This is a genomic window from Caecibacteroides pullorum, assembly GCF_019239235.1.
Lineage (GTDB): Bacteria > Bacteroidota > Bacteroidia > Bacteroidales > Bacteroidaceae > Bacteroides > Bacteroides pullorum.
The window spans coordinates 230,686-346,028 of record NZ_JAAZTS010000001.1; the positions used below are offsets into that span (position 1 = coordinate 230,686).

The 115,343-nt window shown below is 48.6% G+C and carries 83 protein-coding genes, 1 other RNA gene and 1 pseudogene (2 of these 85 only partly in view); 49 read left to right on the forward strand and 36 right to left on the reverse strand.

The features are described 5' to 3' along the window. From HF894_RS00915 to rprY, 7 genes are all read left to right on the forward strand, one after another. Positions 1-2,003, forward strand: partial view of an alpha-L-arabinofuranosidase C-terminal domain-containing protein gene (locus HF894_RS00915; protein WP_204970774.1) — the 3' portion only. 517 nt of this gene lie to the left of the window's left edge; 2,003 of the gene's 2,520 nt are visible here — the last part of the coding sequence; the start codon falls outside the window, past its left edge; it ends in the stop codon at positions 2,001-2,003. Between the two features lie 40 nt (positions 2,004-2,043). Further along, complete coding sequence (locus HF894_RS00920; protein ID WP_204970775.1) at positions 2,044-4,059, forward strand: glycoside hydrolase family 127 protein; 2,016 nt, start codon at positions 2,044-2,046, stop codon at positions 4,057-4,059. Between the two features lie 12 nt (positions 4,060-4,071). Next, a complete protein-coding gene (locus HF894_RS00925) occupies positions 4,072-6,009 on the forward strand; it encodes an alpha-L-arabinofuranosidase C-terminal domain-containing protein (RefSeq protein WP_075317584.1) in 1,938 nt (645 codons plus the stop codon). Positions 6,010-6,127: 118 nt separating this feature from the next. Further along, entirely contained in the window at positions 6,128-9,223 is a 3,096-nt protein-coding gene (locus tag HF894_RS00930; protein ID WP_204970776.1) for a glycoside hydrolase family 2 TIM barrel-domain containing protein, read from the forward strand. 202 nt (positions 9,224-9,425) lie between these two features. Further along, positions 9,426-11,582 carry an elongation factor G gene (locus HF894_RS00935; RefSeq protein ID WP_075317582.1) on the forward strand — a complete coding sequence of 719 codons (2,157 nt, stop codon included), beginning with the start codon at positions 9,426-9,428 and terminating at the stop codon, positions 11,580-11,582. Positions 11,583-11,859: 277 nt separating this feature from the next. Continuing rightward, entirely contained in the window at positions 11,860-13,413 is a 1,554-nt protein-coding gene (locus HF894_RS00940; protein WP_021847991.1) for a sensor histidine kinase, read from the forward strand. A gap of 1 nt (position 13,414) precedes the next feature. Beyond that, a complete protein-coding gene (gene rprY / locus HF894_RS00945; protein WP_021847992.1) occupies positions 13,415-14,116 on the forward strand; it encodes a response regulator transcription factor RprY in 702 nt (233 codons plus the stop codon). A gap of 124 nt (positions 14,117-14,240) precedes the next feature. On the opposite strand, the gene HF894_RS00950 is transcribed toward rprY, so the two are convergent. Continuing rightward, positions 14,241-14,396: a hypothetical protein gene (locus tag HF894_RS00950; protein ID WP_204968728.1), complete on the reverse strand. Its 156-nt coding sequence runs from the start codon at positions 14,394-14,396 to the stop codon at positions 14,241-14,243. 186 nt (positions 14,397-14,582) lie between these two features. Further along, entirely contained in the window at positions 14,583-15,029 is a 447-nt protein-coding gene (locus tag HF894_RS00955) for a MarR family winged helix-turn-helix transcriptional regulator (protein WP_021847994.1), read from the reverse strand. 156 nt (positions 15,030-15,185) lie between these two features. Here HF894_RS00955 and rpsF point away from each other — a divergent pair, with 156 nt between their 5' ends. From rpsF to rplI, 3 genes are read left to right on the forward strand one after another with little or no spacing between them, the layout of a single operon-like run. Next, positions 15,186-15,530, forward strand: a complete 345-nt coding sequence (rpsF, locus tag HF894_RS00960) for a 30S ribosomal protein S6 (RefSeq protein ID WP_204970777.1) — start codon at positions 15,186-15,188, stop codon at positions 15,528-15,530. 2 nt (positions 15,531-15,532) lie between these two features. Next, complete coding sequence (rpsR, locus tag HF894_RS00965; protein WP_022020414.1) at positions 15,533-15,805, forward strand: 30S ribosomal protein S18; 273 nt, start codon at positions 15,533-15,535, stop codon at positions 15,803-15,805. Between the two features lie 15 nt (positions 15,806-15,820). Then, positions 15,821-16,270, forward strand: a complete 450-nt coding sequence (gene rplI / locus HF894_RS00970) for a 50S ribosomal protein L9 (RefSeq protein WP_021847996.1) — start codon at positions 15,821-15,823, stop codon at positions 16,268-16,270. 401 nt (positions 16,271-16,671) lie between these two features. Here rplI and HF894_RS00975 read toward each other — a convergent pair whose 3' ends face one another. Both HF894_RS00975 and HF894_RS00980 read right to left on the reverse strand, forming a co-directional pair. Continuing rightward, entirely contained in the window at positions 16,672-18,918 is a 2,247-nt protein-coding gene (locus HF894_RS00975; RefSeq protein WP_204968704.1) for an inorganic phosphate transporter, read from the reverse strand. Between the two features lie 81 nt (positions 18,919-18,999). Continuing rightward, positions 19,000-21,054: an RNA degradosome polyphosphate kinase gene (locus HF894_RS00980; RefSeq protein WP_204970778.1), complete on the reverse strand. Its 2,055-nt coding sequence runs from the start codon at positions 21,052-21,054 to the stop codon at positions 19,000-19,002. Between the two features lie 113 nt (positions 21,055-21,167). Between HF894_RS00980 and HF894_RS00985 the strand changes: the two genes are divergently transcribed. Further along, positions 21,168-21,659, forward strand: a complete 492-nt coding sequence (locus HF894_RS00985) for a metallophosphoesterase family protein (RefSeq protein ID WP_021847999.1) — start codon at positions 21,168-21,170, stop codon at positions 21,657-21,659. A gap of 318 nt (positions 21,660-21,977) precedes the next feature. On the opposite strand, the gene menA is transcribed toward HF894_RS00985, so the two are convergent. From menA to HF894_RS01030, 9 genes are all read right to left on the reverse strand, one after another. Next, complete coding sequence (gene menA / locus HF894_RS00990; protein WP_204970779.1) at positions 21,978-22,880, reverse strand: 1,4-dihydroxy-2-naphthoate octaprenyltransferase; 903 nt, start codon at positions 22,878-22,880, stop codon at positions 21,978-21,980. A gap of 8 nt (positions 22,881-22,888) precedes the next feature. Beyond that, positions 22,889-23,590 (reverse strand): DUF4493 domain-containing protein, encoded by a 702-nt coding sequence (locus HF894_RS00995; RefSeq protein WP_204970780.1) that lies wholly within the window; start codon positions 23,588-23,590, stop codon positions 22,889-22,891. A 12-nt stretch (positions 23,591-23,602) separates the two neighbouring features. Beyond that, on the reverse strand, positions 23,603-25,780 hold the full coding sequence (locus HF894_RS01000; RefSeq protein WP_204970781.1) for a DUF4493 domain-containing protein: 2,178 nt from the start codon (positions 25,778-25,780) through the stop codon (positions 23,603-23,605). 32 nt (positions 25,781-25,812) lie between these two features. Continuing rightward, positions 25,813-27,492 carry a PCMD domain-containing protein gene (locus HF894_RS01005; RefSeq protein ID WP_246593092.1) on the reverse strand — a complete coding sequence of 560 codons (1,680 nt, stop codon included), beginning with the start codon at positions 27,490-27,492 and terminating at the stop codon, positions 25,813-25,815. A gap of 4 nt (positions 27,493-27,496) precedes the next feature. Then, positions 27,497-28,249 carry a hypothetical protein gene (locus HF894_RS01010; protein ID WP_204970782.1) on the reverse strand — a complete coding sequence of 251 codons (753 nt, stop codon included), beginning with the start codon at positions 28,247-28,249 and terminating at the stop codon, positions 27,497-27,499. A gap of 129 nt (positions 28,250-28,378) precedes the next feature. After that, complete coding sequence (locus HF894_RS01015) at positions 28,379-30,187, reverse strand: PCMD domain-containing protein (RefSeq protein ID WP_204970783.1); 1,809 nt, start codon at positions 30,185-30,187, stop codon at positions 28,379-28,381. Positions 30,188-30,192: 5 nt separating this feature from the next. Then, positions 30,193-31,506, reverse strand: coding sequence for a DUF4493 domain-containing protein (locus tag HF894_RS01020; protein WP_204970784.1), 1,314 nt, complete (start codon positions 31,504-31,506; stop codon positions 30,193-30,195). Between the two features lie 41 nt (positions 31,507-31,547). Next, positions 31,548-32,321, reverse strand: coding sequence for a DUF4493 domain-containing protein (locus HF894_RS01025; RefSeq protein WP_204970785.1), 774 nt, complete (start codon positions 32,319-32,321; stop codon positions 31,548-31,550). Positions 32,322-32,909: 588 nt separating this feature from the next. Further along, entirely contained in the window at positions 32,910-35,879 is a 2,970-nt protein-coding gene (locus HF894_RS01030) for a PEP/pyruvate-binding domain-containing protein (protein ID WP_204970786.1), read from the reverse strand. 272 nt (positions 35,880-36,151) lie between these two features. Between HF894_RS01030 and gdhA the strand changes: the two genes are divergently transcribed. After that, positions 36,152-37,489, forward strand: a complete 1,338-nt coding sequence (gene gdhA / locus HF894_RS01035; protein ID WP_021848009.1) for an NADP-specific glutamate dehydrogenase — start codon at positions 36,152-36,154, stop codon at positions 37,487-37,489. Between the two features lie 221 nt (positions 37,490-37,710). Beyond that, complete coding sequence (locus HF894_RS01040) at positions 37,711-38,874, forward strand: M24 family metallopeptidase (RefSeq protein WP_204970787.1); 1,164 nt, start codon at positions 37,711-37,713, stop codon at positions 38,872-38,874. 377 nt (positions 38,875-39,251) lie between these two features. Here HF894_RS01040 and HF894_RS01045 read toward each other — a convergent pair whose 3' ends face one another. The 3 genes from HF894_RS01045 to ruvA are packed head-to-tail and all read right to left on the reverse strand — an operon-like array spanning position 39,252 to position 42,060. After that, entirely contained in the window at positions 39,252-40,391 is a 1,140-nt protein-coding gene (locus tag HF894_RS01045; protein ID WP_204970788.1) for an acyltransferase family protein, read from the reverse strand. Positions 40,392-40,449: 58 nt separating this feature from the next. Further along, positions 40,450-41,439, reverse strand: coding sequence for a DUF3843 family protein (locus HF894_RS01050; RefSeq protein ID WP_204970789.1), 990 nt, complete (start codon positions 41,437-41,439; stop codon positions 40,450-40,452). A 15-nt stretch (positions 41,440-41,454) separates the two neighbouring features. Next, a complete protein-coding gene (gene ruvA, locus HF894_RS01055) occupies positions 41,455-42,060 on the reverse strand; it encodes a Holliday junction branch migration protein RuvA (RefSeq protein WP_204970790.1) in 606 nt (201 codons plus the stop codon). A 238-nt stretch (positions 42,061-42,298) separates the two neighbouring features. Between ruvA and HF894_RS01060 the strand changes: the two genes are divergently transcribed. After that, positions 42,299-43,198, forward strand: coding sequence for a diaminopimelate dehydrogenase (locus HF894_RS01060; protein ID WP_021848014.1), 900 nt, complete (start codon positions 42,299-42,301; stop codon positions 43,196-43,198). A 68-nt stretch (positions 43,199-43,266) separates the two neighbouring features. On the opposite strand, the gene HF894_RS01065 is transcribed toward HF894_RS01060, so the two are convergent. The 9 genes from HF894_RS01065 to tsaB all read right to left on the reverse strand — a co-directional run bounded on the left by HF894_RS01065 (position 43,267) and on the right by tsaB (position 54,087). After that, on the reverse strand, positions 43,267-44,895 hold the full coding sequence (locus tag HF894_RS01065; protein WP_204970791.1) for a DUF3857 domain-containing protein: 1,629 nt from the start codon (positions 44,893-44,895) through the stop codon (positions 43,267-43,269). Between the two features lie 35 nt (positions 44,896-44,930). Then, positions 44,931-46,898: a DUF3857 domain-containing protein gene (locus HF894_RS01070; RefSeq protein WP_204970792.1), complete on the reverse strand. Its 1,968-nt coding sequence runs from the start codon at positions 46,896-46,898 to the stop codon at positions 44,931-44,933. Positions 46,899-47,401: 503 nt separating this feature from the next. Further along, entirely contained in the window at positions 47,402-48,736 is a 1,335-nt protein-coding gene (gene rseP, locus HF894_RS01075) for an RIP metalloprotease RseP (RefSeq protein WP_204970793.1), read from the reverse strand. Positions 48,737-48,775: 39 nt separating this feature from the next. Then, positions 48,776-49,930: a 1-deoxy-D-xylulose-5-phosphate reductoisomerase gene (locus tag HF894_RS01080; protein WP_204970794.1), complete on the reverse strand. Its 1,155-nt coding sequence runs from the start codon at positions 49,928-49,930 to the stop codon at positions 48,776-48,778. Between the two features lie 14 nt (positions 49,931-49,944). Next, the gene (locus tag HF894_RS01085) at positions 49,945-50,811 is read right to left on the reverse strand and encodes a M23 family metallopeptidase (protein WP_204970795.1); all 867 of its coding nucleotides are present in this window, start codon (positions 50,809-50,811) and stop codon (positions 49,945-49,947) included. Positions 50,812-50,831: 20 nt separating this feature from the next. Continuing rightward, positions 50,832-51,368, reverse strand: coding sequence for a ribosome maturation factor RimM (gene rimM, locus HF894_RS01090; RefSeq protein ID WP_075317564.1), 537 nt, complete (start codon positions 51,366-51,368; stop codon positions 50,832-50,834). A gap of 4 nt (positions 51,369-51,372) precedes the next feature. Beyond that, on the reverse strand, positions 51,373-52,677 hold the full coding sequence (murA, locus tag HF894_RS01095) for a UDP-N-acetylglucosamine 1-carboxyvinyltransferase (protein ID WP_204970796.1): 1,305 nt from the start codon (positions 52,675-52,677) through the stop codon (positions 51,373-51,375). A gap of 50 nt (positions 52,678-52,727) precedes the next feature. Further along, positions 52,728-53,351: a DUF4290 domain-containing protein gene (locus HF894_RS01100; protein ID WP_021848023.1), complete on the reverse strand. Its 624-nt coding sequence runs from the start codon at positions 53,349-53,351 to the stop codon at positions 52,728-52,730. Positions 53,352-53,388: 37 nt separating this feature from the next. Continuing rightward, complete coding sequence (tsaB, locus tag HF894_RS01105; RefSeq protein WP_204970797.1) at positions 53,389-54,087, reverse strand: tRNA (adenosine(37)-N6)-threonylcarbamoyltransferase complex dimerization subunit type 1 TsaB; 699 nt, start codon at positions 54,085-54,087, stop codon at positions 53,389-53,391. 98 nt (positions 54,088-54,185) lie between these two features. On the opposite strand from tsaB, the gene HF894_RS01110 reads away from it, so the two are divergent. The 4 genes from HF894_RS01110 to nadD are packed head-to-tail and all read left to right on the forward strand — an operon-like array spanning position 54,186 to position 56,420. Beyond that, entirely contained in the window at positions 54,186-55,064 is an 879-nt protein-coding gene (locus HF894_RS01110) for a YicC/YloC family endoribonuclease (protein WP_204968903.1), read from the forward strand. A 12-nt stretch (positions 55,065-55,076) separates the two neighbouring features. Continuing rightward, positions 55,077-55,640, forward strand: coding sequence for a guanylate kinase (gene gmk, locus HF894_RS01115; RefSeq protein WP_204970798.1), 564 nt, complete (start codon positions 55,077-55,079; stop codon positions 55,638-55,640). After that, positions 55,637-55,852 carry a hypothetical protein gene (locus HF894_RS01120; RefSeq protein WP_021848027.1) on the forward strand — a complete coding sequence of 72 codons (216 nt, stop codon included), beginning with the start codon at positions 55,637-55,639 and terminating at the stop codon, positions 55,850-55,852. The genes gmk and HF894_RS01120 overlap by 4 nt, the downstream gene beginning before the upstream one ends. Before the next feature lie 7 nt (positions 55,853-55,859). Further along, positions 55,860-56,420 carry a nicotinate (nicotinamide) nucleotide adenylyltransferase gene (nadD, locus tag HF894_RS01125; RefSeq protein WP_204970799.1) on the forward strand — a complete coding sequence of 187 codons (561 nt, stop codon included), beginning with the start codon at positions 55,860-55,862 and terminating at the stop codon, positions 56,418-56,420. A gap of 160 nt (positions 56,421-56,580) precedes the next feature. Here nadD and HF894_RS01130 read toward each other — a convergent pair whose 3' ends face one another. Beyond that, positions 56,581-57,396 carry a Cof-type HAD-IIB family hydrolase gene (locus HF894_RS01130; RefSeq protein WP_204970800.1) on the reverse strand — a complete coding sequence of 272 codons (816 nt, stop codon included), beginning with the start codon at positions 57,394-57,396 and terminating at the stop codon, positions 56,581-56,583. Positions 57,397-57,646: 250 nt separating this feature from the next. On the opposite strand from HF894_RS01130, the gene HF894_RS15260 reads away from it, so the two are divergent. Further along, the gene (locus tag HF894_RS15260) at positions 57,647-57,775 is read left to right on the forward strand and encodes a hypothetical protein (RefSeq protein WP_262899882.1); all 129 of its coding nucleotides are present in this window, start codon (positions 57,647-57,649) and stop codon (positions 57,773-57,775) included. Positions 57,776-57,812: 37 nt separating this feature from the next. Beyond that, entirely contained in the window at positions 57,813-59,894 is a 2,082-nt protein-coding gene (locus HF894_RS01135; protein ID WP_204970801.1) for a fimbrillin family protein, read from the forward strand. A 95-nt stretch (positions 59,895-59,989) separates the two neighbouring features. Here HF894_RS01135 and HF894_RS01140 read toward each other — a convergent pair whose 3' ends face one another. After that, on the reverse strand, positions 59,990-61,237 hold the full coding sequence (locus HF894_RS01140; protein WP_204970802.1) for a GTP-binding protein: 1,248 nt from the start codon (positions 61,235-61,237) through the stop codon (positions 59,990-59,992). Between the two features lie 263 nt (positions 61,238-61,500). On the opposite strand from HF894_RS01140, the gene HF894_RS01145 reads away from it, so the two are divergent. The 3 genes from HF894_RS01145 (at position 61,501) to HF894_RS01155 (ending at position 63,852) form a co-directional block, all read left to right on the forward strand. Beyond that, the gene (locus tag HF894_RS01145) at positions 61,501-62,106 is read left to right on the forward strand and encodes a riboflavin synthase (protein WP_075317558.1); all 606 of its coding nucleotides are present in this window, start codon (positions 61,501-61,503) and stop codon (positions 62,104-62,106) included. A 17-nt stretch (positions 62,107-62,123) separates the two neighbouring features. Further along, positions 62,124-63,248 (forward strand): TlpA disulfide reductase family protein, encoded by a 1,125-nt coding sequence (locus HF894_RS01150; protein WP_204970803.1) that lies wholly within the window; start codon positions 62,124-62,126, stop codon positions 63,246-63,248. Positions 63,249-63,318: 70 nt separating this feature from the next. Continuing rightward, positions 63,319-63,852: a nitroreductase family protein gene (locus tag HF894_RS01155; protein ID WP_075317556.1), complete on the forward strand. Its 534-nt coding sequence runs from the start codon at positions 63,319-63,321 to the stop codon at positions 63,850-63,852. A gap of 370 nt (positions 63,853-64,222) precedes the next feature. On the opposite strand, the gene HF894_RS01160 is transcribed toward HF894_RS01155, so the two are convergent. Together HF894_RS01160 and rnpB are read right to left on the reverse strand one after the other, a co-directional pair. Next, positions 64,223-65,542 carry a YihY/virulence factor BrkB family protein gene (locus tag HF894_RS01160; RefSeq protein WP_204968895.1) on the reverse strand — a complete coding sequence of 440 codons (1,320 nt, stop codon included), beginning with the start codon at positions 65,540-65,542 and terminating at the stop codon, positions 64,223-64,225. Between the two features lie 26 nt (positions 65,543-65,568). Then, positions 65,569-65,941, reverse strand: an RNA gene (rnpB, locus tag HF894_RS01165) — RNase P RNA component class A. Between the two features lie 99 nt (positions 65,942-66,040). Here rnpB and HF894_RS01170 point away from each other — a divergent pair. The 11 genes and pseudogenes from HF894_RS01170 (at position 66,041) to HF894_RS01215 (ending at position 81,711) form a co-directional block, all read left to right on the forward strand. After that, positions 66,041-67,246, forward strand: a complete 1,206-nt coding sequence (locus HF894_RS01170) for a C40 family peptidase (RefSeq protein ID WP_204970804.1) — start codon at positions 66,041-66,043, stop codon at positions 67,244-67,246. 126 nt (positions 67,247-67,372) lie between these two features. Then, positions 67,373-68,548: a dipeptide epimerase gene (locus tag HF894_RS01175; RefSeq protein WP_204970805.1), complete on the forward strand. Its 1,176-nt coding sequence runs from the start codon at positions 67,373-67,375 to the stop codon at positions 68,546-68,548. Positions 68,549-68,635: 87 nt separating this feature from the next. Beyond that, positions 68,636-69,973, forward strand: a complete 1,338-nt coding sequence (locus tag HF894_RS01180) for a transglutaminase-like domain-containing protein (protein WP_204970806.1) — start codon at positions 68,636-68,638, stop codon at positions 69,971-69,973. Between the two features lie 286 nt (positions 69,974-70,259). Continuing rightward, a complete protein-coding gene (locus HF894_RS01185; RefSeq protein ID WP_204970807.1) occupies positions 70,260-71,795 on the forward strand; it encodes a Do family serine endopeptidase in 1,536 nt (511 codons plus the stop codon). A gap of 251 nt (positions 71,796-72,046) precedes the next feature. Next, on the forward strand, positions 72,047-72,907 hold the full coding sequence (locus tag HF894_RS01190; RefSeq protein WP_008766632.1) for a sigma-70 family RNA polymerase sigma factor: 861 nt from the start codon (positions 72,047-72,049) through the stop codon (positions 72,905-72,907). Between the two features lie 130 nt (positions 72,908-73,037). Then, positions 73,038-73,436: a hypothetical protein gene (locus HF894_RS01195; RefSeq protein ID WP_075319013.1), complete on the forward strand. Its 399-nt coding sequence runs from the start codon at positions 73,038-73,040 to the stop codon at positions 73,434-73,436. A 23-nt stretch (positions 73,437-73,459) separates the two neighbouring features. Beyond that, a pseudogene (locus HF894_RS15305) lies at positions 73,460-73,759 on the forward strand (Ig-like domain-containing protein); the annotation flags it as partial. 21 nt (positions 73,760-73,780) lie between these two features. Next, the gene (locus HF894_RS01200; RefSeq protein WP_317196512.1) at positions 73,781-75,163 is read left to right on the forward strand and encodes a clostripain-related cysteine peptidase; all 1,383 of its coding nucleotides are present in this window, start codon (positions 73,781-73,783) and stop codon (positions 75,161-75,163) included. Between the two features lie 624 nt (positions 75,164-75,787). After that, complete coding sequence (locus HF894_RS01205) at positions 75,788-78,244, forward strand: FAD-dependent oxidoreductase (RefSeq protein ID WP_204970889.1); 2,457 nt, start codon at positions 75,788-75,790, stop codon at positions 78,242-78,244. Positions 78,245-78,369: 125 nt separating this feature from the next. Further along, positions 78,370-78,729, forward strand: coding sequence for a winged helix DNA-binding protein (locus tag HF894_RS01210; RefSeq protein ID WP_204968888.1), 360 nt, complete (start codon positions 78,370-78,372; stop codon positions 78,727-78,729). An 81-nt stretch (positions 78,730-78,810) separates the two neighbouring features. Further along, positions 78,811-81,711: a bifunctional fucokinase/fucose-1-phosphate guanylyltransferase gene (locus tag HF894_RS01215; protein ID WP_317196513.1), complete on the forward strand. Its 2,901-nt coding sequence runs from the start codon at positions 78,811-78,813 to the stop codon at positions 81,709-81,711. 80 nt (positions 81,712-81,791) lie between these two features. Here the strand turns inward: HF894_RS01215 and rlmH are convergent, their stop codons facing one another. Further along, positions 81,792-82,265 (reverse strand): 23S rRNA (pseudouridine(1915)-N(3))-methyltransferase RlmH, encoded by a 474-nt coding sequence (rlmH, locus tag HF894_RS01220; protein ID WP_021847919.1) that lies wholly within the window; start codon positions 82,263-82,265, stop codon positions 81,792-81,794. Between the two features lie 94 nt (positions 82,266-82,359). On the opposite strand from rlmH, the gene HF894_RS01225 reads away from it, so the two are divergent. From HF894_RS01225 to HF894_RS01275, 11 genes are all read left to right on the forward strand, one after another. Then, entirely contained in the window at positions 82,360-82,752 is a 393-nt protein-coding gene (locus HF894_RS01225) for a DUF4783 domain-containing protein (protein ID WP_204970810.1), read from the forward strand. Then, positions 82,745-83,593 (forward strand): carboxylating nicotinate-nucleotide diphosphorylase, encoded by an 849-nt coding sequence (gene nadC / locus HF894_RS01230; RefSeq protein ID WP_021847917.1) that lies wholly within the window; start codon positions 82,745-82,747, stop codon positions 83,591-83,593. Before HF894_RS01225 ends, nadC begins: the two co-directional genes overlap by 8 nt. A 216-nt stretch (positions 83,594-83,809) precedes the next feature. Beyond that, positions 83,810-84,361, forward strand: a complete 552-nt coding sequence (locus HF894_RS01235) for an RNA polymerase sigma factor (protein ID WP_204970811.1) — start codon at positions 83,810-83,812, stop codon at positions 84,359-84,361. Beyond that, a complete protein-coding gene (locus HF894_RS01240; protein WP_204970812.1) occupies positions 84,348-85,448 on the forward strand; it encodes a porin family protein in 1,101 nt (366 codons plus the stop codon). The genes HF894_RS01235 and HF894_RS01240 overlap by 14 nt, the downstream gene beginning before the upstream one ends. A 19-nt stretch (positions 85,449-85,467) precedes the next feature. After that, entirely contained in the window at positions 85,468-86,016 is a 549-nt protein-coding gene (locus tag HF894_RS01245; RefSeq protein ID WP_083610518.1) for a DUF4943 family protein, read from the forward strand. Between the two features lie 32 nt (positions 86,017-86,048). After that, positions 86,049-86,726 carry a DUF4858 domain-containing protein gene (locus HF894_RS01250; protein ID WP_204970813.1) on the forward strand — a complete coding sequence of 226 codons (678 nt, stop codon included), beginning with the start codon at positions 86,049-86,051 and terminating at the stop codon, positions 86,724-86,726. Positions 86,727-87,004: 278 nt separating this feature from the next. Continuing rightward, entirely contained in the window at positions 87,005-88,294 is a 1,290-nt protein-coding gene (locus tag HF894_RS01255) for an inositol-3-phosphate synthase (protein ID WP_204970814.1), read from the forward strand. A 124-nt stretch (positions 88,295-88,418) separates the two neighbouring features. Continuing rightward, the gene (locus HF894_RS01260; RefSeq protein WP_204970815.1) at positions 88,419-88,892 is read left to right on the forward strand and encodes a phosphatidylglycerophosphatase A family protein; all 474 of its coding nucleotides are present in this window, start codon (positions 88,419-88,421) and stop codon (positions 88,890-88,892) included. Continuing rightward, entirely contained in the window at positions 88,877-89,380 is a 504-nt protein-coding gene (locus HF894_RS01265; protein WP_075317543.1) for a GtrA family protein, read from the forward strand. Before HF894_RS01260 ends, HF894_RS01265 begins: the two co-directional genes overlap by 16 nt. 41 nt (positions 89,381-89,421) lie before the next feature. Beyond that, entirely contained in the window at positions 89,422-90,072 is a 651-nt protein-coding gene (locus HF894_RS01270; protein ID WP_021847909.1) for a CDP-alcohol phosphatidyltransferase family protein, read from the forward strand. A 4-nt stretch (positions 90,073-90,076) separates the two neighbouring features. After that, positions 90,077-91,009: a phosphatase PAP2 family protein gene (locus HF894_RS01275; RefSeq protein ID WP_204970816.1), complete on the forward strand. Its 933-nt coding sequence runs from the start codon at positions 90,077-90,079 to the stop codon at positions 91,007-91,009. A gap of 17 nt (positions 91,010-91,026) precedes the next feature. On the opposite strand, the gene HF894_RS01280 is transcribed toward HF894_RS01275, so the two are convergent. Continuing rightward, a complete protein-coding gene (locus HF894_RS01280) occupies positions 91,027-95,106 on the reverse strand; it encodes a two-component regulator propeller domain-containing protein (RefSeq protein WP_204970817.1) in 4,080 nt (1,359 codons plus the stop codon). A 480-nt stretch (positions 95,107-95,586) separates the two neighbouring features. On the opposite strand from HF894_RS01280, the gene HF894_RS01285 reads away from it, so the two are divergent. The 4 genes from HF894_RS01285 to HF894_RS01300 all read left to right on the forward strand — a co-directional run bounded on the left by HF894_RS01285 (position 95,587) and on the right by HF894_RS01300 (position 103,870). Continuing rightward, positions 95,587-98,793: a SusC/RagA family TonB-linked outer membrane protein gene (locus HF894_RS01285; protein ID WP_204970818.1), complete on the forward strand. Its 3,207-nt coding sequence runs from the start codon at positions 95,587-95,589 to the stop codon at positions 98,791-98,793. A gap of 21 nt (positions 98,794-98,814) precedes the next feature. Then, positions 98,815-100,758 (forward strand): RagB/SusD family nutrient uptake outer membrane protein, encoded by a 1,944-nt coding sequence (locus tag HF894_RS01290; RefSeq protein ID WP_204970819.1) that lies wholly within the window; start codon positions 98,815-98,817, stop codon positions 100,756-100,758. A 109-nt stretch (positions 100,759-100,867) separates the two neighbouring features. Next, positions 100,868-102,262: an alpha-L-fucosidase gene (locus HF894_RS01295; RefSeq protein WP_394369806.1), complete on the forward strand. Its 1,395-nt coding sequence runs from the start codon at positions 100,868-100,870 to the stop codon at positions 102,260-102,262. A gap of 48 nt (positions 102,263-102,310) precedes the next feature. Beyond that, the gene (locus HF894_RS01300; protein WP_204970820.1) at positions 102,311-103,870 is read left to right on the forward strand and encodes a sulfatase; all 1,560 of its coding nucleotides are present in this window, start codon (positions 102,311-102,313) and stop codon (positions 103,868-103,870) included. Between the two features lie 177 nt (positions 103,871-104,047). On the opposite strand, the gene HF894_RS01305 is transcribed toward HF894_RS01300, so the two are convergent. From HF894_RS01305 to HF894_RS01325, 5 genes are all read right to left on the reverse strand, one after another. Next, complete coding sequence (locus tag HF894_RS01305) at positions 104,048-106,903, reverse strand: M60 family metallopeptidase (protein ID WP_021847902.1); 2,856 nt, start codon at positions 106,901-106,903, stop codon at positions 104,048-104,050. A gap of 225 nt (positions 106,904-107,128) precedes the next feature. After that, entirely contained in the window at positions 107,129-108,496 is a 1,368-nt protein-coding gene (locus HF894_RS01310; RefSeq protein ID WP_204970821.1) for a BT_3987 domain-containing protein, read from the reverse strand. A 32-nt stretch (positions 108,497-108,528) separates the two neighbouring features. Continuing rightward, on the reverse strand, positions 108,529-110,436 hold the full coding sequence (locus HF894_RS01315; protein WP_204970822.1) for a RagB/SusD family nutrient uptake outer membrane protein: 1,908 nt from the start codon (positions 110,434-110,436) through the stop codon (positions 108,529-108,531). A gap of 21 nt (positions 110,437-110,457) precedes the next feature. After that, positions 110,458-113,652, reverse strand: coding sequence for a SusC/RagA family TonB-linked outer membrane protein (locus tag HF894_RS01320; RefSeq protein WP_246593094.1), 3,195 nt, complete (start codon positions 113,650-113,652; stop codon positions 110,458-110,460). A gap of 631 nt (positions 113,653-114,283) precedes the next feature. Continuing rightward, on the reverse strand, positions 114,284-115,343 hold the 3' portion of the coding sequence (locus HF894_RS01325; protein ID WP_204970824.1) for an Rne/Rng family ribonuclease. The gene runs 515 nt beyond the window's last position; the window shows 1,060 of its 1,575 coding nt (coding positions 516-1,575); its start codon lies beyond the right edge, outside the window; the stop codon is at positions 114,284-114,286.

The following is a 115,343-nucleotide window of genomic DNA, read 5'->3' on the forward strand; positions in this document are numbered from 1 at the left end:
ATGCTGATCATAAAAAATATCGCCAGCGATTGTATGACGAACGTACAGAAGAGGATCCTATACGTTTTGCAGGATTGAAACCGTTGAAGGCGACCATTCAGGTGGATGTTTCTCAAGGAAAAAGTATCAGTGACCACCTGATAGGCATCTTTTTTGAGGATATCAACTATGCGGCCGATGGTGGGCTGTATGCCGAATTGGTGCAGAACCGTGATTTTGAATATTCATCGAAAGACGGTTCGCGTCAAGGTTGGGACAGCAACTATGCTTGGAGTGTGAAAGGTGGGCAAGGCACTTTAACGATTGCAACCGAACGTCCGATTCATGAAAACAATCCCCATTATGCCGTACTGGATGTACGGCAGGTAGGGGCGGCCTTGCAGAACGATGGTTATGATGGAATAACGTTGAAGAAAGGTGAAAAGTATGATTTCGCCTGTTTTGCTCGCATTGCCAGTGAAAGTAAAGGAGGAAAAGTCATAATCAGTCTGCTCGATCAGGAAGGAAACGAAGTGGCAAAGGCATCGGTAAAGGTTTCTTCAAAAGATTGGAAGCAACTCAAAGCAGTGCTGACCGCACAGGAAGACGTACAGGCTGCCAAACTTTCTCTCCAACCGGCAGGAACCGGCACATATCATTTCGACTTGGTTTCACTCTTTCCGCAGAACACATTTAAAGGTCGTAAGAATGGATTACGTGCTGATTTGGCTCAGGCGTTGGCCGATCTTCATCCTCGTTTTGTCCGTTTTCCGGGCGGATGTGTAGCTCATGGCGACGGCGTAGACAATATTTACGACTGGAAAGGTTCCATTGGCCCTTTGGAGGCCCGAAAACCTTTGCGCAACTTGTGGGGGTATCATCAGACACGAGGTTTGGGTTACTTTGAGTATTTCCAGTTCTGTGAGGATATAGGTGCGGAGCCTGTACCAGTATTGGCGGCGGGTGTACCATGTCAGAATTCCGGTACGTGCAGTCATCATTCCAAGGATGAAATAGGTTGCAAAGGACAGCAGGGAGGAATTCCGATGGAAGAAATGCCTGCTTATATCCAAGATGTGCTCGACTTGATAGAATACGCCAACGGGGATGCCCGTAAGACAGAGTGGGGTAGGAAACGTGCAGAAGCTGGACATCCCAAATCTTTCAACTTAAAATACATTGGCATCGGTAATGAGGATCTGATCACCGAGGTATTCGAAGAACGTTTTACGATGATTTATAAAGCCGTTCGCGAAAAATATCCTGAGGTGACGGTCATTGGTACGGTTGGACCTTTCTATGAAGGAACCGATTATGACGAAGGATGGAAACTGGCTACACGCTTGGATGTACCGATGGTGGACGAGCATTATTATGTGGCTCCGGGTTGGTTTATCCACAATCAGGACTATTACGACCGTTATGACCGCAACAAGTCGAAGGTTTATTTGGGCGAATATGCGGCTCACTTACCGGGGCGTCCCAGTAATCTGGAAACGGCTCTTGCTGAAGCGTTATATCTGACGGCAGTGGAACGTAATGCCGATGTGGTGGCCATGACTTCTTACGCACCGTTATTAGCTAAGGAAGGGTATACTCAGTGGCGTCCTGACTTGATTTATTTCAATAATAAGGAAGTGAAACCGACGGTCGACTATTACACGCAGCAAATGTATGGTCAGAATGCTGGCAATGAATATTTTGCTTCTACGATTACGTTGGATAATGGATTGGATGCGGTAAAGAAACGGGTTGGTGTGTCGGTCGTAAAGGACCCGATGACTGGTGACTACATTGTAAAGCTGGTGAATATGCTGCCGGTTGAAGTTTCTTCCAAGATAGAATTGGAAGGTGTCACGCTTGTGAATCCTACGGCACAGAAGATTGTTTTGGCTGGAAATCCGAAAGATGAAGATGTAACTCCGATAACAGAGGATTTTGAAGTGCAGGAACATGGTTTTGATTATACACTACCTTCTTATTCTTTTACTGTAATCCGTATCGGACAAAAAATGGATAAATGAGATAATTTTTTATATTTGTACGACTGATTAATAGTTAACCATGAAAAGAACATGTTTATTGGCTGTAGCTGTCCTACTAGTGGGCAGTCTGGCCGCACAGAAAGAAACTTTACATTCCGGCTATCCCATTGATCCGGTTCCCTTTACTTCGGTTAAAGTGACCGATAGCTTCTGGGGACAGCGCCTCAAAGCCAGTCGCGAAGTGACTATTCCGCTGGCTTTCAGTAAATGTGAGGAAACAGGACGTTATGAGAATTTTGTAAGAGCGGCCCATCCCAGTGATGAATATAAAGTAGAAGGTTTCTCGTTTGATGATACGGATGTTTATAAGACGATTGAAGGTGCTAGCTACCTCTTGCAAACCTATCCGGACAAGAAACTGGAGAAATATATTGACAGTGTTCTACAGATTGTAGCTGCTGCTCAGGAGCCCGACGGGTATCTATATACTGCCCGTACCATGAATCCGAAACATCCCCATGACTGGGCTGGCCCGGAACGTTGGACAAAGGTAGAGGAACTCAGCCATGAGTTCTATAACTTGGGACATATGGTGGAAGGTGCTGTAGCTCATTATCAGGCTACCGGCAAACGTAATTTCTTGGATATTGCCATTAAGTATGCCGACTGTGTCTGTAAGGCTATTGGCAACGGGCCGGATCAGAAGAAATTAGTCCCGGGGCATCAGATAGCCGAAATGGCCTTAGTACGCTTTTACCTTGTGACTGGCGACCGTAAATATCTTGACCAAGCAAAGTTTTTCTTGGATGCACGTGGCTATACGAGTCGTAAGGATGCCTATAGCCAGGCTCATAAGCCTGTATTGGAACAGGATGAGGCTGTAGGTCATGCAGTACGTGCTACTTACATGTATGCAGGCATGGCGGATGTAGCTGCCATTATAGGCGATTCCTCTTACATTAAAGCTGTGGATAAGATTTGGGAAAACATTGTTAATAAGAAAATTTACATTACAGGAGGAATTGGTTCACGTCATGCCGGTGAAGCCTTTGGTGATAATTATGAACTCCCAAATCTTTCGGCCTATAATGAAACATGTGCAGCCATTGGTAATGTGTATGTCAATTACCGCCTGTTTTTATTACACGGTGATGCCAAATATTTCGATGTATTGGAGCGTACATTATACAATGGTTTAATTTCTGGGGTCTCTTTGGATGGCGGTTCGTTCTTCTATCCTAATCCGTTGGCTTCGGCAGGTGGTTATAGCCGTAAACCTTGGTTTGGATGCGCTTGCTGCCCTAGTAATATCAGTCGTTTCATACCATCCTTACCTGGATATGTCTATGCCGTAAAGGATGATCACGTGTACGTTAATCTTTATATGGGCAATCGTGGTGAATTGAAGGTTAATAACAAGAAGATTGTGCTTGAGCAGGAAACATCTTATCCTTGGAACGGTGATATCCGTATCCGGGTGGTGAAGGGAACGCTACCGTTTACGATGAATCTTCGTATACCGGGTTGGGTACGCAATGAAGTGCTTCCGGGAGATTTATATCGTTATGATGACGAACAAAAGCTTGGCTATACGGTAACGGTCAATGGAGAAGCTGTAGAAGGGGAACTTCAGAAAGGCTATTTGCAGATTGAACGCAAATGGAAAAAAGGAGATGTGGTAGAAGTACATTTTGATATGCAACCTCGTGTTGTCAGAGCTAATGAAAAAGTTGCGGCTGATCGTGGACGGGTAGCTGTAGAATGTGGCCCGATTGTGTATTGTGCAGAATGGCCGGACAATGATTTTAATGTGCATAATATCCTGCTAAATCAGCATCCTTCTTTTCAAGTGGTAAACAATCCGGATCTGTTGTATGGTATTTGTGAGATTACCACCGATGCGCAAGCTCTCAGTTATGATGCAGCAGGTAGGTTGGTTGTGAAAGATGTCAAATTGACTCTGATTCCTTATTATGCATGGGCACATCGGGGAGAAGGAGATATGGAAGTATGGCTTCCTATTGAAGTTGGCGCTTCGTCGGCGCAGCCACAGAAGGTGGTAGAACAGGAAGATAATGGATTTTTTAATCATTAAATATATTTATATATGAAGAAAATAACGACAATTTTGGCCTTGTCTCTTGCGATGGGCCTGCAAGCACAACAACATGTGATGACTGTCGATGTTGCAAAGCCGACAGCCAAGATACAGCCTACGATGTATGGCATTTTCTTTGAAGATATCAATTTTGGTGCGGATGGTGGCTTATATGCTGAATTGGTGAAAAATCGTTCGTTTGAGTTTCCTCAACCTTTTGTAGGATGGGTTCCTTTTGGTAATGTGACAATCCAAAGTGAGAATCCCTGCTTTGATCGTAATCCACATTATGTGCGTGTTGTGAATGACGGACGTTTGTTACGTGCGGGTCTCGATAATGAAGGATTTACAGGTATTGGTTTGAAACAAGGAGAAGAATATCGTTTTTCTGTGTATACCCGTACGCTTGATGCTGGTTCCATGAAGCTTTCAATCGAGTTGGTTCGTGCAGACGGTTCCAATCCTTTGAAGAAAGAAATCGAGATAAAAGGTAATGAATGGAAGAAGCAGACGGTTATTTTGAAGTCTCCGTTTACAGATGCCCATGCACGGTTACGCATCGTGTTGCTGACAAAAGGAACGGTGGATATGGATCATATTTCTTTGTTCCCTGTTAAAACATGGAAAGGACGGGAAAACGGATTGCGTGCCGATCTTGCACAAGCCTTGTATGATTTGAATCCCGGTGTTTTCCGTTTCCCAGGAGGTTGTATTATCGAAGGGAACAGCTTGGCTACACGTTATCAGTGGAAAAATTCAGTTGGTCCAGTAGAAAATCGTCCTTTGAATGAAAATCGTTGGAACTATACTTTTAAGCATAAAGCCTTTCCTGACTATTTCCAGAGTTTAGGTTTAGGTTTTTATGAATATTTCTTGTTAAGCGAAGATATCGGTGCAGAACCTTTGCCGGTGATTAGCTGTGGACTTTCATGCCAGTACGAAAGCAATGAGATCGTTCCTTTGGACGAGCTAGATCCTTATGTACAGGACGCTCTCGATCTGATAGAATTTGCCAATGGTGATGTGAATACGACTTGGGGTAAGGTACGTTCAGAAATGGGACATCCCGAACCGTTTAATTTAAAAATGATTGCTGTGGGTAACGAGCAGTGGGATAAAGTGTATGTGGAACGTCTGGAAGTGTTTACCAAGGCTATTCGTGAGAAATATCCGAATATCAAGGTGATCGGATCGTCCGGACCTAGCGCTTCAGGGGATAAGTTTGACTATTTATGGCCTGAAATGAAGCGGGTAGGAGTGGATTTAGTGGATGAACATTATTACATGGAACCCAAATGGTTTTTGGAGAATGCTAAACGCTACGACAGTTACGACCGTAAAGGACCAAAAGTATTTGCCGGTGAATATGCTGCACATGATCACCCGACCGGAAAAGCTAACAACTTGTTTGCAGCTTTGTCTGAGGCTGCTTTCATGACAGGATTAGAACGTAATGCCGATGTCGTACATCTGGCAACCTATGCTCCTTTGTTTGCTCACGTAGATGCTTGGCAATGGAATCCAGATCTGATTTGGTATGATAATTTGCGTATGATGCGTACACCTAATTATTATGTTCAGCAGATGTATGGTATGAATGCCGGAACAGATGTGCTTCGCCTGCAGATGGATGGAGAACCGGTAGCCGGACAGGACAGCTTGTATGCAACGGCTGCCTTAGATGCACCTACAGGAGAAATTATTTTGAAACTGGTGAACGTTGGTGCAAAACCTTCTGATGTGAAGATTGATTTTAATGGATTGAAAAAACGTCAACTTGTATCGGGCAGTTGCATTTACTTGCAAAATGATGATTGGAAAACTGTAAATTCGCTGGAACAGGAAATTTTGGTTCCTCGTGTTCGTCCAGTTCAAGTGAAAGGCCAATCGATGAATATACAACTTCCTGCACGTTCATTTGGGGTATATCGCCTGCAATTGAATTAATTTTGTATCATATTTGAAATATATTTCATCTGATTATATTTTCATTTCTCCTATCTTTGTAGCGGCATGTTGAAAAAGTTACTCTTCATGCCGCTATATTTATAAAACTATTTGTATCATGAAGAAACAACTTATCACAGGGCTGTTTGCTGCTTTGTCTATAGGTGGGAGCGCACAGTCTTTCAAGGAATGGCAAGATCCGGAAGTGAATGCCGTTAATCGTGCTCCCATGCACACTAATTATTTTGCCTATGAGTCGGGCGATGCTGCTACGGTGGGTAAAAAAGAACAGTCTTCTAATTACATGTCCATGAATGGCTCCTGGAAATTTTTCTGGGTGAAGGATGCTGATTCTCGTCCTACTGATTTTTGGAAAGTAGGTTATAACGACTTGGGTTGGGACAATATACAAGTGCCGGCTGTATGGGAATTGAATGGATATGGTGATCCTATCTATGTAAATACAGGTTATGCATGGCGTAATCAGTTCAAAAATAATCCTCCTCAGGTACCAACGGAGAATAATCATGTTGGTTCTTATCGTCGGGAGTTTGTTATTCCGGCTTCGTGGAAAGGAAAAGATATCATTGCTCATTTTGGTTCGGTGACATCGAACATGTATTTGTGGGTAAATGGGAAATATGTAGGTTACAGTGAGGATAGTAAGCTGGAAGCTGAGTTCAATCTGACTTCTTTTTTGAAGCCTGGGCAGAAGAATCTTATTGCTTTTCAGGTGTTCCGTTGGTGTGATGGAACTTATTTAGAAGATCAGGACTTTTTCCGTTTCAGTGGGGTTGGTCGTGATTGTTACTTTTATGCACGCGATAAGAAGCGTATTGAGGATATCCGCGTAACGCCTGATTTGGATGCTGATTATAAGAATGGCTCATTGAACATAGCTTTAACCTTGAAAGGTGTAGGTACTGTTAATCTGGAATTGTTGGATGCGGCTGGTAAGCAAGTGGCTACAGCTATGGCTAAAGGTAATGGTTCTGTAGTGATGAATGTCGAGAATCCGTTCAAGTGGAGTGCAGAATCTCCTTATCTCTATACCTTACGTGCTTCTATGCAGGGCAGTACAGAAGTGATACCTGTTAAGGTTGGTTTCCGTAAAATAGAACAAAAAAACGGACAGATATTAGTGAACGGCAAGGCTGTACTCTTCAAGGGAGCCAACCGTCATGAACTGGATCCGGACGGTGGTTACGTTGTATCTCCCGAACGCATGTTGCAGGATATCCAGATTATGAAGAAGTTTAATATTAATGCTGTACGTACTTGCCACTATCCAGATGCCAATCTGTGGTATGATTTGTGTGATAAGTATGGTATTTATGTTATTGCTGAGGCAAATGTAGAATCCCACGGTATGGGTTATGGTGATGAAACCTTGGCTAAACGTGCCGATTATAAGAAGGCACATCTGGAACGTAACCAGCGTAACGTGCAGCGTGGATTCAATCACCCCAGTATCATATTCTGGTCATTGGGTAATGAGGCTGGTTTTGGACCGAACTTTGAGGCCGCTTACAATTGGGTGAAAGCTGAAGATTCGAGCCGTCCTGTCCAGTATGAGCAAGCTCATGGTAATGAGTTTACAGATGTATATTGTCCTATGTATGCCGATTATAACCATATGGAGAAATACGCTCGCACTAAAGATATCAAGAAACCGCTGATTCAGTGCGAATATGCCCATGCGATGGGTAACTCTCAGGGAGGTTTTAAAGAATATTGGGATTTGATTCGTAAGTATCCAGCTTTGCAGGGCGGTTTTATTTGGGATTTTGTAGATCAGTCTGTACATTGGACCGGTAAAGATGGTGTCAGCATCTATGCGTATGGTGGTGATTTTAATCGTTATGATGCTTCTGACAACAACTTCTGTGATAATGGTCTAATCAGTCCGGATCGTGTTCCCAATCCTCACATGTACGAAGTTGGTTATTTCTATCAGAACATTTGGACTACTCCAGCTAATTTAGCTCAAGGCGAACTGAATGTGTACAATGAAAACTTCTTCCGCGATTTATCTGCTTATTATATGGAATGGACTGTGCTTGCCAATGGCGAAGCTATTCGTAGTGGAAGAGTCGAAAATCTGAATGTAGCTCCCCAGCAAACTGCGAAGGTTAAATTGGATCTGGGGCGTGTTTGTGAATGTAAGGAATGGGTACTCAATGTTTCATATCGTTTGAAGAACCGTGAAGGATTGTTGCCAGCTGGTCACGTGGTAGCAAAAGATCAATTGGTGCTGAATCCATATAAAGCTCCCGATATGAATTTGAAGAATGTAGAAGAAGCTAATGTCGCCGTAGTTGTTCCCCAAGTGAAAGACAACGATTGGAACTACTTGGTTGTAGAGGGCGAGAATTTCAGTCTGGAGTTCAATAAGCATACAGGTTATCTTTCACGATATGAGGTTGCAGGTACGGAGATGATGAAAGAAGGAACACAGCTGACACCCAATTTCTGGCGTGCACCAACCGATAATGATATGGGGGCAGGTCTGCAGCGGAAGTTTGCCGTTTGGAAGGATCCTGGTCTGAACCTTACGTCTTTTGAGTGGAATATGAATGATGGACAGGTTGTTGTAAATGCAGAGTATGAAATGAGAAATGTTTCTGCTAAGTTGAATCTGACCTATGTTATCAATAATAAGGGAGCTGTGAAGGTTACTCAGAAAATGACTGCCGATGCGCAGGCCAAAGTGGCTCCGATGTTCCGTTTCGGTATGCAGTTGCAGATGCCCAAGTCATTTGAAACGATTGAATATTATGGCCGTGGTCCGATAGAAAACTACATAGACCGTAACCATTCTGCTGATTTGGGATTGTATCGTCAGAGCGTGGATGATCAGTTCTATTCCTATATTCGTCCGCAGGAAACTGGTACAAAAACCGACATTCGTTGGTGGAAACAGCTGAATGCAGCTAATTGTGGCTTGAAGATTGTTGCTGAGGCTCCTTTCTCAGCTTCGGCTCTGCACTACACTATTGAGTCTTTGGATGATGGTTGGGATAAAGACCAGCGCCATTCACCTGAAGTGGAGAAGGCTGATTTGACTAATCTGTGTATTGACAAGGTACAGATGGGACTTGGCTGTGTAAACAGTTGGGGAGCGTGGCCTTTGCCACAGTATCAGATACCTTATGGTAATTATGAATTCTCATTCATTCTGACTCCAATATGCCACAGCGTCTCTATGAAATGATGATTTTTTAACTTACTGATAGAACTAAAAAGCCGGATATTTATACTTGATATCCGGCTTTTTTAGTGTGTATGCTGCACAACATAGTTTAGTAACATTCTAAACTTCGTTGTTTTTTCTGTAATTAATTTCTAATTTGCGCCTCACAAAAAATAAGGGCGTGCACATGCATGCTGAGTATTCACATTAAATCTTATATATCATGAAAGTATATCAGACGAATGAAATCAAAAACATTGCTCTTCTTGGCAATGACGGCTCGGGTAAAACCACTCTCACAGAAGCGCTGCTCTATGAGAGTGGTATTATAAAACGTCGCGGAAGAATTACCGCCAAGAATACAGTCAGCGATTACTTTCCGGTGGAGCAGGAATATGGCTATTCTGTGTTTTCCACCGTTTTCCATGTAGAGTGGAATGGCAAGAAATTGAATATTATCGACTGTCCGGGAAGTGACGACTTCGTAGGTGCAGCTATGACGGCGCTCAATGTAACAGATACTGCTGTCTTGTTGTTGAATGGGCAATATGGTCCTGAAGTAGGTACCCAAAATCATTTCCGTTATACTGAAAAATTGGGTAAACCGGTTATCTTCCTGGTGAATCAGCTTGATAATGAGAAGTGCGATTACGATATGATACTTGAGCAGTTGAAGGCGATTTATGGCTCAAAAGTTGTTCCGGTACAATATCCGTTGGCTACAGGTCCAAACTTCAATTCATTGATCGATGTGCTGCTGATGAAGAAATATTCATGGGGACCCGAGGGAGGTGCGCCTACTATTGAAGATATTCCTGCTGAAGAGATGGAAAAAGCAACCGAATGGCATAAGGCTTTGGTTGAGGCTGCTGCTGAACACGATGAAGGGCTGATGGAGAAATTCTTTGAACAAGAGTCATTGACCGAAGACGAAATGCGTGAAGGTATCCGTAAAGGTTTGGCGTGTCGTGGTATGTTCCCGGTATTTTGTGTGTGTGCAGGTAAGGATATGGGTGTTCGTCGTCTGATGGAATTTTTAGGTAATGTTGTGCCTTTTGTTGATGAAATGCCTCCTGTACATAATACACGTGGTGAAGTGGTTAAGCCAGATGCAGATGGTCCTGCTTCTCTTTATTTCTTTAAGACTGCTGTTGAACCGCACATTGGTGATGTGCAGTACTTTAAGGTGATGAGTGGCAAAGTGCACGAAGGTGATGATTTTGCGAATGCCGATCGTGGTTCCAAGGAACGCATTGCTCAGATTTATGCTTGTGCGGGAGCCAACCGTATCAAGGTAGAAGAAATGGTGGCTGGTGATATTGGCTGTACTGTGAAGTTGAAAGATGTTCATACCGGTAATACGTTGAATGGTAAGGGAGCTGAAAACCGCTTCAATTTTATAAAATATCCGAACTCAAAATATTCACGTGCCATCAAACCTGTAAACGAAGCCGATACGGAAAAGATGATGGCCATCTTGAATCGTATGCACGAAGAAGATCCAACGTGGATCATCGATCAGTCAAAAGAATTGCGTCAAACTATTGTTCATGGACAGGGTGAATTCCATTTGCGTACATTGAAATGGCGTTTAGAGAACAACGAAAAACTTCAGATTAAGTTTGAAGAGCCTCGTATTCCTTATCGTGAAACTATTACCAAGGCTGCCCGTGCTGACTACCGCCATAAGAAACAGTCGGGTGGTGCAGGACAGTTTGGTGAGGTTCATCTGATTGTGGAGCCTTATTACGAAGGGATGCCGGCTCCTGATACCTATAAATTCAATGGACAGGAATTTAAAATGAATGTAAAGGGCACGGAAGAAATTCCTTTGGAATGGGGCGGTAAGCTGGTGTTTGTCAACTGTGTGGTTGGTGGAGCCATTGATGCTCGTTTCATGCCTGCTATCTTGAAAGGTGTGATGTCTCGTATGGAACAGGGACCTCTTACCGGTTCGTATGCCCGTGATGTACGTGTTATTGTTTATGACGGTAAGATGCACCCCGTAGATTCTAATGAAATTTCCTTTATGCTTGCCGGACGAAATGCCTTTAGCGAAGCATTTAAGAATGCAGGGCCGAAGATTTTGGAACCTATTTATGATGTAGAAGTTTTTGTTCCTTCTGATAAGATGGGTGATGTGATGAGTGATCTGCAAGGACGTCGTGCTATGATTATGGGTATGAGCAGTGAAGCCGGTTACGAAAAACTGATTGCCAAGGTTCCTTTGAAAGAAATGTCTTCTTATTCGACGGCATTGAGTTCTTTGACGGGAGGCCGTGCATCGTTTATTATGAAATTTGCAAGTTATGAACTTGTTCCGGGTGATGTTCAGGATAAGTTGATTAAGGAATTTGAAGCCAAACAGGCTGAAGAATAACGCAACTTCATTTCATCTGTTTTTTATAATTGTTAAAACCGCCAATCTTTTTAACGAAAGAAAGGCGGTTTTTTATTGCTTTCTCATTAATAAGTTTGATGGAAATGGCTGTCATTATTAATTTTTTATTAATTTTGCAAACAAGGCAGGACCTTGTTTTGTTATAGTTCCGATAATGGAACCTAAATAGCTTCAATCGGTTAATTTGTTATTTCATACGGGTTAAAACTGGTTAATGGGTTAGGAGTGTTAATTAGGGACTGTTAATTTTGTGGCTATGAAAAAGTCTACGATTTGGATATTAGGTGTTGTAATGGGGCTTTCCTTCCTCAGCTTGTTGTATCTACAGATCAGTTACATTGAGGAAATGGTAAAGATGCGTAATGAGCAGTTTGACGAATCTGTGAAACGTGCTTTGATGGCTGCTTCCAAGGATGTTGAATCTGCCGAGGTGGCTCGTTGGCTACGGGAGGACATTTCGGAAGCAGAAAAGAAAGCTTGGGAACAGGCGCAGGGTACGAACGGAAATGGAATGGTGCAGACTCATCGGTTTATGATGACTTCTCCTGACGGGACAATACGTTCTTCGGTCGAGTTGAAGACGTTCTCCAACCAACCATCCGAGTTACCGCGAGCTATGATTTCGCGCAAACATGGTGCGAAGACCATTCCTCAGACGTCTCGTTCGTTGGCTGATATGATTAAGAACCGTTATTTGTATCAGCGTGCTTTGGTAGATGATGTGGTTTTCAATATGCTTTATCATGCCAGCGATAAGCCTATAGAAGAAAGAGTCAATTTTAAAAATCTGGATCAATACATTAAGTCTGGATTGATTGATAATGGTATTGGAGATTTTGACTATCATTTTAAGGTGATTGATCGTGACGGTCGGGAAGTGTATCGTTGTTCGGACTACAGCGATGAGGGAAGTGAGAGTTCTTATGCACAGCCGCTGTTCTTGAACGATCCGCCGGCACGGATGAGTATTGTGAAGGTTCATTTTCCTGGAAAGAAGGACTATATCTTCGATTCGGTCAGCTTTATGATACCTTCGATGATTTTTACTTTTGTACTACTCATTACATTCATATTTACGATTTATATCGTATTCCGTCAGAAGAAACTGACAGAAATGAAGAACGATTTTATCAATAATATGACCCATGAGTTCAAAACGCCGATTTCTACAATTTCGTTGGCTGCCCAGATGTTGAACGATCCGGCTGTAGGTAAGTCTCCTGCCATGTTCCAGCATATCTCGGGAGTGATTAATGATGAGACGAAGCGGTTGAGGTTTCAGGTAGAAAAGGTGTTGCAGATGTCGATGTTCGACAGACAAAAGGCAACGCTGAAGCCTAAAGATGTAGATGCTAACGAGCTGATCAAGGGGGTTGTTCATACCTTTGCTCTGAAAGTGGAGCGTTATAATGGAAAGATTGATACGGAACTGGAAGCTGCAGAAGCGCATGTCTTTGTGGACGAGATGCATATTACGAATGTGATTTTCAACTTGATGGATAATGCAGTGAAGTACAAACGTCCTGATGTAGACTTGCATTTGATGGTAAGGACATGGAATGAATCCGGTAAACTGATGATTTCGGTACAAGACAATGGTATCGGTATCAAGAAGGAGAATTTGAAGAAAATATTCGAGAAGTTCTATCGCGTGCATACGGGTAATCTGCACGATGTAAAGGGCTTTGGATTGGGGTTGGCTTATGTGAAAAAAATAATTATGGACCATAAGGGAACCATCCGGGCTGAAAGCGAACTTAACGTGGGAACTAAATTTATTATTGCATTACCTTTATTAAAAACTGATTGATATGGACGAGAAATTGCGAATTTTATTGTGCGAGGATGATGAAAATCTCGGTATGTTGCTGAGAGAATACTTGCAGGCCAAGGGCTATGCTGCCGACCTGTTTCCCGATGGAGAGGCCGGGTATAAAGCCTTTTTGAAAAATAAATATGACTTATGTGTATTCGATGTTATGATGCCGAAGAAGGATGGTTTTACACTGGCGCAAGAAGTGCGTGCGGCCAATGCTGAAATCCCCATTATATTCTTAACGGCAAAGACATTGAAGGATGATATTCTGGAAGGTTTCAAGATTGGTGCCGACGATTATATTACCAAACCTTTCAGTATGGAAGAGCTTACTTTCAGAATCGAGGCAATTTTGCGTCGTGTACGTGGTAAGAAAAACAAAGAAAGTAACATTTATAAGATCGGTAAGTTTACATTCGATACTCAGAAACAAATCCTTTCTACGGCTGAAAAGCAGACGAAGCTGACGACGAAGGAGTCTGAACTGTTAGGCTTGCTCTGTGCACATGCTAATGAGATTCTTCAGCGCGACTTTGCTTTGAAGACGATTTGGATTGATGACAATTATTTCAATGCCCGCAGTATGGACGTGTACATAACGAAGCTGCGCAAGCATCTGAAAGAAGATGATTCTATTGAAATCATAAATATTCATGGCAAGGGCTACAAACTGATTACTCCCGAACCGGAAAATTGACTTCTCTATTTTAGAGTTGCTATTCTGTCGCTTGTCCTTTGGAGTAAGCGACAGAATAGATATAAAATATAAAAGGACGATTGCTTGGCAATCGTCCTTTTATATTTTTTGTCTGAATTTTGAATTAATCGGCAATTCTCTTGTTGATAGCGATGTAGGTAATCAAGCCGATAACGATAACGGCTGCTGCACCTCCCAAGATAGAATTGTTGTTAACATTACCAGTGAAGGAGCATGCTACTAGAATGATTGCTCCCACCAGGATTAATATCAATCCCAAGTTTTTCAATAAGCCTTTCATTTGTGTGTATTTTTAATAGATTATTATATTCATGCAATTCAGTCACAAAGAAAAGCATAATTCTTTAACAAGCGAAATTATTTGTGCAAAAAAACTGTTAATGGTCCAATTTCATTTGTTTTTTCCCCTTTTCTGTGATGTTTGAAGGGCTGTGAATCGCCCCTTTCAGTCTTTGATATTGAAGAAGATCTTTTTTAGTAATTCTTGTCCTACACTCAGTTCTTCCAGCTTTACTCCTTTCAGGGCTTCTTTCAAGGTTTGATTAGCCACGCGACGCGCTTTGGTTTCCAGTTCTCTTCCGTCTTTGGTTAAATGTATCTGATTGGTGCGGCGATCTTTCTTGTCCGATATGCGCACTACCAGATGCTGTCGTTCCATGTTGTCTATCAGTCGGGTCATACTAGGCTTGTCCTTAAAGGTGGCGTTGCACAGTTCCTGTTGCGTCACTCCGTCTTTTTCCCACAAAAAGATGAGTACGGTCCATTGTTCGGGTGTGATTTCCATTCCGTTTTGTCGGAAGTTACGTGAGAGTTTCCGGTTGATGGCTGCCGATACCTTTCCGTTCAGGATGGCAAAAATCAGCCTCATGTCAAAATTGAACTGTTCTATCATGAAATATTGTTTAAACAACCTTGCAAAGGTAGTTTTCTTGCCTGATAAATCCTACATTGACGAATAAAAAAATATTAAATGTTTGTAGTTCAAAATAAAATGCCTACCTTTGCACCGCAATTTTTAAATCAACTAAATTTATTTAATCAAACGAGTATGAATCATTACGAAACCGTTTTCATTTTAACTCCCGTTTTGTCTGACGTTCAGATGAAGGAAGCGGTAGAGAAATTCAAAGGCATCCTTACTGCTGAAGGTGCTGCGATTGTAAATGAAGAGAACTGGGGACTGAAGAAGCTGGCTTATCCTATCCAGAAGAAGTCTACAGGTTTCTATCAGCTGATTGAGTTCGATGCAGAACCTTCTGTAATCGAGAAATTGGAAGTTAACTTCCGTCGTGACGAGCGTGTAATCCGCTTCTTGACTTTCAAACAAGACAAGTATGCTGCCGAATACGCTGCAAAAAGAAGAAGTGTAAAATCAACTAAAAAGGAGGATTAATCATGGCACAACAAGTTCAATCAGAGATCAGATATTTAACTCCGCCCTCAGTAGACGTTAAGAAGAAAAAATACTGCCGTTTCAAAAAGAGCGGTATCAAGTACATCGATTACAAAGATCCTGAGTTCCTGAAGAAATTCCTGAACGAACAGGGTAAAATTCTTCCCCGCCGCATTACAGGTACTTCTTTGAAGTATCAGCGTCGTGTGGCTCAAGCTGTTAAGAGAGCCCGTCACTTGGCATTGCTGCCTTATGTAACTGACATGATGAAATAATAAGGAGGAGATAGTATGGAAATTATATTGAAAGAAGACGTAATAAACTTGGGTTATAAGAACGACATCGTGACTGTAAAGTCCGGTTATGGTCGCAACTACCTCATCCCTACCGGTAAGGCCGTTATCGCTTCTCCGTCTGCAAAAAAGATGTTGGCGGAAGAACTGAAGCAGCGTGCTCACAAGTTGGAGAAAATTAAAAAAGATGCCGAAGAATTGGCTGCAAAGCTGGAAGGCGTTTCTCTGACTATTGCCACAAAGGTAAGCTCCACAGGTACTATTTTCGGTTCTGTAGGAAGCATTCAGATTGCTGATGAGTTGGCAAAATTGGGTCACAATATTGATCGTAAGATCATCGTTGTAAAAGACGCTGTGAAGGAAGTTGGTCACTACAAAGCAGTTGTTAAACTGCACAAAGAAGTTTCTGTAGAAATTCCTTTCGAAGTAGTTGCAGAAGAAGCTTGATAAAACTTTCTATAAAAATTGCGAGAGCGTGCATCTTTGATGTGCGCTCTTTTTTTTGTATCATAATCCAGGATATTTTTGTTGCATTTCTAAAGTTGCTCTTTAGACTGCTAAAGTCCCTCTTTACGCGGCTCAAGTGCCACTTTACGTCGCTAATGTAGGTGTTTACGGTTGTGGTATTAGAGAGCTTGTTCCGTCTTTCTGTTTTGTTCGCTTAGTTTATGCTTGCAAGGGCTTAACTCTTACTTTGATATGTTTTTACAGTCTGAATATGATCAGGGTAAATACTGAAATCTCCAGGATATAAAAACAGAGCGAAGGATCTCGAAACGTCAATGCGTATTCGGATCCTCCGCTCTGTTTAGATATTTCCTCTCGTTAAGGAAAGGAAACTGTTTCCTTTATTCTTCTGCCTGGAACTTCCGGCTTACCTTCAGCAAGTTGCTGGCATAAGTTACAACGTTTTGGGCTTCTTGTACCATGGTCAGGTAGACCATGCTTACTTTGATACTGCCTGTATGGCTCTGTATGCGTTGCAACTCCTCGCGTTTCAGATGAGCCAGTTGGCCGTTCAGCTCATTAGCTTTACGGATATCTGTATCCATGTCATCGTAATTATTATTTTCGATACGGCTGCGGCATACTTGCAGAAGGTAGGTGATGCCTTCCGTAACATCTGCGAACTCGCCTTTTTGGATAGCATCCAGCGGTTTAAAGTTGTTGTCCACATGCTCCAAGCAAGGTTCGCACAAGCGGCCTACACTGTATACCAGTTCACTGGCGAAGTCATTTCCCTGATAATAGTAGAGCCCTTTCTCCAAGATGGTGTTATTGTCCAGATGGCTCATGGCCAGTGTACCTGTTCGTTTCATTTGCTTGATGAGCTGTTTCTCAAACTTTACCGAGCCCATGGAGCGGCGCAGGCCGCGCAGATTTTCATGTAGGAAAGAAGTGGAGATGCGCTCGAAGTTCTCTTCGGTAAACGCCAATATCTTGCCAAGCTCCTCACGGGTATGCGTCTGCAACAGGCGCAGGATTTCAGCGTTATCGGAACTGCTCAATAGTTGTTTTAAAGTTTCGTCTTTTTTCTCTTTAGCCTTGCGCTTTTTGAACATTATCTGGCTTCTTATTAGCAGGAATACGGCCACACCTATCAGCAGGATAATAGCTACTGTGCCGCCATAATGGATGAATAAGGTCACGAAGAAGCAGAAGGTGAAAGCGGCTCCCGCGGTGATGAACCATCCGCCAATGACACTTAACACGCCCGTAATACGGAAAACGGCAGAGTCACGTCCCCAAGCACGGTCAGCTAATGAGCTACCCATGGCTACCATGAAGGTTACATAGGTAGTAGATAGGGGCAATTTCAGTGAAGTACCCAACGCGATGAGTAGTCCGGCCAGTACCAGATTGACAGAAGCGCGCACCATGTCGAAGGCGGCTCCGTCGGCTATGATAGCTTCGTCCTTGCGGAAACGGGTATCAATCCAGCGTTTGGTGCTTTCGGGAGTTATTTTTGAGATGCCGGTGGCAAGTGTCATGCTGAAACGTACCAGTGTGCGGGCGATTGGCGTACTACCGAAGTTCTCTTCACCCTCGTCTTGGCGGGACAAGTCTACGGAAGTCTTGATGACGTTGTGGGCTTTCTTCGAAGTAGCTAAGGCAATGACCATGACTGCACCCGAACCTAACAGGAAATACCAAGGGGTTTGTGCGGAACCAAGTAAAGAAGTCATCAGGAAACCGTTGGGACCTGCGGCTTGTCCGTTGGCCGTGTAATCCAGGAACGAAGAATAACCGGCCAAAGGCACACCGATGAAGTTCACCAGGTCATTTCCTGCAAAAGCCAATGCCAAGGCAAACGTACCCATCAGCACAACAACCTTAAAAACGTTCACCTTGCAGATGTGGAGCACCTGCATCAGGACGGTGAAGAACACGAAAAAGGCACCCACCAGTTCCAGCGTGTGCGCTTGTATCCAATGGTTGTATTCGGGAGTCATAAAGGAACTGTCCTTCAGTCCTTTTATCAGCATGAAGTAGATGATGCTCGTAGCGGCTATACCTCCGAAAATGCCGATACTATACTTCATGTGCTTCTTGTAGTTGAACGTGAAGACGATACGTGCCAACCATTGTACCAGCATACCGAAGAAAAACGCAATGGCTACCGACACGAAGATGGCCATGATGACGGAAAGGGCTTTATCTGTATTGATCAGATCGCCTAATCCCAAAGTTCCTTCGCTGCTGTAAACCTTGATAAGTGATAATGCAAAAGTACCTCCCAGCAGCTCGAATACCATTGAAACGGTAGTCGAGGTTGGCATACCCATCGTGTTGAATACGTCTAATAGGACGACGTCCGTCAACATGACGGCCAGTAGAATACACATGATCTCCGCGAAGTAGAAGTGTTGCGGTTGATAGATGCCGTGTCGGGCTATGTCCATCATACCGTTGCTGAGTGCCGCACCGATGAAGACTCCTACGCCTGCAATGAAGATGATAGTCTTGAAAGATGCCGCCTTGGCTCCGATAGCAGAGTTCAAGAAGTTGACGGCATCGTTGCTTACGCCCACCACCAAATCGAATATGGCCAGGACGAACAGGAAAATTACAATTCCTAGATAGATAGTTTCCATATAAATTATAGTGAATTTTTATTCGGATGCAAAGGACGGTTTTTTCTGTTACACATACTTGTCATATATGTTACAATCGTGTTACAAACGAGATTTCAAGTATTCATAAAAAGCATATTGCGCTCGTACCTTTTCGGTCTGTGGATGAGGTGATTTCCATCGGTTTTTTAACTCCTCGTCCACAAAACATGCTTTGCGCTTATCAGCCAGTTGGATATGAAGCATATCGGTCAATTCCTGTCTCAGTCTTTTGTCGAGCACAGGTGTCACCGCTTCAATCCGTCGGTAGAGGTTACGGCGCATCCAGTCGGGCGAACCGAGGAAGAGCTGTGGCTTTCCGCCGTTACCGAAGTACCAGACGCGCGCATGTTCCAGAAATGTATCCACAATGCGCGTCACACGGATGTGCCGGCTGTATGCTTGTCCGGGAATGAGGCAGCAGATGCCTCTCACGATGAGATCTATCTCTACGCCGGCTTCCGATGCTTCGTACAGGCGGCTTATCATCACCGGATCCTGTAGCGCATTCATCTTCAGGATAATACGTCCTCCCTTTCCGGCTTTGGCCAAGGCTATTTCCCGGTCAATCAGTCGGTTCAGTTCGGGGATGAGGTTGAAGCGTGCCACGAGCAAACGGTGGAAAACTGGTGCCTTCCTTTTGCCTTGCAGGGTACGGAAAAGATTGTACAGGTCGTTCACGATGACCGCATTGCAGGTGAAGAGCCCGCAGTCGGCATAGAGCGTGGCTGTCTTTTCGTTGAAGTTTCCGGTACTGATATAGGCGTAGCTGGTGAGTTTATGGCCTGCCGGATCTTTGCGTAGTATGAGTGCCACTTTGGCATGCACCTTCAGTTTAGGTATGCTGTAGATGATGCGGATACCCGCCTTTCCCATCATGGCTGCCGTAGCCAGATTGTTTTCTTCATCAAAACGGGCTTTCAGTTCTACGAAAACAGTGACTTTCTTTCCATTTTGCGCCGCTGCAATCAGGGTATTGATGACGGCCGAATTTTCAGCTACACGGTATTGTGTCACCATAATCTCCCTTACCGTCGGTTCATGGACAGCTTCGTAGAGGAAGTGGATGAAGTGTTCGAACGAATGGTAGGGGTAGTGCAGCAGCAAGTCCCGTTGCTCGACGTAATCGAATATCGATTCCCGTTCGTTCAGGCAATTCAGTTTCATGGGCTGCGGCTTCTGGATAGGCTTCAGATTCGGGTTCGGGTTGGGCAGGTGGCGGAGGTCCTCCAGGTTGAGGTGTTTGTCGCCCGGCACCAGTTCGTTACGGTCTATCCGGTAAGCGTCTACCAGAAATTCCAGGAAATCGGCTGGCATGGCACGATCGTAGACGAAGCGACACACAGCACCAGTCTTTCGTTTTTTGACTTTCGTTTTCAGTTGTTCGATGATTTCGTTGCTGCTTGCGGCATCGTCTATCAGGATATCCGCGTCGCGCGAAATCTTGATGCAATAGCTGCTGTCCACCCGATAGCCTGAGAAGATAGTCGTCAGATTGGCTTTGATGATGTCTTCGATGAACATCAGGTAGTAGTCTTTCCCCTTTTTCGGCAGTTCGATGAAGCGGGGTACCTTGCTGTAGGGCAGCTTCATTACGAAGTACTCCGGCTTTGCATCCGGCATATCCTTTTGGTAGAGGCGTACTGCCAGGTAGAGGCGGTTGTCGCGCAGGAAGGAGATAATCCGGTCTTTGGTCACCGGTACGGGAGCCAGATAAGGGAAAATCTCTTCGCGGAAGAAGCGGCTGACAAACTCCTGATGAAAATCTTCTACCTGTCGGCTTTGATAGAAGATGATGTGATGTTTGCGCAGGGCAGGCAGTATTTTGGTCTCGTAGATGCGGATACGGTCTTCCAGTTGTCGGTTCACTTCCCGGTTGATTTCATCCACCAGTTCGATGGCAGATTGTACGCTTTCGTCGTCTTCGGGTGTCTTGCCGGTAGCGATAGCCTTGTGGTCGGCTACACGTATCTTGTAGAATTCTTCAAGGTTCGACGAATAGATGGAGATAAAGTTAATGCGTTCGTACAGCGGCAGTGAGTCGTCGTCCGCCTCGAGCAGGACGCGGTAGTTGAAGGATAGCCAACTGATGTCTCGTTTGAAGAATTGGTATTCCATAATTTGTAGATTTAGGGCGCGGAAGAAACGTCGGCACGGTGTCGAATAACGTTTTCTTCTTTTGCGAATGTATCACAAATGTACTTACTTTGCAGACAAAAACAAATGAAAAGATGATAAAAATAGGTTTGTTATCTGATACACACGGCTATTGGGACGAGAAATACCTGCAATATTTCGAACCGTGCGATGAAATCTGGCATGCGGGCGACATCGGTTCACTCGAAGTGGCCGAACGTTTGGCTGCTTTCCGTCCCTTTCGGGCGGTGTATGGCAACATTGACGGTCAGGATATCCGCCGGCTCTATCCGCAGACTCTCCGTTTTCGGATAGAAGGAGCCGAAGTGCTGATGAAACACATTGGCGGCTATCCCGGCAAGTACGATCCTTCGATTGCTGGTAGCATTCTGACGCGTCCCCCAAAGCTGTTTATCAGCGGACATTCGCACATCCTGAAGGTGAAGTATGACAAAACGCTCGATCTGCTCCACATCAATCCCGGTGCGGCAGGCAAGTATGGTTTCCACAAAGTGCGTACGTTGGTGCGCTTTGTTATCGAGGACGGTGTTTTCAAGGATCTGGAAGTTGTGGAACTGGCCGGATAATTTTTCTTCAGTTGGGAAAAAATTTTTTGCTGACTGGAGAAAAATGTTTTGCCAACTGGGGAATTCTCTGCCTGCTTTCCCGGTTTCTCAGGAAGAGGCTAAGGCTGTCGGGGTGGCCGCTTATGGGCATAAAAAAAGGGCTCCGCTGAGCCCAACCTTTGTTAACCTTAAATCTAATACTATGAAAAACACATTGCAAAGGTACGGGTTTTCTGGAAATCTACAAATAATGCAAGAAAAAAGGTGTGTTTTATAACATGCTTTATCATTTTTGCGGACTTCATTAACAATTTGATGAGGGAAAATTAGGCTGAAAAGTCAGGAGGCCAGTGCCGCGCAGAGCAGCAGTCCCATGAACAGCATGTTGCGTGAGGTCTCGCCCAATATGCGGTTCAGTTCTTTGCCTTCCTTAATTTCTATCATCTTACGCCACGTCAGGGTGTGCAGGTAGAGGTAGATGCACGGTGCCCAGATAAATTCCGGCCACGTGAGCCGTCCGGTAAAGACCAGGCCGGCACAAATGGCGACGGCTGCCAGTCCCAGTCCTAGGTACATACCTGCTCCGAACCGTTCTCCGTACCTCACGACCAATGTCTGTTTCCCGCTGATCCGGTCCTGTTCGCGGTCGCGGTAGTTGTTCACCATCAGCAATGTGTCGATGACCAGTCCCGATACGAGCGACAGCAGGCATACGTCCCAGTTCACTTGCCCTGCCTGTACGTAGTAGGTTCCGCCTACGGGCACGAAGCCGAAGAACACCAGTACCAGTACGTCGCCCCAGCCTTTGTAGGAGAGCACCGTGGTGTAGAGAAACGCAAACAGCAAGCACAGTATGCCCAGCAGCACCAGTTCCCATCCGCCGTGCGGCAGATTTCCCCAGGCGAAGTACAATACGCCGAGTCCGCATGCACAAGCCAGTGCCAGCACGACACCGATGCCGATGGTCATGGCATACGGTGTAATCCATCCCTCGGCACAAGCCCTTTGGGGGCCAAGGCGGTCACTGCGGTCGCTGCCTTTCCGAAAGTCGAACAGGTCGTTGATAAAGTTGGCTGCCACCTGCATCAGGCAGGCGAACAGCAGGCATAGCACCGCTTCCTCTGTCTGGAATTGCCGGTCGGCAAAGGCCAGTGCACTGCCCAATATCACGGGGATAAGGGCGGCCGTCAGCGTCTTGGGGCGGGCGGCGAGGAGCCAGGCTTGGGGGGAGTTGGGGTGCATAGAGACTGTTATGGATTTACGGTTGTTTTGAGTTGAGTGGGCGAAGCCAGGGAATAGTTGATGACGTAGCAATGTCCCGGTTCTACCTTTTCTCCTTCCACATTTCCATAGGTCTTCTTTTCTGTTGTGAAGGTTTCGTTATCTGCATTCGTTGCAGTCAGCGTGTAGGTAAAGGTCATGTATTCGGCATAGTCCATGTAAACAGTTTCTCCGGGTTGAAGGACTGTTACAGTTTGTTCATTTGTCGTATAGAACGAAAGTTCAACGTCATTAAACAATCCTTGAAGCTCGTCGGACAGTGTTGCCAGGCTGATGCCGACATTGACCATCGGTACAGATATGGTAGGATAAGTCACTTTTTCCGCTTGGATGGTGAAAGTCGTTTCCATGTAATATTGCGGAGTATTGGCTGTCTTGTTCTTATAAGCGTCGTTATATGCCTTTAGGGTATATTCGCCTGCTTCCAGTTCGATTTTTTCTTGTGGAAACTGTCCAGGTTCATAACTTTTTATCGGTTCTGTTTCTGAAAGAATTTCTATATATAAGTCTGTGTCCACAGCACGGGTTTGCACGCTTTCTATGGTCGGCGATACAAGGGATAAATTCGTCAATTGAAGGTATCCTTTTTTTTCTTGTTCCGACAGGATATCTTCCTGCTGGCAGCTGATGAGCAGGAAGATGCTAAGTAAAGTATAGAGTGTCTGTTTCATAAATTCAGTATATTATTTGTCATAGATGAGGGAGATGTCGTCGATAAAAAGTTCATTTCCTCTCCACATACAATCAGCAGTTGTATTAGTATTACCTGTAATAAAACTATCACTACCAAACATCTTTTTTAAATCTGATTGAGATAAATCTTCTTTTGTACCGGATTTAAAAATAATGACAATTTTATTAGGCTCTAATTTTATAATACTGTTCTCTTTTATATAATTAATAGGCAATATTTTATATTCATAGGAATTTGTTGCTCCAGTTTGAAAAATACCACTTCCCAATAATGTGTCATTATGGTATAGCTCTACTCGTGCTTCAGATAAATCATTGCCTATGTTTGAAATACATTTATAGTAAAATCCGATGCCACTTGGATGTGAAATATATGATATTCCGTAAGAACGATTGTCATTTTCTTCTTCAGGTTCTGTTCCTAAAAATAATTCGCTGTGTATGAAATTGTTTAATTTGTTATAAGTACTTCCATATCCATATCCAGTTGTAATGATTCTGACAGCATCTATTCCTTCAGATGACGATGGCTTGTCTGTTGTTGGTCTTACTCCCGATCTTGAATTATGTGCATAAGCAGCAGCATGGCAATTGGGTGTTGTTAGTGGGTTGGTTGTAGCCCATCCTTCCCAGGCATAACGGGCACCTCTATTTTGGCCTATTTTACCATCTGAGCCGGTTGTAATATAGGCTCCTTCCAATCCTCCATTTTCAAGCTCAATAATCGGATAAGTATTCACTTCTGCGACTTCACTCGCAATCTCTCCTCGATATAATCCACGGATATAGTAGGTTGTTTTAGGGGTTAAGCCAGTTTGGCATAAATCTTCTCCTAAATCAATCCATTCAATACCATTGGTGCTATATTGGTAAGTCATATTTGTGCTTAGTTTGCTGTAGTCACCACTGGTAACTTGTTCTTTCATCAGGGCATTCATGGTAAACTCTTTTGTCCAAATATTGCCAGGATAAGCATTTACAGTGAATTCTGGTTTTATTGTCCTGATTTCATAAATGGTCGGTTCTTCACTGCTCCATCGATTGTTTGCCTTGACACGAACTTTGATGGTATTGACAGCTTCTGTTCCTCCTGCTAAAGTTTGTAGACTGCTGGTCATGGTTGTGAAATCAAACTGGCCACTATTTGTTCCGTCCAAGTTTGGTAGAATAATAAATGCGGCATCCAATAAGTTGCGATCTTCTTCAGATAGTTGACTCAGTACAAACGTTTTATGGTTTAGTGCTTGGAACTTTTCTTGCGTATCTTGAAAATCAAATGAAAATTCGACATCTTGAATGGCTTGGGAACCTGTGAATGTCAATTGCGCAGGAATTGCATTGTCTGTTTCTGTATATGTCAGACTTGTCTGACCATCATTAAAACCATTTACTTTCGGCTTTGGTAGCCACTCTACTGGTATCGTTTCCGAAATGGTAACCGTCTCCACTTCCACTTTCTCCACAGTGATGATGGCACCGGCTGTAGTAGGTTTCAACGACAAGGTAAGTTTGCAATGCTGTCCTGCTTGGAAAGCGTCGGCCGTCAGTTTGTCTGAGGTAATCTCCATGCTGACGTTTTGGTTATTTTCTTTCAGCGTTCCTTTAAAAGTGAAAGTGGGAGTGGAACCGGCACGGTAGTAAGCACTCTGTGTGGTAGAGCCATTACGTCCGATGGTTACGCTGCTGTTGCCTACTTTGACTTCCACACCGTAGGTGGAGAATAGCTCATCGAATTTGTCTATCTGTCCCTCTCCATAAATGACGGATGCCAATGCGTTGGCCACCTTGCATGTCAGGGTTACTGGGGTAGACTGATTTACTTCAACCTCCACACCGGTCTCTTCTCCTTTGTAATAAGGGGAGTCGAGGGCAATGGCAAGATTTGTGCCATAAGTGGCTGTTACGGTGTATGCACCTGTAGAGGCGGGAATCGTTTGTTTATATATGCCGTTGTAGGTATTTTCACCAGTACTTTCTTTGACAATATTCAGGGTAAACCTCTCTGCTGTCGGTTTTCCCTGTTCGGCAGGTGTACTTTTGGTACTTATACTGACATCTTCGGCAAGGGTGATGCACAAGCTGCCTTGCGAGGCTTCCCACTGCTCCGTCTGGCAGGCTGTCATCAGCAAACCTACCAGTCCGATATAGATTGACTTGATATATTTCATTGTTTTATTACTCGCTTGTTTATAAGGATGAATCAGTCATAAATCAATTCAAAGTTATCTACCAATAACTTGCTTCCTACTCCTCCCGTGAAATAATCACCATATTTACTAGCAGACGCTACTATTAGTATGTATTTAGGGGTACGATTGGTATAGCGATAGTTCAATACCAAATCTTTTTGTTGATATTGGCTGTCAGAATTTCCGCTTATGTATTCTGCGTAGGCTATAACATGAGAGTCGTTCTTGTCAAACAGCTGACGTTCGCTGGGACGGGTACGTATCTCAAGCGGTTGATTCCAGTCAGCCAAGGCAATGTAAATATGGCAGGAGTCTGGTCGACCTTTTAGATATTCTAATGCGTCTTCACCGATCTTGTCTATTGTGGCAGAAGTATATTTATAGTTGATGCGTAATTTGGAAGGAAAGGATTTGAATTCACGACCGAAGCTTAGAACTCCATTCGTACCATCTGTACGTACATAAGAACCCGTGAAGATGTTACCGGAAGCTAGTTTCATCACGACCCATTTAGTTTCAAGTGAAGCTGCCTTACCAGATCCGTTGCATGTTTCAGAGGTCGGTACGCTGTTACTGTCTGCTATTGTTGTAGCGCCTCTATTTCCTGTATCCCAAAAGGAAGAAGTGGACCAAGGTTGCCATAAAGTTCCATTGGCAGCAGCTTCGGACGACCATTCATCAAAACTACCATTTTCTAAGGGTGTAGCAGTGGCTGTGGTAAAAGATTGTTCGCTACCTATTGAGCCGTCTACATTAATGCGATATTTGTACGTGGTAGAAGCGCTTAGCCCTGTCAGTGTAGCACTGAAAGTATTGCTTGAAACGTTGACATTGGCTGATGGTACAGTGATCCACGACGTCTCACTTTCTTTACGGTATTCCACTACAGGAGTCTTACCACTTTGTATCTTTCCGTTCACGGTGGCGCGGGTAGTCATAGCGAAAGCTTCGGTCGAACTGCTACTACTTTCACCGCTGTCTGGGTAGACATAAACGGTCCATTCATAAGAATATTCTTCCCACGAACAGCTGACGTTGAAGGTAGAGGGCTTTGAATAGTCTTTCTGTAGGGTTGGGTCAGGCGAAACTCGTCCGTATTCACCGCCCAAATTCAGTTTCTTTACGTTCAGATTTGTACGGTCAGTTTCAGGATCAACATAGATGATAACAGAACGAGTATTTGTATCGATTACATAGTCTGTCATACCATCTATTTCGATGTCACGCTGGATAATTTGATTTACTGTTACTTTCCACTGATAGTCTTGGTACGTGCGCAGGGTGAAGGTAACAGGTTGCGAGAAGTCTACGTGTGTGTTGGATGACAATGGGATGCTGTCTAGCGAAGCGAATCCGGACGTAGGGAATTTCGAGTAGTCTTCGCATACATTGGGATCATCCACCACAAGTTCTGCCCCAGCAGTAGTCTTCAGGCTGAGGATTTGCAGGCGGGAGATGTCTACACCGTCGTTCACGTAGAGGGTTACCGTGCGTGCCGACTTGTTGATGGTGGCGGCAGTAAAGGTGTTCTGATCCGCTCCCCGTTGGCCTTCCACAGTCATCGACTCGATGGAGGCTTCTATGATGGGGTAGGGAATGTCGTTTTCGATAGCGCAGGATGTGAGAATGCCGGCCGTCAGTGCCAGCATGCCAAGTATGCGGGTTAGGTGTTGTTGGATCATTCGTTTCATATCGTCAGAGGTAGAAAGTCATTCCGAGATTGATGGAGAAGAGGTTTATCTTGAAGTTACCGGAGGAGACGCGGCGTTTACCCGTTTCCACCTGGTTGGTCTTCTGGTCGGTCCACTTGAAGTCGAAACCCATCACGCCGACCGATACTTCGGCTGCTGCCCAGTTGGTGATGAAGGCTGTCAGCCCCGGTGCAAAACCAATTTGGAAATTCTGTACGGTCTGGTATGTGCCATCATATGTGGTTCCCGAGCCAGTAGAGTTTTTTCCTTCGCCATAACCGTAGGTGAGACGCATTTCGTTAAAAAGACCGAATACTTTGCTACGGCCTACGGGAATATACGAACGAAAGAAACCGGATACTTCGTATTTATGTTCCAAATAATAGATGTCTTTTAGACTGATATTAAAATCTTCGCCAAGGTTTAGGTCAAAATTACCTAAGTCAAGATAATCACGATTGTAGGCAAAACGGATACCTGCAGCCATGTTGTTGCGGAAGAAGTAGCCGATGTAGGGGCTGATGCTGAAGTCGTAACCATTTCCTTCGACGTCCTTGATGACAAGGAAGTTCAGGTTGTCCTGTTCGTGCTCGGAATAGGAGACAGTTCCTCCTGCCATCCATGTACCTTTGGGGATGAATACGCGTGTCTGTACATCACGGTCTATTCGTTCGATGGCCCGTTTTCCTCGCTGGGCCCATGCGTTGGCGGTCGTCACGACCGCCAGCAACATTAGCAGAATTGTTTTTTTCTTCATCTATTCTTCTATAAGAATTACTTCTATAATATTTGAGTCTGATTATTTCCCACTGAAGGGGTTAGAAACCATTTCCTGTTACAGAATAGGCTTCTAACCCCTTGGGGTGAGTTTGCAAAGATAGGATTTTTATTCCGACATTACCGGGGTATCACCGTAAATCAGTTCAAGGTCGTCAACGTACATGACACTATTTGTACTTCCTGTGAAATAATCACCGTACTTGCTAGCCGAGAAAACAATGATTAAGTAATATGTCTCCAATGGTTCCAAAGTCTTGTACTTGAAATTCAAAGTGAATTCTTTCCAGCCATTGGTAGTTACGGCTTCCGCATCAGACAATTGACCATACGCAATGATGTCCGTATCATTCTTCAAATCAAGGAACGTTTCGGTATTTGTGTTGTCTACCTGCTTTTGTTTCTTTGATAAAGCTACGTAGATGGAACAAAGATCATCCGAACCTTTCTCTCCTAAGCCTTCCGGTGTGTTTCCTCCACGATAATCTATTTTACCGCTGGTATAATTAAACCAACCATGCAGAGCAGTAGGGCGAGATACAAAGGGCTGTCCGAAATCAATTTTCGCACCGTTAGTACCTACCAATGAATTGAATTTACCTGTGTACAGACTGGCGGCTGCAAATTTACCAATACCAAAAGCACTAGCATATTGGGATTTCAGTTCAGCAGATTGGCCTCCGCTTGTATGTACTGTTGTACTGTTACCTTGCGTCGGATTTTTATTAACTAAAGCGCCTGCTCCTGTGGTTGTACCCGGATTACTGGAATCCCAGAAAGAACCGGAAACATTGTAATCGTTTTCCGTTACTGGATACCAAGTCTTTCCGCTCTTGTACCAACTGTCCAGGTTGCCGTTAGGCAACGGAGTTTGGGCTTCCGTAGTAAAGTCCACCGTTTCGCTCGTGATGCCCTCCTCGCTTCCGTCGTTGTAGTAGAGGCGGCATTGGTAGGCCGTGGCAGGCGTCAGGCCGGTAAGACGGGTAGCGAATTTCTTGTCCTTTTCCTCTACGGTCATCTCGGTTGCAACTTTAGTCCATTCGGCGGCATCGGCTGTCTTGTATTGGAACTCCAATTTACTTTGGTCGAAGACGTCGGCAAACGAGGGGACTTCGCCGGTGAGGTAAGCAAAGGTGCTCCAGGCATTGGCCGAGGCTACGAGGGTGCTGGTAGCAGTCACAGGTACACCGATGGTGTAAGTATACGTCTTCGTGGCGTCGTCTACAGTAACGCCGATGTTCGACGAACCGCTGGATGCAATGCGATAACGCAGGATGACGTTCTCTTGGGCTTTGATGCCGGTGATGGTATCTTTCTTGCTGTGCAATTCACCTTTGTAGTTGGATACAGTCAGGTTGGATATCAAGTCTGTCACAGGAAAATAAGCCTTACCTGTTTCGCTGGCTTGGCGCATCTCGAAAGTCACTTTGTTGTCACTGTTGCTTTTGTCTGAGACGCCAACCACGGCGCTCTGGAAAGCGGCTCTGAAATCGTCGCTAAATTCTACGGTTACTAATACATTAGCCAGCTTGCAGACAATCTCTTTGCTGGTATTAGTATTCATTTTAATGTCTACGGTTTCCTTAGCGGCATAATAGGGCTTGTCCCATCCTGCCGTCTTTCCGTCAAATCCAGCAGAAGAGGCCTCGATGGTGTAAGTACCTACGGGCAGCTCAATGGCTTCAGTCCAAGTAGTGCAGTCATCCGTCTCTTTTACTGTTTTGCCTGCGGAGTTTACAATCTTGACGGCAATCTGTTTGGGGTTGTATGTATCTTCTGTCTTGGTAAGGGTCGTTTTATCCGTACCCACTTGCAGCATCAGGTAGCCGACGGCTTTCTGCTCCGTTTCCTCGTTTTGGCACGAACCAAGGTAAGCAAGGAGAAGACAGGCTGTTAAGATAGTATATAGCTTTTTCATCTTTGTTATTCAGTTATAGTGATGGTTAACACATCGCTTACAGTTACATCTTCGTTATCTGTCAAAGTGATGTGAAACTTATGTGTACCAGGAAACATATCTAAGAACGTAAAGAATGCTCCGACAGGGAACTTGTATTCTGTTACTCCCGGTTTCGGTGAACGGTCTTCCAGTCCTACTCCGGTAAAGAGATCATCAATACCGGTATTATTCACCAGTTCTACTCCTTCAAGCAGATTTCCTCCCATATCGACATCTTCTAATGTAGCTTCAAATGCAGGACTTGTAGTTTCAATCTTGACAATTGCACTCTTTAATCCCGCAGGTGTTTTGAGCCATGCGTCAGCACTTGCTGGTTTACCGTCTCCAGTACTTTCTGAATACGAAAAGTCTGCAGGTAAATCAATAGTGGGAGCTTTTTCATTTCCTTCTCCTTCATCGCCACCATCTTCGCCTGTTCCGGGCTCTTCCGTGTCACCACCTTCCGTACCCGGATCAACGGTAATCTCTACGTTTTCGTTCTTTTCGGAGTTGAACATGGTGATGGTTATCTGAATACCTTCTTCCAGAATACCCGGCGTAGAACCCTCTACTTTTACAGGGCTGAATTCGATTTTCAGTTCGTCGCCTCCTACGAAAGAGGTGTCGTCGCCTTCTTCATATTCCGGTAAGTTGGATTTCTTGGCTGTGCCTGAAATAGTAACATCTTCACCTCCGTTCGTTTTGGCTGTTCCATTGATGTAGATGGTTTCCACGCTTTCGTCCATTTTCCAATAGACAGGAGCAGGAGTTTCACCGTCTGCGGCTTTCGTATAGGTTTTGATGTGTCCGTTTTTGTCTGTCACGTTAATGGTCCAGTCTTGGTACGTAGCCAGGAACTCTTCGGTGAGGCTGATCGATATTTTGACGTTCTGCATCGTACAAACCACTGAGGTCTCGGCTGTCTGGCCTTTCACAATCTTTACGTTTTCTAACTTTCCGCCATAGAACGGTTCGCTCATTTCGCTTTTGAATTCTCCCGGTGAACAGGCTTCGATGGTGTATGTACCTACGGGAAGCGTAACATCACCGGCTTGTTTCAGTTCGGCATAGCTATCGAATTTCTTGGTATATTCTACGTCTGTACCGGTAATGGTTACAGGGAACTGATCTACTTGATCGGTGGTTCCCTTGGTTGTCTTGCCCGTTTCCACGTACAGGCTCAGGATTCCAGTGTCGCCCGTCAACGGATCTTTCCCTAGAATCTCGTCTTTCATTTCGCACGATGACAATCCGGCCAACAAAGTTACGGCCAACGCCCATTTATTGATTGCTTTCATCTTTTTGATTACTTATTTAGGATGTTCTGTGATAAGTTTGTTTATACCCAGTCGGAGGGGACTTCGATGTCCACTGGATGCTCAATGACGGTCTCATCTATTTCGATGGTGATGGTCAGGTTACCCGAACCGACTACAGGTGTGAGGGTCATCTTCATGGCGTCTGCGGGACTCAGCGTATAGGATTTTTTGATGGATGTTTCAGCACCGATACCACTCTTCGGCGTCAGTTTGATAGTCATTTCGACAGACTCGTTCTGTTTTACCTTGAAATAGACAGGGCCTGTTGTCTCTTTTTCCCAGGGATAAACGGAACCGTTTTGTGCGGCTGTTTTGATTCTCACTTCGTATTCAGAGAAGTATTCGTCCATCTTTTCGTCAAATGCAATATTTACACGAGCAGAATTGGGCTTACAGGCTACTTCTACATTCACCGAATCGTTTTTCACGGTGAACGATTTGTATCCTAAAACGCAAAGATCGTCTGTATAGACAGCTTTTGTACTATCACCGCAAATGGCGGACATGGTATAAGTGCCGTTTGCCAGTTCTGTGAATTCAGGAATTTCGTTGTATTTCCATTGTTGCACGGGAACGCTTTCTCCGCTTTTTGTGATGGTTACCGTGTAATTTTCTTTTTTACTGTAGTAGGACTCATCCACCGCCTTGGTCTGGAACCCAGTATTTGTGTTCAGCGCCAGTTTTACATATCCTTTTCCTTCAGGAATTTGCTGGAGGTCGTCATCCGAGGTACAGGCCGTCAGCAGCCATCCTCCGAGGATGCATGACAGGAGGCCTCCCAATAATTTTTTCATTGCATTCATGTTTTTATATACTAACTTTGTTTTATGTATCATTGATATTAAAGAGTACGAGTCTGAAATGGAATGTCGCTGCATTCGCTCTCGTAATCTCACAATTTTTCGGGTGCAAAGTAACAGATAATTTGTGAGGCTCACAAGGTCATTTTTAAGGAAGAAAGGTTCTTTTTTTAAGAATTATGGAACAAAAAAAAGGTATAAACGACTTTTAGTGTTGCTTTTTTAAGATTGTACTTGGAAAGTGGCGACTGCCAAGTCCATAGTTACGTCCGTCAAGTTCATAGTTACGCTCGCCAAGTCCATAGTTATGTCCGTTAAGTGGATGTTTGTTTCCGTCATGTTAAACACGGTTTGTGTGTTGCTCGTAATGGCTTGCCGGTAGAGCGTGATATTGGAATTAACCGATGATGCTGAATATGCTTTCAATCCTTCACACGGCATACAATCGGCTGTAGATGTAGAACTTTCGGTGAAACCAGAAATTTCACCCTCGTGAAAGATATATTCTTTCACGAGGATTTGATTTCACAATAAGATGCTGCTTCTTAGGGTTTTACGGTGAAACTTCACTGGAAAGATGCCTCAGATTTCCGGCATCAGCACGACACCTTGTTTCTTCTTGCCGTCCATTTTGACGGTCATGGGCCGTTCGAAGCGGACGTGACGCAGGAATTCTGTTTCGTGCAGGGCGGGCTGGGCGTTGAGGAAGTCTTGGTTGTAGATTCCGTCGTTCATGTAGGCATTGATGGTGAAATAGCCCACGCCGAACGATGTCAGGTTCTGGAAGAAGTGTGTACCCTGGCTGGGATCTACGCGATAGTTGGTCAGGCCGGCTTCCACGATGACGCGGGCTGCACTGATGTGGGGCCACTTCACGGGGATGCCCAGCCACGTGTCGCTGCTTCCCCAGCGGCCGGGACCTACCAGTACGTAGTTGCGTCCCTCGTCGAGGAACTGCTGGTTGAGTTTCTCGATTTCCCAAGCTATTTTCTGATTGTTCGAGGCACTGTAGTGATCTGTCTTCACATAAACGATGTCATAGAGGTCGTTCATGATGCCATGGCCCAGCGAGTTGTAGGAGCGAAGCAGCAGACGGTCGTCGGGGATGGCGGTGAGGTCTTCGTCGAGCACGGCGTTGTTGTCCACGATGGGACGTATCTGAAGCAGGTAGAAGGTGCCAGTCTTGTCTTTTTCGCGGCTCAGTGTGGCGGCAAACTCGATTTCCACGGGGCGGCGCATCTCTTCCTGGCCATATTTCAGGGCTAGTTGCAGGAGGCGCGGCAGGGGGAAGACGTCGTGCTGCAGGATGTTGGCAAAAGTGATGACCTTGCGTCCGCCCGGATACAGACCGTCGCGGATAATCTGATCGTAGGGGTCGTAGGTCGAGGCGATGTAGTTGAGTGCACCGTCTTTCTCGGCTTCCTTGACGTGAAGCTTCAGCAGGTTGAACCCGTCGTCGATAGAGAAGTCGTGGCCACAGTTGCTCAGGTCGAGGGCATAGAAACGGGTCTGTGTCTCGCGAAGAGCTATCTCCATTTCGCTGGTCTGCAATACCTTGGTGGGGTGATAAGGCGAGAAACGGAGTGTCAGGCCGCCGTCTACGATATACTTACCCAATCCGAGTGCCAGATTGACGATACCTTCTTCGGCCTTTTCGTCCCCCAGGGGATAGTAGTTGAGCGAGCGTGCCACGCCGGACATGCTGGGATAGAAGCGGGGACCGTATTGGTTGCCGACTACTTCCTGGAGGATGACGGCCATCTTCTCCTGGTCGATGACGTTGCTCGTGGCCTGCATGTAGGCTTTGGAGTCTCGGAAGTAGACGGAGGCGTAAACACCCTTGATCGCGTCGCTCAACATGCGGAGCATCTCGTACTTGTCGTCCAGGTAGGGAATCATGTACGTATTGTAAATGCCGGCAAAGGGCTGGTAGTGCGAGTCTTCGAGCAGCGACGACGAACGGATGGCGATGGGCGACTTCACCACGTCGAAGAAGGTGAAGAAGTCCTCGACCAGGCGGTCGGGCAGCTTGGCCTTGAGGAAATAGCGCAGGATGGTGTTGTCGTCCGCATCCGACAGGGCTACTTGGTAGAGGTTATTGGTCTCCATGAACTCGTCGAACACGTCGGTACAGAGCACGACGGTCTTGGGAATGGCTACACGGGCGTTGTCGAATTCCTCGAACTCGGGATGGCGCTTTACCAGATTGTCGATGAAAGCCAGGCCGCGGCCCTTGCCTCCCAGCGAACCTTCGCCGATGCGGGCAAAGTTGGAGTAGCGGTCGAAGCGGTCGCGCTTGAAGACGGCCACCACGCCTTGGTTCTTCATCTTGCGGTACTTGACGATGGCTTCGAAGATGATCTGGCGGTGGGCATCCACGTCCTGCAAGGTATTCCAGGTGATGGGTTTCAGGAATTCGGCGATGGGGAACATGGCACGCGAGTAAAGCCAGCGGCTGATGTGGTTGCGGCTGATGTGATAGAAGAATGATTCTGAGGGCACGGCGAACAGGATATTTTGCAGTTCCTTCAGGTTCTTTACACGGGCGATCTCTTCCATGGTATCGGGGTTGCGGAAGATGAAGTCGCCGAAGCCGAAGTTGTCGGATACGATGCGGCGCAGGTCGACGTCCATTTTCTTGGAATTCTTGTCGATGAAGGCGGCACCGTACTTGGAGGCGTAGGTCATGTTTTCCGTTTCGGACGACTGGATGATGAGTGGCACAAACGGGTCTTGCTCGCGTATGGCGGCGCAGAGGCGTATGCCGGCCATGCCGTCTTTTTCGCCACGTTCGGTACGCGGAAAGCGGACGTCAGTCACCACGCCGAGAATGTTATTCTTATATTTATTATAGATAGAGATGGCTTCTTCGTAATTTCGGGCCAGTACGATTTTGGGACGTCCACGCATACGCAGGGTACGTTGGTGGGCGTTCAGTGCTTCAGTACTGAACTCCTGGCTTTGCTTCAGCACAAACTTGTAAAGGTTGGGCAGCAGGGAGGAATAGAACCGGATGCTGTCTTCTACCAATAGGATGGCTTGTACGCCTACCTCCTTGACATCATGGTCGAGGTTCATCTTGTCTTCGATCAGCTTGATGATGGACACGAGCAGGTCGGTATTGCCCAGCCAGCAGAATACATATTCGAAAGCGCTGAGGTCTTCGTTGGCGATGCGCTTGGTAATGCCGTGGCTGAAAGGGGTCAGGATGACCATCGGAATGCTTGGCCATGCCGCTTTGATGGTGCGTGCCACGTCGAAGCCCTCATTGTCGCCCGTACCCGGCATGCAGATGATGAGATCGTAGGTCATGTTTTTCAGCTGCGTCAATGCCTCGTCGCAGGTACTGACTTGCGTGAAGCGCGGCGGGTAGCGCAGAGACAGCGAGGTATACTCGTTGAATATCTTTTCGTCGATGCGACCGTCGTCTTCGAGCATGAAGGCATCGTAGGGGTTGGCTATCAGAAGTACGTTGAAGATACGGCGGGTCATCAGGTTGGCGAACTGCGTATCCTTCAGATAAAGCAGATTGAGTTTCAGTTTGCTGAGCATGTTTTTCCAAAATTAGTAGGACAAAAATCGGGCTTTTTCTTGGGATATGCAAAAAAGCGAAAAGGTATTTCGGAGGGCTGAAGGACAGCGTGCGGGGAAAAACGTATTATATATTAGATGTTAAATGACATTTTATTATTATTTGCTTATTTTTTCGTCTTAAAATTTAGGATGTTTGAAAAGAATAGCTATATTTGCAGTGTTGTTAGTTGACAATTTGTTCAGCTGGCAGCGAGTGAACCATTGATAGAACCTTTTTAAAACGTAATATTATGAATATTGAACGTATCATGGCCTCTTTGGAGGCAAAGCATCCCGGCGAATCTGAGTATCTTCAAGCCGTAAAGGAAGTACTTCTTTCTATCGAAGATATCTACAATCAGCATCCTGAATTCGAAAAGGCAAAGATTATTGAACGTCTGGTGGAACCCGATCGTATCTTCACGTTCCGTGTCACTTGGGTGGACGACAAAGGTGAAGTGCAGACCAACTTGGGTTATCGCGTGCAGTTCAACAATGCCATTGGCCCGTACAAAGGCGGTATCCGTTTCCATGCTTCGGTCAACTTGTCTATCCTGAAGTTCCTGGGATTTGAGCAAACGTTCAAGAATGCCCTGACGACGCTGCCTATGGGTGGTGGTAAGGGTGGTTCGGACTTCTCTCCCCGTGGCAAGAGCGACGCTGAAATCATGCGTTTCTGCCAGGCCTTTATGTTGGAGTTATGGCGTCATGTAGGTCCCGATATGGATGTGCCTGCCGGTGATATCGGTGTAGGCGGCCGCGAAGTGGGCTATATGTTCGGTATGTACAAGAAACTGACCCGTGAATTTACAGGAACCTTTACCGGTAAAGGATTGGAATTCGGCGGTTCGCTGATTCGTCCTGAGGCTACAGGCTTCGGAGGCTTGTATTTCGTGAACCAGATGCTGCAAACCAAGGGTATCGACATCAAGGGTAAGACGGTGGCTATTTCTGGCTTCGGAAACGTGGCATGGGGTGCCGCTACCAAAGCTACTGAATTAGGTGCCAAAGTGGTGACTATCTCCGGTCCGGACGGTTACATCTACGATCCCGACGGTATTAGCGGTGAAAAGATCGACTATATGTTGGAGCTCCGTGCATCGGGCAATGATATCGTAGCACCGTATGCTGAACAGTTCCCGGGTGCAACGTTCGTGGCTGGCAAACGTCCTTGGGAAGTGAAGGTAGACATCGCACTGCCGTGTGCTACCCAGAATGAATTGAACGGTGACGATGCCCGTCATCTGATAGACAACAATGTGCTCTGTGTAGGTGAAATCTCAAATATGGGATGTACGCCTGAGGCTATCGACCTCTTCATCGAACACAAGATGATGTATGCACCGGGTAAGGCTGTCAATGCAGGTGGTGTGGCTACCAGCGGACTGGAAATGTCACAGAATGCCATGCACCTCAGCTGGAGCGCTGCTGAAGTGGACGAGAAGTTGCATGCCATCATGCACGGCATCCATGAACAGTGCGTGAAATACGGAACAGAACCTGATGGTTACATCAACTATGTGAAGGGTGCGAATATCGCCGGCTTCATGAAAGTTGCTCATGCCATGATGGGTCAAGGTATAATATAAGAGAGAAACTTTGTTTAGTTGTATTTGTATTTGTGGTTTATGCTGCCCCGTGCCTGTGAAGGTACGGGGCAGAGTGTTTTTAGTCAGGAAGTGAAATATACCTATTCGTAGGTATTTTCGGATTATCTGTCCGTATGAAAGGTTAACTTACTTTTTGATGCGTGATGCTTATTCCTTAAAATTACTATCTTTGCAAGCAGAAACCATAAACAGCTAAGAAAATGTTATTTCCAGAATTGAAACAAAGACGTGATAAAATACGCATTTTGATGGCTCAACAGGGGATCGATGCTGCCCTTATTGCTTGCAATGTCAATTTGATTTATACATATGGTCGCGTGGTCAGCGGTTATTTGTACTTGCCGTTGAACGATTTTGCGCGTTTGTTCGTGAAGCGTCCCAATACCATAGAGGGAGAACACGTGATGTCTATCCGTAAACCCGAACAGTTGCCTGACCTGATTAAGGAGTGTGGCTTGCCGTTACCTCAGAAATTGATGCTGGAAGGGGACGAACTGTCTTTCAGGGAATACAACCGCTTGGCAGCCTGCTTTCCTGAAACTGAGGTCGTTTCTTGCGGCTCTTCGCTGATACGTCAGGCACGTGCTACAAAGACCGAGATGGAGATTGAATTTTTCCGTCGCTCGGGCGTAGCTCATGCCAAAGCCTACGAACAGATTCCGTCGGTCTACCGGCCTGGTATGACCGACCTCCAGCTTTCCATAGAGATCGAACGGCTGATGCGTCTGGAAGGTTGTCTCGGCATTTTCCGTGTGTTCGGTCAGAGTATGGAGATATTCATGGGCAGCCTGCTGGCGGGCGACAATGCCGCTACTCCTTCTCCTTATGATTTTGCATTGGGAGGGGCTGGACTGGATCCTTCGCTTCCCGGTGGCCCCAACGGTACACTGATACAGCCCGGACAGAGTTTCATGGTGGATATGGGCGGCAACTTCTATGGCTATATGTGTGACATGAGCCGTGTATATTCCATCGGCAAATTGAGCGAACAGGCTTATGCGGCCCATCAGACCTGTCTGGAGATACAGGAAGCCGTATCGTCTATGGCCAAGCCGGGAGTCATCTGCGAGGACTTGTACAACAAGGCCATTGAGATGGTGACAAAAGCTGGTTTTGCTGACTATTTCATGGGAGTAGGACAGAAGGCAAAGTTTATCGGGCATGGTATAGGACTGGAAATCAATGAAGCTCCTGTGATAGCTCCCCGTATCTGGCAGGAATTGGAGCCAGGCATGGTCTTTGCGTTGGAGCCGAAAATCGTATTGCCGGGAGTCGGCCCGCTGGGCATCGAGAACTCTTGGGTAGTGACGGCCGAAGGCTTGGAGAAGCTGACTACCGCTCCCGAAGAAATCATCGAGCTTTGACGGGCAGTTGTTTGGGGGTGTCATGCAGTGCTTCGTGAGCTGCTGATGCAGTGCTTCGTTACCCTCTCATACAGTGCTTCCTTACACTCTGAGGAAGCACTGCATGACACTCTGAGAAAGTACTGCGTCAGAGTGGTTTGTAGGTATCGAAGTTTTGTATTTATGTCCTATTTACTTACTCTGTTGATTTTGAGTGTTTTAGGTAGATGCGTGATAAGTGCTTGTATAAACTTTCTGTACATTATTAAATAAATAGGCTGCCTTTAAAGGCAGCCTATTTATTTAATTGTCCGCGTAATGTTTACCAATAGCCTGCCACTCATCTACCTAAAATGAACATAATCAGGCAAGTAGGTAGATGAGTGGTTGGTGGAAGCTCACTTTTTGCTCAACCACCGGCGCACAGGCTCATCATAAAGTTTCAGGCAGAGCCAGGCCAGCAGGATGCTGCCTGCATAGACGGTGAGAGCCGTGGGCCACACTTCGCCGAACGTATAGTGTTCGTGTTCGATGAGCCAAGAGTAGAACAGGTACATCACGGGGTAGTGGACGGCATAGAGCGGATAGGAGATGTCGCCTGCAAACCGGCATATCCGGGTGGAATGTTTGTCTGTAGTCTTTCCGGAAGCGGCCAGCCACACCAGCAGCGGGAACACGAGGAAGATGCAGAACACTTCGTACAGACCGTTCAGGCAGATGCCCTCTTTTCCTTCTATATAAGGAACGCAGAACAGTACGAGCAACACGGCTGTACAAATCCAGAAGGCCCCCTTGATTTTGACGGGCTTGAAGTGGCGCGAAAGCAGCATACCCAGTGTGAAGGGGAAGAGCATGCGCAGCAGGCCACCCAGGAAGTTGGCACCGTCCAGTGTCCAGCCTACACCGATCATGCCGTATCCCACCACGTCGAACAGAGCGAACCAAGCCAAACCTACTCCCGACAGGACGGTCAGCAAGGCCAGCATCTTGTTGCTCAGGCGATGGATGAAGAGCGCATAGAGGATATTACCGATGTATTCGAAGAAGAGCGACCAGCTCGGACCGTTCAGCGGAAACATCTCGCCGTTGCCGCGTATGTCGTAGCTGGCTCCCGGGGCGGCGGGAATGAAGAACATGGCACAGAGCAGGGCAAGCATTACCAGTGAAAGACTGATGTGGGTGCCGTCCCATTGCACCGAGCCTTGCAACAGATAGAATACCACACCCAGCACAGCTCCCATTACAATCATCGGGTGGAGTCGAATCAGTCGACGCTTGAAGAAGTTGCCCAGACTCATGCTTTTGCCCAACCGGTCGTCGTAGGCATAGCCGATGACGAAACCGGACAGGATGAAGAAGAAGTCTACGGCCAAATAACCGTGGTTGATGACGGTAATGAGGGTACCTCCGGCGGCAAAGGACAGCCCCTCGAATATGTGGTAGAACACAACCAGCAGGGCGGCTACTCCTCTCAGCCCATCGAGTAGCTCATAATGGGGCTTGGTGTCGCTGAAAGCGGCGGAAGAAATGTTTTTCATGTGTGATAATGTTATTTTCTGTGTTAATTCGAGTTATTTGTGGTGGATTCTATAATTCTTAGTCTCCTTCATAATATTCTCCCAGAAAGTAACGGGCAATGAAATCCCAGTTCTGCTGTAGTATTTCCCGACCTCTGTTGAAAGGGAGGGCGACATCACACAAGAGGTTGTTCTGCATACCATACTTCAACAGATCGAATGGACAACGGCCGGGCAGGCAGAACAACTCGTAACCTTCGGCTGTGGCAGTCTGTGCATCATAGGCTGGATTGTGGGAATCACGGAAACAGGCAGCTACGCCGGGAGCCAGTAGCATGCCTTTGGTGTTGGCATAGACTACAAAGTCCTTTTCAGCTTTCAGGTCAGCCAGTATGCCATCGGGATGATCTTCCCACTCCAGTGTACCGATGAGGAAGACGCGTAGTTCTTCGTAAGTTGCAAAATAGAGCAGGGGATTTCCTTGGCTGTATTGCAGGCAGCGTTCCACATCCTTGGTCAACCGACTGTCGGGAGTGACTTCGGGCAGGGGAACGAAAGGTATTTCCAGCAGGTTGAGGTCCATGACCCATGTTTCCGGAGAGGAAATTTCGTTGATGGGGGCTTCTTCGAAAAGGGAGTCCATCCGGTCATAGAGTTGTCGAGCCAGGGTTAGCAATGACTTTTCGGAAGGATTCTGGAAATAGAAAGAAGGATGAACATCAGACAGGTTTTTCCACAGGAGGAAACAGACATCATCCCAATTGATTTCGTCATCAATATAGCTTGTACAGGGGTAGAACGGTAACGGTTGTCCGTACAACGTGCCGTAACGGGTGGTGAATGCTTTCCAGCCTCCGGTTTGAGCAATGGCATCCTGGAAGTAAAGGGTTATGTCCAAAACCGTTTTAGTTATCTTGTCAGCAGTCTTGTTGGCAAACAAGGGGGAAGCTGCAATTAGGGGGAGCATTTCGTTGGTGAAATTCAGATACCATGAGTCTCCGGGTAGCGTTCGGGTACGTCCGTTGGCCTCCAACCAGCGTTTCATATAGATAGTAGAAGTGGTTTTCATGGATGAAATAGCGTTTTAAAGTCTTTTTAAAGCCAGTTTGATCACTTGTTCCACCGGAGCGTCGGGGGTTTCCTTGAGAATAGCCAGTACCACTTTTTGCGAAGCAGCCTGTGCAAAGCCCAGCATGGTGAGGGCGGCTACGGCTTCGTCCATCACCTCGTTGTTGGCAGTAGTGGCGAGCGGAAGTCCCGGCTCGACACCCATTGCCGCGGCTACAGAACCGGTCTTCATCTTGTCCTTCAGGTCCACGATGATGCGCTGGGCAGTCTTCAGGCCGATACCTTTTACTGTCTTCAGCAGGTTGGCGTTCTCCGTACTGATGATGTTGATGAGTTCGGCAGGCGACAGAGCCGAGAGTATCATGCGGGCGGTGTTTCCGCCGATGCCTGACACTGAGATGAGCAGTAGGAAAAGTTCGCGCTCCTGTTTGTCGGCAAAGCCGTAAAGCTGGTAGGCGTCTTCGCGGATGGCTTCGTAGACGTAGAGTTTGCAGGACTTCTTGCCCTGAATGGCCGAATAAGTGTTGAGTGAGATACTGGCCAGGTAGCCCACACCATTGCAGTCGATGATGGCGGCTGCCGGAGTGAGTTCGGCCAGTTCGCCTCGGATGTATTCTATCATATCAAAAAGTTTCGTTGTAGCTGTTCCAGAACAGTGTTTTGTGGTCTGCTCGAACAAATGCTTTACTTGTCTTGTTTTATGTCTGGTGCAAATGTACAAAATATCTCTTGGCTATAAAATAGTCTTAATAAAGAAAAAAGGAAATGGAAGAATGAACTGTTTTATGTTCAAGTTTAAAGAATAATGACTACTTTTGTACCCGCAAAACAGAAAACTGATAATTAAATTCGATAAAAGTATGAAAAAAGTAAGAGCTGCCATCGTTGGTTATGGCAATATCGGGCACTATGTGCTTCAAGCTTTGCAGGCTGCGCCTGATTTTGAAATTGCCGGTGTAGTGCGTCGTGCAGGCGCCGAGAACCGTCCGGCCGAACTGAATGACTATCCTGTGGTAAAAGATATCAAGGAACTGGAAAGTGTGGATGTAGCCATCCTCTGTACGCCGACCCGCAGTGTGGAGAAGTATGCCAAGGAGATTCTGGCACTGGGCATCCATACCGTGGACAGCTTCGATATCCATACGGGTATTGCCGACCTGCGCCGTACGCTGGATGCCGAGGCCAAGGCTCACAACACCGTTTCTATCATTTCGGCCGGTTGGGATCCGGGAAGTGACTCTGTAGTGCGTACACTGCTGGAGGCTATCGCCCCGAAGGGCATCACGTACACCAATTTCGGTCCGGGCATGAGTATGGGACACACGGTAGCCGTGAAAGCCATCGAAGGTGTGAAGGCTGCTTTGTCTATGACGATTCCTACCGGTACGGGCATTCATCGTCGTATGGTGTACATCGAACTGAACGAGGGTTATGACTTCGACAAGGTGGCTGCTGCCATCAAGGCCGATCCTTACTTCGTGAACGACGAAACACACGTGAAGCTGGTGCCCAGTGTGGATGCACTGCTTGATATGGGACACGGTGTGAATCTGACTCGCAAGGGTGTTTCAGGCAAGACGCAGAACCAGCTGTTTGAGTTCAACATGCGCATCAACAATCCGGCTCTGACAGCTCAGGTATTGGTTTGTGTGGCACGTGCGGCCATGCGTCAGCAGCCGGGCTGTTATACAATGATCGAAATTCCCGTTATCGACCTGTTGCCGGGCGAGCGCGAGGAATGGATCTCTCATTTGGTATAATCCCTGACCTATATATAATAAACGGTGAGGGCGCGTCCTGTTGGATGCGCCCTCGTTTTATTTTCATCTTACTTCGCCGGTTTTAACAGCAATGTATGGTTGTTGGTATCGCGCCATTCAGCCATCAGGGCGTAGAAGTCACGGTAGACTTCAGGTGTGAGCAACTGTTGCATGATGCTAAGGCTGCGGGTGACGGTTATCCCATCTGTAGTGGGGTGGTAAGTGAACGATACTTTGCCACACTTGTTGGCCACTACCTTGTCAGCCTTCGGACTCCAAGTAGTACCTTCGGGCAGTTTGATCAGCGTTTCGCTGGTCACGTCCACGGTCTGCGGAAGCAGGATGTTCTCGCGGATGGTGGTATTGGCAGCATAGGCATAGAGCGGAAGAGCAGCCGATATCGGCTTCAAGTTGACAACTTGCCATCCTTCGGGCAGTGTTTGCGAGTTGTCGGCTTTGACTTCCAATACGGCTTTCTGAGTGTCTTGAACTTCGGGTGCTTTCAATTCCAAAGGTTGTGCCTGTAGGTCGGTCACTGTCATGTAGCCTTGCAACCTGGCTTCGTCCGTACCTTGTAGCACTACACCTTTCGGGGTGGCATCCGATTTTACGACGAGGGATATGATGCTTCCCAAACCGAGGTTGTCCACTTCCGCCGGGTGAAGGGCACAGATGGTTACTTCGGCTTTGAGACTGGCAGCCTGTTGCAGGGCGACATCCAGGTTGACCAGTTCGGCCTGTGTACCGTAGGCACTACGGATGATTTCCGAAGCCGGACGTAGGCGGTAGCCCGCTTCTCCGAGCGACACTTTGCATTGGGCGGAACGGTAGAGGCCGTCCATGTAGGTGGCGATGGCGCTGCGCAGGTCGCTGCTGTCTTTTTGGGCGGCTTGCTTTAGTTCGGTCAACTTGGCTTCGATGACAGTGCGGTCGCCGGGGACGAATTGCCGGGCAAGAGACTTCAGTGCGTCGGCATAGCTGGCCCAGGTAGAGGCCACAATGACGGGCATCATGCCGGAAGCTACTTGCTGCACTGTGCCCAGACTACTACGTAACGAGGGATAGGAATAGGGACGCGGTTTTACGTTCTTCAACTTCCAGGTGATGGATTTCATGCCGTCCTTGTTCGTTTCAGTCGGACGGGCGGAAGCGTTCAACAGTTCGTAGTGCAGTGTCTTTCCTTCAGGTACTTCGATGCGTAAAGTGAATTCGTCGATGGGCGACAGCTCTTTTATAGGGCAACAGATGTCCAGTTCGGGCAGGTAGCCGGCACGACTCTTGATGGAGTAGTCCAGGCAGATGGTGGCGCCCAGTTCCAGGCCGGTATGTACTACGACCATTTCCTTCAGCCCGTTATAGGCAGGGGCATTGGTGGCTGCGGAGGGCAACACTTCGACAAAGGCGTTGTCGGGAGTACGGACGATGGTGCCGTCCTTCTGCCGCGTGTACGAATCGTGTATTTCGAGCTGCTGGTATTGCGGATCGTAGACGATGAACGTTTCGCCGTAGAGGCTGTTCATGGCGGCGTGGGTGTAGAGGGTCAGTTCTTTCTGTACGCGGAGTTCCTGACTGCCGTCGGCGTGCAGGGTGTAGATCTTCGACAGCTTGCCAAAACGTGCCTCGGGTGCGGCCTGTGCGGTGAGGGTCATGGACAGGAACAGGGCAAGCACACCTATATATAGATGGATTGTTTTCATTCTTCTTCTTTGTTTTGAGTGTTTGACGAATCGGTTCATTTCTTTACGACGAGGTACTGGCCGTAGCTCTTGGCGGTGTTGACGGCCTGGCGGAAGCTGTTCCAGTCGGCTGCCTCATAGACGCGCTTCTTCAGGGCGAGGCGGGTCTTCACGGTCAGGCGGTTGCCCTCCTGGGCAATGGAACCTTCGAAGTCGGCTGCCTGTCCGCTGAGGCTATCCTGACGTGGTTCTCCTGCCAGTTGGTAGCCCGAGGGCAGACGGAGTGTTTCGTCCAGTTCCACCAGACGCGAACAGCCGTCCTTGAAACCATACTGACGTGTCTCCAGACTGGTGTCGATGCGCAGGTAGGACATCACTTGCGTATAGAGGTTGTTCAGCACGAAAGGCTTGAAGACCATCTCGCTGCCGTCGCCCGCCAGGGCATAGTCGGGTATTTCGTAGCGGAAGGTGATGCGGATGGGAGCCTTCTGATAGTCCTTCGGGTTGCGTCCGTAGTCCACGCTGAGGAGGCGTGCCTTGGGAGAAACGTTCAGCAGCTGGCGCTCCATCGTGTTCTGCCACTCGCTCTGGAAGCCGGTGGTGAAGATGCGGCGGATGTTGCTGTCGCTCTGTCCTTCTGCTTCAATGGTGAAGCTGCCTCGCAGGGTGCCGTCGGCGGAGAGGCGGTTGTCGGCGTGGATGCGGACGTAGTGGTTCTCGGGAGCGGAGACGGGTGTCAGGCAGAGGTCGGTGCCTTCGGGCGTGCCGGGCAGGTAGTTCTGTTGCTGTTCGGCACTGCTCCACAGCTCGCGGCAGAAGGGCACCCACGTGGGGTCGAGAGGCATCAGCGTGCCGTCCTTCAGGCGTACCACGGCTACGCAGTGGTTGAAGTGGTCGGCAGGGATGGTCTCTACGCGGCTGCCTGCCATCGTCATGGCCGGATAGGCTTCGAAGCCCGCCATGCGCAGGAAGGCGATGAGTGTGCCCGCGATGTCCTTGCACACGCCGCAGCGGTCGGTGTAGTTCATCTTCAGGTTGTGCAGGGTGAAGCCTTCGCCCTTGCCCATGGTGATGCCGGCGTAGCGGATGTTGTCGGCCACCCAGTGGGTCAGCACGGCTATCTTCTCCAGGTCGGTCTTCTTGCCGCGTATCAGTTCGTCCACCTTGCGCTGGGCTTCGGGGATGGCGGTGAAGCTGCCGTAGTCTTCGTTGACGCCATGGAACCAGCGCGACTTCTCACGCCAGTCGGCAGTGGTGGACATCATCAGTTTGGGCGCGGCGTCGTAGAAGTCCACCATGTTCGGCTCGCGGCGGAAAGGCATCAGGCCGTCCGAGGCAAAGGTGTAGACTTTGCGTCCGTCTTCGTAGCGCAGGGACGAGGCGCAGCTGCCTTGGTAGAACTGAAACTGCATGTCCTTCTCGGCAGGCAGACTGACACGGTAGACTTTGCGCACCGTCGGGTCACTGCTCCAGAAGGGCACGATGTCGTAGAACTGGCCGCGCATGGGCGGGATGAAGCGTGAGTCGTCTCCGTCCTGAGGCATGTCGGCCAGCAGGGCATAGGTGAATCCCTTCTTGTCTATTTCGTAGTCAATGACGTCGCCGGGCTTCAGCTGCCCCAGCTCGATCATAATCTGACGGGCACCCCAGTAGATGGCACGGGCGGGTGCGGCATAGTCCAGGGTTTTCGATACATCCACTTCGGTCTTCGTACCGTCGGCATGGTGGACGGTGACCCGACGGAAGCGGGCGGCAGCCGTCAGCGGGTCGTAGTCGTACTTCAGTACGCGCTGGCGCAGGGCGCCGGCAGGTGTCTGCACCTTGACGGTGCGGCACACGGCGAACGAACCTTGTCCGCTGGGTTGTACCGTGACGCTGGTGCTGTCCAGCAGGTTGACACAATCGTGTCGGGCGTAGGCCTCGTCCTGCAAGGTCGTCCGTTCATAGGCCTTCCACGACTGGGCCTGGAGAGCCGTCGCTCCGCACAGCAGGGCGGCGGCCAAGGTAGCAGTTGTTTTTCTCATATCGTTTGATTTTAGTTTGGAACAGGCTTGTCTTTTTTTCGTTGTCGCTGTATCGGCGTGCTAAGGTAAGATTTTCCGTTCGAAAAAGCAAGCTTTCGCGGTTTGCGAAAGCTTGCTGACGCTGCGATGATATTTTTCAGATGCTGGAAAACTTTATCTCGCTGAGATAGCACTTTCCCAAAGCTGGAAAGCTTCATCTCGCTGAGATAGCACTTTCCCAAAGCTGGAAAGCTTCATCTTGCCAAGATAGCACTTTCCCGAAGCTGGAAAGCTTCATCTTGCTGAGATAGCACTTTCCCGAAGCTGGAAAGCTTCATCTCGCTGAGATAGTACTTTCCCAAAACTGGATAACCTTATCTCACTAAGATGGCGTTTTCTTGAAACTGGAACGCGAAAAAAAACGCGGGCGGCTCGGACAGGCACGAAATGCTGATGCAGTCAGTCCGTGCAGGTCCGGGTCGCCCGCGTATGGGGGAGGGGGAATCCGCCTGTTTATTAACAGGTCAGAAAATGAACCTCAGTACATCGTTCAGGTTCGCCCAAAGAAGTAGGGCGAAAAGTAGGAACATGCCCACCATCTGCGCACGTTCCATGAACTTGTCGCTGGGTTTGCGGCGTGCCACAATCTCGTAGATGAGGAACAGCACGTGGCCGCCGTCCAGGGCAGGAATAGGCAGAATGTTCATGAAGGCCAAAATGATGGAGAGGAAAGCTGTCATGTACCAGAACTGGTGCCAGTCCCACGTAGCGGGGAAGATGCTGCCGATGGTGCCGAAGCCACCCAGCTGCTTGGCGCCCTCCTTGGAGAAGAGGTATTTCATTTGTCCCACGTAGCCCTTCAGTGTGTTCACACCCAGCATGACGCCGGCGGGGAAGGAGGAGAAGAAGGTGTATTCCTTCTTCACCACGGGTAGCAGGTGGGAGGTACGCATGTCGGCCGTGATGCCTATTTCGTAGAGCGAGTCGGTGGTTAGCGTCAGGGTATCGGTCACGCCGCTTCGCACGTAGGTCAGGCAGATGTCGTGCGAGGCCTGTCCGTCAGCCTTACGTTTCAGCATCTCTTCCTTGAAGTCGAAGTAGGCGATGTTGCGTCCGTCCAGCTGCGTGATGCTGTCGCCCGGTTGCAGTCCGGCCAAGGCAGCAGGACGTCCATCCACGATGCTGTCGATGACAAACGGGTAGCGGAAATCGGCAAAGCGAGTACTGTCTGCCAGCAGGCGGTCCATCAAGTTATCGGGAATGTAAACTGAAGCCTCTTGGCCGTCGCGCAGCACCGTCACTTGGCGGGCATCGACAATGGCCGTCAGCAAGTCGCTGCCCATGCGCTCGAAAGGTACGCCATCGGCTGAAATCAGCACGTCGCCGTCGCGGAATCCTGCCTGATGCATGGTTTCATTGAAGTCCATGCCAAGTGGTACCTTCTGCACGGGGATGTAAGAGTCGCCCCAAGCGAAGAGAATCATGGAGTAGATGAACAGGGCGAGCAGGAAATTGAACAGTACGCCGCCCACCATGATGAGCAGTCGTTGCCATGCGGGCTTGGCGCGAAACTCCCATGGCTGCATGGGTTGTTTCATCTGTTCGGTATCCATCGACTCGTCTATCATACCAGCAATTTTAACGTATCCGCCCAGCGGTAGCCAGCCGATTCCATATTCCGTTTCGCTGTTCTTGGGTTTGAACTTGAACAGTGTGAACCAGGGATCGAAGAAGAGGCAGAACTTTTCGACCCGCGTCTTGAAGAGGCGGGCAAAGAGGAAGTGCCCCATTTCGTGGATGACGACGAGCAGCGAAAGGCTCATGACAAGTTGTAGGGTACGAATCAAAAATGTTTCCATTATTTATTCAACTATAAATTATCAATTATTAAAATTCAATTATTTGTTTATCAAGCTTTTTGCTACACAGCGCGCTTCGGTGTCTGTTGCAACATAATCTTCGTAGGTAGGTTGCTGGATGAAAGCTACGCGCTCCATGGTCTTTTCAATTACGTCGCTCATACCGAGGAACGAGATGCGGTCGTGTAGGAAAGCAGCCACACAGACTTCGTTGGCAGCATTGACGATGCAGGGTATATTTCCTCCACGGTGCAGGGCTTCGTAGGCCAGTGCTAGGTTGCGGAAACGCGTAGTATCCGGTTGTTCGAAAGTGAGCTCTGTACATTTCGTGAAGTCCAGCCTAGGAAACGAGGCATGCAAGCGGTCGGGGTAGGAGAAGGCATACTGGATGGGCAGGCGCATGTCCGGCATGCCAAGCTGTGCCTTCACTGCACCGTCTTCGAACTGTACCATGCTGTGTATGACCGATTGCGGATGGACTACTACTTCTATTTGGTCCGGCCGTACGCCGAAGAGCCACTTGGCCTCTATTACTTCAAATCCTTTGTTCATCATCGAAGCCGAGTCGATCGTGATTTTGGCTCCCATGTCCCAATTGGGGTGGCGCAGTGCCTGTTCTTTGGTTACCGTCTTCAGTTGTTCGTGACTAAACGTGCGGAAAGGACCTCCGGAAGCCGTAAGTATTACTTTTTCAATAGCGTTGCCTGCTTCTCCGGCCAGGCATTGGAAGATGGCAGAATGTTCCGAGTCGACTGGCAGGATGGGGGTGCGGTTTACGCGTGCCAGTTGATTGATGAGTTCTCCTGCTACCACTAACGTTTCCTTATTAGCCAAGGCAATAGCCTTGCGTGCACGGATGGCATTTATCGTGGGGCGCAGTCCTGCATATCCTACCATTGCTGTCAGTACGATGTCTATCGGTTTCTCCTGTACTATTTGGCAAAGTGCTTCCTCGCCAGCATATACTTTAACTGGCAGGTCGGCCAAGGCATCCTTCAGTTGTTGGTATTTTGCTTCATTGGCTATTACTACTGCTTCGGGCTTGAATTTACGTGCCTGAGCGATGAGTTCTTCCACTCGGTTGTTGGCTGTCAGTACATAAGCTTCGTACTTGTCGGGATGCTCCTCAATCACTTGCAACGCCTGTGTCCCGATTGAACCAGTGGAACCAAGTATGGCTATCAGTTTTTTCATGATATATCGTTTATTTAGAATACAATATAAATTTCAGGGTTGATGGCACGGCCCCGATGCCACAACTCAAAATGCAGATGTGGGCCAGTACTCAGCTGTCCTGTATTACCAACCAATGCGATCGCTTCTCCACCTTTTACCGTGTCGCCCTCTTTTTTGAGTAGAGATCCGCAGTGTTTGTAGGTGGATACGAAATCTTGTCTGTGTTGTACCTGTATCACATATCCCGTTTCAGCGGTATAGGTACTCAGAATAACGGTGCCATCCAGAGTGGCCAATACGCTTTCGCCTGGATTAGCGGCAATATCTGTACCGTAGTGCTTCTGTTCAGCATTAAAGGAGGATGATACGATTCCTCTGGTGGGACAATGGAAATTTAGTCCATCTGCCGACATGGCAGTTATGGTTGTCAGATTGTATTTTTCTTTCTCTTCGTATTGTTTGCGAAACTCTTCTTCCCGTTTGGTTCGTTTCATGAGTGAATCCTGACGCAGGGTTGTCAATGAGTCGATGGACTGAATGGTATCTGCCTTAACGTCGCCGCGGAAGATGTCCTGTATATTCATGATGTACAGGTTCTGCCGTTCTACCAATTGTTGGAGCGAGTCTACACGCAAAGCATTGTCTACTACTTGTGCGCGGATTTCACTGTTCATATAGCCGGGCAGATAATTACGCAGTGGAGTGAAAGCTACGATCAGTGAGGCTATCAGAAATAGAACAGTCAATACGGACAGGAGTACAGAGATGCCGTTCAGCTTGGACACATGCAAGCCTACCACCTCTTCCAACGTATTCTCGTTGACGATGGTCAGCTTGTACTTGAACTTGATGTTGTTCCAGAAAGCTTTACTTTTTCTTCTTTTCTTAGGGGTCGGCATGTCTTCTTTATGTGTATAGGTTATTCCTCTTCTGCTTTATCAAGGTCTATTAGGCCGACGGGAAGGTCGACAGTAATCACTTTATGCTTTCGGTCGATATCGGTAATGAACTCTTCTTGAGCAGGTATCAATAGTTCTTCGCTGTTATGGTCAACGACAAACAGGGTGTTGATGGTAGAAGTATCTACATCTGTCACTTCCCCTATGTTACCGTGGTGGATTTCTTCCATACGAAACCCGATGAAATAATTCCATGTCAGTTCACCGTTGTCAGCACTTTCTGCATGTTTTACAGGAAACCAGACTTCGACGTTGGTAAACATACGGGCACGCTCTGCAGTGTCCACTCCTTCGAGTTTCATCAAGGCGGTGGAATCTGAGCGGAAGCGGTATTCTTCGATAAAGAAAGGTACGAAGATGCCGTCTAGCAGACAAATGATGTATTCTGCCTCCACCCGATCGAAAATGTCGTCGGTGAAAGTGAACTGCAGTTCGCCATGGATACCATGTGGCTTGTTGAATATACCTATCTTATATACTTCTTCTCGTTTAATCATATGGTCAGATTCTCGTGATTCTTGCTCCGATAGCATTCAGACGCCCTTCAATGTCCTGATAACCGCGGTCTATTTGTTCGATGTTGTGGATGCGGCTGATACCGTCGGCGCTCATGGCTGCAATGAGCAGGGCGATACCGGCACGAATGTCGGGTGAGGTCATGTTGCCGCCGTGTAGGCGGAAACCACGGTTGTGGCCGATGACTACAGCGCGGTGCGGGTCGCAGAGGATGATCTGTGCTCCCATGTCTATCAGCTTGTCTACGAAGAACAGGCGGCTTTCGAACATCTTCTGGTGGATGAGTACACTTCCCTTAGCTTGAGTAGCTACTACGAGCATCACACTCAGCAGGTCGGGGGTTAGTCCTGGCCAGGGGGCGTCGGCAATGGTCATGATGGAGCCGTCGATGAACGACTCTATCTCGTACGTCTCTTGTGCAGGGACGTAGATGTCGTCTCCTTGCTGCTCTAAGTGGATGCCCAGGCGGCGGAAGCACTGGGGAATAATACCCAGGTTTTCGTAGGAGACGTTCTTGATGGTCAGTTCGCTGGCTGTCATTGCGGCCATGCCGATGAAACTACCCACTTCGATCATGTCAGGCAGGATGGTGTGCTCTGTACCGTGCAATTCCTTTACCCCTTCAATCGTAAGCAGGTTCGAGGCGATACCTGTTATTTTAGCACCCATGCGGTTCAGCATACGGCAGAGTTGTTGTACGTAAGGTTCGCAGGCCGCGTTGTAAATGGTTGTTTTTCCTTCGGCCAGCACGGCGGCCATGACGATATTGGCCGTACCTGTAACAGATGCCTCGTCCAGTAGCATATAGGTGCCTTTTAGGCGGTCGGCCGTTATTTCGAACGTGCCGGCCTCTTCATTATATCTGAAGTCGACTCCCAAATTCTGAATGCCAATGAAGTGAGTGTCAAGTCTCCGACGCCCTATCTTGTCACCTCCTGGTTTGGAGATGATAGCCTTGCCGAAGCGTGCCACCATGGGGCCTACCAACATTACCGAACCACGCAGGCTGGAGCATTTCTTCAGGAACTCTTCGCTTTCCAGGTAGGCAGTATCTATCCGTGTCGCTTGGAAGGTATAGGTGTCAATTCCTGTTTTAGACACTTCTACCCCCATGTCGCGCATCAGCTGAATCAGGTTGTTTACGTCCAGAATGTTGGGTACATTGTGCACGGTCACCTTCTCTGCTGTGAGCAGGGTGGCGCAGATGATTTGCAATACTTCATTCTTGGCTCCTTGCGGATGGATGTCACCTGCCAGCCTGTGTCCTCCTTCGATGATGAATGATGCCATGATAGTCGGTTTGTTGGATCTGTTTGTGAAGTCCGCTAATGGGGCAGAATTCAATATTTCTTTTTCTTGTTATTTCGGTTGTTATTGTTATTGGGGGTATTGGCCTTGGTCGGACGATAGTATAAGTCAATTCGTTCGGCCATCAGCTTCAGAATTTCATCTGTCATCTGTAATTTCCCGCCCGACAGTTCATACAAATCGTCTGCTATTTTGCGGTCGTCTACCGTGTCTTTGTTCCACGTCATGTAGTCCTTCTTCATGTGGTTGCAGATGAGGGCTACCAGATTTTGCTTTTCATCCCCTTCAGGAAATTCGCATGCCTTTTGGATCAGCACTTCCAGTGTGCGGCCGTAATGGCGGTAACGGATTTTTGTGCAGGGATAAGGCACAGGCTCAGGTTTGGCATCGAGGTTGTTTTTGGGGATTACCTCAAACGGATAGTCGATGTCCAGCTTGAAGTCGGACATGATAGCCAAGTGATCCCATAACTTGTGTTTAAAGTCGGGTACGTCGCGCAGGTGAGGAAACATTCCTCCCATGATGTTGATGATGGTGTTGGCGCAACGTTGGCGTTCGGCACGGTCTTCGATGGTCAGTGCGTGGTCTACCATGTTCTGGATGCTGCGACCATATTCAGGCAGGGGCATCCGTTTCTGTTGGGTGTTATATTGCATATATTCAGTAAATTATCGGTTTATGGTGAACGGCTAATTATCCGTTCAGCAGATTTTTAGGTTTGCCAGCTACGAATTCCTTCAGGTAGAAGGGTTCGAAGTAGGCTACGTCTTCGAAATTCTCTTCAGCGATGGCTTTCTCGGCCAGGGGAAACATCATACTGGCCAGCGGGCGGATGCCGTCGATAAAGTGAGCGTTGGGGTGCGTAATTTTTTCCTTGCACTTGGCTGCTCCGTCTCCGAAGAAATAGACAGGGTGCTGGTCGAGGAATTCGCGGTATGAGTTTTCGTCTACAATGTCGGCAGCAATGTCGCGTACGGGTTTCAAGGCGCGGTCGTAGACGGCAGCATAGACTTCCATGCGGCGGGCATCTATCATGGGGCACAGCAGGGCATTGTCGGGAAGCTCGTCGTGATAGAGCAATACCGGCACGCACTGTACTTTCAGCGTAGGCAGGCCAATGAGTTTCAGATTACGTCCGTAGCAGATGCCTTTTGCCATGGATACTCCGATGCGTAGGCCTGTATAGGACCCCGGCCCGCAACTGACGGCCACCGCATCCAACGGCATGGCATGGCTATCGGCGAAAGACAATGCTTCGTCTACAAAAACTCCCAATGATACGGCATGTGAAGGGCCGTTCAAGTCTTCCTTTTTGAACACTACCTGCCCGTCTTCGCTCACGGCTACCGAACAGGCGGAAGTGGATGTTTCAATATGCAGGATACATGACATAGTTACTATTCATCTTTTTAATCAGCTGACAAATTTACGTGATTATTTTCAGTAATTAAAAATAATCGTGTAATTTTGCACAAAACTTAAGAAGCATTATGATACAGTCGATGACGGGATATGGCAAGGCTATTGTCGAATTGCCCGATAAAAAGATAAATGTTGAGATAAAATCGCTTAACAGCAAGGCGATGGATCTGTCGGCACGAATTGCTCCCGCTTACAGAGAGAAGGAGATGGAAATCCGCAACGAAATAGCCCGCGTGCTGGAGCGTGGCAAGGTGGATTTCAGCCTTTGGGTGGAGAAAAAGGATGCCGAGCAACTGGCTACTCCCATCAATCAGGAACTGGTGGCTGCCTACTATCATCGTATCAAGGAAATCTCTTCTGCTACAGGTATTCCTGAGCCTGAAGACTGGTTTGGTACTCTGCTTCGTCTGCCTGATGTGATGACCAAGACCGAGACACAGGAACTGAGCGAAGAGGAGTGGCAGGTGGCTCATGCGGCCGTCGAAGAGGCACTGAACCATCTGGTGGACTTCCGCAAGCAGGAAGGTGCTGCACTTGAGAAAAAGTTCCGTGAGAAAATAGCCAACATTGCCCATCTGCTCGAAACAGTGGAGCCTTATGAAAAGGAACGTGTCGGAAAAATAAAGGAACGCATTGTCGATGCGCTCGAGAAGACGATCAGCGTGGATTACGACAAGAACCGTCTGGAGCAGGAACTCATCTATTACATCGAGAAGCTGGATATCAACGAAGAGAAGCAACGCCTTAGCAATCACTTGAAATATTTCATCAGCACGCTGGAAACAGGTAGCGGACAGGGTAAGAAGTTGGGCTTCATCGCACAGGAGATGGGGCGTGAAATCAACACCTTGGGCAGCAAGTCCAACCATGCGGAGATGCAGAAGATCGTGGTTCAGATGAAGGATGAGTTGGAGCAGATCAAGGAACAGGTACTGAATGTAATGTAATCGATTTTAAGTATGGGTAAACTGATTATCTTTTCCGCCCCTTCAGGTTCGGGCAAATCGACCATCATCAACTATCTGCTGACGCAGAACCTGAACTTGGCTTTTTCCATTTCGGCCACCAGCCGTCCGCCGCGTGGCACGGAGCGTGATGGCGTAGAGTATTTCTTCCTCTCGCCCGAAGAATTCCGCCGTCGTATTGCTGAGGGTGAGTTTTTGGAGTACGAAGAAGTCTACCACGACCGCTTCTATGGTACATTGAAGTCGCAGGTCGAAAAGCAGTTGGCTGCTGGGCAAAATGTGGTGTTCGACGTCGATGTCGTAGGCGGATGCAATATCAAGAAGTTTTATGGCGACCGTGCCCTGTCTGTCTTTATCCAGCCGCCTTCGGTCGAAGAGCTGCGCAAGCGCCTGGTGGGGCGAGGTACTGATACGCCCGAAGTCATCGAGGATCGTGTGGCCAAGGCTGCCTACGAAATGTCTTTTGCCCCGAAGTTCGACAAGATTATTGTGAACGACGACTTGGAGACAGCCAAGGCCGAGGCGTTGGAGGTAATTACCCAATTCCTGAAGGCATGACGAAAGATTATAGCGGCAAGAACTTCTCGCGCAAGATGAACAAGGGATTGTTGATTGTCAACCTCATCTTGCTGGTATGTGCCGTATGGTTGCTAATTGCCAATATACAGCACGAAGAATACACTGTAGCTATAGGCATGGGGCTTGTCGGCATAGTGTCCATCGCGAACGGCACCCTTGCTTTCCTTCGGCTGAAGGGAAAGAAAATCTGATGCGCTTATGGATGTTGGTATCTTCAGCGGTTCGTTCAACCCCATCCACGTCGGCCATCTGGCTTTGGCTAATTACCTTTGCGAGTTTGGCGGGCTGGATGAATTGTGGTTTCTGGTGACTCCCCGCAATCCTTTTAAGGTGGGGCAGGATTTGCTGCCTGATGCCTTACGGTTGGAGCTGGTGCAACTTGCCGTAGAGGGATATTCCAAGTTTCGTGCTTCCGATTTCGAATTCCATTTGTCTCAACCTTCTTATACCATCCATACGTTCGACCGCCTGAAGGAAGTCTATCCGCAACACACGTTTCACCTGATTATCGGATCGGACAACTGGCACTCCTTCTCCCGCTGGTATCAGTCCGAACGCCTGCTGGCCGAGAATCCCATTTTGATTTATCCCCGTTCAGGCTATCCCGTCGACGTGTCTTCTCTGCCTCCTCGCGTGCGTCTGGTCGATTCGCCTGTACTCGAAATCAGCTCTACCTTTATCCGAGAGTCTATCGAGGCAGGGAAGGATGTACGCTATTTCCTCCATCCTCGCGTGTACGAACGGCTGATGCAGAAGTAAGCTTTCGGCTTCGTTCACTTGCCTTAATTATGCTCCCCAAAAACAAGTAATGTTTTTGCTGAATGGAAAGCATTGTTTTGTCGAGCGAAAAGCAATGCTTTACCATGCAAAAAGCAATGTTTTATGAAACGGAATAGGTTGGAACTTTAGGAAGGGGCTGTTATAGGTCGAATAGTCTCTCTACCGCCACGGCTACTCCATCTTCATCATTACTCAGGGTAATGTAGTCAGCAGCTTGCTTCACTGGCTCCTGGGCATTGGCCATGGCAACGCCCATACCTGCGAATTTAATCATGCTAAGGTCATTGTAACCGTCGCCCATGGCTACCATCGCTTCACGCGTGAGGCCCAGTTTGTCCAATAGCACGGACAAGGATTGGGCTTTGTCGATGCCCATTGGCACCAGCTCCAGAAAGTAAGGCTCCGAGCGGTAGACGCTGATTTGTCCCTGCAGGCGGAGGGAGAGTTCGGCTTCGGTTCGTATCAGTCGGTCGGGGTCGCCCACGATGAGGCATTTGGGCAGGGGGAGGGGAGCTGCTGCCAGAAAATCGTCTACGGCACGTATCTGCATTTTGTTCAGAAAGGCTTCCTTGCGGACATATTCGTCGTCGGGACTTTCGGTCAGGATGTATTCGTTGTCGTAGGTCAGGATGGCCTGTTCGTTACGCACAGAGGCTGTATAGAGTATGGGCAGCACATCGTCGGGCAAGAGGTTCTTGTAGAGCAGACGGCCTGTGCCCCATTCGATAATTTCGCCTCCGTTGTAGGAGAGGATGAAACCACCGTATTCTTTCATGTGTAGAGCGTCGGCCAGGGGAGCGATGCCATACGTGGGGCGGCCTGAGGCCAGTACCAGGCGGACATCTCTTTGCTGGAGGCGGAGCAGGGTCTGCAGGTTGCGTGGAGAAATCTCTTTCTTCGAGTTGGTCAGGGTGCCGTCCAGGTCGAGGACAAGCAGGTGGTATTTTTTTGTCATCTTGTGGTTTCTTTATTGAATTTTAGCGGCAAAGATACGGAAAGACGAGAGCAGAGGCAAATCACAAGAGCAGGAATTTTCTGTCTGATTGAGGAATGTATTTCCTTTTTTTGAGCAAAGTGAAAAAATAATCGTTTTTTGATCGAGAAAAATGTTTTTTGTATTGTTATTATTGCTACCTAAGCTATCGGCTATTCTTCAAGGTTTGTAATGGCTGGAACTATGGAAAATATTTTTAATAGAATTAAGTATGGAAACGACAAAAGAAATCTATGAAGCCCCCCTTTGTACAGTCATCGAAGTGGAGCCCGTGCAAGTAATCTGCTCCAGTGTAACAGGTTCACACCAAGGATTTGGTGAAGATAATTACGGATGGTAATTGACATACAGAAATCCAACCAATCAACTTATCAGTCATGAAACAAATCAAAGCTATACTCTATCTGGCGGTCTTGACCGCCATGGTATCCGCCTGCTCCGAGGACGAACTGGCAGACAACACACGACCCTCAGGCAAAGTGCCAATGGAATTCTACGCCAACACCGACGCCTCCACACGCACCGAGCTCACTACCGGAAATGCCGTATATTGGGAAGCGAACGACACCATCTCGCTGTTCGACCCCAACGGCGATAACAATCGCTTCTATACTACCGAAAGCGGTCCGAGCGTCACCTTCACAGGCGAGGCAACTCCTGTCGAGGGTACCTATTATGCTCTCTACCCGTATGATGCGAATGCACAAATAAAAGGCACCACCATCACCACCACTCTGCCAGCCGAACAGGATGCACGAGAAGGTAGCTTTGCACAAGGCCTGAATCCGTCCGTAGCCACGGCCGATGCGCAGCACAACCTTTGTTTCAAAAATGTTTGTGCTTTGGTGAAATTTACGCTTGTCGAAAATATCACTACTACCATAACCAAGGCAACACTTTGCGGAAACAACGGTGAGGCGTTGGCAGGGACACTGACTATCGATGCTTCACAAGAGAATCCGATAGCGAATGTTGACCCCGAATGGGCTGGAATAGAAATTGCTTTAAAAGGAAACTTAATTGCAGGAAAAAACTACTATTTCGTAACCGCCCCGGCCACACTAAGCAACGGGATAACGCTTACACTTTATAACTCAGATGGATATATATGGAAGAGAGAAGGCACTCAATCTGCCACATTTACAGCTAGCCGCATACTAAATTTGGGAACGATGCAACCTGACGAATTCGAACCGGAACAGGGATATGAAGTGATAGACGGCACGTATCACATTTACAATGCCAAAGGCTTGCAGGCTTGGGCTTCAGATACCGATGTATTGAACAAGAGCGTCATACTGGAAAAGGACATAGACCTGACAAACGTGGACTGGACACCTGTAGGTAGCAACATGAACACCGGCACAGGCTACGCCGGAGACTTCGACGGCAATGGAAAATTTATCTATAACCTCGTGGTAGAAAGCGACGCAAGCAATGTGGGTTTCTTCGGTGGACTGGCTGAAAAAGCCAAGGTGCATAATGTGAAGTTTGCTAACGCCCAAGTAACTGCCACCAGCGGAGCTGCCTATGCAGGCGTGATAGCCGGATCCAGCATGGGTAAGATAGAAAGCTGCAACGTGCGTAGCTCCCAAGTGGCGGGACACTATGCCGGAGCCATCGTGGGAAACAACAGTGTGCAGGTGAACGGATGCAATGCACTTGATGTTGAGGTCAGTGCCACTCATGCCGCCGGAGGCATCGCAGGTGCCAGCTATGGAAAAACAGAATATTGCAGTGTATCGGGCAACAGCCACATAACAACAACAGGATCAAGCACTCGTGCCGGAGGCATCATAGGAACCTCTTCCCAAGAAGGCGGCGTCAGCACCAGCGGTCGACTGCTGAAGTGTGCCGTAGATGGTGCTACCATTTCGGGATATTGGGCTGGAGGCATTGCCGGTGAAAACAGCTTCGGCATTGTGGCGCAATGTATTGCCAACAGGGTGACGGTAACCCACAACTCATCCCAACCAAGTTCCCGCCTGGGTGGTGTGGTAGGTTATAACACTCGAGGCGATGTAGTGGCCAGCTATTCGGCTTATTCTACAATAGGTACTGAAAAACTTATATCAGAAGCGATGGGCGGTATTGTGGGATATAATAACAACAGTTCGTCAAATGTCTATGGATGTTATTCTACGCATGTATCATTATTGGGTACAGTAAATAATAGAGGAAGTATTGCTGGATATACTGGTGGACATGTCACTTCGTGCTACGCAATTTTGCCCGATGGGGTAACCGGTATTAGTCTGGTAGGTGGCGGTTCGTTCTCTTCCGATCATTGTGTGGATGCTGGGGGTGCAAATTATGAGGTCTTGGTTACCGGTGTTGACAATCTTACCGCTTCTGACGGCTCTGTCTGGGAAGCAGTCAAGATATGGGATCTTACCGCTTCGGGTACTCCTACCATCGTGTCGACTTATATTTGCGAGCCGCCGGCCACGAAGCCTTGACCTCGCATCTTTGTGATAAATGAAAGCCCTCAACGACCTTGTCCGGCAGTTGAGGGCTTTTTATGTTTGGCCTGTTTGATATGGAATGTGTCGGATTACTCCAAGCACTCATCCAAGTCATGCGCCAACTGTTCCTTGTCAAGGTGTTGGCCGATGAAGACAATCTTTTGCATGCGGTCGCCGTACTTTTCGTCCCAGTCGCGAAGCAAGCCAGGCTCTTGTTTCATCAGCTCGATGAGGTCTTCTTCGGGCGCGGTGGCATACCACTGTCCTGCCTCGGTGAGCTGCTTCTGCACGCCTACCTGCTCAAAGAGGTAGGACATGTCGCGGTTGTGGCTGAAGTAGCATACACCCTTGGCGCGGATAATGTTCTTCGGCCAGCGGGTGGCGATGAAGTGGTCGAGCTTGTGGATGTCGAAGGCCGGTCGGCGGTAGTATACAAATGTGCCGATGCCGTATTCTTCCACCTCTCCGCCTTCGTGGTCGTGGTGGTGATGGTGGTGATGATGTCCTTCTTCTTCGTGCTCGTGTTCCTCGTGGTGGTGCTCTTCTTCATGCTCGTGGTGATGGCTGCCGTGGGCATGTGCTTCGCGCTCCTCTTCCTCCGTGGCGGCCCGTTCTATTTCGCGGATCCAGCCGGCTGAGGTGGCGGCACGTTCGAAGTCGAACAGATGTGTGTCGAGCAGTTTCTCCAGCGGTACGTCGGCGTAGTTGCATTCGATGATTTCGGCTGAAGGTTGCAGGGTGCGGATGATTTTCTTGATGCGTCCCAACTCTTCGGGCTTCACTTCGGCTGCTTTGTTTAACAGGATGATGTTGCAGAACTCTATCTGCTGGATGATGAGGTTTTCGATGTCTTCCTCGTCCAGTCCCTTGCGTGTCAGGCTGTCGCCGCAGGCAAATTCGCTTTGCAGGCGCAGGGCGTCGACTACGCTGACCAGGCAGTCCAGGCGGCAGATGCCGTGGCGGGTATAGGCATCGCCCAGGCGAGGGATGGAACAGAGTGTCTGTGCGATGGGTTCGGGCTCGCAGATACCGCTGGCTTCGATGACGATGTAGTCGAAACGTTCGGTGCACATCAGTTCATAGACTTGCTCGATGAGGTCGGCCTTCAGTGTGCAACAGATGCAGCCGTTTTGCAGGGCTACGAGGCTGTCGTCTTTCTGAGCCACTACGCCGCCTTTCTGGATGAGGTCGGCATCGATGTTCACCTCGCCGATGTCGTTCACGATGACAGCGAAGCGGATGCCTCGCTTGTTGGCCAGGATGCGGTTCACCAAGGTGGTTTTGCCACTGCCCAGGTATCCCGTGAGCAGCAGTATGGGAATTTCTTTTTGTTTCATGTCGTTTTTTATTTAGCAGGGGCAAAGATAAGCCTTCTGGATTAGATTATGCTTCCAAGTCCTACCTTTTTCTTGTAAGTTCTCTTTGTTTTTAGATAAAATAGGATGCACTTCGACAGCGTCTTCACTTAAAAGCAGGCTTTTAGTTTGGTACTGCGCTCACCTTTCACTATTTTTGCAGAAGCATCTGCGGAGAGGGCGGTTGTTGGTTCCTCTTTCTGTCAAAAGATGCCATGTCGTAACCCTTAAAAAGAAAGAGATTTATGTTTTCTGGAATTGTAGAAGAGTGTGCCACGCTGGTAAACGTGGTAAAAGAACAGGAGAATGTGCATTTCACTTTCCGTTGCTCCTTCGTGGGCGAACTGAAGATTGACCAAAGTGTGGCTCACAACGGCGTCTGCCTGACCGTCGTGGCGCTGACCGACGATACTTATACCGTCACTGCCATGAAGGAGACGCTCGACCGCTCCAACCTGGGCTTGCTGAAGGTGGGCGACGAGGTAAACGTGGAGCGCAGCATGATGATGAACGGACGTCTGGACGGACACATCGTGCAGGGGCATGTCGATCAGACGGCTACTTGCATCGACGTGAAGGATGCCGAAGGCAGCTATTATTTCACCTTCCGCTATGCGTTCGACAAGGAAATGGCCCGACGCGGCTACATCACTGTGGACAAGGGTTCGGTTACAGTCAACGGAGTCAGCCTGACGGTGTGCAATCCCACGGATGATACCTTCCAGGTAGCCATCATTCCCTATACCTTTGAACATACCAATTTCCACGCCATTCAGGTGGGCTCGGTAGTGAACTTGGAGTTTGACATCATCGGCAAGTACATCAGCCGTATGATTCAGTATCAGTCATAAATCATATCATATAAAAAATGAAGAATCTGTGCTGGATGCTCTTAGGAGCAAGTCTGTTGACAGCCTGCAGCCCTGCGGCTAAAATGGAAATCAGCGGTACGCTGAATGGCATTGAGAGTGATACGTTGTTGGTCAACCATCGGTCGGTAGACGGTGGCGAGGCACGGCTAGACACAGTGCCTATGCTGAATGGGCAGTTTGCCTTTAATGTGGGCGACAGCGTGCTGAAGCAAGTCTATATCTATGCCAAGCCCTCAGGTAATGGTGCTGTTAGTATGAAAGCTTTGGGACTGGTACTTTTGCCCGGCCGTCCTGTTACGGTAAGCGGTACGCTGGATGATTATCGTCTGAGTGGTGATGCTTTTTACGAAGCCTGCAATGAACTGAATGAACAGCTCCGCCCTTGCATCACGAAGCTCGATTCGCTTAGCAAAGTATGTATGCAGATGGAGGTTGATGGCATTCCTGCCGACAGCATCCGACTGGCTTATGCCCCTTCACGAGAATTTCTGAACCGTATGCAGGACCTGCGTTGTGACTTCATCCGCAGCCATGCCGACCAGGATGTGGCCGTCTATGCTCTGTCACGCGACTTGTCTGTTGAGAAGATTGGCGAGATGCTTGATGTGGTGGCCGAGCCTGTACGTACGGGTGTGATGGCACCGTTGTATCGTCAGGTAAAGGATGGTTATGACAAGGAAATGGCCCGTCGTGCTGCTGCCGAACGGGTGAAAGAAGGCAATGCGGCTCCCGAATTTACGCTGAAAGATCTCAAGGGTAATGACTTTACTCTTTCGTCGCTTCGAGGCAAGTATGTAGTACTTGATTTTTGGGGCAGCTGGTGTGGTTGGTGTATCAAGGGTGTACCCGATATGAAGAAGGCCTATGCCAAGCACAAGGCCAAGGTTGAATTTGTGGGCATCGACTGTCGTGATACAGAGGAGAAATGGCGCAAGGCGGTAGAAGAGCATGACATGCCTTGGTTGCATGTTCGCAACGAGGGCGATCCCGATGTCTCTGTCCTGTATGCTGTCCGCGGCTATCCGACGAAGATAGTCATCAGTCCCGAAGGTGTCATCCTGAAAGTAGTTGTAGGTGAGGATCCTGAATTCTATACTTATTTGGATGGATTGCTGAAGTGAGGCCCGTATTTGAAACAGCCTTCTTAAGTCTTCAAGATATTGTCATAAACTTATAGATGGAGAGATAGCAATGGATTTTCTGCAATTGGCGGCCAGCCGCCAGAGCGATCGCGCTTACGAACACCGACCTGTGGAGCGCGAAAAGTTGGAGCGCATCCTCCGGGCGGCCTGCCTGGCTCCTTCGGCCTGCAATGCCCAGCCGTGGAAGTTTGTGGTGGTAGACGACCCCGAACTCGCGCGAAGGGTGGGGAAGGCTGCCGCAGGGCTGGGCATGAACCAGTTTGCCAAGGAGGCGCCTGTTCATATCCTCATTGTCGAGGAGTCGATGAACTTCACTTCCTTCCTTGGCGCGAAGATCAAGGACAAGTATTTTCCCCTGATAGACATCGGCATCGCCGCTGCCCACATCACGCTTGCCGCCGAGAGCGAAGGCCTTGGCTCGTGCATCGTGGGTTGGTTCGACGAGAAGGAGATGAAGCAGCTGGTGGGCATTCCTGCGGGCAAGCGCCTGTTGCTCGATGTGGTCGTAGGCTATGCAGCCAAGCCCAAGCGCAAGAAGTCGCGCAAGGATCTGGAGAAAGTCGTATCGTATAATCACTATTAAAAACTGTGGCGTGCGAGGCTATACTTGCACCCTTTCTGACGAAGCACTGCGTCAGCCTTTCAGAAAGTGCTTCCTGAGGGTCTCATGCAGTGCTTTGTGAGGAGGTGAGGAAGCACTGTGTCACGCCTTCATGAAGCACTGTGTGAGGACGTCTGCTGGTGGAATGTCCCCCTGCGACGCTTTTTTTTGTTTAATAAGTCCGCAGATTTGCTAAAACATGTTATTAAACATGCTTTTTTAGTTGGATTATTTGCAAGTTGCTGAAAAGTACGTACCTTTGCAGTGTGTTTTTCATAGTATTAGATTTAAGGTTAACAAAGGTTGGGCTCAGCGGAGCCCTTTTTTTATGTCCGTACCTCTCGTGTCGGGATTATAAATCTTTCAGCAACACTTCGCCCGCATTCCTGTAATATTCTTCACGTGTTTTCATCAGTGTCGTCCACTGGTCGTTGTAGGCGTGTTCCTTGTCTATCTTGAAGTCCTCTGAACCATGCGAGTCGAGGCGGTCGAGCAGGACGGCTACGTTCAGGCGGTTGATGTCCATCGAGGGCTGGTAGGAGAGCGATTCACTCTTCTCGTCGGTAGCCACTTCGTGCACCAGCTTCACGTCCTGAAGTTCTTCAAATATGCGTCGGGTCAGGCGGATGGGGATCTGACATTCCTCCGAAATCTCTTCGGCCGTATAGGGCTTTTCGCCGCGGGCAAAGCGCTTGGCGATGAGCGACATCATCAGCACGGCCACGAAGTCGTGGTAGCGTCGGCTGATGTTGCGCGTATCCTTGTCGAAGCTGAAGCTGTTGATGTTCTGCCCTGCATAGGTCAGCTGGACGCCAAAGAGGCAGATGGTCCACGAGATCTGAAGCCAGAGAAGGAGCAGGGGCAGGGCGGCGAAGCTACCATAGATAGCATTGTAGCGCGACACCCACAACTGGCTGCTGATGTAGAGGAACTGAAAGGCCTGATAGGCGGTACCTGCCAGGATGCCCGATATGAGCGCGTGCTTGAACTTCACCTTCGTGTTGGGCATGAAGATGTAGAGCCCTGTGAACATGCACCACGTCAGTACATAGGGAATGAGGCGCACCAGAAACTTGCCCAAAGGGGCCAGCAGGGTGAAGTCTTCCATGTTCTTCAGCATGGTGCTCATGAAGATGGAAAGACCGCCCGAGAGCACCAATAGGATAGGTATCAGGAGCAGCATGGAGAAATAGTCCGTGATGCGCCGATAGACGCTTCGTGCCTTCTGCACCTGCCAGATGCGGTTGAAGGTGATTTCCATGTTGTTGATCAGGTTGAGCACCGACCAGAGCAACATGATGAGACCCACGCCGATGAAGATGCCGTTCTTCGTTTGCGACAGGTAGGTGTTGACGATGTTCAGGATGGCGCTGCTCGTCTCGTTCAGGCCGCCGAAGCCTGTAGCAATTTCGTGCTCTATCACGTTGTCGAAGCCGAATCCGCGCGCGATGGCGAAGACCACGGCCAGGATGGGAATGAGGGCAAACAGCGTGCTATAGGTCAGGGCAGCGGCCTTGTTGGCCAGTCGGTCCTTGGTAAATCGGTTGACACAGAGGTAGATAGTCTTGATGACGGTATAGACGGAGAAGGTGGTCTTGTTCACCTCGTCCTCCGTGATGCGCCAGATGTCATCGGTGAGGAACTTCCAGAGTCTTGCGATTTTTTGGTTCATGGCAAAGATACATATATAATAAAAAGAAAAGCAGTTGGCCTGTAAGCCGGGTTCTGTGCCTTGTCCGAGGGGGACAAGGTGTCTGCCATTTATCTGAGCCGTATGTCACCATACGCGCTTTAGCGGTCTACCCTCCGGCATCGAGCGAGCAACTCTCCTTGCGCCGGTTTACATGACCTTACAACTCCCAAGACGCACAGCCCTTGTGTCGCCACAAGACTGGTGGGCTCTTACCCCGCCTTCTCACCCTTACCCTCCTTCCGAGAGAAGAAGGGCGGTTGTTTTCTTCTGCGTTACTCTACCCTCGCGGACAGCTTTCTGTTAGGAAGTGGGACGCTCTGTGTTGCCCGGACTTTCCTCATGCACACCCAAAGTGCAGGCGGCAGACCGGCCAACTGCTTTATGGTGGCAAAGGTACGATTTTCGCGTCAAAAACACAGGATTTATGGAAATAATTCGTAGATTTGCTCGTATTAATCACCCACAAACAGACATTTCATGAACAAAAACTATCTTATTCTTGCTCTTTTGCTCTTCTGCTCCTTGCCATCCGCAAGGACCTATGCCGCAGGCGGGGACATTCCGCCCGAGGTTGTTGCCCTGACCGACAGCCTCAAACAGAAGTATGCCCCCGACGGGCGTGTAGCCCTTTTTAAGACAGACTATACGTTCGACGGCAAGCACGTGATGCTTCGTGGCGAGACTACTTCGCCTTCTGCCAAGGCCGAACTGGTGGAGGCCCTGTCGAAGGCCGGCTACGAGGTGATGGACTGCCTGAAGGTGCTGCCCGACGAGGCGGCGCTCGAGGGAAAGACTTATGGCATCATCAACCTCTCCGTGGCCAGCTTGCGCGTACAGCCCGACTATTCGTCGGAGATGATGACGCAAGCCCTGCTAGGCATGCCCGTGCGTGTGCTCGAGCGCGACGGATGGTATCGCATTCAGACACCCGACGACTACATCGCCTGGACGCATCGTGTCAGCGTCCTGCCCGTCACCCGCGAGGAACTGACGGCTTGGAATCGGGCAGAAAAGGTCGTGGTCACGTCGCACTACGCCTTCGTCTACTCCCAGCCCGACCGACGCTCGCAGACGGTGTCCGACATCGTGGCTGGCAACCGCCTGAAGCTGGAAGGCACGAAGGGAGGCTTCTATCGCGTGTCCTATCCCGACGGCCGACAGGGCTATGTGGAGAAGTCCGCCGCCTTGCCCGAAAAAGAATGGCGCAAGAGCCTGAAGCAGGATGCCGCCAGCATCATCCGCACGGCCCACACGCTGATGGGGGTGCCCTATCTTTGGGCAGGCACCTCGTCGAAAGGCGTGGATTGTAGCGGCTTCGTGCGCACAGTGCTCTTCATGCACGACATCATCATCCCCCGCGACGCCTCCCAGCAGGCCTACGTGGGGCAGCATATCGACATCGCCCCCGACTTCTCCAACCTCCAGCCGGGCGACCTCGTGTTCTTCGGACGCAAGGCCACGGCCGAACGCAAGGAGCGGGTGGTGCACGTGGCCCTGTACGTGGGCGGCAAGCGGTTTATCCATTCGCAGGGCGACGTACACGTCAGCAGCTTCGACCCGCAGGACGAACGGTTCGACGAATACAACTTGGGGCGCCTGCTCTTCGCCGCGCGCGTGCTTCCATCTATTAATAAGGAGAAGGGGCTGAACACGACGGACGAGAACCCCTACTATCGGTGGTGAGCAGGAAAGCATTGCTTTCCCCTCCGTAAAGCACTGTTTTCTCCTCCGCAAAGCATTGCTTTCTCGAGGACGTCGGTGCTGTATTGAAAATAGACTAAAAACGATATAAAATAAGAAGATACTACGATGCAAAATAGAAGAGATTTCCTGAAGACGGCGGCCTTTGCCGCATTGGGTTCAGGCATGGTGATGAACGAAGCGCTGGCCGCTGAAAAGAAGCGGGGTGCATGGTTCAATCTGAACAGAAAGAGTGGCGCAGGGACGCAGATGAAGTTGCGCTTCTTCCCCTACGAGTTGAAGCTTCGCCACGTCTTTACTGTGGCCACCTATTCGCGCAGCACGACGCCCGACGTGCAGGTGGAGTTGGAGTACGATGGCGTCATCGGCTATGGTGAGGCCTCTATGCCGCCCTACCTGCAGAAGGAGTTGGGCACGCTGGACAGTGTGATGGCCTTCCTGAAGAAAGTGCAGGACACGATCGGTCGGTTCTCCGACCCCTTCCAGATGGAGGATATCCTGGCTTACATCGACAGCCTTTCGGAGAGTGACGCGGCGGCCAAGGCGGCCGTAGACATCGCCCTGCACGACCTTGTGGGCAAACTCTTGCAGGCGCCCTGGTACAAAATATGGGGGCTGGACAAGGAAAAGGCCCCGTCGACCACCTTCACCATCGGCATCGATACGCCCGACGTGGTTCGCGAGAAGACCAAGGAATGTGCCGACCAGTTCAATATCCTCAAGGTGAAGCTCGGAGGCGACAACGACAAGGAGATGATCGAGACCATCCGTTCGGTCACGTCCCTGCCCATTGCCGTGGACGCCAACCAGGGGTGGACCGACCGCCAGCATGCCCTCGACGAGATACACTGGCTCAAGGAGCAGGGCATCGTCATGGTGGAGCAGCCCATGCTCAAGACGCAGATCGACGACATCGCCTGGATTACCCAGCAGAGTCCTCTGCCCATCTTTGCCGACGAGGGCGTCCAGCGCCTGAAGGATGTACCTGCGCTGAAGGGAGCCTATACGGGCATCAACATCAAGCTGATGAAGTGTACGGGCATGCGCGAGGCGTGGAAGATGCTCATCCTGGCGCGTGCGCTCGACATGAAGGTGATGGTGGGTTGCATGACGGAGACTTCGTGTGCCTGCTCGGCGGCTGCCCAACTCTCGCCCGCGGTCGATTTTGCCGACCTCGACGGCAACCTGCTCATAGCCAACGACCGTTTCCGAGGCATGGAGGTGGTCAAGGGGAAGATTACCTTGCCCGACCTGCCTGGCATTGGGGTAGTGATTAATAATTGATAATTGATAATTGAGAATTGAAAATGAAGAATAGCCGTGTGCGTGTGTTCATTTTCCATTTTCAATTCTCCATTTTCCATTGAATGTATGAAGAACCTGCTTTATCTTGTCCTGTTTCTGCTGGCCTTTTCGGCTTGCAACCGCAAGGCGTCCGACGCTTCCTACTCGTGGGCGTCCGACCTGCACCAACGCCTCCTGACTGATTTCTGCCTGACGGAGGCGCAAGTGAAAGATTACATCCGCCGCTACCTGCCCGACGTGACCGACGAGCAGATGCGCCAATGGGAGGAGTCGGGCGCGTTGGAGTGCATGATGCTCGACGGCGAGAAGCGCTACTTTCGCAATGCGGGTCCCAACCTTTTCCGCATCGACTCCCTGTGTCGTGAGGTGAAGCTGGCCAAGGAAGGCGAACAGGTGAGCACCAGCGACCGCGCGAATGCTGAGAACCTGCCCGAAATCTTGGCCGCTACCGACGGACGGGGCGACTCGTGCCTGGCGGCTCCCAAGCGCATGCGCGTCACCTATACGCTGACCGTCGACACCAATGCCGTCCCAGCGGGCGAAGTAGTGCGTTGCTGGCTGCCCTATCCACGCACGGACATTCCCCGTCAGCAGGACGTGAAGCTGATAGCCACCAGCGAGCCTTCGTACACGCTGACCTCTGAAGGCACGACGCACAGCACCCTCTACATGGAGAAGCGGGCGGTGAGCGGAGAGCCCACTGTCTTCTCGGAAACGTTCGAATACACCTCTTATGGCGAGTGGCACGACATTCGTCCCTCCGACGTCCTGCCCTACGACACCACGACGGAGCTCTACCGACGCTATACGTCCGAGCGCGACCGCCACATTGTCTTCTCGCCCCGCCTGCGCCAGTTGGCTGACAATTTGACAGAGGGCGAGGACAATCCCTACTTGAAGGCCTGTCGCATCTTCCGCTGGGTGAACGATCACTTCCCTTGGGCCTCTGCGCGCGAGTATTCTACCATCGACAACATCCCTGAATATGTGCTCGACAACCGCCATGGCGATTGCGGCCAGGTGACGTTGCTCTTCGTTACCCTGTGTCGCATTGCGGGCATCCCTGCCCACTTCCAGAGCGGCTTCATGATGCAACCCCGCGCATGGAACCTGCACGACTGGGCAGAAGTCTACTTCGAGGGCATCGGCTGGGTGCCTGTCGACCAGTCATTCGGCCTGGCTCCCTATGCGGAGAAGGCAGGGAAGCCCTATTTCTATCTGGGCGGCATCGACTCGTGGCGCATGGTGGTGAACCAAGACTATGGCATGCCGCTCGTGCCCGAAAAGAAATATCCGCGGAGCGAGACGGTGGATTTCCAGCGTGGCGAAGTGGAGTGGACAGGTGGTAACCTGTACTTCACTGAGTGGGGCTATCACATGGATATAGAGTATCTGAACTATTGACCTCGTGTTCCGTTCGACGTTTCCTTTTTCCGACCTGTGAAGCATCTCTTTAGAAGCGGAAACATATTTTTACGCTCTAAGCCTCAAAGTGTTAAAGTGGCAGGAAACGTGCATAAATGCTAATTTGGTAGCCTCTGTCGTTAACCGCTGTTAAGCTCAAAAACGGCTTTGTTAAAAGAGGACAAAAAAGACTGACAGGGTGAATAACTGAATAGTTTTTGTCGTTATTTTAACGTCATAAAGTTAAAACAAAGTCGAATATTAACATTTTAAAGAGATAAGATTTATGAAACGGACAGCAAAAATGGTAATGGGAGTCACCGCTGGTGTACTTCTGAGTTCCGCGATAGGTGGATTTACTGCCTACAAGTTAATGGCCAAGCAGCAGATGGAAAACGCCACGTTCAGCGAGCTTTTCCAGCAAAATCCAAATAATGTAAGGTTGGCAGGTCTGAGCGCGATCAATGCGCAGCCCGTCGACCTGACCCAAGCCGCCGAAAGTTCAGTACATGCCGTAGTGCACATCCGCGCTACCGAGTTGAGCAAGACGCGTACCATCCAGACACAACCCGATATTTTTGATTTCTTCTTTGGCGATGGCCGTGGCCAGCAGCGTCAGATCCAGACGCAGCCGCGTGTGGGCTTCGGTTCGGGTGTCATCATTTCGAAGGACGGATATATCGTGACGAACAACCACGTAGTCGAGGGTGCTGACGAAATCACTGTCAAGCTCAATGACGAGCGTGAATTGAAAGGACGTGTCATCGGTACCGACCCCGACACCGACCTGGCTCTGCTGAAGATCGAAGGCGACGATTTCCCCACCATCCCTGTGGGCAATTCGGACAACCTGAAGGTGGGCGAATGGGTTTTGGCCGTGGGTAACCCCTTCAACCTGAATTCTACCGTTACGGCAGGTATCGTGAGCGCCAAGGCTCGTTCCATCGGTACGACGGCTGCCAACGGACAGGCTGCCAGCATCCAGTCGTTCATTCAGACCGATGCCGCCATCAACTCGGGTAACAGTGGTGGTGCCTTGGTGAATGCCGCCGGCGAGCTGGTAGGTATCAACGCCATGCTTTATTCGCCTACGGGTGCCTATTCGGGCTATGGATTTGCCATCCCTACCAACCTGATGACGAAGGTCGTTTCCGACCTGAAGCAGTATGGTACCGTTCAGCGTGCTTTGTTGGGCATCAAGGGCGGTGACTTTACGACCGACCTGCAGATGAACGACGAAGTGGTGAAGGAGATGGAGAAACGCATGGAAGAGCTGGGCGTGAAGGAGGGTATCCTTGTGGCTCAAGTCATAGAAGGCGGTTCGGCTGCCGGTATCCTGAAGGAAAACGATGTCATTATCAAGCTGGACGGCAAGAAGCTGCACAAGTTCACCGACCTGCAAGAGGCTCTGTCCAAGCATCGTCCTGGTGACAAGGTACAACTGACCATCGTTCGCGACAAGAAGGAAAAGGAAGTGACCATCACGCTGAAGAACGCTCAGGGCAATACGAAGGTAGTCAAGAATGCCGGTATGGAAATCTTGGGTGCTGCCTTCAAGCCGATCGACACCGACCTGCGCCGCCAGCTCAACCTGGGTTATGGTCTTGAAGTGACAGGCGTAAGCGGTGGCAAGATGGGCGATGCAGGCATCTGCAAGGGCTTCATCATCCTGAAGGCCAACGGCCAGCCGATGAAGACCGTCGAGGATCTGGAGGACGTACTGAAGGCTGCTACGCAAACACCCGAACAAGTGCTCTTCATCACGGGTATGTTCCCCTCGGGCAAGCGTGCCAGCTATGCAGTAGATTTGAGTCAGGAATAAGATTTAGGTATTAGATATAGATATAGGATAGGTTAGACAGTTGATAAGGTAAGAAGGTTGAAGTATGTTTAATTTATCTTGTAAGTGGTGCCGGCAAAGAACTTGTCGGCACTCTTTTTGTTACCTGTTGTAAGGAGCCCGAAAGGCGTTCCTCTGACTTTTTTTGTTGAACCTGACAAAAAGATGGCAAAAGATTGGTGCTAATCCGATTTTTTGTCGTAACTTTGTCAACCCAATATGTATATAGAAGAATGAGACAACTAAAAATTACCAAAAGTATCACTAACCGAGAGAGCGCTTCTCTGGACAAGTACTTGCAGGAAATCGGGCGTGAGGACCTCATTACTGTTGAAGAAGAAGTGGAACTCGCTCAGCGCATCCGCAAGGGTGACCGTGTTGCACTGGAGAAACTGACACGTGCCAATCTGCGTTTCGTCGTATCTGTCGCAAAACAGTATCAGAACCAAGGCTTGAGTTTGCCCGACTTGATCAATGAAGGCAACCTGGGTCTGATCAAAGCAGCCGAAAAGTTCGATGAGACACGTGGTTTCAAGTTCATCAGCTACGCGGTGTGGTGGATACGCCAGTCCATTCTGCAAGCCCTGGCCGAACAGTCGCGTATCGTGCGTCTGCCGCTCAACCAGGTGGGCTCGCTGAACAAGATCAGCAAAGCCTTCTCCAAGTTCGAGCAGGAGAACGAGCGCCGTCCGTCGCCCGAAGAGCTGGCCGATGAGCTGGAAATCCCTGTCGACAAAATCTCCGACACGCTGAAGGTATCCGGCCGCCACATATCGGTCGACGCGCCTTTTGTCGAGGGAGAGGACAACAGCCTGCTGGATGTTTTGGTGAATGACGATTCGCCTATGGCTGACCGCTCGTTGGTGAACGAGTCTCTTGCGAGGGAAATTGATAGAGCACTTTCTACGCTGACCGAGCGCGAAAAGGAGATCATACAGATGTTCTTTGGCATCGGACAACAGGAAATGACCCTGGAGGAAATCGGCGACAAATTCGGGCTGACCCGTGAACGTGTGCGCCAGATCAAGGAAAAAGCTATCAGAAGATTAAGACAAAGTAATCGTAGCAAATTGCTCAAGTCCTACTTGGGATGAGTGGGAATATCGGTTTCCGACAAACAAAAAGAATTCAAAAAACGGCAGTGGCGTGCAGCTCTGCCGTTTTTTTTGTTACCTTTGTCCCCTATAAAGTGATAATTTGGAATTTTTGAAAACAGAAAGACGTATGAAATACATTCGACTGATTATGGCGGTGGCTCTGACCTTCCTGGTATGTTCCGCCTTTACGATGAAAAAAGACAAGGAGAAACCCGTGTATGTTTTTGGTGTGGCAGCTTCGTTCACCGATACGCTGGTCTATTACACCGACATCCAGTTGCTGGACAGCGTTCACCTTAACGAGCATGGCTTCCTGCCCCAGCGCGACTTGTATTCCTACCAGCTGAAGAACCATCTGGAGTATAACATGAACAAGCTCAACTATACGTGTGTCATCTATTTCTCCGACAACAAGAAGAAGCTCGAGAAAGAGGCTTCGAAAGTGAAGTCTGGCTACCTGAAGAGCAAGCAGACCTTGCGGCCGATCGAGGCTTCGGAGTTTCAGTTCAAGAAGCCCGAAGAATAATGAATAAAATGTTGAGATTTAGTATGTTTAGACAGGTATATATTATATTGTCATTATTTTCGTTCTTGTTTTTGGGCTCTTGTGGTAAGGAAGATTTGCCCGATGCAATAGCGGTTTCAGGGGTTGTTCTTGATGTTGATGAGGTGACTCTTGATGTTGGTGATAGTATAAAATTGAATGCTGTTGTTTTGCCTCAAAATGCGACTAATAAAAAGGTTTCTTGGCTTTCTAGCAACGAAAATGTTGCTGTTGTTACATCTGAAGGTGTTGTTAAGGCTTTGAAAGAGGGAGTCGCTTCCGTTGTGGTTGTTACAGAAGATCAGGGGGTATATGCAAGTTGTAGGGTGTATTGTGGGGATAATGGTGAAGTTGGGATACCTGTTGATAGTTTATATCTTAATAAGTCTGAACTTCTTTTGCAAGAAGGCGATACTTATCAGTTAAAGGCTATAATATTGCCTGATGACGCAACTAATACAAATATCACTTGGCATTCAAGTGACGCATCTGTTGTATCTGTTGATGAAAATGGAATGATTTTGGCTAATAAGGTAGGGGTAGCAAAGGTTATTGCTACTACTGAAGATGGTGGTAAGGTTGCTGCATGTAGTATCAGAGTATTTGAGCCTTCGCCCTACAAGCGGACGGTGCTGGTCTATCTGGCTGCCGACAACAATCTTTCTTCCTTTGCGCTGGAAGACCTGGCTGAAATGAAGGAAGGCATGGTGCAGGTATCCGACGGTATGCTCCATCTGCTCGTCTACATTGATACGGGCAGCTCGCCCCGCCTTGTGGAACTGAAGAAACAGAACGGACAGGTGGTGGAAGACGTGGTGCGCACCTACGACGATCGCAATTCGGTGGGCGTGGACGAGACGCGCGAAGTCTTTGCCGACGTATTTTCCAATCCCGATTTTCTGGCCGAAGGCTACGGCTTGATTTACTGGTCGCATGCCGACGGGTGGATCCCCTACGGTCAGGCTTCGACCCGTTGGGTGGGGCAGGACAAGACGGACGGTGACCATCGCATGAATATCTCCGAGTTGGTATCTGTCCTTGAAGGGGCGCCCCATCTCGATTTCCTTATGTTCGATGCCTGCTTCATGGCCTCTGTCGAGGTGGCCTACGAGCTGCGCGGCTTTACCGACTACTACATCGGTTCGCCTACCGAGAACCCCGGTCCCGGCGCTCCCTACGAACGCCTGGTTCCCCTGATGGCTGCCGACCAGGCAGCGGTCGAGATGTCCAAGGCCTATTTTGCTGCCTACGAGGAAATCTATAACGGCGGTATCGGCATCAGCAACAACAACTGGACGGGCGGTACGTCCATCTGCGTGATGCGCACCGACGCCCTCGAGCAGCTGGCCGCACTCACCGCCCAGCTCCTGCCCGAAGAGGTGGTGGACATAGCTGCCTTGAAGGAAGAAGTCTTCGACTACGACCACAAGGGGTGGGGTCGCGACTACGTGGGCTACTTCGACCTGAAGCAACTCATGGAGCAGGTGCTCGACGATGCCTCGTATGCCACGTGGACGCAGGCCTTCGACGCCGCCATTGCCTACTGGAGCACCACGCCCAAGAACTACTCCCAGTTTGTCGGCATGTTCTCCATGGAGGGTGCCAACGGCATCACCCACTACATCCCCGGCAGCAGCACCCAGCGCGATGCGGCCTACCGTTCCCTGAAGTGGTATCAGGACGCAGGGCTGGAGAAGCTGGGATGGTAACGGATGGACTGGCTTTTTCTTGCTTGTAATGATTTATATGGCAATTTTCTGTTTTGATGTAATTTTATTTTATTATTATTACTGTTTCCCCATACATCCTTACGCCCTTACATTACAAAACTTACAAAAAGAAATTGTGTGTTGCTTTTTGGCTGATAGACTTGAATTTGGAAGTTTATTATATATTTATATATATAATATATATTATATATATAAATATATAATAAAAATATTTTGCTTATGATTTGAAACCTGTCAGTCGTTGGAAGCGGACGGATGTTTTTATTCAAAAAAAACAATTGTAAGTTTTGTAATGTAAGGGTGTAAGGGCTGTTTTTATTTCATGCAGTCCTCTTCCTGAAACCGATGATCTCATTCCTGTGCGGATGGACACGCCGTCCGCCCCCGCCGCGTACCGGCGAGGATATGTTCCCTCTCTCAGCAAAACATCGCTTCCTGCCCCGCAAAACGGTGCTTTCCTCCCCGCAAAACAATGCTTTCCAAAAGAAAATAATATCTTTTCTGATAAATTTTCCATTGGAAATTATATTTTCTCGGAAATTATGCTTTTCTTTGCGGCGTGAAACCGAAAACAACAACGAAAACCCAACAACAAGAAACGTTATGAAATACCTGATTATTGGGGGTGTGGCAGGCGGAGCAACCGCCGCCGCCCGACTGAGAAGAGTGGACGAAGCGGCAGACATCATCCTGCTGGAGAAGGGAAAATACATCTCGTACGCCAACTGCGGCCTGCCGTACTACATCGGCGGCGTCATCGAAGATCGTGCCAAGCTGCTGGTGCAGACGCCCCAGTCGTTCGGGCAGCGCTTCCGCATCGACGTGCGTGTGGAGAACGAGGCCGTGGCCATCGACCCCGCCCGCAAGGCCGTGACCGTGCGCCGTGCCGACGGCACCACCTACGAGGAGACCTACGACAAGCTGCTCCTCTCGCCCGGCGCCACGCCCGTGCGTCCGCCCCTCGAGGGCATCGGCGAGGAGGGCATCTTCACCCTGCGCAATGTGGACGACACCGACCGCATCAAAGCCTATCTCACGGAGAAGCGCGTGCGTCGTGCCGTCGTGGTGGGCGCGGGCTTCATCGGGCTGGAGATGGCCGAAAACCTGCACCACGCCGGCGTGGCCGTCTCCGTGGTCGAGATGGGCAATCAGGTGATGGCCCCCATCGACTACTCCATGGCCGCCCCCGTGCACCAGCACCTCGTGGAGAAGGGCGTGGGCCTCTACCTGGAGGAGGGCGTCACCAGCTTCCGCCGCACCGACGAGGGCCTCACCGTCTTCCTGAAGAGCGGCAAGACCCTGCAGGCCGACCTTGTGCTGCTCTCCATCGGCGTGCGTCCCGCTACGGCCTTGGCCAAGGAGGCCGGATTGAAGCTGGGCGAGACGGGCGGCATCTGGGTGGACGAGTACCTGCAAACCTCTGCCCCCGACATCTATGCCGTGGGCGACGCCATCGAGTTTCCGCACCCGTTGACGGGCAAGCCCTGGCTGAACTACCTGGCCGGCCCTGCCAACCGACAGGGACGCATTGTGGCCGACAACATGGCCCTGGGCAACGTCACCGCCTACGAAGGCGCCATCGGCACCTCCATCGCCAAGGTGTTCGACCTCACCGTGGCCTCCACCGGCTTGGCCGCCAAGCGCCTGAAGCAGCTGGGCATGGACTACCTGAGCTCCGTGACCCACTCCGGCTCGCATGCCGGCTACTATCCCGACGCCCTGCCCCTGACGCTGAAGCTGACCTTCGACCCCCGGTCGGGCCGCCTCTACGGCGCCCAGTGCGTGGGTTACGAGGGCGTGGACAAGCGCATCGACCAGATTGCCCAGCTCATCAAGCACGGCGGAACGGTGTACGACCTCGTGGAAACCGAGCACGCCTACGCGCCGCCCTTCTCGTCGGCCAAGGACCCCATCGCCATCGCCGGCTACGTGGCCTCCAACCTGCTGAGCGGAGCCATGCCCGCCATCACCTGGCGCGAGCTGGTGGCGCAGAAAGACGGCCTTGTGCTCATCGACACCCGCACGCCCGAGGAATTTGCCTTCGGCACCATCCCTGGCGCCGTGAATATCCCCCTCGACAACCTGCGCCAGCGCCTGTCCGAAGTGCCGACGGACCGTCCTGTCGTGGTGTTCTGCGCCGTGGGTTTGCGTGGCTATCTGGCGCAACGCATCCTGATGGGGCACGGCTACACCAACGTGCGCAACCTGATTGGCGGCTACAAGACCTATTCCGCGGCCGTAGCGCCCGTTTTGCCTACCGAGGCGTGTTCTTGTACCCGCGAGCCGTCCGCGTCGCACAGAGAGGCTGAAAATGCGTCGTGCGTGTGCGACCGCCCCGTGGTGCGCATCAACGCTTGCGGCCTGCAATGCCCCGGCCCCATCATGAAGGTCAAGGAGGCGATGGACGCCGCCGTGCCCGGCCAGCGCGTGGAAGTGGTGGCTACCGATGCCGGTTTTGCCCGCGACGCCTCTGCCTGGTGCCACACGACGGGCAACCGGTTGATTGAAAAATCGGAGTCGAAAGGCCGCTATACCGTACTTTTGGAGAAAGGAAACGGCGTTTGTGAGGCCGAAAATGGCGGAAAAAGCGGTCGCGGAAAGACGCTGATCCTCTTCAGTGACGACCTGGACAAGGCGCTTGCGACTTTTGTTTTGGCCAACGGAGCGGCCGCCACGGGTCAGAAGGTGTCTATATTCTTTACCTTCTGGGGATTGAACGTGTTGAAAAAAGTGAATAAGCCCGCCGTGCAGAAAGACATCTTCGGCCGCATGTTCGGCTGGATGTTGCCCTCCAGCTCGCTGAAGCTGAAGCTCTCGCAGATGAACATGCTGGGCATGGGCAGCCGCATGATGCGCTACCTGATGAAGCGCAAGGGCGTGGATTCGCTGGAGAGCCTCCGTGCGCAGGCGCTGGCACAGGGCGTGGAGTTCATCGCCTGCCAGATGTCGATGGACATGATGGGCATCGCCCGCGAGGAGCTGCTGGACGAAGTGACCGTGGGCGGCGTGGCCACCTACATGGATCGTGCCGACCAGGCGAATGTGAACCTGTTCATCTAATTGGAATGAAGAATGAAGAACGAAGAATGAAGAATTTCCGTGTGGCCAGTTTGCCCCTTATTCTTCATTCCTCGTTCCTTATTCTTCATTCCTCATTCTTCATTCTTCATTCTTCATTTATTTATATGGAAGTTTTGTGTAAGATACGCGACATCTATCGGGCCATCGCCGAGTTCGAGGCCCAGTTTGAGCAGGCCTATGGTCTGTCGCTCAACGAAGGCATGCTGCTCTGTACGCTCCTGTCGCGGGGCAAGCTGAGCTCCAGCGAGGTGGCCGAGGCTTTGGGGCTTTCGGCCTCCAACGCGTCGAAAGTCATCCGCTCCGTCGAGGGCAAGGAACTGATTGTGCGCCAGGTGGGGCGCGAGGACAAGCGTCAGATGTACTTCGTGCCGACCCCTGCGGGCAAGGAACTGATCGGGCGCATCAAGGCGGCCCACTTCGACCTGCCGCCGTTACTGGCCGAGGCCGTGGGCGAGGGGTGCTGAGACAGCTTCATCTTCGTTACCCGCGATGAGTTTTGAAGGAAGAACTTGCCTTTGGGGAAGGTTTTTTCTTCAGAATTGTTTATTTTTGTAGCCAATAATGATTGGACACAACAAAAAAAGAACGATATGCAAAAGCTGTTGTCATTGCCCCCCAACCTGGTGGAGGCCTTCTCCGAACTGGAACGTGTAGACACGAACGAATGGTTTTGTACGTCCGACCCTGTCGGCATGAAGCTGGGTTCGGGTGGTGGTACCACCTGGCTCCTGCGCCAGTGGGAGCAGAATCGCTCCGCCGAGGCACGAGCCGAGAAGCGCATCCTCCTCCATGCCGGCGGACAAAGCCGACGCCTGCCGTCCTATGCCCCGTCGGGCAAGATACTGACGCCCCTGCCCGTGTTCCGCTGGGCGCGCGGCCAGCGGTTGGGTCAGAACCTGCTCTCCCTGCAGCTGCCCTTGTACGAAAAGATCATGGAGCGTGCTCCCGAGTCGCTTCGCACCCTTATAGCCAGCGGCGACGTCTACATCCGTGCCGAGAAGCCCTTGCAGGACATTCCTGAGGCCGACGTCGTGTGCTACGGCCTGTGGGTAGATCCTGTGCTGGCCACCCATCACGGCGTGTTCGTCTCCAGCCGCAAGGAGCCCGAAGTGCTCGACTTCATGCTTCAGAAACCTTCGCTGGCCGAGCTCGAAGATTTGGCGCAAACCCATCTCTTCCTGATGGACATCGGCATCTGGCTCTTGAGCGACCGTGCCGTCGAGTTGCTCAAGAAGCGTTCGCTCAAGGCCGAAGGGCCGACAGACCCTGCCGTTCTCTGGTCCGACCTGCGCTACTACGACCTCTACTCCGACTTCGGTCGGGCGCTGGGTGCCCATCCGCGCATTGCCGACGACGAGCTGAACGCCCTGTCGGTGGCCATCTTGCCCCTGCCTGGTGGCGAGTTCTATCACTACGGCACCAGCCGCGAGCTGCTTTCGAGCACCCTCGCCCTGCAAAGCAAGGTGTCCGACCAGCGTCAGATCATGCACCGCAAGGTGAAACCCAATGCCTCCATCTTCACCCAAAACGCCGAAGTGGGCATCAAGTTCTCCGAGGCTAACGAAAACGTGTGGATAGAAAACAGTTGTGTGCCCGCTTCGTGGGAGCTTGGCGCGCGACATATCATCACGGGTGTGCCTCGCAACCAGTGGGAGCTAGTGTTGTTCGATGGCTATTGCGTTGACATCGTGCCCTTGCAGGGTGGAGGATGGGCGGTTCGCCCCTATGGCTTCGACAATGCTTTCAAGGGGGCTTTGGACGATGAGAATACCCGTTACCTGAATAACTCCTTCAACTTTTGGATGGAGTGCCGCGAACTTACTTTGGACGACTTCCCAGGCCGTCACGACGATCTTCAGGCGGCCGCCCTCTTCCCTGTGGTGTACGATGTGGAGATGATGGGGCAGATGGTTGCCTGGATGACCACTAACCCTACCTCGTGGGAAGTTCGTCAGAAGTGGCTGGAGGCTGAACGCCTCTCGGCCGACGAGATTTCCGCCCGTGCCGACCTGCGCCGCCTCTATGCCCAACGCGAAGCCTTTGCCAAGAAGAACTGGGAACTGCTGGCCTTGAACTATGAGAAAAGCGTCTTCTACCAGCTCGACCTGGCCGACGCCGCGCGCGAATACCATCGCCTCGACTTGCCGAAGCCAGCTCCGCTGCCCGACGATGCCCCACTGATGCAACGCATCCACAACCGCATGCTTCGTGCGCAGGTGGACAAGCTGGGCGGCGCCGACTACAAGGCCGACGAACAGGCTGCCTTCGGCCTGCTCCGCGAGGGCCTGCTGGCCGACCTCTACGAACACAAGAGCCGCCCCATGCTCAACGTCTATAGCGACCAGATTGTGTGGGGACGAAGCCCTGTGCGCATCGACATGGCGGGCGGATGGACCGACACGCCTCCCTATTCGCTCCTGGCGGGTGGGCATGTGGTGAACATTGCCGTCGAGCTCAACGGCCAGCCGCCCCTGCAGGTCTATGTCAAGCCCTGCAAGGACTTCCACATCATCCTCCGCTCCATCGACATGGGTGCTATGGAGGTCATCCGTACGTACGAAGAACTGCACGACTATTGCAAGATAGGTTCGCCCTTCTCCATCCCCAAGGCGGCGTTGGTGCTGGCTGGTTTCTCGCCCAAGTTCTCTGAAGTAGCTTACGAGACACTGACCGAACAGCTTCAGGCCTTTGGGACGGGCATTGAAATCACCCTGCTCTCGGCCATCCCTGCGGGGTCAGGGTTGGGTACCAGCTCCATCCTGGCGTCCACCGTGCTGGGGTCGCTGAGCGACTTCTGTGGCCTGTCGTGGGACAAGAACGAGGTGTGCCGCCGCACCCTCGCCCTCGAGCAGTTGCTCACTACGGGCGGCGGTTGGCAAGATCAGTATGGAGGTGTGCTTCAAGGTATCAAGCTCTTGCAGACGGAGCCTGGCTTCGTTCAGCAACCTTTGGTGCGTTGGTTGCCCGACCACTTGTTTGTACAACCAGAATATCGCGCCTGCCACCTGCTCTACTACACAGGTATCACTCGCACGGCCAAAGGTATTCTGGCAGAGATTGTCCGTTCGATGTTCCTCAATTCAGGACCTCATCTTTCCCTGCTGGCCGAGATGAAAGTTCATGCGATCGACCTGGCCGAAGCCATCCAGCGCAACGACTTCGAGGCCTTCGGCAAGCTGGTGGGCAAGACATGGACGCAAAACAAGGCTTTGGACAGTGGTACCAATCCGCCCGCCGTGGAAGAGATTATCAATAAGATCAAGGACTATACGCTGGGCTGTAAGTTGCCTGGCGCGGGTGGGGGAGGTTACCTCTACATGGTGGCCAAAGACTCGCAGGCAGCCCTTCGCATCCGCGAGACATTGACCCGCGAGGCGCCTAATCCGCGCGCCCGCTTCGTCGAGATGTCTCTGTCGGACAAAGGGTTCCAGGTATCGAGATCGTAAGTTAATTGAAAATGGAGAATTGAGAATGGAAAATGACCCAGTTGGGAAATGATTCTCCATTATCAATTTTCAATTCTCAATTATTCATGATGGTAAGGGCTTCCGTTCAGGATGGACATGGCGCGATAGAGCTGCTCTACGAAGATGAGGCGCACCATCTGATGGGAAAAAGTCATGCGTGAGAGCGACATCTTCTCGTGTGCCGCCTCGTAGACCTTCGGCGCGAAGCCATACGGCCCTCCGATGATGAAGACCAGCCGCTTGTTTACCGTATTCATCTTGCGCTTCATGTAGTCGGCAAACTCCATGGAGCGCATTTCTTTTCCTCCCTCGTCAAGGAGCACTACGACATCGCCCGGCTGGAGTGCTTTCAAGATCAGTTCGCCTTCCTTTTCCTTCTGCACTTCTTCGCTCAGACTTTTGGTATTCTTCAGCTCGGGGATCACTTCCATGTCGAACGACAGGTAGCGTTTCGTGCGTTGCACGTAGTCGGCAATGGCCGTAATGAAATGTGGCTCAACGGTTTTTCCTACAACAAGCAGAATGGTTTTCATACGTCTTTGGGGTTGGTTTTGTGCACAAAAGTACGACTTTTCTTGCGTTTTTTTACAATAAATTTCTACCTTTGCGTGGGTAAACACTTGTGATATGAAGAAACAGGTACTCTTTTGGTTGTTCTGCTTATGGACAGGGGTGGCTGCACTGATGGCGCAGGAAATCCCTGCCGAAGTGTTGACAGCCTTTCAAAAAGGAAGTTCCAAGGGCCTGACCCGCTATATGGGCGATAAGGTAGAGTTGGTTATCTTGAGCAAGACAACCCATGCCGATAAAGAAATGGCCTCAGATATCCTGACGGATTTTTTTGCCAAGAACAAAGTGAGTCGCTTTGATGTCAGGCATCAAGGCAAGCGAAATGAGTCAGGCTTCCTTGTCGGCACAATGCAGACGGGCAGAGGAACGTATCGCGTGAACTGTTTCCTCAGAAAAGTGAATAGCAATTACATTATACACCAAATAAGAATTGATAAGACAAATGAATAAGGAACAAGAACTGATAGACAGGCTCATTGACCTGGCTTTTGCTGAAGACATAGGCGATGGCGACCATACCACCCTTTCGTGCATCCCCGAGACGGCGATGGGTAAGTCGAAGTTGCTGATCAAGGAAGCAGGTATCCTGGCTGGTATCGAAGTGGCCAAGGAAGTGTTCCGCCGCTTCGACCCAACGATGAAAGTGACCGTCTACATCAACGACGGCGCTGAGGTGAAACCTGGCGACGTGGCCATGATTGTGGAAGGCAAGGTACAGTCGCTCCTTCAGACGGAGCGCTTGATGCTGAACATCATGCAACGCATGAGTGGCATCGCCACCATGACCCACAAGTATCAGGAACGCCTCAAGGGTACGCACACCCGCGTGCTCGACACTCGTAAGACTACTCCTGGCATGCGCATCCTCGAGAAGATGGCGGTCAAGATAGGCGGAGGTGTGAACCATCGCATCGGTCTTTTCGACATGATCCTGCTCAAGGATAATCATGTGGATTTTGCAGGCGGCATCGACAAGGCCATCACCCGTGCCAAGGAATATTGCAAGGCCAAGGGCAAGGATCTGAAGATAGAAATCGAAGTGCGTAACTTCGACGAACTCCAGCAGGTACTCGACTTGGGTGGCGTGGATCGTATCATGTTCGACAACTTTACGCCTGAGATGACCCGCAAGGCCGTCGAGATGGTGGGTGGTCGCTACGAGACGGAATCGTCGGGTGGCATCACGTTCGACACCCTGCGCGACTATGCCGAGTGTGGCGTGGACTTCATCTCTGTCGGTGCCCTGACTCACTCTGTGAAGGGACTCGACATGAGTTTCAAGGCTTGTTGATTTTCCATATTGTTTAGATAACAGGATTTGCCTTTCATAGATTGTCTGATTGCAGGGCGGTTTATGAAAGGCTTTTCTTTTCTGTTCATGTGTATAGAGAGGTAAATCTTCCTCTTTTTAACTTCTTTTTAAATTTCGGATTGCAGCATTTGGATAGATGCTGCGTCTAACAGACAAAAGACGCGAGGAAGCGTCCGTGACGTTAAGGTATTGGTATTGGATTGTGAAATAGAGCTGGTTGAAGGGTGTCGGGCAGGTGATAATGCTGCTCGGAAAGAGTTGTACACCCTTTATTCCCGCCAGATGCTGGCCGTGTGCTATCGTTATGTGGGCGATATCGATGAAGCCCACGATGTGTTGCACGACGGTTTCATCAAGATCTTTTCCAATTTCACCTTTCGTGGCGAATGTTCGCTGGCTACGTGGATGACGCGCGTGATGATGACACAATCCATCGACTATTTGCGTCGCAAGCAACGCTTCAATCAGTTGATAGTCAGTGATGATCATTTGCCTGACGTAGTGGATGAAGCGGAGGCGGCGGAAAGTGGAAGCCAGTTGTCTGAAGAGATATTGATGCAGTTTGTGGCCGAATTGCCCGACGGATGCCGAACGGTCTTCAACTTGTATGTGTTCGAGGAAAAGTCGCATAAGGAGATAGCCCGCCTGCTTCACATCAAGGAACACTCTTCCACCTCGCAACTTCACAGGGCCAAGAGTTTGTTAGCAAAGAGAATAAAAGAGTATACAGAACATGAAAGGAAATAATGAAGAAATAGTCGGATTGTTCCGTCAGAAGTTGGGCCGGGCGGAGATGCCTGTCAACGATGGCTTTTGGGAAGCATTGGAGCGCGATTTGCCCGCTTCAGGTATTGCCGAAAGCAAGCGTCGGATCTTGTCCCCCTCTTTTTATAGGATAGTAGCCGCTGCGTCGGTCGTGTTGGTACTGGGCATGGCGTCGGCTGCTTTCTGGTTCTTCTCTCCAAAGGAGGAGATGGAAGAAGCCTTTACGCAGGTGGCGGCACTCGTGCCTGGCGCAAGTCTGGACGGCGACCGTTTGGAAGAAATCTTGCCTAGTGTGAAAGAGGCGACTCCTACAACCCCTTCTGCAGGACAGATGCAACCTGTGTTGGCTGCTTCAGGTGCCGAGGAGGAGGGCGAACAGACGATGTCTGTACGTGTTTCCATCCGCGTCACCCAGCAGGTGTATGGCCATGCAGGACGAAACAAGTCGGGCAGCTACCATGCAGGTATGGGAGGTAATGGCTATCATGCTGCCTCGTCGGCCGAAGACATGCCGGCACAAGAGAGCACTTCGTCACCTCAGGTAGAAGAAAAATCCGTAGCCAAGTCTGTCTTGAAGTCGCGCAACTGGGCTTTGAAAGCCTACGTGGGCAGTTCTTTGCCCGATGGCGATTTCAGAATGCCTTTGACGACAGGCGTCAGCGTAGAGCGCCAGTTAGGCAAGCGTCTTTCGCTGGAAGCAGGGTTGCAATACAATCGTCTGCACGACGTGGCTTTGCCAGAAGGCAGTCACACCTATCATACGCTCTCCATCCCCGTGAGATTGAACGTAAACCTGGCAGGCAATGACAAAGTTGACCTTTATGCCATGGCTGGTGGAAGCGTAGAAAAATGTGTGGCTGGGGCCGAAAACAACAGCTTCGAAGCCGAACCCTTGCAACTGGCTGTTTTGGCAGGGGTAGGCGTACGCTATAAATTGAACGACCGCTTCGCCCTTTTTGCCGAGCCGATGCTGACCTATCATTTCGATACGGATTCTTCCACCCGTACCCTGCGGACAGAGCGACCTGCCAACTTCAATCTTTTGTGCGGCGTTCGCATGACTTATTAACCGATAAAGCTCAACGACTATGACTACCACTTTAAAATCCCTGTTATACAGCCTCCTTGCAGGCTGCCTGTTGACGTTGGCACTGACATTCACTGCGTGCCATGCTGAAACTTTCGATGCTGAAAATCCCGATGTCGACCTTTTTGTCGACCAGCTTCGGTCGGGCAAATACCACCCCGATGGAGATGATGCCTTGGGCAAGGTGCCCAAATTTACACGCGAGGACATCGGCCGCCTCCTGAAGTATGCCGACGACCTGACGCTCATCCCTTCCTTCCCTTTGGCCACGGCTTCTTATTCAGCAGCTGGCAGGCTTCGGTTGGGCGAATGCATCCTTTGGACGGTAGAAACCATCCGCCTGGGGCATAACGCCTCGATGGGGTGCAAGATGGTGCATATCGATGCGGACAACTACGAAGGCATCTACTTCCTCTCCGACGAAGAAGTGCTCGACGCCGCTGCCCGATATCGTCGCTGGTGGGAGAGCCGCAAGTATCCGCGTACCATGTGGACAGTAGATCCCTGCTACGACGAGCCCCTCTGCGGCAGTGGCTACATGTGGTGGTAAACTCATTTACGTACTAACTATCCGATTGCATTGTGAAACGTTTTTGGTACCTATATGGGCTGCTTTGGCTGGCAGCTCTCCCCCTCTGTGCGCAAGACTGGACGAAAGCCGACTCTCTTCGCCTCCAGCAGCTGCTCCAATCCGACGGGGAGATTATCCTCAATCTGGACATCCTGAAGGAGGTGGACGAAACCCCTTGGGGAAGTCCTAAGACCGTCGAGTCGAAGCCCTGGCTCGAGGTGGACGAAACCTTGCCTGCCGTGCAGGGCATCCGTCCACGCAAGGTGAAGCTGACCCTCTTCCCCTATACAGCCAACACGCCCTACAACTGGGACCCTGTGAGGCAACGCAAGATAAAAGTCGACAAGAATACCTGGCGCAACGATCCCTTCTACGAACTGAAGACGAGAACCATTTACTCCAATTGGGCCAAATCGCCACTCGATGCCGGCCCTCGCGAGACGGTCGAGCAGATAGAAGCTACCGGCCTTCGCTATGTCGTGATGGGGCGTATGGCCAATCAGTCAGTTCTCGGCTGGCAGGCCATCAGCCGTCCTTCGGGCTATAGCCTGATGCCCGACAAGGGAGCTTGGAGCATTCGTGCCCGCAAGCGACGGGCGCGTACGCTGGAGGTTCTCCGCATGTATGCCGACTCTACTCGCATCGAGCCGAAGCAGCCGGTCTCTTCCAAAGAAGAACAAAAACGATAACGTGTCTTGAAAGTCATTTTGATGGGATCGGTAAAGCATTGCTTTCGTCAGGTTAAAGCACCGTTTTCCTTTGGTTAAAGCATTGCTTTCCTATGGATTGATTATGGAGGAGGTATGAACCGAAAAAAGCTTCTTGGGAACACGAAAAAGCTTACTTTATGTCAGTTTTTTGCTTAAATCTTGCTAATAGAACATTAAAAGAGAGATTTTGGATAGTTATAAATCAGTAAAATCTCCTAACTTTGAGCAATTTTTTAAACTCTAAATAAAATAATGGCATGAGAGAAATGATTAAACCAGCAACAGGACGCCTTGGCGTACTGGTTGTTGGAGTGGGAGGCGCTGTGGCCACCACTATGATTACAGGTGTATTGGCAGCCCGCAAGGGACTGGCAAAGGCCATCGGTTCGATAACCCAGATGGCCACAATGAAGAGGCAGGACGGCAAGGAATATCCGATTAAGGACATTGTCCCCTTGGCCGACTTGAACGACATCGTGTTCGGCGGTTGGGATATCTTTGCCGACGACGCCTACGAGGCGGCCATGTATGCCGAAGTGTTGAAGGAAAAAGACTTGAACCTGGTGAAGGACGAACTGAAGGCCATCCGTCCGATGACGGCTGCTTTCGACCATAACTTTGCTAAACGCCTGAACGGTACGCACATCAAGTCGGCAGCCACTCGCTGGGACATGGTGGAGCAGCTCCGTCAGGACATCCGCGAGTTCAAGGCCGTCAATGGTTGTGAGCGCATCGTGGTATTGTGGGCGGCAAGTACGGAAATCTTCGTGCCTCTCTCTGACGAACACATGTCGCTGGAGGCGCTGGAGAAGGCTATGAAGGAGAACAATACGGAAGTGATCTCGCCTAGCATGTGTTATGCTTATGCGGCCATTGCCGAGGGCGCTCCTTTCGTGATGGGTGCTCCCAACCTCTGCGTGGACACACCTGCCATGTGGGAGTTCTCCAAGAAGATGAATGTGCCCATCGCAGGCAAGGACTTCAAGAGCGGACAGACGCTGATGAAGACCGTGCTGGCGCCGATGTTCAAGACGCGTATGCTGGGTGTGAGCGGATGGTTCTCTACCAACATTTTGGGCAATCGCGATGGCGAGGTGCTCGACCAGCCCGAGAATTTCAAGACGAAGGAGGTGAGCAAGCTGTCGGTTATCGACAACATCTTCGAGCCTGAGAAGTTCCCCGACCTCTATGGCAATGTCTATCACAAGGTGCGTATCAATTACTATCCGCCCCGCAAGGACAACAAGGAGGCGTGGGACAATATCGACATCTTTGGCTGGATGGGTTATCCGATGGAAATCAAGGTCAACTTCTTGTGCCGCGATTCCATTCTGGCCGCACCTATCGCGCTCGACCTGGTGCTCTTCAGCGACCTGGCTCTGCGTGCAGGCATGTGTGGCATCCAGACGTGGCTATCGTTCTTCTGCAAGAGCCCGATGCACGATTTCGAACACCAGCCTGTGCACGACCTCTTCCAGCAATGGCGCATGGTGAAGCAGACCATCCGCGGTATGGTGGGCGAGAAAGAACCTGACTATCTTGACTAAAAGATGGATCAATGTAAAGAATGATTGTATAACATAATAAAAGGGAGAGAGGGTGTACGCCGAAGATTACAGGCAATTCAAAGGAGTACATCCTCTCTTGTGTGAAACAAAAGAAGATAAGACTATGGACAGACCTCCTTTCCTTCCGATGCTGATAGGCACGGGGTTCGGCTCAGGCTTTTCGCCTGTGGCGCCTGGCACGGCCGGTGCGTTACTGGCCGCTTTGGTGTGGTATCTTCTGTCGTTCCTCCTGTCAGGAGTGGCGTTGTTGTGGATTACGGTGGCTTTGATACTTGTCTTTACTATAGCCGGCGTTTGGGCGGCCGACCGCTTGGAACCTGCTTGGGGCGAAGATCCTTCGCGGGTGGTGGTCGACGAGATGGTGGGCGTGTGGATCAGCCTGCTGGCGGCACCTGCCGGACACGTGTGGTATGGCCTGGCGGCTTTTGTGCTCTTCCGCTTCTTTGATATCCTCAAGCCTTTGGGCATCCGCAGGATGGAGAAGCTGCCAGGAGGGTGGGGAGTGATGATGGACGACATCCTTTCGGGCGTCTATGGTTTTATCCTGTTGATTGTAGCCAGATGGATAATAGGTTAATGGTGGACGGAGGAGGACGCAGGCATCGACGCAGGGAAGTGTGGATGTTCTGCAAGGCGCAGTTGTCGGCTTGGCTGGCAAGTGTCGTCGATTTCTTGGTGACCATCTCGCTGGTAAAGTTTGGAAGCCTTTTCTACCTGTATGCTACTTTCATCGGCTCTGTGGTGGGAGGTGTCACGAACTGCGTCATCAATTATGGCTGGGTGTTTCATGCCGACGGATGCAAGAAAGTCCACGTGGCCGTGAAATACCTGTTTGTCTGGGGAATGAGCATCATGCTCAACACCTGGGGAACCTTTGCTCTGACCGAGTGGGTCACAGGAATGGGCTGGATGGAGCGACTGCCTGCTTATTATGCGGACAACATGTTCATTGTGTCGAAGATGCTTGTTGCTGTAACCGTAGCTTTCTTTTGGAACTACAGTATGCAGCGGACATTTGTTTACCGCAACCTTAACTTCAGGCGCATCTTTCGGAAAGGGAAGTGAAGTCGCAATGCTTGGGATATTATTAATTATTTATTCTGTATATGAACTATAGAGACTATTTGCAACAGTTAATTTACAAGATTATCAATCCTGTTGTGCATGGCATGATTAAAGTGGGAATAACTCCCAATTTCATTACTACTACGGGGCTGGTGTTGAATATCGTGGCAGCTGTCGTATTTGTGTATGCAAGTTTTGCCGGTGGCGATAAGGCGTTGACCTGTGCCGGATGGGCGGGCGGAATCGTATTGTTCGCCGGGCTGTTCGACATGATGGACGGGCGTGTGGCACGTGTGGGAAATATGTCTTCCACGTTCGGCGCGCTCTACGACTCTGTGCTCGACCGTTATAGCGAGCTATTCACCCTTTTCGGCATCCTTTACTTTCTGCTCCTTCAGGGGTATTTCTGGGGAAGCATCATTACGGGGGTGGCCATCATCGGTTCGCTCATGGTGAGCTATGTGCGTGCCCGTGCCGAAGGCTTGGACTTGGAGTGCAAGGTGGGCCTGATGCAACGTCCCGAGCGTGTGGTGCTGACAGCCTTGGGTGCCATTTTCTGTGGCGTTTTTCAAGATTGCACAGCATTCGATAGCGTGTACATCTTGATAGCTCCACTGGCCATCATCGCCGTTTTGGCCAACTGGACGGCATTTGTCCGCATCAATCATTGTCGTAAACTGTTGAAGAAGTAATCGGATGAAGTCGTCAATTCTGCCTCCGGCAAGGGAAACCTTGTCGGTTCTTGTGATAACCTCCCTTTTCTTATTGTTGACAGGGATATTTGTAGGAATTCGTCCTGAACACTTTCTGATGGCAGGACTTTTTCTGTTATTGTTTTTTTCAGGAAGCTATACCCGCAAGCTTGCGGTAGCTTTGCTTCCTTTTATTGTTTTCGCTATATCTTATGATTGGATGCGAGTATGGCCCAATTACGAAGTAAACCCTATCGATGTGCAGGGGCTTTATGAGGCTGAGAAAAGCCTGTTTGGCATTACAGTGGGTGGACAGACGCTGATTCCTTGTGAGTTCTTTGCTCAACACCATTGTAGTGTGGCTGATTTTATGGCCGGCATTTTCTATCTCTGTTGGGTGCCCGTCCCTATTGCTTTCGGCCTGTGGCTCTATTTCAAGGGGCAGCGCAGCATGTACTTGCGTTTCTCAATGGTTTTCCTGCTGGTCAATCTGATAGGTTTTGTCGGATACTATATTCACCCGGCTGCTCCGCCCTGGTATGCCATGAACTATGGTTTTGAACCAGTACTTTCCACGCCAGGCAATGTAGCTGGCCTTGGCCGATTTGACGAACTTTTGGGTATTACCGTTTTCGAAGGTATCTATGGACGTAATGCCAATGTTTTCGCAGCCGTTCCTTCGCTCCATGCTGCTTACATGGTTGTGGCCCTAGCCTATGCCGTCATGGCTCGTTGCCGTCGTTGGCTCATTGCTCTCTTTGCCTTCATTATGGTCGGTATTTGGTGGACGGCTGTCTATTCGGGGCATCATTATATCATCGACGTATCGCTGGGCATCGGTTGTGCTCTGCTGGGTATCTTTGTCTTCGAACAGGGCCTGATGCGCTGGAGTGCCTTCCGTTGTTTCTTCCAACGTTATAGCAATTACATTGGCTGATTAGGCTGACTCCCTCCTTATTCTTCAGCATTCTGTTCGCTGTATTTGGAGGGAGATACGCCGAATTGTGTTGCGAAATGTTTTCGCAAAGTGCGTGTGTCATTATAGCCCACCATCTCAGCTATCTCCTGCATGCTATATCGGTTCTCCAAGATGAGCGAAGCCGCTTTGCTCATTCGTACACTACGGATCATGTCGATGGCAGCCAGTTCGCTTCGTTGCTTGATTTTTCGATAGAGGGTCGGTTGACTCATGTGAAGCTGGTCAGCCAGCATTTTCACGTTGAAGTTCTCGTCTGCTAGGTTGGCTTCTATTATCTGTATTACCTGCTGGATAAAGTAGTCTTCTGCTTCTTCTTTTTCATCTTTTTTTTCTTCTGTTTTCAGTCTCAGAGTACCTGCGTACAACCGTTTTAGCCTTTCACGTTGGCGTATCAAGTTGCGTACTCTTGACTTCAGCATCTCTGGATTGAAGGGCTTCATCATATAGTCATCTGCTCCGATGCCCAATGCTTGTATTACGTCCGAGTCCTCAGACTTGGCGGTGAGCATCAAGATGGGGATAGAGGCGGTTTGTGGTGATTCTTTTAGTTCGCGACAGCAATCCAAACCGTCTTTGACAGGCATCATGATATCGCAGATAATGAGGTCTGGTGTTTGTTCGTGGGCAGCGCGGATGCCTTCTTCACCGTTGCCTGCTTCTTCAATGGCAAACTCTCCTTCGAACAGACTGCCAATGTATTGGCGGATATCAGCATTGTCTTCGATGATAAGCAGCCTTTTTCCTGTTTCGTGATTGTGATCGGCTGTATCCGATATGCTACCTGTGGTGGCAGGTTGTGGTTGTTTAGCCGGTTTATAGAGGCTTACTTTCTCGTTGGTTGTGTCGAAGTGAGTGTTTCCTTCGGGAATGTAGAGGCTGATGATGGTGCCGTGGCCAGGACGATCGGCAGTTCGGATATATCCGTGGTGTAAATCGACAATGTTTTTTACAATACGCATACCGATTCCAGTTTGTGTAGAGTGTATGGGGGTATTTACTCCTGTCGTAAAAGGTTCGAACAAGTGTTCTTTTACTTCTTGAGGTATGCCTGCTCCTGTATCGCTGATGGTGACGTTGCAGAAAGGATGTCCGTCTATGACGGTTCTTCCTACCGTTAGTTCTATTGTTCCTTCTGGTAAGGTGTATTTGAAGGCGTTGGATAGTAGATTTCGTAGAGCGGATGTCATTTTTTCTGCATCGATCCATAGCATAAGTGGTTCGGGCAGAAGATGGATATGAAATTGATAGTGTCCTTTTTCAGCCATTGACTTAAATGGTTCGCATAGGTTGTCCACTAGTTGATTGATGTCTGTTTTTGTTACTTTGAGCTTTACCATGTCGGCTTCTACTTTTTGTACGAAAAGCAGTTGGTCCATAAGGGCATGTAACGACTTACTATTGTCAAAGGCTGTTTTCAATTGTCTTTGTATTTTGGGGGATAGTCCTTCGATATGCTGTAGTTCTTGCAGTGGGGCCAGAATTAAGGTAAGTGGTGTTCGTAGTTCATGGGCGATTTCTGTGAAGAACCGTTCGCGTTCCATGCGCAGTTGTTTTTCTTTGTCACGTTCTACTTTGGCAGTAAATACTTCGTGCTCCAGTTGCATTTCGTGTTCCATCCGTTTTGCCCTCAATCGGATTCGTCTGAAGACGAATAGTATGCATAGTGCTATTGCTATGAAGATACAGAGACGAAACCAAGCACTGCTACTCCAGTGAGGTTCAATGGTGATATGCAGGGCAGTTGTTTGGTTCGCTGTGTTGTCTGGATGTAAGTTTTTGATTTCAAAGGTGTAGTTACCGTGTTTCAGGTTGGTATACGAAACCTTTTCTTCTCCTGTGGTATAGATCCATTCTTGTTGGTAGGGATACAGTCGGTAGGCGTATGTTTCCCGTTCGTCAGAATAGGAAAGGTTACTGAAGGTAAGGGAGAAGTCTCGGTTCTTATAGTTGAGACGGATATCTGATAAATAGGAGATACCACATGGCAAGATATGCTGTCCATTGACAATTTGATTGATTTCTATTGGTTGACTATTGACTTCCAGTCCTGTTATCAGTACCCGTTTGGATTGTTCGAAACGATCGCTATTCTCAGGTTTGAAATAAGTCAGGTTTTTATTGTTACCCCAAAATAAAGTATTCTTCCAATATAGGGCCGAGCGGTTGCTTCCCGATACATAATAGTTATGAAACAATCGTTGATGGCTATTATATCGTGAGATGCCCGAGTTGGAGCCTATCCAAATATTTCCATTCCCGTCTTCGGTAATACAACCCACGAAGTCGTTACAAAGACCGTCTTGGGTAGTGAAAGTTTGTATAATGCGATTTTCATATGGTGACAGGACTGCAAATCTATTCATATAGCCAATGTACAGCATGCTATCTTGGGCAGCCAGTAATGAACGGATTGAATAGTCTGTCATGTCGGTTTTGCTTTCATATCCGGCGTCAAGAATGTTTCCTTCTCCTTTGTATCGGTAGAGTCCGGAAGTAGTGCCTAACCATAGACTATGATCGGGAGTCTCAGCTAGTGCACGAATGTAGAGAGGAGGAATCTTTTCACCTTTATTATTAATGAAAGTAATTTTTCTGCTTGAAATAGAAATAGGATCGATCACAAATAAGCCACTTTGCGTTCCAATCCATATTTGCCCATTGCTGTCGGTCAGTAGGCTCCAGACAGAGGCTTGGTTGGGCAAATTTGAACTGTCAGCCAATTCTATGATTTGAAAAGTTTTCTTTCGTGTATCATATCGGGTTAATGTGCCGTCTGCATTGCCAAACCATAGGTTTCCCTCTTTGTCTTTGGTGCTACTCAGTACGGTGTTTCGTTTTTGAGTTTCCGGGGTTCCTATCGGTATGAAGTCCAATTCTTCATCAGCATGGTAGGGGGTACGGCTACGAAGGATGCTTCGATGGAAGGTTGTGAGCCATACGTAACCTTCGTCATCTCCTACGATGGAACAGATTTCATTATGTCTGTCTTGATAATAACGTTTGTAAAATTGCTCCCGTAGGTCCGACCAGATGGCTCCGCCACCATCTGTTCCTATCCATAGGATACCTTGAGGGTCGTAGTAGGCTGTGATCATTCGTGTCTCGATGTCACGAAATATATAAGAGGTGGTGTTGTTGAAAACCTGTCCAGTCATCTCGTCTGGATTCTTTTTATTCAGACTGATGAGTGTGTATCCGTTCCATGTGGCAGCTAAATAACGATTCTTTTCCAAGCGTATCACGCTGAATGCATCGGTATGTGATAGCTGGTTAGCTGTATATTTATTGTGGTAAGTCATGCGGCTGGTTTGGCCGGTCTTTACATTGTAGCGTATGATGCCATACGTGAGAGTCGAAAGCCAGATGTTGTCGTCTTCATCGTACAAAATGTGGTTGATTTGTATAGGGTAGCCGAATCCTAAATCTATTGTTTTGCAGTTTTCCATTCGGTCTGTTTCGGCAATCATTACTTTCCCTTGTGTGTCTGTCACACAGATGTGGCGTTTGTCCGGAGTCAATGACATTTTGGCTAGTATATGCTCTTTTTCATTCCATTGCGAATATCGTTTCAGTATGTGTAGAACAACAGCTTTGTCTTGTGGCTGGTTTGTCTTTCGGGCCAATATTAGTTCTTCGTTGTTCAGTACCCATAGGGTAGAGTCGTTTATTGATTCAGTAGCAATGGCTCTGAAAGGTTTTCCGTCTTCTGTTTGTATAGGGAGAAAACGTTCGTTCCGCAAATCGAATCCATAGAGAATACCTCTACTTTCGAAGCATAGGAGTCCATCAGCTATTTCTTTCAAAACCGAGATATTGGTACTGGTACTGTCGAAAGGGAAAGATTTCACTTGTTTTCCGTCGTAACGGTTTAGGGCGTCGCGCGTGCTTAGCCAGATAAATCCGTTACGATCTTTACAAATGGAGTGGATTGTGTTGTCGGCCAGGCCGTTTTTCATAGTTAGCAGATGAAGATCTTTCTCAAAAAAAGCTTGGCAGGGCAACTGCGTAAACAAACTTAGGCAAATAGTTGCTATATAAAAGACTTTAAGGTTCATGTCTGGTATAGAATTATCGTAGCACAAAGAAATGAAAAATATGTTATTTATCGAAATGGAATGAGAAAAAATATTGGGCTATGTTTCTTTAATAGCCTTGTTTGGAACGTATTTGTTTTTTGTTGGACCATTGTCTGTAGAAACAAGGGATGACGCAGTGCTTCCTGACCCTCTGACGCAGCACTGTGTCAGTACCTCACACAGTGCTGTGTTACACCCCAACAAAGCACTGTGTCGCATCGTCATGCAGCACTGTGTCATCCCCCTTCTCAGTATTGTTTGGAATTTGCATCGCTAAGGGTATGTTGCTTCTCTTCCGATTTCCTTTTGTGGCTTTGGAATTAGCAGAAAATGTGGAAAAACAGTGGCTTGTATTAAACATGTATGTTGAATGAAATGTTTGTGCATGGCTATTCAGGCATGTAGTCTTATATTTGCAACATCAAAAAACCTCATTGTCTAACCCTAAAAAGGAAAAACATGAAAAAAAGCCTTATTTTCTTTTTGATGCTTTGGAGCAGTATATTCATGTATGCCCAGCATCTCAGCATTACTGGTAAAGTCACAGACAAACTGGACGAGCCTATTATTGGTGCCAGTGTCCTTGTGAAAGGTACTTCCAACGGTGTAATTACCGATTTGAACGGTGTGTTCAACATGAAAAACGTACCTTCCGACGGGGTTCTGACCGTATCTTACATCGGTTATAAAGATGTAGAGGTCAAAATCAATCCTTCGCAGACGTCTTATGCCATTACATTGGAAGAAGACAACCAGATGCTCGACGAAGTGGTGGTCGTAGGTTTCGGTACTCAGAAAAAGGTGAATCTGACCGGTGCCGTAGCTTCGGTAGACAACAAGAAACTGGAATCCCGTCCTGTTACTTCGGTCGGACAAGCCTTGCAGGGTGTTGTTCCCGGTCTGAATGTCAGTATGCCTGATGCCGGTGGTAAGCTGGATGCCAATCCTTCTTTTAATATCCGTGGTACGGGTAACTTGGGTACAGGTTCTAGCGCTTCACCTCTTGTCTTGATTGACGGTGTGGCTGGTGACATCAACCAATTGAATCCGCAGGATATCGACAACATCTCTGTATTGATGGATGCCGCTTCGGCTGCTATCTACGGTTCGCGTGCTCCTTTCGGCGTGATTTTGGTAACTACCAAGAAAGGTAAGCAGGGCAAGACAAGCATTTCTTACTCTAACAACTTGCGTTGGTCGCGTCCGACTAACATTCCCGACATGTTGGATGCCTATACTTTTGCCCAATATTTCAATCGTGCCATCGACAATCTTGGTAGCGGTGCGGCTCACTTCTTCTCGGATATTACGATGGAACGTATCCAGCAATTTATGCGTGGTGAAATTACGACTACGGCTGATCCTTCATTGAGTCAGAATGGAAACTGTTTTGCATTCAATACAAATTCGAATGATAACCAGAACTGGCCCCGTAACTTCATCGACAAGACCGCTTTCGGTCAGGAGCATAATTTGAGTCTGTCGGGTGGTAACGAGAGAGTACAATATTATGTATCAGGCGCTTTCTTTGATCAGGATGGTCAGATGAACTATGCCGATGATAACAAGAAGCGTTACAATGCCAGTGCTCGTATCAGTGCCGAGATTACCAAGTGGATGCGTTTGGAATTCAACAGTCGTTTCATCCGTGAAGACATTGGTATGCCTACTTTCTTGAAGCTGTATGGCGACCGTTTCTTTTCCGAAACGACCAAGTTGCATCCCAACATGCCGCTTTACGATAACAACGGACACTATACCCGTAACCCGAAGCTGATGCAGCTGACGTCGGGCGGTCGTTCCAATACACAGAACGATACGTACTTTACACAGGGAAGCCTGATTTTGACTCCGGTAAAGGGACTGACGATTCACGGCGATCTGGCCATCCGTACCGGCAGCTACGAACATCTTTATAATGTGGCACGTGTCTATCTGTATGACAAGGATAACAATCCGGTACCCGAACAGTGGCTGGGTGGTGATGCCGACCTGGCTGCCGGCAAGACATGGGCTTACAGCGAACAGCAGCGCAGCTCAATGATCACTTCGTCGGCTTATGCTGACTACAGCCTCAATTTCCTGGAGAAACACAATCTGAAGGTAATGGTCGGTATGAACAGCGAAAGCTATCGGTATAACAACGTGTGGGCCAAGCGTTCGGACGTGATGAGCGACAGCAATCCTGACGTCAATACCTCTACGGGAACGCAGAGCAACGGTGCCTATCGCGGCGAATGGTCTTCTTTGGGCTACTTCGGCCGTGTGAACTACGACTTTGACGGACGCTATCTGTTCGAGTTCAACATCCGTCGTGACGGTTCTTCCCGTTTCCGCGCCGACCAGCGTTGGGCTACTTTCCCCTCTGTATCGGTAGGTTGGAACATTGCCCGCGAATCCTTCTGGGAACCGCTGTCCGAGTGGGTCAACACGTTGAAGCCCCGCTTCTCTTATGGTAGCCTCGGTAACCAGAACACCAACTCCTATTATCCTACGTATGCCATTCAGAATGTAACCGTAGGTAGCCCCGATGCCGGTGGCCGTTGGTTGCTTACCACTGACAGCAAATCGAATATCGCAGGTGCTCCCGGACTGGTAAGTTCGCTTCTGACTTGGGAGCGCGTTTATAGCTACAACTATGGTGTGGACTTCGGAGCCTTCAACAATCGCCTGAGCGGTTACTTCAACTACTTCATCCGCGATACCAAGGACATGGTAGGTCCCGCACAGGAAATCTCTCCGATTGTAGGTGCATCGGCACCGAGCCGCAACAATACGTCTTTGCGTACCAAAGGTTGGGAACTTCAGCTGAACTGGCAGGACCGCATCGGTGATTTCAACTACAATGTTGCCTTCAACCTTTCCGACTCGCGTACACATGTAACCGAATATCCCAATGCCAGCAAGAGCCTGAGCACTTATTATGAAGGACAGGAACTGGGACAGATTTGGGGGTATGAATCTGTAGGTATGGCCAAGACCGATGAAGAAATGGCTGCGCATCTGGAAAAAGTGAACCAGAACACAATTCCGGGCATCAGTCTGGCACCTTCGGGCTGGAAAGCCGGTGACATGATGTATGCCGACCTGGATGGCGATGGTAAGATAACCAACGGTGAAAATACGGTAGATAATCCTGGTGACCGTAAGATAATAGGTAATAGCACACCACGTTATCGTTTCGGATTCAACATTGGTGCTGAATGGAAGGGATTTGATCTGAGTGTTTTCTTCCAGGGTGTTGCCAAACGTGATTATCTGTTGAGCGGCATGATATTCTGGGGTGTAAATGGCGATGCATGGTCTTCGACCGGATATGTAGAACATTGGGACTTCTTCCGTCCGGAAGGCGACCCCTTGGGTGCCAATACAGACGCTTATTATCCGCGTCCTCTCTGGACCTCCAATCAGAACCGTCAGAGTCAGTCACAATTCCTGCAGAATGCAGCTTACATTCGTCTGAAAAATTTGCAGATTGGTTATACATTGCCGAAAGCATGGACACGTAAGGCTGGTTTGGAACGCGTCAGAGTATTCTTCTCGGGCGACAATCTGTGGACCGGTACTGCCATCAACAAGAATTTCGATCCCGAAGCCTTGTATCAGAACGGTATGACTTATCCGTTAAGCCGTACGCTCTCTTGTGGTATTAATGTAACATTGTAACCTATAAAAGCATTTACGATTATGAAATTGAAATATATATTCTTGTTTTCTGCAGCCTTGCTGATGGGTACTTCCTGTGCAGACTTTTTGGATAAAACCCCTATTTCGGACAATGTGGACGGTAACTTCTTCACGGCCGAAAATCAGCTGGAGCCTTATTGTAATAACATGTACGGCTTGCTGCCCGACCACGGTACGGGTACAGGTACCTTCGGATATTTTACGACGGACAACAACAGTGACGACATGACAGCTGTCAGCCAAGTGGACAACTTCCTGCCGCAGCGCGTTCAGGTACCGTCCAGCGGTAGCTATGGCAGTTTCAGTACCATCCGCACTTGCAATCTTTTCCTGCAGCGCACTGCCGAGAATCTTGAGAACGGTACACTGAGCAATGATGGCAATGTGAATCACTACATCGGCGAGATGTATTTCTTCCGTGCTTATGTTTACTTCAGCTTGCTGAAGACTTACGGCGACTTCCCCATTGTGACCGAGGTCTTGACCGACGGTGACTACGCTGCCAACGTGGAGGCCAACAAGCGTAAGCCCCGTAATGAGGTAGCCCGTTTCATCTTGTCAGATTTGGATAAAGCCATTGAGCGTCTGTTCCCCAAGTCAAACAGCTTTACGGCCCATCGTCTGAACCGTGAATGCGCCTTGCTGTTCAAGTCGCGTGTGGCTTTGTACGAAGCTACGTGGGAGAAGTACCATGCAGGTACGGCACGTGTTCCGGGCGGACCGGGATGGCCAGGAGATGCTGCCTCTTTTAATACCGACATGACTGCAGAATTGAATTTCTTTTTGGACCAGGCCATTGAGTCTGCCAAATTGGTGGGTGATGCATCTGCTTTGATGGATGATTATGCTGGCCTGTATAACCAGACTGACCTTTCAAACCAACGTGATGAAGTATTGTTGTGGCGTATGTACAGCGAGGAGGCCAAGGTGCAGAATCAGGTGGTGGGTGCCACTCATGGTTATGGTGCCATTGATACGGAAGAAGGTACATTTATTTTTGTTCATGGAGATGGTACTGGCTTTACTCGTTCTCTAATCGATAGCTATCTGATGACTGATGGTTTGCCCATCTATGCTTCTCCCAATTATCAGGGTGACAAGAGTTTGGTGAGTACGATGACCAATCGTGATTTACGTCTGGTAACTTCTGTTGGAAAGCCCGGTGACAAGATTATGACTATCAACGGTAAGGATATCATGTTCCAACTTCCTGGATTGACATCAGCAGCTGGTGGTATTCGTGTAACCAGTACTGGTTACATTCCTCGCAAAGGTTGGATAGACAATGATGTGATTTACAATAGTGCTTATCCTTTGGCCTTGCCTATTTTCCGTGCAGCTGAGGCTTATCTGAACTATATCGAGGCCTACTACCTGCGTCATGGCAATCTGGACGACACGTGCGACAAGTATTGGAAAGCTTTGCGTCGTCGTGCCGGTGTGGATACTGACTACAAGAAGACAATTGCTGCCACTGATTTGACTAAGGAAATCGACTTGGCACGCTATTCCGGTACTCAGCTTGTAGATGCTACGCTCTACAACATCCGTCGTGAGCGTCGCAGCGAGTTCATTGCTGAAGGTATGCGTAAGGCAGATTTGTACCGTTGGCGTGCTCTGGACATGATGCAGAACTATTGGGTGGAAGGTATGAACTATTGGGATGAATTCCATACCGAGTTTGAAGCAGCATGTACGGCTTGTAAGCAGACATATACGGCACCCAATGATGCCTCTGTCAGCAAGTATTTGCGTCCGCAGGGCAAGAATGATTATGTAATTGAGAACAATGGTTATTGTTTCGAAGAGGCCAATTATTTGTCTCCGATTTCCTACGATGTATTCCGTATGTCAACTCCTGAAGAAGGTGGTGATGTCTCTACTTCTGTAGTATATCAGAACCCAGGATGGCCTGTTGAAGCCGGTGCTTATGCCCTTCAGTAAGATTCGAGTTTTTCTTATTTGAATAATAAGTTAGGTGTGCCAGAGATTACACATATTTTCTTATCTTTGGCACACCTTTTTTATTTGAGTTACATTAAAATTAATAAGTATGATGAAAAGATTTTTATTCGGATTGTTGTGTCTGGCAAGTACACTTTCTGTATGTTCACAGGAGCAAGGTCCTGTGCCTGCCCCCCATCAGCTGAAGTGGCACGAGGCAGAGATGGGTGTTGTATTCCACTATGACCTGCATGTGTTTGATGGCCAGATATATGGACAGGGAAACAACCGCATCAATCCGGTGGAGGATTATAATATCTTCAACCCCACGCAGCTCGACACGGACCAGTGGATACAGGCGGCCAAGGCGGCCGGAGCGAAGTTTGCCGTGCTTACCGCTACGCATGAAACGGGCTTCGGCTTGTGGCAGAGCGACGTGAATCCCTATTGCCTGAAGGCGGTGAAATGGCGCGACGGCAAGGGCGACATTGTACGCGACTTTGTAAATTCCTGCCGCAAGTATGGCATCCAGCCGGGTATCTATATCGGCATCCGCTGGAACTCTCTGTTGGGCATTCACAACTTCAAGGCCGAGGGCGACGGTGAGTTTGCACGCAACCGCCAGGCTTGGTACAAGCGCCTGTGCGAGAAGATGGTGACGGAACTTTGTACCCGCTACGGCGACCTGTTCATGATTTGGTTTGACGGCGGTGCCGACGATCCGAAGGGACTGGGACCTGATGTGGAACCCATCGTGACCAAATATCAGCCGGAATGTCTGTTCTACCATAACGTGAACCGCGCGGACTTCCGCTGGGGAGGGTCGGAGAGCGGTACGGTAGGCTATCCCTGCTGGTCGAGCTTCCCTTATCCCTACAGTCACAGCAATGCGAACGAGGGAGTGAGGAACCACAACGAACTGCTGGCCCACGGCGATGCTGACGGTCGCTACTGGGTGCCCGCTATGGCCGACACGCCTCTGCGCGGATACAACGGCCGCCACGAATGGTTCTGGGAACCGGGCGACGACGACAAGGCCGTCTATCCGCTGGAGAACCTGATGGACATGTACGAGAAGTCGGTGGGACGCAATGCTACGCTGATTGTAGGCCTGACGCCCAACCCGGACGGAGTGATACCTGAGGGTGACGTGAAGCGCCTGAAGGAATGGGGTGACGAGATTGCCCGCCGTTTCGGCACGCCGCTGGCACAGACTTCCGGAAAGGCGAAGAAACTGTCGCTGGACCTGAAAGGCAAACAGAAGGGCAACTATTATATCCTGCAGGAGGACATTACGCTGGGCGAACGCATTCGTGCCTATCGGGTGGAAGCCCGCACAGGCGGGAAGTGGGTCACTGTGGCCAAGGGAACTTCGGTGGGACACAAGCGCATCGAACGCTTCGACCCCGTAGAGGCAACAGCTTTCCGTGTAGTTGTGGAGCAATGCACAGACACTCCGCAGATACGAAACTTCAGTGTTTGTTATGCGGAACAGTTGCCCTGACTTTAACTTTCATATTCTACTAACCCCATTATCTAAACTCTCTGATTTATGAATAAATATTTGTTTACCGCATTGTTTCTGACGCCATTGGTACCCATGACCGACGGGTGGGGAGCGACGAAGAAGCAACCCTCTGCCGAGGAGCAGAAACGCCCGAACATCATCCTGTTCATGGTGGACGACATGGGATGGCAGGATACCTCGCTGCCTTTTTGGACACAGAAGACTCCTTACAACGAGGCCTACGAGACACCTAATATGGAACGGCTGGCCAAGCAGGGCATGATGTTCACCCAGGCGTATGCCTGCAACATCAGTTCGGCCACCCGGTGCAGCCTCATTACGGGAGCCAACAACGCCCGCCATCGGGTGACCAACTGGACGCTGGAGCGCGACAAGCAGACCGACCGCCAGAGCGCGACGGTAGAGCTGCCCGACTGGAACTATAATGGTGTCAGTCAGGTAGAGGGTACGAACAATACCTATGTGGGCACTTCGTTCGTCGAACTGCTCCGCCAGAGCGGGTATCACACCATCCATTGTGGCAAGGCCCATTGGGGCTCCATCGACACGCCGGGCGAGAATCCTACCCACTGGGGATTTGAGGTGAATATCGCCGGTCATGCGGCCGGCGGACTGGCCACTTATCTGAGCGAACAGAACTACGGCCACACGCGCGACGGCAAGGCTTATTCGCTGATGTCCATTCCCGGACTGGAAAATTACTGGGGTACGGGTATCTTTGCTACCGAAGCCCTGACGCGTGAGGCTATCAAAGCGCTGGACAAGGCTAAGAAGTACAACCAGCCTTTCTACTTGTATATGGCTCATTATGCCATCCATGTGCCTATCGACAAGGACATGCGCTTTTTTCCGAAGTATGTGCGCAAGGGGCTGAGCGACAAGGAGGCTGCCTATGCCTCGCTCATCGAGGGTATGGACAAGAGTCTGGGCGACTTGATGGACTGGTTGGAAAAGAACGGTGAGGCCGACAACACCATCGTCATCTTCATGAGCGACAACGGCGGACTGGCTGCCGAGCCCGAGTGGCGCGACGGCGAAGTGCATACGCAGAATGCGCCTCTGCGCAGCGGCAAGGGTTCACTCTACGAGGGCGGCATCCGCGAGCCGATGATTGTGAGCTGGCCGGGCGTAGTGAACCCCGACACGCGTTGCGACAAGTATCTGATGATTGAGGACTTCTATCCGACGCTGCTCGAGATGGCCGGTGTGAAGGACTACAAGACGGTGGCTCCGCTGGACGGCGTCAGCTTCATGCCGTTGCTGAAAGGTACGGGCGACCCCTCGAAAGGCCGTGCGCTGGTGTGGAACTTCCCCAACATCTGGGGCAATGACGGACCGGGCATCAACCTCGACTGTGCCATCCGCAAGGATGAGTGGAAGCTGGTATATTACTACGAGACCGGCAAGAAGGAGTTGTTCAACATTCCCGAAGACATCGGCGAGAAGCACGACGTGGCAGCCGAACATCCCGATATCGTGCGCCGCCTGTCCAAGGAACTGGGACAGTATCTGCGCAAGGTCGATGCCCAGCGTCCCAAGTTCAAGAGTACGGGCAAGCCTTGTCCCTGGCCGGATGAAGTATAGTTGGAGCATTATTTTTCTCTGACTGGGAAAAATTTTTTCTCCAGTCAGAGAAAAATCGGGAGTTTATAAGATATCTTCTTGAATATATCTTATAAAAGAAGTCTGCCAATCTGTCTATCTGATAGTCTTTTACTTATCGCGACAGGTTGGCAGACTTCTTTTGTTATTGTTGAAGACTTATTGAGCCTTGCATTCTATTCGTTTTCCATCGGCTTGTACCGCATAGATACCTGCTCCTTCTAACGATATGGATGAAGGTACAGTAAAGTGGAAGGCATTAGAGAAGTAGAGTAGCTTATTGTCTTTCCTTACTTCAAAGGCTACAGCTTCATCTCCGTCGGTGATGCTGATTTGCTGTCCTGAGCGACTGTAGCTGATAGTCTTGGTAATCTTTACGTTGTCCTGGAACTGAGTATAGTAGCCAGTGTCTGGAGCAACGATATCCAGTCCTTCATCTCCCTGTTTGCGATCCTCCAGATATTGGAAAGCGTGTTTGGGAGCTGGGAATTGTGCCATGAAAGCCTTGGCTTCCTGAATCATCTGCTCGGTCACTACGTAGTTCCAAGTGCCATATTGCTCAATTGTTTCATTCACTGGTTCAAAGAACCCCCATAAATCGAAGAATTCGGTCAGGTTTTCGTTAGCCGCTTTGCTGGCCATCATGGCAAACTTCAGCTGTCCTTCGCCCGGGTTATTTTCTACGATACGGTTCTCGCGCAACAGTTTGAACAGAGTTTGCCAGAAATCTGGTTTATAGCCGCAACGGTGGTAGTAGTTCCACAATTGCCAGTTCATACGCATGTGTATTTCGGTATCTTCCCCCTGATGAGTAGCGTCACCCATGTTGTGCCATGCTTGTTTACGCTCGAAGCGTGAGTCGGCCAGGTCGCTCAGTTCGCTACCGCGAGAGCAATATTTACCCAGCTTGTAGAGAATGTAGTTGGAGAACAGGTTGTTGGACGACTCGGTGCTGCCGGGCCAGTTGATGGCAGCTTGGTGGATATGGCCGATTTCATGTGCTGGTCCCCAAGCATTGTCCTTGGCTGCCATGACGTTTTCTTTCAGCAAAATGTTGTTCAGATATGTGTAGACAAAACCGATGCGGTAGTCTGAAGCCCACATATAGCTACCTTCAGGCGAAATAGCAAACAGATGATTGTTGACCTGTGAAGGGCGTACATCCTCGATGCCCATCAGCTCCTGTTGCCAACTGATAATGTCGTCCCATAAATTGATGGCTGACAAAATATCACTCGGCACAGCCTGTTTCATCTGCTCGCGGTGGAAGTAGAACATGATACGTTCGCCACGAACGCAGAAGTATTTGTAATTGGCTTTTCCAATCAGTTCCTGATACCTTTCGTTGGTTTGATGCCTCTTTAGGTCGAAGAAACCACTTACTTTACCACTGCCGGGAGTGATGTGGACGGTGATAGGTTTAGCATTGGGGTCAAGCAGATTAGCTGTATACATCAGGAAAAGCATGCCTTTCTTAGTAAACCCTACCTTGTTTACGCCTTCTTGTAAGAAACGTGTCTCACCGCTGGCAGCTGTTTGTACGTAGGTATTGGTCCCGTCGCTGGCTTGTTCTTCGCCAATATTTTGGATGGACAACGAGTTACCGTATGTGTCGCCAACAAGAATTATTAATGAGTCACCAGGTTCTACATAAATACCGGTTGGATTGTCCAAATTGCTGTAGCGTTTGGTCATCAGTGTCTTAGCCCATTCCTCTACATTGCTATAGGGCTGGTAAGACTGGATGCGGAATTCTTTTTCCCACGGATCATACGTATTGCTGCGCAGCATGGTGGCAAGTTTGATGAAGTATCCGGGTAGAGCATTGATTTGTTCATCTGTTACATCGGACTTCAGTTCAGTACAGGTGATGTCGGTAAATACGGTCAACAGTTGTTTGTCGAGAGTCTTATCTGTGTTCTTCTGGTAGAATTCCATTTCATCACAGCTGACAAATCCTCCCAAACCGGATTTGACACTGAATTTGATTTTAGTTACTTTGGAAAGTGTATTCTTGAAATCAACTCGGCTTGCTGCATTTTGCATTTTGAAGTCATAACTTCCCATCAACTTATATTCGGGTTCGCTTTCGGTAGCCGTATAAATATCAACTTCTCCAAAATTACCGTTTCCGCTTCTTGTGTAATAGATGAGGTAATCAAGGTCTGGCTTTTGGTCAAAGAAATATTCCAGAGTAACGGGAAAGGCTGCCTGTTGGTTCCAAATGGAATGGTAGGGTTCTCCTTGGGGGCTGAACTTCCCGTCGAAACTGTTTTCAATATCTTGTCCCGGCTGATTTTCACTGGCTTTACCGCTGGTAGGTATTATTTTAATGTCGCCTTCTACGACAACGTCATCTACACCGGCACTTTTAGCCTCTTGGGTTATAGTGCAAGTAGTTACTATATCTGTATATTTTATCCCTGTATAGGTGAAAGTGGCGCTGCGTTCTTCATATAAAGAGTTGGCGTCCACTGTGTAATTGTAATCTTTATCTGTTAATGCACGAGTTCCCGGCGCATCATGTATCCAGTCGCATTTTTCGGAAAGGGTTGTTGTATATTCGATGTTGGATGTGACGGTAATAGTTAATGGACCTCCTTCTGCAGATATATTTTTTGCTTCTTGTTTTAATAATATTGCAGGGCCATAACCTAATTGTCGTACTTGAATATTGTAATTTTCGACGCTGGAGTTTACTGTTATGGTAGCTGTTCGAATGTCGGGTTCTTCACTGGCTTGTATGCTAATCAGAATTCCGGAAGCTTGTGAGGAGGAGTGTTCTTGATCAACTAGACACCATGATTGGTCTGATTTGACACTCCATTGGGATGTTTCTAAATTAGTTTTGACAGGAATGACTACAGAGGTTGCACTCTGTTCAAAATCTTGTTGTAGATACTGTTCCTCAATAGAAAATTGTGGAGTACTTGGGGAATCGTTTTTTTCATCACTGCATGAAATGAACCATAAAACTGTACATAGACATATGGTCAAAAAGGATAGGACTCTCATAGTTTTTTTTATGGGGTTAAGGGTTGATAATAAAAATGCAGTTGCTTATGTTTGAGATGTGTGGCAAAGATATAAAAAAAGTGGGATATTCTATTTTTATACAGAAAGAAGGAGAGAAAAATAGATAATGAAATTTCCCTCCTTCATCCATTTTTAGTAAATCAAATATATAGAGTAAATGTGAGGGACAGTCCCAATTTCTGTCCCTCAAAGGTTAGAAGATTATTATTTACCAAAAATCTGCATTTCGCCACAGTTCCAGAATTGTCCTGTGCATACATTTCCTGCATTACTTTCAGTTACAGAAAAACGTATATAAGTAAAAGATTCACTTGAAGAGAACACATTTGAATCATATTCCTCATCACCGGTTGTAAATGAGTTTGCAACCTCTCCTATTTCTTTCCAAGTATTACCATCATTTCCTGCATAGATTATTGTTTTGGTGGGTGCACCATTCGCATTCTCAAATCGTGTCCAGAAATTATATGCAAAATGATTGATTGGGTTGGACAATTTGAAATCAATGTAATGTCCATATACGGCATCAATCGCTGAGCCACTATAGTTAGAATGCCAATGGAGACCGCTTCCTCTACCATCGAACAATCCAGCTAACCCGGTTCCATCTCCGTTTACTGTAGCATTCGAAGATAGCATATCGAGGGAAAGTGGTATTTGGGTCAATTCACTTCTTGGAATTGTATAGTTAATACCTACGATGCAACTCGATTTGGCCTCGTCGACTGCAAAATTGGGATTAGATGTTCCAGAAATCTTCAATGGTATGGCTTGTTGTCCCCATATTAATTTGGACTTATCTAAAGTTATCGTTACAGTTGCATGGTTAGAACCATTTTGGAAGGGCGTTATTTCTATTGTATATGAATCTTCTGCAGCCATTTTTAAGTTTTTCTTGTTTGCAGTGTTATATTCGTCCAGAATTCCTTCATCTACTGTAACCTGACAATCCAAATCCCATTGACTTACAATGGGCATTAGGATGGATTGTGTGATCGTTGTTGTCCCTTCACTGTCTGTAATGTCGTCTGTGGAGATGAAGCCACTGTTCTCGAAACCTACAGTGAGGGTTTGAACGCTGGGTATAATAAATGCATAACGTTTTTCTGCATTAATGGAGTCAGAGCCATTATACAGTTCAAATGGAATGACGTAGGTTGCATCTGTTCCACTATTTTGTTCAATTTGTTCGGCTATCAATGAAACATTTACTGTTTTATATAAATCTGCTGCTCCAAATTCTATAGTTTCATTGCTGAAAGTGTAACATGTTCCTGGTAATGCTTTATAGTTTACGCCTTCTGCAGCATTATATGTAGCAAGGCTTGCATCACTCATGATTCCGACATCAATAGATGCTGTTGCTCCTAAAGTGGAACCAGACTTGTTAACAATAAGCTGGTAGTCTGTATTTTCTCCAGTTTTATAAACTGTTAACGGTAATTCTCCACTATTTCTGAAATAAAGAATAGTGCTGAAATCCGATAAGTATTCGTCTTTGCCATCTTCGCATGCAGTATGTGTCAATAAACAGCTGGTGGCAAGAATCGCAAATAATATGTTTTTTTTCATATGAATTCGTTGTTTGATTATTAGTATCAATATTACCATCCATAATTTTGTGTTAGCATTCTGTTACGGTCCAATTCGCGTTGTGAGAATGGATACAGATAATGGTTGTCTTTAAATACGCGTGTTTCAAAAACTGTACGTTTCCAGAAATCAGCTGGTGTAACGTTGGCTGCATTGTCGCCAATGGGGCATTCTGTATTCATACCATACATGGGACCACCATCGGTTTCTGTAGCAATCATCCACGTACGTGTGTCATAGTAGCGATGACGTTCAAAAGCCAGTTCGACGCGGCGTTCCTTGCGGCAAAGTTCAATCAGTTCTTCAGTAGTAGCATTGGGATAAACATCTGTGATGGGAGCTAATCCGGCGCGATCTCTTAAATCTGCCCATTTATCCATAGCCAATTGTTCATATCCTGCCGGAAGAGAAATTCCATGTTTCTTGCATTCCAGAACGGATTCGATGAAATTTAAATACATTTCGCCCAAGCGGAATACAGGGAAAGTAATGTTGCCCCAATTGCCTGCTGCTGAATTTAAACGATGGTCATAGAAACGATTGACCAGATAACCCGATTTCGGATAGTCGTGACTCTTGTTTCCATTGGCTCCTTTGGCAAAAGAAATCATGGTAGATTGTTGGTCATGCAGCCAGTAGTTTCCACTAAAGAATACAGTCACATAAAAGCGTGGCTCACGATTTTTATACATGTTGGGTGCTTCAATATCGAAGTTGCCAAATTTGCTCCAGCCGGTTGCCGGATAGTTCCATACGCTTAATTGCATTTCTGTGGCTACGTCATATCCTGATTGGCTATCCGCAATAGGATTTCCATCAGCATCGTATCCTATAATGGGATATCGGCCGTTGTTCATTGCATAAGCATCTACTTGTTGCTGTGTCGGGCCTACTGCACCATAGGCAGTACCTGCTACACCTGTTGGTACAGTACCTACTCCCCAACTGAAGCGGTTATTGTAGCGGTCTGTCCAAATGAGTTCGCTGTTCCAATTCACATTGGTGATACCTACATAATCTTCATAGGGATTGCCATTGCCCGCACGATATAGTTCATATTGAGGATTGTCCAATAGCACCTTAGCGGCTTCTGCGGCTTTCAACCATTTGTTTGCATCATATTGCTGGGGAAATAACTCAGCGCCCGACAAGTCTGGAAATTCACTGGTCGTCGGATTTTTTACATTCCGATAAAGTGTGTTCCCATTGAACAAATCACGTGCTGAGTATAATAGCAGTCTTGAAATAACGGCTTGGCAAGTTCCTTTGGTTGCTAATCCATATTCCAAATCCTCGTAGGAAGATTGGATTGCGTTGCTATTGGCACATTCTGTCATTTCGCTGACTACGTAGTCTACGCATTGTTCCCATGTGTTACGTGGACGGTAAAGCGATTCTGTTGAGGCTGAAAAATCTAGTAGTTCATCTCCTAACAAGAATATAGGACCGTAATCGCACATCATTAAAAAATAATAGTAGGCGCGAGCAAAACGGGCTTGCCAATAGTATTTATCGAGCTCTTCTTGCGTAGCTATGGGGTCACTGCATTTATGAACGTTCTGCATTAAAATGTTGCATTCACGGATTCCTTTATAATATTTATCCATACTGTAATAGGGTACCGTTGATGCATTCCAAGAACCAAAATTGATGTTACGGTATTGACGGTCGTAAGCGATGGTACATTCATCTGATGCGCCTAGGTAAGGTTCATTGTCCCCGATGTATCCCCCATTAAAGTTGGGTAAAAATGACATGGCATTTAACCAATATCGTTTGGTCGTATTCCGATTTTCCCAAATTTTCTCGAAAGTGAGCATCTCATCTTCTTGTCTGTCTAGGAAGTCTTCGCATGAAGTTAAAGTCAGAGTACTTGCAGCGAAGCATAGCATATAGAATGATTTAAAATTAATCTTCATAAGTGTTTATATTATCTATGTTTAGAAATTTGCGTTAAATCCGATAGAGAACATTCGATTAAGCGGATATCCTGAACCGTCTGATGAACCTTTTTCTGGATCCCATAATTTGAATGGACTGAATTGTAAAAGGTTATTTCCTGCGGCATAGAATCTTAGACTCTTGATAAAGCTCTTTTGCAACAGAGATTTTGGCAATGAGTATCCGATCTCTACGCTCTTCAAGCGAAGGAATGAACCGTCTCGTAGCCACCATGTGGATGCTTGGCTATTGTTGGAAGCGCCGGCTCCACCGCTACCCATGCTGAGGCGTGGATAGGTGACATTTGCGTTCTGTTCGGGAGTATTGGTCGACATCCATACGTTGCCATATATATCTTCATTAATGGCTGCACGTTCCATATTTCCTGATGAGAAGGGGGTGCGAATAGAAGAACCGTTCAGGAAGAAGCTGGTACGTGCTACTCCTTGGAAGAAGATATTGAAATCCCAGTTCTTGTATTGTGCTGTGCCACCAAAACCATAGGTGATTTCCGGTAGATTGGTATAACCGATTGCTATCTGGTCTTGTGAGTCAATCTGACCATCACCATTGATATCCTGATATTTGATGTCACCTACACGATATTCACCAAAATTCTGTACAGGACTGTTGTCTATTTCTTCTTGGCTTTCAAATAAGCCGATTGCAACTAATCCAAATGGTTGCAGTGAACTTCCGCTTCCGAAAGGTTTGCCAATCCTATTTTGATACTTATATTCCCAGTCGGGCTCGTCATTATTCAGTAATTCATTTCTGTTGAATGTGAAATTTCCTCGTGCTGTCAACATTAAATCCTTGTTTACCTGGTGAGTATATTCTACCGTAGCATCAAAACCTTGGTTCAAGGTCTCTCCGATGTTTACATAAGGAATAGTGGAGACACCAACTATGGCAGGTAGTCCTGCACGTTGCAGGAAGATACCACTACGCTCTTCGCGGAAATAATCTGCCTGTACACGTACCTTGTTGAATAATGAGAATTCAATACCGGCATTTATTTTCAATGCTTCTTCCCATGATACATTAAGATTCTCGACTTCTCCAATACGAATGCCGGTTCCACCTTGATTTCCAGTACTACCATAATTCCAACTGCCACTATTTACGATGGTAGATTCATATACCCATCTTCTTTGTCCACCGATATCGTCGTTACCTACTTTACCGTAGGATGCTTTTAATTTCAGCATGTCAATGACTTTGGTTGCGGGCTGGAACCATTTTTCGTTTGACATCATCCAACCGATAGCTACAGCTGGGAAGAAACCAAAACGGTGTCCGCGGGCAAAGTTTTCGGAACCATTGTAACCTAAGTTGACTTCTGCAAAATAGGTATCCTTGAAGGCATAAGTTGCACGTCCTGCTAAACCTTGGTTTTTGTAGGGTAAGGCATCATCTCCACTGTCAGCTTGGGTATTGGTGTGGATCTTTTGGTTGTACAACAATAAGGCTCCTACGCGATGGATATCATTGAAAACTCGGTTGTAGGTCAATGAGCCTTCCAGATAGCGGGTCATGGTGCCACTACGTACGGGTAGGAATGACAATGTTTCGTCTCCGGTGTGTACAGGATCCCAAATGCCGTCGCCATTATTGTCATCATAGATTAAACTGCCGTCTTCGGCACGACCGCGTGCATGGTAGAAACTTTCAACTTTGTTACGGCGTTGCAATGTCGTGTTCCATGCGTCCCAAGAGAATTTAATGTTTGCGCTTAAACCTTTTAATGGTTCCCAAAGTGCCCCGATATCTTGGGTTACGCCAATTAATGATTGGGCCGAGTTCCAGAATTGTTCACGATACCCTGAATGTGCCAGCATGTTCCATGGATTATAACCGGAGTCTGTGGAAGGACCGGACAATGTTCCATCGGAATATTGTACAGGGAAAGCGTTCGGAGAAGTCATGAATGTATAGGACCAGATGTCAGCGTCTGTATCACCAAATCCAGGGCCAAATGATTTTTCATAAATGTTGGCCAAATTGAAGTTTACGACCGTACTTTTGGTAAGGTTCAAATCGACATTGGCTCTAAAATTGAATTTGTTGTAGCGGATGGACGGATTGTAGCCATAAATGTTGCCTGCATTTTTATAAATAGAACTTTCATTATAAAACGCACCGGATACGTAATACTTGACAATGTCACTACCACCTGTAATATTCAAATTGACACGTTGATTAGCTGCCATATCATCAAATAGGGCATCGAACCAATCGACATTCGGATAGAGGTCCGGATCTGCGTTTGTTCTGTACTTTTCGATGTCTTCTGGCGAATAATATTGACTTCCGTATGCTTCGTTGTATAATTCGGCCCATTCTGCTGAACCTAACATTTGCGGTCGTTTGGTTGGCTGGGTAAAACCGAATTCCGTGCGCACATTGACTTGCGGCTTTCCAACAGAACCCTTTTTGGTCGTAATAAGGATTACACCGTTGGCACCTCGTACACCATATACTGCAGATGCGGATGCGTCTTTCAGAATGGAGAAAGAGGCGATGTCGTCTGTATCTACCAAATCCAAATCACGTTCGATACCATCGACCAGTACTAGAGGAGTTGATGTACCTTTGAAGGAGGATACGCCTCGGATGTAGAAATCTGCCGCGCTGTTTTTACCTGGTTCGCCAGAACGGCTCATGGCAACAATACCTGATAGCTGACCAGCTAATGCATTTGAAATGGACGAACCAGGAACGGTTAGTTTGGTAACGTCCAATGTCGAGATGGCGCCGACTACGCTTTCTTTCTTTTGGCTTCCATAACCTACTACAACAACTTCTTCAAGAACTTCAGTATCCGGTTGTAGTACAATATCAATCGTTTTTTGTCCGGTTACAGCTACTTCTTGCTTTTTATAGCCGATGTAAGAGAATTCCAATACTCCACCTATACCTTCTACAGTAATGGAGTATTTACCGTTGACGTCTGTTACAGTTCCTGTTGTACTGTTCCTTAAATAAACAGTAGCACCAATAGCAGGTTCATTTGTGTCACCGGTGAGAATAGTACCTGTGATTGTCTGCTTTTGTTGTTGCAGAATTGTTGTGACTGTTTCGCTTGTGCCTGTTTCGTTTTCAGGAAATGCGAAAAGTGTACTTGGAGATAATAGCAATGATAGGGCAATGCATTTTATGCAATGCTCTTTTCTGCAAAAAAATAGATTCATTTGCACATTGTTGGTTTTAAGGTTGAACTTTAGTGAGTGATTTTTAGCTGTAGTAGTCTCTTTGTGATATCATAAAGAGAGATCTCCCCTTGTGACGGGATTTTTTAAGGCGTTATTTTTCTCATGCTTAAAACTTTTTTTATATGGTTAACTAAAGTGCTGCAATATCGGAAATTATTTTTGATGCACCAAGTTTTTTCTAAGAAAAAATAAAAAAAAGGTGTTTTATGCATTGTTTTCTTGTAATTATTTGAAATCAATCGTTTTTTAGCTTTCCTTAATTCCGACTTAAGGCTTTCAAAAGCATTATATGTCTTTTGACATGATTTATAAATCTCCGAGAAACGCATAGAAAGATGGCAAATTCATTATACAGGAAGGTCCTACTCCTTAGTCGTGAGTATATAGACGAAGAGTTGTTATAATCTACTTTCGCCATGGTCTACATAAGCTCTGCAACTATCAACTTTAGCCGTCTAAACATTAACTTGAGTTTCATAACTATGAACTTTTGGGAGCTGTAATGATGGCTTGGTTTCACAGGATCAGATCGATTGATGACATTTTTTATGGACAAAATGTTTTTAAGAAAAGGCGGCTGTCTCCAAATTGAGACAGCCGCCTTTTCTATTTATTTGATTTCAAATTCTTCCTTCATGTCTATCTCCTCACCATGGGGGTCGTAGAAAACATATTGTAAAAATGCTAGTTTTTGATCGGGAATCACTTTGATGCCTAATCCGTATTTCATTTGCCATTTACGCTTCAGGGAAACAAGTCCTTGATTGACGTAAGCGGCTACATACGGGTGGATGTGCAACGAGAATTTCTTTACCTTCAATTTGTTGGCTAAGTAATCAATCTTGTTCTCTAGAGTATCTGTGAATAGGATGGACGATTTTATTTTGCCTTTGCCGAAACAAGTTGGGCAGGTTTCTGTCGTATCAACGTCCATGGCAGGACGCACGCGCTGGCGGGTAATCTGCATCAGTCCGAATTTGCTGAGTGGAAGAATGTTGTGGCGTGCACGGTCCTTTTGCATGTTTTGGCACATGCGTTCGTAAAGCTTTTGCCGGTTCTCGGCTTCGTTCATGTCTATGAAATCGACAACAATAATGCCTCCCATGTCTCGTAATCGTAATTGGCGGGCAAGTTCGTCGGCTGCACCTAAGTTAACTTCCAGTGCATTAGCTTCTTGTCCATTGGCATTTTTGGTGCGGTTGCCACTGTTTACATCTACCACGTGAAGGGCTTCTGTATGTTCAATGATAAGATATGCACCGCTTTTATAAGATACAGTTTTACCAAAGGATGCCTTAATCTGCTTGGTAATGGCAAAGTTGTCGTAGATGGGGAGCTGGCCTTTGTACAGCTTCACAATTCCTGCCCGTTCAGGGGCTATGAGTGTTACGTAATCCTTGATTTCATGATAGACAGCCTCGTTGTTCACGTGGATGCTCTCGAAGGAAGGATTGAACAAGTCGCGCAACAGGCCTACGGCACGACTGGTTTCTTCGTAAATCAGTGTCGGAAATTTGGTGGCCTTCTGTACTTTGATGATGGCTTCTTCCCAATGTTTCAGTAATACTTTAAGCTCTCCGTCCAGCTCGGCAACGCGTTTGCCTTCGGCTACGGTACGTACGATGACGCCGAAGTTTTTGGGCTTAATGCTCATCAGCAGTTGCTTGAGG

Bases quoted from the DNA above. Each gene is read 5' to 3' on its own strand.
- HF894_RS00920 (WP_204970775.1), top strand. From the start codon at position 2,044: ATGAAAAGAACATGTTTATTGGCTGTAGCTGTCCTACTAGTGGGCAGT.
- HF894_RS00925 (WP_075317584.1), top strand. From the start codon at position 4,072: ATGAAGAAAATAACGACAATTTTGGCCTTGTCTCTTGCGATGGGCCTG.
- HF894_RS00930 (WP_204970776.1), top strand. From the start codon at position 6,128: ATGAAGAAACAACTTATCACAGGGCTGTTTGCTGCTTTGTCTATAGGT.
- HF894_RS00935 (WP_075317582.1), top strand. From the start codon at position 9,426: ATGAAAGTATATCAGACGAATGAAATCAAAAACATTGCTCTTCTTGGC.
- HF894_RS00940 (WP_021847991.1), top strand. From the start codon at position 11,860: ATGAAAAAGTCTACGATTTGGATATTAGGTGTTGTAATGGGGCTTTCC.
- rprY (WP_021847992.1), top strand. From the start codon at position 13,415: ATGGACGAGAAATTGCGAATTTTATTGTGCGAGGATGATGAAAATCTC.
- HF894_RS00955 (WP_021847994.1), bottom strand. From the start codon at position 15,029: ATGATAGAACAGTTCAATTTTGACATGAGGCTGATTTTTGCCATCCTG.
- rpsF (WP_204970777.1), top strand. From the start codon at position 15,186: ATGAATCATTACGAAACCGTTTTCATTTTAACTCCCGTTTTGTCTGAC.
- rpsR (WP_022020414.1), top strand. From the start codon at position 15,533: ATGGCACAACAAGTTCAATCAGAGATCAGATATTTAACTCCGCCCTCA.
- rplI (WP_021847996.1), top strand. From the start codon at position 15,821: ATGGAAATTATATTGAAAGAAGACGTAATAAACTTGGGTTATAAGAAC.
- HF894_RS00975 (WP_204968704.1), bottom strand. From the start codon at position 18,918: ATGGAAACTATCTATCTAGGAATTGTAATTTTCCTGTTCGTCCTGGCC.
- HF894_RS00980 (WP_204970778.1), bottom strand. From the start codon at position 21,054: ATGGAATACCAATTCTTCAAACGAGACATCAGTTGGCTATCCTTCAAC.
- HF894_RS00985 (WP_021847999.1), top strand. From the start codon at position 21,168: ATGATAAAAATAGGTTTGTTATCTGATACACACGGCTATTGGGACGAG.
- menA (WP_204970779.1), bottom strand. From the start codon at position 22,880: ATGCACCCCAACTCCCCCCAAGCCTGGCTCCTCGCCGCCCGCCCCAAG.
- HF894_RS00995 (WP_204970780.1), bottom strand. From the start codon at position 23,590: ATGAAACAGACACTCTATACTTTACTTAGCATCTTCCTGCTCATCAGC.
- HF894_RS01000 (WP_204970781.1), bottom strand. From the start codon at position 25,780: ATGAAATATATCAAGTCAATCTATATCGGACTGGTAGGTTTGCTGATG.
- HF894_RS01005 (WP_246593092.1), bottom strand. From the start codon at position 27,492: ATGAAACGAATGATCCAACAACACCTAACCCGCATACTTGGCATGCTG.
- HF894_RS01010 (WP_204970782.1), bottom strand. From the start codon at position 28,249: ATGAAGAAAAAAACAATTCTGCTAATGTTGCTGGCGGTCGTGACGACC.
- HF894_RS01015 (WP_204970783.1), bottom strand. From the start codon at position 30,187: ATGAAAAAGCTATATACTATCTTAACAGCCTGTCTTCTCCTTGCTTAC.
- HF894_RS01020 (WP_204970784.1), bottom strand. From the start codon at position 31,506: ATGAAAGCAATCAATAAATGGGCGTTGGCCGTAACTTTGTTGGCCGGA.
- HF894_RS01025 (WP_204970785.1), bottom strand. From the start codon at position 32,321: ATGAAAAAATTATTGGGAGGCCTCCTGTCATGCATCCTCGGAGGATGG.
- HF894_RS01030 (WP_204970786.1), bottom strand. From the start codon at position 35,879: ATGCTCAGCAAACTGAAACTCAATCTGCTTTATCTGAAGGATACGCAG.
- gdhA (WP_021848009.1), top strand. From the start codon at position 36,152: ATGAATATTGAACGTATCATGGCCTCTTTGGAGGCAAAGCATCCCGGC.
- HF894_RS01040 (WP_204970787.1), top strand. From the start codon at position 37,711: ATGTTATTTCCAGAATTGAAACAAAGACGTGATAAAATACGCATTTTG.
- HF894_RS01045 (WP_204970788.1), bottom strand. From the start codon at position 40,391: ATGAAAAACATTTCTTCCGCCGCTTTCAGCGACACCAAGCCCCATTAT.
- HF894_RS01050 (WP_204970789.1), bottom strand. From the start codon at position 41,439: ATGAAAACCACTTCTACTATCTATATGAAACGCTGGTTGGAGGCCAAC.
- ruvA (WP_204970790.1), bottom strand. From the start codon at position 42,060: ATGATAGAATACATCCGAGGCGAACTGGCCGAACTCACTCCGGCAGCC.
- HF894_RS01060 (WP_021848014.1), top strand. From the start codon at position 42,299: ATGAAAAAAGTAAGAGCTGCCATCGTTGGTTATGGCAATATCGGGCAC.
- HF894_RS01065 (WP_204970791.1), bottom strand. From the start codon at position 44,895: ATGAAAACAATCCATCTATATATAGGTGTGCTTGCCCTGTTCCTGTCC.
- HF894_RS01070 (WP_204970792.1), bottom strand. From the start codon at position 46,898: ATGAGAAAAACAACTGCTACCTTGGCCGCCGCCCTGCTGTGCGGAGCG.
- rseP (WP_204970793.1), bottom strand. From the start codon at position 48,736: ATGGAAACATTTTTGATTCGTACCCTACAACTTGTCATGAGCCTTTCG.
- HF894_RS01080 (WP_204970794.1), bottom strand. From the start codon at position 49,930: ATGAAAAAACTGATAGCCATACTTGGTTCCACTGGTTCAATCGGGACA.
- HF894_RS01085 (WP_204970795.1), bottom strand. From the start codon at position 50,811: ATGCCGACCCCTAAGAAAAGAAGAAAAAGTAAAGCTTTCTGGAACAAC.
- rimM (WP_075317564.1), bottom strand. From the start codon at position 51,368: ATGATTAAACGAGAAGAAGTATATAAGATAGGTATATTCAACAAGCCA.
- murA (WP_204970796.1), bottom strand. From the start codon at position 52,677: ATGGCATCATTCATCATCGAAGGAGGACACAGGCTGGCAGGTGACATC.
- HF894_RS01100 (WP_021848023.1), bottom strand. From the start codon at position 53,351: ATGCAATATAACACCCAACAGAAACGGATGCCCCTGCCTGAATATGGT.
- tsaB (WP_204970797.1), bottom strand. From the start codon at position 54,087: ATGTCATGTATCCTGCATATTGAAACATCCACTTCCGCCTGTTCGGTA.
- HF894_RS01110 (WP_204968903.1), top strand. From the start codon at position 54,186: ATGATACAGTCGATGACGGGATATGGCAAGGCTATTGTCGAATTGCCC.
- gmk (WP_204970798.1), top strand. From the start codon at position 55,077: ATGGGTAAACTGATTATCTTTTCCGCCCCTTCAGGTTCGGGCAAATCG.
- HF894_RS01120 (WP_021848027.1), top strand. From the start codon at position 55,637: ATGACGAAAGATTATAGCGGCAAGAACTTCTCGCGCAAGATGAACAAG.
- nadD (WP_204970799.1), top strand. From the start codon at position 55,860: ATGGATGTTGGTATCTTCAGCGGTTCGTTCAACCCCATCCACGTCGGC.
- HF894_RS01130 (WP_204970800.1), bottom strand. From the start codon at position 57,396: ATGACAAAAAAATACCACCTGCTTGTCCTCGACCTGGACGGCACCCTG.
- HF894_RS15260 (WP_262899882.1), top strand. From the start codon at position 57,647: ATGGAAACGACAAAAGAAATCTATGAAGCCCCCCTTTGTACAGTCATC.
- HF894_RS01135 (WP_204970801.1), top strand. From the start codon at position 57,813: ATGAAACAAATCAAAGCTATACTCTATCTGGCGGTCTTGACCGCCATG.
- HF894_RS01140 (WP_204970802.1), bottom strand. From the start codon at position 61,237: ATGAAACAAAAAGAAATTCCCATACTGCTGCTCACGGGATACCTGGGC.
- HF894_RS01145 (WP_075317558.1), top strand. From the start codon at position 61,501: ATGTTTTCTGGAATTGTAGAAGAGTGTGCCACGCTGGTAAACGTGGTA.
- HF894_RS01150 (WP_204970803.1), top strand. From the start codon at position 62,124: ATGAAGAATCTGTGCTGGATGCTCTTAGGAGCAAGTCTGTTGACAGCC.
- HF894_RS01155 (WP_075317556.1), top strand. From the start codon at position 63,319: ATGGATTTTCTGCAATTGGCGGCCAGCCGCCAGAGCGATCGCGCTTAC.
- HF894_RS01160 (WP_204968895.1), bottom strand. From the start codon at position 65,542: ATGAACCAAAAAATCGCAAGACTCTGGAAGTTCCTCACCGATGACATC.
- HF894_RS01170 (WP_204970804.1), top strand. From the start codon at position 66,041: ATGAACAAAAACTATCTTATTCTTGCTCTTTTGCTCTTCTGCTCCTTG.
- HF894_RS01175 (WP_204970805.1), top strand. From the start codon at position 67,373: ATGCAAAATAGAAGAGATTTCCTGAAGACGGCGGCCTTTGCCGCATTG.
- HF894_RS01180 (WP_204970806.1), top strand. From the start codon at position 68,636: ATGAAGAACCTGCTTTATCTTGTCCTGTTTCTGCTGGCCTTTTCGGCT.
- HF894_RS01185 (WP_204970807.1), top strand. From the start codon at position 70,260: ATGAAACGGACAGCAAAAATGGTAATGGGAGTCACCGCTGGTGTACTT.
- HF894_RS01190 (WP_008766632.1), top strand. From the start codon at position 72,047: ATGAGACAACTAAAAATTACCAAAAGTATCACTAACCGAGAGAGCGCT.
- HF894_RS01195 (WP_075319013.1), top strand. From the start codon at position 73,038: ATGAAATACATTCGACTGATTATGGCGGTGGCTCTGACCTTCCTGGTA.
- HF894_RS01205 (WP_204970889.1), top strand. From the start codon at position 75,788: ATGAAATACCTGATTATTGGGGGTGTGGCAGGCGGAGCAACCGCCGCC.
- HF894_RS01210 (WP_204968888.1), top strand. From the start codon at position 78,370: ATGGAAGTTTTGTGTAAGATACGCGACATCTATCGGGCCATCGCCGAG.
- rlmH (WP_021847919.1), bottom strand. From the start codon at position 82,265: ATGAAAACCATTCTGCTTGTTGTAGGAAAAACCGTTGAGCCACATTTC.
- HF894_RS01225 (WP_204970810.1), top strand. From the start codon at position 82,360: ATGAAGAAACAGGTACTCTTTTGGTTGTTCTGCTTATGGACAGGGGTG.
- nadC (WP_021847917.1), top strand. From the start codon at position 82,745: ATGAATAAGGAACAAGAACTGATAGACAGGCTCATTGACCTGGCTTTT.
- HF894_RS01240 (WP_204970812.1), top strand. From the start codon at position 84,348: ATGAAAGGAAATAATGAAGAAATAGTCGGATTGTTCCGTCAGAAGTTG.
- HF894_RS01245 (WP_083610518.1), top strand. From the start codon at position 85,468: ATGACTACCACTTTAAAATCCCTGTTATACAGCCTCCTTGCAGGCTGC.
- HF894_RS01255 (WP_204970814.1), top strand. From the start codon at position 87,005: ATGAGAGAAATGATTAAACCAGCAACAGGACGCCTTGGCGTACTGGTT.
- HF894_RS01260 (WP_204970815.1), top strand. From the start codon at position 88,419: ATGGACAGACCTCCTTTCCTTCCGATGCTGATAGGCACGGGGTTCGGC.
- HF894_RS01265 (WP_075317543.1), top strand. From the start codon at position 88,877: ATGGATAATAGGTTAATGGTGGACGGAGGAGGACGCAGGCATCGACGC.
- HF894_RS01270 (WP_021847909.1), top strand. From the start codon at position 89,422: ATGAACTATAGAGACTATTTGCAACAGTTAATTTACAAGATTATCAAT.
- HF894_RS01275 (WP_204970816.1), top strand. From the start codon at position 90,077: ATGAAGTCGTCAATTCTGCCTCCGGCAAGGGAAACCTTGTCGGTTCTT.
- HF894_RS01280 (WP_204970817.1), bottom strand. From the start codon at position 95,106: ATGAACCTTAAAGTCTTTTATATAGCAACTATTTGCCTAAGTTTGTTT.
- HF894_RS01285 (WP_204970818.1), top strand. From the start codon at position 95,587: ATGAAAAAAAGCCTTATTTTCTTTTTGATGCTTTGGAGCAGTATATTC.
- HF894_RS01290 (WP_204970819.1), top strand. From the start codon at position 98,815: ATGAAATTGAAATATATATTCTTGTTTTCTGCAGCCTTGCTGATGGGT.
- HF894_RS01295 (WP_394369806.1), top strand. From the start codon at position 100,868: ATGATGAAAAGATTTTTATTCGGATTGTTGTGTCTGGCAAGTACACTT.
- HF894_RS01300 (WP_204970820.1), top strand. From the start codon at position 102,311: ATGAATAAATATTTGTTTACCGCATTGTTTCTGACGCCATTGGTACCC.
- HF894_RS01305 (WP_021847902.1), bottom strand. From the start codon at position 106,903: ATGAGAGTCCTATCCTTTTTGACCATATGTCTATGTACAGTTTTATGG.
- HF894_RS01310 (WP_204970821.1), bottom strand. From the start codon at position 108,496: ATGAAAAAAAACATATTATTTGCGATTCTTGCCACCAGCTGTTTATTG.
- HF894_RS01315 (WP_204970822.1), bottom strand. From the start codon at position 110,436: ATGAAGATTAATTTTAAATCATTCTATATGCTATGCTTCGCTGCAAGT.
- HF894_RS01320 (WP_246593094.1), bottom strand. From the start codon at position 113,652: ATGAATCTATTTTTTTGCAGAAAAGAGCATTGCATAAAATGCATTGCC.